General features: G+C 62.3%; 108 protein-coding genes (2 of these 108 only partly in view). 74 read left to right on the top strand and 34 right to left on the bottom strand.

Features of this window, described 5'->3' with window-relative positions; all coding sequences use genetic code 11:
• Positions 1 to 170, top strand: the 3' portion of a protein-coding gene (locus GLX_RS05770) for a serine hydrolase domain-containing protein (protein WP_041247650.1). The gene continues 1003 nt to the left of window position 1, outside the view; only the last 170 of its 1173 coding nucleotides appear in the window; the start codon falls outside the window, past its left edge; the stop codon is at positions 168 to 170.
• Positions 171 to 211: 41 nt separating this feature from the next.
• Complete coding sequence (locus tag GLX_RS05765; RefSeq protein ID WP_014105065.1) at positions 212 to 733, top strand: hypothetical protein; 522 nt, start codon at positions 212 to 214, stop codon at positions 731 to 733.
• Positions 734 to 874: 141 nt separating this feature from the next.
• Here GLX_RS05765 and GLX_RS05760 read toward each other — a convergent pair whose 3' ends face one another.
• From GLX_RS05760 to GLX_RS05730, 8 genes are all read right to left on the bottom strand, one after another.
• Positions 875 to 1054, bottom strand: a complete 180-nt coding sequence (locus GLX_RS05760) for a DUF1674 domain-containing protein (protein WP_041247204.1) — start codon at positions 1052 to 1054, stop codon at positions 875 to 877.
• Between the two features lie 83 nt (positions 1055 to 1137).
• Positions 1138 to 1860: a c-type cytochrome biogenesis protein CcmI gene (ccmI, locus tag GLX_RS05755; protein ID WP_014105063.1), complete on the bottom strand. Its 723-nt coding sequence runs from the start codon at positions 1858 to 1860 to the stop codon at positions 1138 to 1140.
• Positions 1861 to 1867: 7 nt separating this feature from the next.
• A complete protein-coding gene (locus GLX_RS05750) occupies positions 1868 to 2347 on the bottom strand; it encodes a cytochrome c-type biogenesis protein (RefSeq protein ID WP_014105062.1) in 480 nt (159 codons plus the stop codon).
• Positions 2344 to 2916: a DsbE family thiol:disulfide interchange protein gene (locus tag GLX_RS05745; protein WP_014105061.1), complete on the bottom strand. Its 573-nt coding sequence runs from the start codon at positions 2914 to 2916 to the stop codon at positions 2344 to 2346. The genes GLX_RS05750 and GLX_RS05745 overlap by 4 nt, the downstream gene beginning before the upstream one ends.
• Positions 2913 to 4892, bottom strand: coding sequence for a heme lyase CcmF/NrfE family subunit (locus tag GLX_RS05740; RefSeq protein WP_014105060.1), 1980 nt, complete (start codon positions 4890 to 4892; stop codon positions 2913 to 2915). Before GLX_RS05740 ends, GLX_RS05745 begins: the two co-directional genes overlap by 4 nt.
• 9 nt (positions 4893 to 4901) lie before the next feature.
• On the bottom strand, positions 4902 to 5435 hold the full coding sequence (gene ccmE, locus GLX_RS05735) for a cytochrome c maturation protein CcmE (protein WP_014105059.1): 534 nt from the start codon (positions 5433 to 5435) through the stop codon (positions 4902 to 4904).
• The gene (locus GLX_RS17030) at positions 5432 to 5578 is read right to left on the bottom strand and encodes a heme exporter protein CcmD (RefSeq protein WP_014105058.1); all 147 of its coding nucleotides are present in this window, start codon (positions 5576 to 5578) and stop codon (positions 5432 to 5434) included. Before GLX_RS17030 ends, ccmE begins: the two co-directional genes overlap by 4 nt.
• The gene (locus tag GLX_RS05730; RefSeq protein ID WP_041247649.1) at positions 5575 to 6381 is read right to left on the bottom strand and encodes a heme ABC transporter permease; all 807 of its coding nucleotides are present in this window, start codon (positions 6379 to 6381) and stop codon (positions 5575 to 5577) included. The genes GLX_RS17030 and GLX_RS05730 overlap by 4 nt, the downstream gene beginning before the upstream one ends.
• Before the next feature lie 177 nt (positions 6382 to 6558).
• On the opposite strand from GLX_RS05730, the gene GLX_RS05725 reads away from it, so the two are divergent.
• The 3 genes from GLX_RS05725 to GLX_RS05715 all read left to right on the top strand — a co-directional run bounded on the left by GLX_RS05725 (position 6559) and on the right by GLX_RS05715 (position 8305).
• Positions 6559 to 6852, top strand: a complete 294-nt coding sequence (locus tag GLX_RS05725; RefSeq protein WP_014105056.1) for a YciI family protein — start codon at positions 6559 to 6561, stop codon at positions 6850 to 6852.
• Positions 6853 to 6863: 11 nt separating this feature from the next.
• Positions 6864 to 7277, top strand: a complete 414-nt coding sequence (locus GLX_RS05720) for an EVE domain-containing protein (protein WP_014105055.1) — start codon at positions 6864 to 6866, stop codon at positions 7275 to 7277.
• Positions 7278 to 7456: 179 nt separating this feature from the next.
• Entirely contained in the window at positions 7457 to 8305 is an 849-nt protein-coding gene (locus GLX_RS05715) for an EcsC family protein (RefSeq protein WP_014105054.1), read from the top strand.
• Between the two features lie 48 nt (positions 8306 to 8353).
• Here GLX_RS05715 and GLX_RS05710 read toward each other — a convergent pair whose 3' ends face one another.
• Positions 8354 to 8542: a hypothetical protein gene (locus GLX_RS05710; RefSeq protein WP_041247648.1), complete on the bottom strand. Its 189-nt coding sequence runs from the start codon at positions 8540 to 8542 to the stop codon at positions 8354 to 8356.
• Between the two features lie 31 nt (positions 8543 to 8573).
• Positions 8574 to 9548, bottom strand: coding sequence for a 2-hydroxyacid dehydrogenase (locus GLX_RS05705; RefSeq protein ID WP_014105053.1), 975 nt, complete (start codon positions 9546 to 9548; stop codon positions 8574 to 8576).
• 82 nt (positions 9549 to 9630) lie between these two features.
• Here GLX_RS05705 and aat point away from each other — a divergent pair, with 82 nt between their 5' ends.
• From aat to GLX_RS05685, 4 genes are all read left to right on the top strand, one after another.
• Positions 9631 to 10293 carry a leucyl/phenylalanyl-tRNA--protein transferase gene (gene aat, locus GLX_RS05700; protein WP_014105052.1) on the top strand — a complete coding sequence of 221 codons (663 nt, stop codon included), beginning with the start codon at positions 9631 to 9633 and terminating at the stop codon, positions 10291 to 10293.
• 84 nt (positions 10294 to 10377) lie between these two features.
• The gene (locus tag GLX_RS05695) at positions 10378 to 11073 is read left to right on the top strand and encodes a hypothetical protein (RefSeq protein ID WP_041247647.1); all 696 of its coding nucleotides are present in this window, start codon (positions 10378 to 10380) and stop codon (positions 11071 to 11073) included.
• Between the two features lie 69 nt (positions 11074 to 11142).
• Positions 11143 to 11760: a hypothetical protein gene (locus GLX_RS05690; RefSeq protein ID WP_014105050.1), complete on the top strand. Its 618-nt coding sequence runs from the start codon at positions 11143 to 11145 to the stop codon at positions 11758 to 11760.
• Positions 11761 to 11883: 123 nt separating this feature from the next.
• Complete coding sequence (locus GLX_RS05685) at positions 11884 to 12192, top strand: hypothetical protein (RefSeq protein WP_014105049.1); 309 nt, start codon at positions 11884 to 11886, stop codon at positions 12190 to 12192.
• Here the strand turns inward: GLX_RS05685 and GLX_RS05680 are convergent.
• The gene (locus GLX_RS05680; RefSeq protein ID WP_014105048.1) at positions 12186 to 12704 is read right to left on the bottom strand and encodes a peroxiredoxin; all 519 of its coding nucleotides are present in this window, start codon (positions 12702 to 12704) and stop codon (positions 12186 to 12188) included. The two genes, GLX_RS05685 and GLX_RS05680, sit on opposite strands and share 7 nt — an antisense overlap.
• 133 nt (positions 12705 to 12837) lie before the next feature.
• Positions 12838 to 15864: a bifunctional [glutamine synthetase] adenylyltransferase/[glutamine synthetase]-adenylyl-L-tyrosine phosphorylase gene (locus GLX_RS05675; RefSeq protein WP_014105047.1), complete on the bottom strand. Its 3027-nt coding sequence runs from the start codon at positions 15862 to 15864 to the stop codon at positions 12838 to 12840.
• A gap of 65 nt (positions 15865 to 15929) precedes the next feature.
• Between GLX_RS05675 and GLX_RS05670 the strand changes: the two genes are divergently transcribed.
• On the top strand, positions 15930 to 19253 hold the full coding sequence (locus GLX_RS05670) for an AsmA-like C-terminal region-containing protein (RefSeq protein ID WP_014105046.1): 3324 nt from the start codon (positions 15930 to 15932) through the stop codon (positions 19251 to 19253).
• A 30-nt stretch (positions 19254 to 19283) separates the two neighbouring features.
• Here the strand turns inward: GLX_RS05670 and GLX_RS05665 are convergent, their stop codons facing one another.
• Positions 19284 to 20600: an MFS transporter gene (locus GLX_RS05665; RefSeq protein ID WP_014105045.1), complete on the bottom strand. Its 1317-nt coding sequence runs from the start codon at positions 20598 to 20600 to the stop codon at positions 19284 to 19286.
• 50 nt (positions 20601 to 20650) lie between these two features.
• A complete protein-coding gene (locus tag GLX_RS05660; RefSeq protein ID WP_014105044.1) occupies positions 20651 to 22030 on the bottom strand; it encodes a dicarboxylate/amino acid:cation symporter in 1380 nt (459 codons plus the stop codon).
• A gap of 188 nt (positions 22031 to 22218) precedes the next feature.
• On the opposite strand from GLX_RS05660, the gene GLX_RS05655 reads away from it, so the two are divergent.
• The 47 genes from GLX_RS05655 to GLX_RS16705 all read left to right on the top strand — a co-directional run bounded on the left by GLX_RS05655 (position 22219) and on the right by GLX_RS16705 (position 63601).
• Positions 22219 to 23532 (top strand): DNA recombination protein RmuC, encoded by a 1314-nt coding sequence (locus GLX_RS05655; protein ID WP_050856091.1) that lies wholly within the window; start codon positions 22219 to 22221, stop codon positions 23530 to 23532.
• Positions 23533 to 23577: 45 nt separating this feature from the next.
• A complete protein-coding gene (locus GLX_RS05650) occupies positions 23578 to 24315 on the top strand; it encodes a response regulator transcription factor (RefSeq protein ID WP_014105042.1) in 738 nt (245 codons plus the stop codon).
• A complete protein-coding gene (locus tag GLX_RS05645) occupies positions 24305 to 25702 on the top strand; it encodes a sensor histidine kinase (protein ID WP_014105041.1) in 1398 nt (465 codons plus the stop codon). The genes GLX_RS05650 and GLX_RS05645 overlap by 11 nt, the downstream gene beginning before the upstream one ends.
• Before the next feature lie 162 nt (positions 25703 to 25864).
• Complete coding sequence (locus GLX_RS05640) at positions 25865 to 29056, top strand: efflux RND transporter permease subunit (protein WP_014105040.1); 3192 nt, start codon at positions 25865 to 25867, stop codon at positions 29054 to 29056.
• Complete coding sequence (locus GLX_RS05635) at positions 29053 to 30342, top strand: efflux RND transporter periplasmic adaptor subunit (RefSeq protein ID WP_014105039.1); 1290 nt, start codon at positions 29053 to 29055, stop codon at positions 30340 to 30342. The genes GLX_RS05640 and GLX_RS05635 overlap by 4 nt, the downstream gene beginning before the upstream one ends.
• Positions 30339 to 31961 (top strand): efflux transporter outer membrane subunit, encoded by a 1623-nt coding sequence (locus GLX_RS05630; RefSeq protein WP_014105038.1) that lies wholly within the window; start codon positions 30339 to 30341, stop codon positions 31959 to 31961. The genes GLX_RS05635 and GLX_RS05630 overlap by 4 nt, the downstream gene beginning before the upstream one ends.
• Before the next feature lie 112 nt (positions 31962 to 32073).
• Positions 32074 to 32508, top strand: coding sequence for a 50S ribosomal protein L11 (gene rplK, locus GLX_RS05625; protein WP_014105037.1), 435 nt, complete (start codon positions 32074 to 32076; stop codon positions 32506 to 32508).
• Between the two features lie 5 nt (positions 32509 to 32513).
• Positions 32514 to 33209 (top strand): 50S ribosomal protein L1, encoded by a 696-nt coding sequence (rplA, locus tag GLX_RS05620; RefSeq protein ID WP_014105036.1) that lies wholly within the window; start codon positions 32514 to 32516, stop codon positions 33207 to 33209.
• Positions 33210 to 33493: 284 nt separating this feature from the next.
• Positions 33494 to 34012, top strand: coding sequence for a 50S ribosomal protein L10 (rplJ, locus tag GLX_RS05615; RefSeq protein WP_014105035.1), 519 nt, complete (start codon positions 33494 to 33496; stop codon positions 34010 to 34012).
• A 101-nt stretch (positions 34013 to 34113) separates the two neighbouring features.
• Positions 34114 to 34488, top strand: coding sequence for a 50S ribosomal protein L7/L12 (gene rplL, locus GLX_RS05610; RefSeq protein WP_014105034.1), 375 nt, complete (start codon positions 34114 to 34116; stop codon positions 34486 to 34488).
• 256 nt (positions 34489 to 34744) lie between these two features.
• Entirely contained in the window at positions 34745 to 38917 is a 4173-nt protein-coding gene (rpoB, locus tag GLX_RS05605; protein ID WP_014105033.1) for a DNA-directed RNA polymerase subunit beta, read from the top strand.
• 102 nt (positions 38918 to 39019) lie between these two features.
• Positions 39020 to 43216, top strand: a complete 4197-nt coding sequence (rpoC, locus tag GLX_RS05600) for a DNA-directed RNA polymerase subunit beta' (protein ID WP_014105032.1) — start codon at positions 39020 to 39022, stop codon at positions 43214 to 43216.
• A 414-nt stretch (positions 43217 to 43630) separates the two neighbouring features.
• Positions 43631 to 44002: a 30S ribosomal protein S12 gene (gene rpsL / locus GLX_RS17025; RefSeq protein WP_003621118.1), complete on the top strand. Its 372-nt coding sequence runs from the start codon at positions 43631 to 43633 to the stop codon at positions 44000 to 44002.
• Positions 44003 to 44017: 15 nt separating this feature from the next.
• Positions 44018 to 44494 carry a 30S ribosomal protein S7 gene (gene rpsG / locus GLX_RS05590; RefSeq protein WP_007399617.1) on the top strand — a complete coding sequence of 159 codons (477 nt, stop codon included), beginning with the start codon at positions 44018 to 44020 and terminating at the stop codon, positions 44492 to 44494.
• A 93-nt stretch (positions 44495 to 44587) separates the two neighbouring features.
• Positions 44588 to 45778, top strand: a complete 1191-nt coding sequence (gene tuf / locus GLX_RS05585) for an elongation factor Tu (protein WP_014105031.1) — start codon at positions 44588 to 44590, stop codon at positions 45776 to 45778.
• Positions 45779 to 45883: 105 nt separating this feature from the next.
• Complete coding sequence (gene rpsJ, locus GLX_RS05580; protein WP_007282720.1) at positions 45884 to 46192, top strand: 30S ribosomal protein S10; 309 nt, start codon at positions 45884 to 45886, stop codon at positions 46190 to 46192.
• A gap of 10 nt (positions 46193 to 46202) precedes the next feature.
• The gene (rplC, locus tag GLX_RS05575) at positions 46203 to 46886 is read left to right on the top strand and encodes a 50S ribosomal protein L3 (RefSeq protein WP_014105030.1); all 684 of its coding nucleotides are present in this window, start codon (positions 46203 to 46205) and stop codon (positions 46884 to 46886) included.
• Positions 46887 to 46898: 12 nt separating this feature from the next.
• Positions 46899 to 47513, top strand: a complete 615-nt coding sequence (gene rplD, locus GLX_RS05570) for a 50S ribosomal protein L4 (RefSeq protein ID WP_014105029.1) — start codon at positions 46899 to 46901, stop codon at positions 47511 to 47513.
• A 35-nt stretch (positions 47514 to 47548) separates the two neighbouring features.
• Positions 47549 to 47845, top strand: coding sequence for a 50S ribosomal protein L23 (locus GLX_RS05565; RefSeq protein WP_172157796.1), 297 nt, complete (start codon positions 47549 to 47551; stop codon positions 47843 to 47845).
• Positions 47846 to 47861: 16 nt separating this feature from the next.
• Positions 47862 to 48692 carry a 50S ribosomal protein L2 gene (gene rplB / locus GLX_RS05560; protein WP_010513082.1) on the top strand — a complete coding sequence of 277 codons (831 nt, stop codon included), beginning with the start codon at positions 47862 to 47864 and terminating at the stop codon, positions 48690 to 48692.
• A 12-nt stretch (positions 48693 to 48704) separates the two neighbouring features.
• Complete coding sequence (rpsS, locus tag GLX_RS05555) at positions 48705 to 48983, top strand: 30S ribosomal protein S19 (protein ID WP_007399623.1); 279 nt, start codon at positions 48705 to 48707, stop codon at positions 48981 to 48983.
• 2 nt (positions 48984 to 48985) lie between these two features.
• Entirely contained in the window at positions 48986 to 49387 is a 402-nt protein-coding gene (gene rplV, locus GLX_RS05550) for a 50S ribosomal protein L22 (RefSeq protein ID WP_014105028.1), read from the top strand.
• Positions 49388 to 49390: 3 nt separating this feature from the next.
• Positions 49391 to 50068, top strand: coding sequence for a 30S ribosomal protein S3 (gene rpsC, locus GLX_RS05545; protein WP_014105027.1), 678 nt, complete (start codon positions 49391 to 49393; stop codon positions 50066 to 50068).
• 54 nt (positions 50069 to 50122) lie between these two features.
• Positions 50123 to 50539, top strand: coding sequence for a 50S ribosomal protein L16 (gene rplP, locus GLX_RS05540; protein WP_014105026.1), 417 nt, complete (start codon positions 50123 to 50125; stop codon positions 50537 to 50539).
• Between the two features lies 1 nt (position 50540).
• A complete protein-coding gene (gene rpmC, locus GLX_RS05535) occupies positions 50541 to 50777 on the top strand; it encodes a 50S ribosomal protein L29 (RefSeq protein WP_014105025.1) in 237 nt (78 codons plus the stop codon).
• A 13-nt stretch (positions 50778 to 50790) separates the two neighbouring features.
• Positions 50791 to 51072: a 30S ribosomal protein S17 gene (rpsQ, locus tag GLX_RS05530; RefSeq protein ID WP_014105024.1), complete on the top strand. Its 282-nt coding sequence runs from the start codon at positions 50791 to 50793 to the stop codon at positions 51070 to 51072.
• Positions 51073 to 51087: 15 nt separating this feature from the next.
• Positions 51088 to 51456 carry a 50S ribosomal protein L14 gene (gene rplN / locus GLX_RS05525; protein ID WP_007399629.1) on the top strand — a complete coding sequence of 123 codons (369 nt, stop codon included), beginning with the start codon at positions 51088 to 51090 and terminating at the stop codon, positions 51454 to 51456.
• Positions 51457 to 51777 (top strand): 50S ribosomal protein L24, encoded by a 321-nt coding sequence (gene rplX, locus GLX_RS05520; protein ID WP_014105023.1) that lies wholly within the window; start codon positions 51457 to 51459, stop codon positions 51775 to 51777.
• A 10-nt stretch (positions 51778 to 51787) separates the two neighbouring features.
• Entirely contained in the window at positions 51788 to 52357 is a 570-nt protein-coding gene (gene rplE, locus GLX_RS05515) for a 50S ribosomal protein L5 (RefSeq protein ID WP_014105022.1), read from the top strand.
• Between the two features lie 105 nt (positions 52358 to 52462).
• On the top strand, positions 52463 to 52768 hold the full coding sequence (gene rpsN / locus GLX_RS05510; protein ID WP_007399632.1) for a 30S ribosomal protein S14: 306 nt from the start codon (positions 52463 to 52465) through the stop codon (positions 52766 to 52768).
• A gap of 12 nt (positions 52769 to 52780) precedes the next feature.
• A complete protein-coding gene (gene rpsH / locus GLX_RS05505) occupies positions 52781 to 53179 on the top strand; it encodes a 30S ribosomal protein S8 (protein WP_010506719.1) in 399 nt (132 codons plus the stop codon).
• Between the two features lie 10 nt (positions 53180 to 53189).
• Positions 53190 to 53723, top strand: a complete 534-nt coding sequence (rplF, locus tag GLX_RS05500; protein ID WP_014105021.1) for a 50S ribosomal protein L6 — start codon at positions 53190 to 53192, stop codon at positions 53721 to 53723.
• Positions 53723 to 54085 carry a 50S ribosomal protein L18 gene (rplR, locus tag GLX_RS05495; protein ID WP_014105020.1) on the top strand — a complete coding sequence of 121 codons (363 nt, stop codon included), beginning with the start codon at positions 53723 to 53725 and terminating at the stop codon, positions 54083 to 54085. Before rplF ends, rplR begins: the two co-directional genes overlap by 1 nt.
• Before the next feature lie 17 nt (positions 54086 to 54102).
• Complete coding sequence (rpsE, locus tag GLX_RS05490; RefSeq protein WP_014105019.1) at positions 54103 to 54681, top strand: 30S ribosomal protein S5; 579 nt, start codon at positions 54103 to 54105, stop codon at positions 54679 to 54681.
• Entirely contained in the window at positions 54674 to 54862 is a 189-nt protein-coding gene (gene rpmD / locus GLX_RS05485; protein ID WP_007399639.1) for a 50S ribosomal protein L30, read from the top strand. The genes rpsE and rpmD overlap by 8 nt, the downstream gene beginning before the upstream one ends.
• 1 nt (position 54863) lies before the next feature.
• Positions 54864 to 55352 carry a 50S ribosomal protein L15 gene (gene rplO, locus GLX_RS05480; RefSeq protein ID WP_014105018.1) on the top strand — a complete coding sequence of 163 codons (489 nt, stop codon included), beginning with the start codon at positions 54864 to 54866 and terminating at the stop codon, positions 55350 to 55352.
• Between the two features lie 158 nt (positions 55353 to 55510).
• Positions 55511 to 56860, top strand: coding sequence for a preprotein translocase subunit SecY (secY, locus tag GLX_RS05475; protein ID WP_014105017.1), 1350 nt, complete (start codon positions 55511 to 55513; stop codon positions 56858 to 56860).
• Complete coding sequence (locus GLX_RS05470; RefSeq protein ID WP_014105016.1) at positions 56857 to 57516, top strand: adenylate kinase; 660 nt, start codon at positions 56857 to 56859, stop codon at positions 57514 to 57516. The genes secY and GLX_RS05470 overlap by 4 nt, the downstream gene beginning before the upstream one ends.
• 228 nt (positions 57517 to 57744) lie before the next feature.
• Positions 57745 to 58122 carry a 30S ribosomal protein S13 gene (gene rpsM / locus GLX_RS05465; RefSeq protein WP_007399643.1) on the top strand — a complete coding sequence of 126 codons (378 nt, stop codon included), beginning with the start codon at positions 57745 to 57747 and terminating at the stop codon, positions 58120 to 58122.
• 78 nt (positions 58123 to 58200) lie between these two features.
• Complete coding sequence (rpsK, locus tag GLX_RS05460) at positions 58201 to 58593, top strand: 30S ribosomal protein S11 (RefSeq protein ID WP_003621069.1); 393 nt, start codon at positions 58201 to 58203, stop codon at positions 58591 to 58593.
• A gap of 127 nt (positions 58594 to 58720) precedes the next feature.
• Positions 58721 to 59740: a DNA-directed RNA polymerase subunit alpha gene (locus GLX_RS05455; protein ID WP_007399646.1), complete on the top strand. Its 1020-nt coding sequence runs from the start codon at positions 58721 to 58723 to the stop codon at positions 59738 to 59740.
• A gap of 33 nt (positions 59741 to 59773) precedes the next feature.
• Positions 59774 to 60199 (top strand): 50S ribosomal protein L17, encoded by a 426-nt coding sequence (gene rplQ, locus GLX_RS05450; RefSeq protein WP_014105015.1) that lies wholly within the window; start codon positions 59774 to 59776, stop codon positions 60197 to 60199.
• Positions 60200 to 60367: 168 nt separating this feature from the next.
• Complete coding sequence (locus GLX_RS05445; RefSeq protein ID WP_014105014.1) at positions 60368 to 61411, top strand: ABC transporter substrate-binding protein; 1044 nt, start codon at positions 60368 to 60370, stop codon at positions 61409 to 61411.
• Complete coding sequence (locus tag GLX_RS05440) at positions 61408 to 62172, top strand: ABC transporter permease (protein WP_014105013.1); 765 nt, start codon at positions 61408 to 61410, stop codon at positions 62170 to 62172. Before GLX_RS05445 ends, GLX_RS05440 begins: the two co-directional genes overlap by 4 nt.
• Before the next feature lie 12 nt (positions 62173 to 62184).
• Entirely contained in the window at positions 62185 to 62997 is an 813-nt protein-coding gene (locus tag GLX_RS05435) for an ABC transporter ATP-binding protein (RefSeq protein ID WP_014105012.1), read from the top strand.
• 105 nt (positions 62998 to 63102) lie between these two features.
• Positions 63103 to 63360 carry a hypothetical protein gene (locus GLX_RS05430; RefSeq protein ID WP_014105011.1) on the top strand — a complete coding sequence of 86 codons (258 nt, stop codon included), beginning with the start codon at positions 63103 to 63105 and terminating at the stop codon, positions 63358 to 63360.
• A 64-nt stretch (positions 63361 to 63424) separates the two neighbouring features.
• Complete coding sequence (locus GLX_RS16705) at positions 63425 to 63601, top strand: DUF1328 domain-containing protein (protein ID WP_014105010.1); 177 nt, start codon at positions 63425 to 63427, stop codon at positions 63599 to 63601.
• 61 nt (positions 63602 to 63662) lie between these two features.
• Here GLX_RS16705 and GLX_RS05420 read toward each other — a convergent pair whose 3' ends face one another.
• From GLX_RS05420 to GLX_RS05400, 5 genes are all read right to left on the bottom strand, one after another.
• Complete coding sequence (locus tag GLX_RS05420; RefSeq protein ID WP_014105009.1) at positions 63663 to 65231, bottom strand: efflux transporter outer membrane subunit; 1569 nt, start codon at positions 65229 to 65231, stop codon at positions 63663 to 63665.
• 5 nt (positions 65232 to 65236) lie between these two features.
• On the bottom strand, positions 65237 to 68533 hold the full coding sequence (locus tag GLX_RS05415) for an efflux RND transporter permease subunit (RefSeq protein ID WP_014105008.1): 3297 nt from the start codon (positions 68531 to 68533) through the stop codon (positions 65237 to 65239).
• Positions 68530 to 71706 (bottom strand): efflux RND transporter permease subunit, encoded by a 3177-nt coding sequence (locus GLX_RS05410; protein ID WP_014105007.1) that lies wholly within the window; start codon positions 71704 to 71706, stop codon positions 68530 to 68532. Before GLX_RS05410 ends, GLX_RS05415 begins: the two co-directional genes overlap by 4 nt.
• Positions 71707 to 71770: 64 nt before the next feature.
• Entirely contained in the window at positions 71771 to 73009 is a 1239-nt protein-coding gene (locus tag GLX_RS05405; RefSeq protein ID WP_041247201.1) for an MdtA/MuxA family multidrug efflux RND transporter periplasmic adaptor subunit, read from the bottom strand.
• A gap of 182 nt (positions 73010 to 73191) precedes the next feature.
• The gene (locus tag GLX_RS05400; protein ID WP_081477924.1) at positions 73192 to 74580 is read right to left on the bottom strand and encodes an MFS transporter; all 1389 of its coding nucleotides are present in this window, start codon (positions 74578 to 74580) and stop codon (positions 73192 to 73194) included.
• 183 nt (positions 74581 to 74763) lie between these two features.
• Between GLX_RS05400 and GLX_RS05395 the strand changes: the two genes are divergently transcribed.
• The 4 genes from GLX_RS05395 (at position 74764) to GLX_RS05380 (ending at position 78320) form a co-directional block, all read left to right on the top strand.
• A complete protein-coding gene (locus tag GLX_RS05395) occupies positions 74764 to 75066 on the top strand; it encodes a CsbD family protein (protein WP_014105004.1) in 303 nt (100 codons plus the stop codon).
• 157 nt (positions 75067 to 75223) lie between these two features.
• Entirely contained in the window at positions 75224 to 75889 is a 666-nt protein-coding gene (locus tag GLX_RS05390) for a ribonuclease HII (protein ID WP_014105003.1), read from the top strand.
• Positions 75886 to 76989 carry a site-specific DNA-methyltransferase gene (locus tag GLX_RS05385; protein WP_014105002.1) on the top strand — a complete coding sequence of 368 codons (1104 nt, stop codon included), beginning with the start codon at positions 75886 to 75888 and terminating at the stop codon, positions 76987 to 76989. Before GLX_RS05390 ends, GLX_RS05385 begins: the two co-directional genes overlap by 4 nt.
• Before the next feature lie 38 nt (positions 76990 to 77027).
• Entirely contained in the window at positions 77028 to 78320 is a 1293-nt protein-coding gene (locus tag GLX_RS05380; protein ID WP_014105001.1) for a DNA adenine methylase, read from the top strand.
• 111 nt (positions 78321 to 78431) lie between these two features.
• Here the strand turns inward: GLX_RS05380 and GLX_RS05375 are convergent, their stop codons facing one another.
• From GLX_RS05375 to GLX_RS05355, 5 genes are all read right to left on the bottom strand, one after another.
• Entirely contained in the window at positions 78432 to 79028 is a 597-nt protein-coding gene (locus GLX_RS05375) for an ankyrin repeat domain-containing protein (protein ID WP_014105000.1), read from the bottom strand.
• Positions 79029 to 79142: 114 nt separating this feature from the next.
• A complete protein-coding gene (locus GLX_RS05370) occupies positions 79143 to 81278 on the bottom strand; it encodes a VWA domain-containing protein (RefSeq protein ID WP_014104999.1) in 2136 nt (711 codons plus the stop codon).
• Positions 81279 to 81282: 4 nt separating this feature from the next.
• Positions 81283 to 84012 carry a DUF4159 domain-containing protein gene (locus GLX_RS05365; protein ID WP_014104998.1) on the bottom strand — a complete coding sequence of 910 codons (2730 nt, stop codon included), beginning with the start codon at positions 84010 to 84012 and terminating at the stop codon, positions 81283 to 81285.
• Positions 84009 to 85004, bottom strand: a complete 996-nt coding sequence (locus tag GLX_RS05360; RefSeq protein ID WP_014104997.1) for a DUF58 domain-containing protein — start codon at positions 85002 to 85004, stop codon at positions 84009 to 84011. Before GLX_RS05360 ends, GLX_RS05365 begins: the two co-directional genes overlap by 4 nt.
• Before the next feature lie 2 nt (positions 85005 to 85006).
• Positions 85007 to 86059, bottom strand: a complete 1053-nt coding sequence (locus GLX_RS05355; protein ID WP_014104996.1) for an AAA family ATPase — start codon at positions 86057 to 86059, stop codon at positions 85007 to 85009.
• A gap of 95 nt (positions 86060 to 86154) precedes the next feature.
• On the opposite strand from GLX_RS05355, the gene GLX_RS05350 reads away from it, so the two are divergent.
• The 6 genes from GLX_RS05350 (at position 86155) to GLX_RS05325 (ending at position 93060) form a co-directional block, all read left to right on the top strand.
• Entirely contained in the window at positions 86155 to 86724 is a 570-nt protein-coding gene (locus GLX_RS05350) for a DUF1285 domain-containing protein (protein WP_041247200.1), read from the top strand.
• Positions 86721 to 87959 (top strand): CCA tRNA nucleotidyltransferase, encoded by a 1239-nt coding sequence (locus GLX_RS05345; RefSeq protein WP_014104994.1) that lies wholly within the window; start codon positions 86721 to 86723, stop codon positions 87957 to 87959. The genes GLX_RS05350 and GLX_RS05345 overlap by 4 nt, the downstream gene beginning before the upstream one ends.
• A gap of 65 nt (positions 87960 to 88024) precedes the next feature.
• Positions 88025 to 89800: an ABC transporter ATP-binding protein gene (locus tag GLX_RS05340; RefSeq protein ID WP_041247199.1), complete on the top strand. Its 1776-nt coding sequence runs from the start codon at positions 88025 to 88027 to the stop codon at positions 89798 to 89800.
• A gap of 142 nt (positions 89801 to 89942) precedes the next feature.
• Complete coding sequence (locus GLX_RS05335; RefSeq protein WP_014104992.1) at positions 89943 to 91049, top strand: HlyD family secretion protein; 1107 nt, start codon at positions 89943 to 89945, stop codon at positions 91047 to 91049.
• Positions 91046 to 92620: a DHA2 family efflux MFS transporter permease subunit gene (locus GLX_RS05330; RefSeq protein WP_014104991.1), complete on the top strand. Its 1575-nt coding sequence runs from the start codon at positions 91046 to 91048 to the stop codon at positions 92618 to 92620. Before GLX_RS05335 ends, GLX_RS05330 begins: the two co-directional genes overlap by 4 nt.
• 20 nt (positions 92621 to 92640) lie before the next feature.
• Positions 92641 to 93060, top strand: a complete 420-nt coding sequence (locus tag GLX_RS05325) for an NUDIX hydrolase (RefSeq protein WP_014104990.1) — start codon at positions 92641 to 92643, stop codon at positions 93058 to 93060.
• On the opposite strand, the gene GLX_RS05320 is transcribed toward GLX_RS05325, so the two are convergent.
• The 4 genes from GLX_RS05320 to gpmI all read right to left on the bottom strand — a co-directional run bounded on the left by GLX_RS05320 (position 93042) and on the right by gpmI (position 98226).
• Positions 93042 to 93545, bottom strand: coding sequence for an RNA pyrophosphohydrolase (locus GLX_RS05320; RefSeq protein WP_014104989.1), 504 nt, complete (start codon positions 93543 to 93545; stop codon positions 93042 to 93044). The two genes, GLX_RS05325 and GLX_RS05320, sit on opposite strands and share 19 nt — an antisense overlap.
• Before the next feature lie 20 nt (positions 93546 to 93565).
• Positions 93566 to 95167: a S41 family peptidase gene (locus GLX_RS05315; RefSeq protein WP_014104988.1), complete on the bottom strand. Its 1602-nt coding sequence runs from the start codon at positions 95165 to 95167 to the stop codon at positions 93566 to 93568.
• A 150-nt stretch (positions 95168 to 95317) separates the two neighbouring features.
• The gene (locus tag GLX_RS05310; protein ID WP_014104987.1) at positions 95318 to 96601 is read right to left on the bottom strand and encodes a murein hydrolase activator EnvC family protein; all 1284 of its coding nucleotides are present in this window, start codon (positions 96599 to 96601) and stop codon (positions 95318 to 95320) included.
• A 68-nt stretch (positions 96602 to 96669) separates the two neighbouring features.
• Positions 96670 to 98226, bottom strand: coding sequence for a 2,3-bisphosphoglycerate-independent phosphoglycerate mutase (gene gpmI / locus GLX_RS05305; protein ID WP_014104986.1), 1557 nt, complete (start codon positions 98224 to 98226; stop codon positions 96670 to 96672).
• Between the two features lie 92 nt (positions 98227 to 98318).
• Between gpmI and msrB the strand changes: the two genes are divergently transcribed.
• Both msrB and upp read left to right on the top strand, forming a co-directional pair.
• Complete coding sequence (gene msrB, locus GLX_RS05300; RefSeq protein ID WP_014104985.1) at positions 98319 to 98720, top strand: peptide-methionine (R)-S-oxide reductase MsrB; 402 nt, start codon at positions 98319 to 98321, stop codon at positions 98718 to 98720.
• Positions 98721 to 98746: 26 nt separating this feature from the next.
• Positions 98747 to 99406 (top strand): uracil phosphoribosyltransferase, encoded by a 660-nt coding sequence (gene upp, locus GLX_RS05295; protein ID WP_014104984.1) that lies wholly within the window; start codon positions 98747 to 98749, stop codon positions 99404 to 99406.
• Positions 99407 to 99732: 326 nt separating this feature from the next.
• Here upp and GLX_RS05290 read toward each other — a convergent pair whose 3' ends face one another.
• Positions 99733 to 100254: a hypothetical protein gene (locus tag GLX_RS05290; RefSeq protein ID WP_231850408.1), complete on the bottom strand. Its 522-nt coding sequence runs from the start codon at positions 100252 to 100254 to the stop codon at positions 99733 to 99735.
• Positions 100255 to 100650: 396 nt separating this feature from the next.
• Between GLX_RS05290 and GLX_RS05285 the strand changes: the two genes are divergently transcribed.
• Positions 100651 to 102111, top strand: coding sequence for a hypothetical protein (locus GLX_RS05285; RefSeq protein WP_014104982.1), 1461 nt, complete (start codon positions 100651 to 100653; stop codon positions 102109 to 102111).
• A 27-nt stretch (positions 102112 to 102138) separates the two neighbouring features.
• Here the strand turns inward: GLX_RS05285 and GLX_RS05280 are convergent, their stop codons facing one another.
• A complete protein-coding gene (locus GLX_RS05280) occupies positions 102139 to 103209 on the bottom strand; it encodes a COX15/CtaA family protein (RefSeq protein ID WP_050856154.1) in 1071 nt (356 codons plus the stop codon).
• 117 nt (positions 103210 to 103326) lie between these two features.
• Here GLX_RS05280 and GLX_RS05275 point away from each other — a divergent pair, with 117 nt between their 5' ends.
• The 4 genes from GLX_RS05275 to GLX_RS05260 all read left to right on the top strand — a co-directional run bounded on the left by GLX_RS05275 (position 103327) and on the right by GLX_RS05260 (position 108499).
• Positions 103327 to 104034 (top strand): TVP38/TMEM64 family protein, encoded by a 708-nt coding sequence (locus GLX_RS05275; protein ID WP_050856153.1) that lies wholly within the window; start codon positions 103327 to 103329, stop codon positions 104032 to 104034.
• Positions 104035 to 104123: 89 nt separating this feature from the next.
• Positions 104124 to 105413 (top strand): multidrug effflux MFS transporter, encoded by a 1290-nt coding sequence (locus tag GLX_RS05270; RefSeq protein ID WP_014104979.1) that lies wholly within the window; start codon positions 104124 to 104126, stop codon positions 105411 to 105413.
• 186 nt (positions 105414 to 105599) lie between these two features.
• A complete protein-coding gene (locus tag GLX_RS05265) occupies positions 105600 to 106130 on the top strand; it encodes an adenine phosphoribosyltransferase (RefSeq protein ID WP_014104978.1) in 531 nt (176 codons plus the stop codon).
• A 134-nt stretch (positions 106131 to 106264) separates the two neighbouring features.
• On the top strand, positions 106265 to 108499 hold the full coding sequence (locus GLX_RS05260; protein ID WP_014104977.1) for an FUSC family protein: 2235 nt from the start codon (positions 106265 to 106267) through the stop codon (positions 108497 to 108499).
• A gap of 540 nt (positions 108500 to 109039) precedes the next feature.
• Here GLX_RS05260 and GLX_RS05255 read toward each other — a convergent pair.
• The 4 genes from GLX_RS05255 to carA all read right to left on the bottom strand — a co-directional run.
• A complete protein-coding gene (locus GLX_RS05255; RefSeq protein WP_014104976.1) occupies positions 109040 to 110236 on the bottom strand; it encodes a threonine ammonia-lyase in 1197 nt (398 codons plus the stop codon).
• A 12-nt stretch (positions 110237 to 110248) separates the two neighbouring features.
• Complete coding sequence (gene greA, locus GLX_RS05250; protein ID WP_014104975.1) at positions 110249 to 110722, bottom strand: transcription elongation factor GreA; 474 nt, start codon at positions 110720 to 110722, stop codon at positions 110249 to 110251.
• Positions 110723 to 110856: 134 nt separating this feature from the next.
• Entirely contained in the window at positions 110857 to 114111 is a 3255-nt protein-coding gene (gene carB, locus GLX_RS05245) for a carbamoyl-phosphate synthase large subunit (protein WP_014104974.1), read from the bottom strand.
• A 10-nt stretch (positions 114112 to 114121) separates the two neighbouring features.
• A protein-coding gene (gene carA, locus GLX_RS05240) for a glutamine-hydrolyzing carbamoyl-phosphate synthase small subunit (RefSeq protein WP_041247197.1) crosses the window boundary here: on the bottom strand, positions 114122 to 115343 show its 3' portion. It continues 176 nt past the right edge of the window; only the last 1222 of its 1398 coding nucleotides appear in the window; its start codon lies off the right edge, out of view; the stop codon is at positions 114122 to 114124.

Genomic DNA, 115343 nt, shown 5'->3' with positions numbered 1-115343 from the left:
CGCGCACGCCGCTCAGCCCCGGCAGTTTTACATGGAGCGGTGTGTACGGGCACCAGTGGGTGGTGGACCGGGCGCGGGGGGTGAGTATTGTCATGCTCAGCAACACGGCACTGGCCGGGATGGCGGGAAGTTACCCCGATGCGGTTGTCGCCGCCGTGTGTGACAGATAACACTACCATCCACGATGGGTGTAAGGAGAGCGTGAACAGTCATGTCATTTGGTGATCGCGTCAACCAGTTCGATTCCTGGCTGCTGGACCGGATTTTCCAGCCTTTTGCCGATGCCCTGCCTGAACGCCTGACAGCCATGGAAGTGGGCATGAGCTTTCAGGTCGGTTCGATCGTGCTGTCGGCGGCATCCATTTCCGCTCTGCTGGTACTGGAAGGGATGACGCTGAACAACGTGATCACCAACCTGCTGGGCTGGTTTTTCGAGGTCATATTCTACATTGGCATCCACCGCCTGCGCCGGATGGTCAGGCCGGGCTACCAGAACCCGCTTCGCGTCATGCTGGCGGGCATGCGGCCCATTTCCATCCCGTTTGCAGCCTATGCGGTGTATCAGGCTGTAACGGCGGAGCGGGCTTATGAACTGGCGCTGTGGTTCAATTCGCTCTCGCAACTGGTATTCGTTGCCGGGATCTACCTGATCTCGTGCAATATCCCACCGCCGGGACACAGGGCGCGGCAGACCTCTTTCGGGCGCGGGCCGCTACCCAACGAGATCGGCTGAACGCGCAGCTCCGGCACAAGCAGCAAAGTATAAAGAAGTTTTAGGTGAAGCTTTTTTCCCAAAAAGCTTCAAAGAACGTCGCCTTTTTGAAAAAAGGCGACACCCAAAGACTTTTATTATTTTTTATCTGATGCGTTCTGTTCAGAAATCCACGCACCGCCCCTTGACCGTCCAGTCCCCGTAGCGCGTTGGCTCCGGCCCCTTGGGGCCACCGCGTTCATCGGGCTCGGCGGGCTGCTTCAGCAATGCGGCTTCCTTGGCCGCTTCATCCTGCGCTGTATCAGCCGCAGGGGGGGGGGCAGGGGTGTTGTCTTTGTTCATGCAGCCAGTTTCCGCCCAAGGCGAGGAAACTGGCAAGCACAAAAAGCCCATGCCAGCCCATGGATAGCGTGTTGTTGATGCGGCTACTGGTGCTCGGACTGGGCAATGCGCTGCTGCACCGTCATGCGCCATGGGGCATCGGCGGGGGCTGCATCCAGCGCGCGGCGGTACAGGTCGGCTGTTTCAGGCGAGATGTGGCCGCCATCGGCCATCATCTGCGCTTCTGCCGCACGCGCTGCCACTTCAGGATCAAAACGCTGGGCGATTGCATTACGCCAGGCTGCGGCCGCGGCGGCGTAATGGTCACGCCCTGCTTCCGCCTGGCCCAGCAGCACATACCCCTGGAACAGGCTGGGGTCGCCTGCGGGGATCAGTTTGAGCTGGTCACGTAGCCGATCAATGATCGCATCATTGCGGTGGTCTTCCTGCTTCAGGGCCGCAAGGCGCGGGGCCAGCGGCTGTGCCGGAAGCTGGGGATGCCCGACACATAGGTACAGCGCCACGGCCGCGACCGGCAGACCCACCAAGGCTGCCATGGTGACCATGGTGGAGGTGGAACGGCCAGCACTTTCGCTGGGTAGCAGGTCAACCCCCAGCAGGCGGCGCTGGATTTCCAGCCTTGCGCTATCATGCTCGGTAGGCGCGATCATGCCTTCCTGCAGGTCGCGCTCCAGTTCGGCCAACTGGGCCTGATGCAGCACAAGGGCAGTTTCACGTTCGTCGCGCAGCACGGTGGCGCGGCGGAACGACAGCAGCGCGGGCAGCAGCGCAATCACGCCAAGAAGGCAGATACCAATCCAGATCATGTCACTCTCAGCGTGTTTTGGTCAGGTCGGACAGGCGGCGGCGCTCTTCATCACTCAGCGGGGCTGGAATGGGGGCGCGGGGCCTGCGGAAGGTCCACCATGCAATGCCGATGCCAATGCACAGTGCGAGCAGCGGCATGACCCACAGCAGCAGCGTGCCAACGGTCAGCGGCGGCCTGAGGCGGATGAAATTACCGTAACGGCTGACCATCCAGTCCATGATCTGCTGGTTGTTCTCGCCCTTGGCCACGTGCTCGCGTACCACATGGCGCAGGTCACGGGCCAGATCGGCGCTGCTGTCCTCGATAGATTCGTTTTGGCACACAAGGCAGCGCAGCTGGGAGCCAATTGCTTCGGCACGCTGTTCCTGTGCCGGGTCGGGCAGCATTTCCGACGGATCATCTACCGCCATGGCCACAAGCGGGGCAAACAGCAGGCAGACCAGCAGGGCAATCACGCCACCACGGCGCATGGGATGTGTCTTCATGACTTCAGGCTGTCCGCCAGCGGCATGATCGTATTGGTGATCATGGTTTCGGTAATGGGCGATGCCGTATGCCAGCGGATGACGCCGCCCGGCCCGATCAGGAAGGTTTCCGGTACACCGGATACGCCCCAGTCGATCGCGGCCAGCCCGTTGCGGTCAGCGGCAATGCGGGCATAGGGATTACCCGCGCGCTGCACAAAGCCCAGCGCGTGTTCGGGCTTGTCCTTATACGCAATGCCCCAGATCGGCAGGCGCTCCTTCAGCGCGTTCAACACCGGCATTTCGGCAACACACGGAATGCACCACGATGCGAAATAGTTCACCAACACCGGGGATTTCAGCGCACGCAGGTCCTGCGCGGAAAAGCCCTGTCCCGGCGCCTGGTCAGGCAGGGCAAAATCTGGAACGGGACGGTTGAGTGCGGGGGCATGGATGTCATGCGGATCGAACGATCCCTTTGTCATGCCCGACAGCATGCGCCAGAAGCCCACGCCCACCCCGCCGGCCACAACCAGCGGGGCCGCCATCAGCAGGCGGCGACGGGTGGGGGAAGGAGGCTGGCTGCTCATTGCACTACCACCACATCAACAGTTTTTGCCCGGCGCGGGGCACCCACGCGCACACGCCGGTCAGACAGCGACAGCGCCCCGCCAATGGCCATGATCAGCCCACCCAGCCACATCCACGGCGCCAGTGGGTTGTAATGCAGGCGCAGCACATAGGTCGGGTTGACGTCATCCCCATGCTTGTCCCCGAGCACGCCATAGATGTCGGCCATGAGGTTGGTATGGATCGCAACTTCTGTCGTGGTCTGGTGCTGGCTGGCGAATGTGCGCTTGGAGGGGTGCAGCGTGGTGATCAGCCTGCCGTTGTGACGGACCTCTATGGTGGCGACCAGCGCGCTGTAGTTCGGGCCTTCAGCCGGATGCACGTCGGTCAGGGTCCAGCTGTCACCGGCCAGCATCTCGCTTTCACCCACATGCACTTCCACAATCCGGTGCGCTGCCTGCGACATGCCGGCAATGCCCAGTACCACGATGCCAACGCCGGCATGCGCAAGGGCCGCACCAAACACCGCACGCGGCAGGCTGCGTGCGCGTTGCCAGCTATAGGTCAGCGGCTGGCGGAACAGGCGCAGGCGTTCGGCAACATCGGCAATGCTGGAACAGATGACCCATACCGCCGTGGCCGTCGCCAGCACCGCCAGGATGTCACGCATCCGGAAGGTCGCGACAACCAGCGCCATCAGTGCCACGCATGCTGCCCACCACAGGCGGCGCAGGACCGGCCACATCTGTGCCCGCTTCCATGGCACCATCGGGCCAAAGCCCATGAATACCATGAGCGGGATGGCCAGCGGGATGGTGGTTGCGTCAAAGAATGGCTTGCCGACCGAAATCGTCTTGCCAAACAGCAGCGACATGAAGGGGGGGTACATCGTACCCGTCAGCACCACCGCGCAGATGGAGCACAGAAGGATGTTGTTGAGTACCAGCAGCCCTTCACGCGATACAGGTGCGAACAGCCCCCCCGTGGTCAGCTGCGGCGCACGGATCGCGAACAGCAGCAGCGACCCGCCGATGACCAGCGCCAGCAGCCCGAGGATGAACACGCCACGCGCCGGGTCATTGGCAAAGGCATGGACGGAATTAAGGATGCCCGAACGCACAAGAAATGTGCCGGAAAGCGAGAACGAGAACGTACCGATCGCCAGCAGTACGGTCCAGATCTTCAGCGCCTCGCGCTTTTCCACCACAATGGCGGAATGCACCAGCGCCGTGCCCGTCAGCCATGGAATGAGCGAGGCATTCTCCACCGGGTCCCAGAACCAGTACCCACCCCAGCCCAGCACGTAGTAAGACCACCATGATCCCATGGCGATGCCACAGGTCAGGAAGCACCATGCCGCCACCGCCCACGGGCGTACCCAGCGACCCCATGCGGCATCCACCCGGCCTTCAAGCAGGGCGGCGATGGCGAAGGCGAAGGGCACGGCAAAGCCAACATAACCGGTGTAGAGAATGGGCGGATGGAACGCGAGGCCGGGATCCTGCAGCAGCGGGTTCATGCCCTGACCATCCAACGGTGCGGGCCATACGCGGGCAAACGGGTTGGATGTGGTCAGGCAGAACAGTTCAAAGCCTGCTGCAACTCCACCCAGAACCCCAATGACGCGCGCCTGTAGCGCGGAAGGCAGGTTACGGCCAAACAGCGCTACCGCGCCACCGCAGATGGACAGGATCATCGCCCAAAGCAGGACCGACCCCTCATGGTTACCCCATACGCCAGTGATCTTGTACAGCAGCGGTTTGCTGACCGCGCTGTTGGCGGCCACGTTCTGCACGGAAAAATCATTGGTGATGGCGGCATGGACCAGGCACGCAAATGCGGTGATCAGCGCGATCATCTGCCCTATCGCCAGTGCAGGGGCCAGCGCCATTAGCCGGGTATCGCGCCGCTGTGCGCCGATCAGGGGCAGGATCGCCTGTCCGGCGGCCATGCAGCATGCCAGCGCCAGGGCAAAATTTCCAAGTTCCGGGTTCATTGTCGGATGTCAGTTTCCGTCAGGTGTCTGGGTGGCCGGTTTCTTCGGGCCGTCTGCCGCTGTCATGGTGTTCCAGCTTGCGGCGTCGGGCGCCTTGCCAAAGCGGGGGTCCCACTTGCCGCTGCGGCGCAGTTCCTCCGCCACTTCCTTGGGCATGTAGGTCTCGTCATGCTTGGCGAGTACTTCGCTGGCGCGGAAGGTGCCATCGGGGTTGACCGTGCCCACAGCCACCACGCTCTGCCCCTCGCGGAACAGGTCGGGCAGGATGCCTTCGTAACGCACGGTCACGGCGGCCTGTCCGTCGGTCACGTCAAACAGGTTGACGGGGGTATCCTTTACCGTCTCCCGGTGCACGCTGCCTGCCACCACCATGCCACCCAGACGGATGGTGCGGTCAGCCGGCGGCGGCTTGGCATGCACCTGCGAGGGCGCCATGAAGAACACGATATTGGATGAAAAGGCGTTGAGGGTGAGGGCGGCCGCGGACCCAAGCCCGATCATGCACGCCACTACCAGCCACAGGCGTCGGCTCTTGCGTGTCATGATGGCTGGCGGGTCCGTGGCAGCTCAATGGCGGCAAGGCGTTTGCGCGCCTGGCGGAGCCGGAACGTGGCATTGATGGACAGGATGGCGGCCACGCCAAGGGTCAGGCCGTAGGCGGCGGCGATATAGGGCAGATGGGTCATGCGGTGGCACTATCGGCAGAAGGAGCGGACTGGGCGGTGGACTGGCGGCCTCGGTTGGCGGCCAGGATGGTGCGGATGCGGCTTTCCATGACCGCGGCACGCAGGCGGGCCAGCACGATCGCGCCAAACCCCAGCGTGAAGCCCAGCGTGGTCAGTCCCAGCGGCCACAGCATGGAGGTGGACATGGTCGGCGCCCCGGTAACCGTAATGCTGTCAGGCTGGTGCAGGGTGTTCCACCACTGCACGCTGAATTTGATAATGGGCAGGTCGATCGCGCCCGCAAGCCCCAGTATGGCGGCGGCGCGGTAGCCACGCTGCGGTTCATCGAATGCCCGGATCAGCGCGATATGGCCCAGATACAGGAAGAACAGCACCAGCACCGAGGTCAGGCGCGCGTCCCATACCCACCATGTGCCCCACATCGGCTTGCCCCATAGCGAACCGGTGGCCAGACACACGGCGGTGATGGCGGCACCGACCGGCCCGATTTCCACCGCCGCAAGATCGGCCAGCGGGTGGCGCCACACCAGCGACAGGAGCGAGCACACGGCCAGACCCATATAGCCCGATGATGCCAGCCATGCGGTGGGCACATGCACGTACATAATGCGTACACTATCACCCTGTTGCCAGTCAGCGGGGGAGAAGAACAGCCCCCATGCGATTCCGGCCATCGACAGCACAAGTGCCGGCCATGTCAGCCATGGTTGCAGCTTCGCCCCCATGCGCAGGAAACGGCCGGGGTTGGCATATCGATGAAAAAGGTTACCGGTTCGCGCGGTAAGGCTCTGCGTTGCGTTCAAGGTTGATCCATCCGTGCCGGGGGCACCGTCCCTGCAATGAAAGGGGTCAAGAAAAATTTCCGCCATTACCCATGCGTGGCTGGGGGCTGACGATTTCCTGCTCTACACTATCGCGTTAGAAAAGACACGGCCAGTCCTGTTCCGTGATGGTACGGTCCGACTACGAGAGGAGAAAACATGCTGTTTGCGATCATTTGTACCGACAGACCCGCCAGCCTTGAAACCCGCAAGGCAACCCGTGAGCGCCACCTTGCCTATCTGGAACGGTGGAAGCAGCATCTGGTACACGGTGGCCCGCTGCTGGACGCGGAAAACCGCCCCTGCGGCAGTCTTCTGGTGGTGGATGTGGCTGATCGTGCCGCGGCGGAAGGCTTTGCGGTGGAGGACCCTTACGCCAAGGTGGACCTGTTCGAGAGCGTGGTGATCCGTCCGTTCCGTTCAGTTTTTCGTGATGGGCTACGGGTGGAGTAGGAAAAGCGGTCATGGCCTACTGGTTGATCAAATCCGAGCCGGACGCCTTTTCCTGGGCCGAGCAGGTGGAAAACGGCGTGGAACCGTGGACCGGCGTGCGCAACCATCAGGCAAAGAAGAACCTGGCGGCCATGCAGGTGGGCGACCGGGCGTTCTTCTATCACTCCAACATCGGGCGCGAAATCGTGGGCGTGGTCGAGGTGGTGCGCGCAGCCTATCCCGACCCCACGGCGGAAACCGGTCAGTGGGTCTGTGTGGACGTGCGCGCCATTGGCCCCATGCCGCATCCGGTCACGCTGGCTACGATCAAGGCTGATCCGGCGCTGGCGGATCTGGCGCTGGTGCGGCAGTCGCGCCTGTCGGTGGTGCCGGTATCGGATGGGCACTGGGCGCATCTGTGCCGCATGGGGGGCTGGAACAGCTAGGGCAGGCCCGCGTTTCATGCCTGCCGCCATGGTGATGCACGTTGCAAGAAGGCGGCCATGGTGCTGAAACGGTTGGAACTGCCGCAGGGGCGTAGCGACTGGTCCCCCGCCACGGCCTTGAGGGCACGGAGCAGGGGCAGGTTCGTATTGTTTCGGAAGATCAGGCGAAAGGCATTGTAATGAGTGCAGGTTCCGCAAATGAACTGGCACCGCTGACGCTGGACAGCGCGTGTATTACTGAACTCCAGCAGGCGCTGGAACGCGTCGAGGCAGGGCGGGGCGTACTGGTGCGCCTGGCGGATTTGATGGGCGGCGCGGTGGGGCAGGCGGCCATGCTGGGTATGCGCACGCTGGGGTTGGCCCCCGCGTTGCAGGCCCGTCTGCAATCCGCGACCGAAACCGCCATCAGGCGCGCGTTTGACATTGCGGTGCTGGGCATGGACCGCCCGCACGATGTCTCGGTCACGGCGGGTGCGCCCACATGGCGTGATCCCGCACTCAAAGCCGCCGTGACCGTATCGGGTGCGGTCGGCGGGTTTACCGGACTGCCGGGACTGGTGGCGGATGTGGGCTTCACCACGCTGGCCATCATGCGTGAGATCGCACGCATTGCCCGTGAGCAGGGCGAGGACCTGTCACAGGAAGACGCGTGCGCCGCCTGTCTGGAAGTGTTTGCCCTGCGCGCCTTCCCCTTTGGCGGCCCGAAAGGGCAGGGGCAGGGGGAAGATAACGAACTTGGGTATTTCTCCGCCCGCGCCATGCTGCGCGGTCGCCCGGTTGTAATGCTGGTCAGCGAGGTCGCGACCCATTACGGGCTGGGCCTGTCACGCAAATTCGCCCTACAGATGATGCCGGTGGCGGGTGCGCTATGTGGCGCATCGCTCAATGCGGCGTTCCTGTCGCACTACCGGGCGGTGGCGCAGGCGCATTTCACCATCCGCAGGCTGGAGCGCGAATACGGGCCAGAAGTACGCCGCACCGCAGCCGACCTGAAGGCCCACGCGGCAACCCAGGCCAGCGAAAGCTGACGCACGTGGCGGTGCGAAAGCCCTTCGCACCGCCACGTTGCATGTGGGTCAGCCCTGCCCGCTGGCAGCGGCGGCTCGCCCTTTCAGGGTCAGGCGGACTTCAATCAGCCCCGCCACCAGCGCGAAGATGCAGTAGAACGCCAGCAATGTCTCCCATATGCCGTGAAAACGTGGTGCCACGGCATTGAGCACAAGGGCGATCAGCGCGAAAATCACGAATATGCCGGGTAGTCCCATGGTCATCTCTCCCTGAAGGTCGCCGCCTGTTTCATGCCCCGACGGGTGTGGGCGGGTGGGCACCTTTCAGCACGGCTTCCACATTGTCCAGTGCCAGCATGCCCATGTCGGTCCGGGTCTCGACTGTCGCACTGCCCACATGCGGGGTCAGGAACACGTTTGGCAGTTCAAGAAAGCGCGGGTCGGGGTTGGGTTCGTTGCGGTAAACATCCAGCCCGGCGGCGGCAAGCTGGCCGCTGCGTAGCGCGTCGATCAGGGCGTCCTCGTCCACCAGCGCGCCACGGGCGGCATTGATGAAGATGGCCCCGCGCGGCAGGCGACCCAGCAGGTCGGCATTGATCATGCCGTCCGTTTCGGGGCTGGCGGGCATGTGCAGGCTCAGTATGTCGCAATGCGGCAGCATGTCGGCAATGGTGGCGAAATAGGTGGCGCCTGCTTCCTGCTCGGCCGGCAGGCGGCGGCGGTTGGAATACAGCACCTCCATGTCAAAGCCGCGTGCACGTTTCGCCACCGCGCGGCCAATGCGGCCCATGCCCACAATGCCCAGCCGCTTGCCGCTGATGCGCGTGCCCAGCAGTTCATCCATGGCCAGCGACTGCCCCCACCCCCTGCGCATGAGCGTGGTGTATTCCCCCGCCCGGCGCGCGGCCGCCAGCATGAGCAGGATGGCCATGTCGGCATTGCACTGTGTCAGCACATCGGGGGTGTTGGTGACAATGATGCCGCGCGCATGCAGGGCGGGAATATCCAGGTGGTCGGTGCCCACGCTTACGGTGGCCACCACCTTCACGCAGTCGGGCAACTGCTTCACGTCATCGCCCTGTAGTGGCAGGCCGGTTGATGTCATGATGGCGTCGGGCTGGAAGGCACGCGCGGTATCAAGCAGTTCGCGTGTCGTCATCTTGTGGTCTGGCGCGCCGGATATGGTAAAGTTGTGTTCAATGCGCTGCATGACCGCAGGGGTCTGGCGTTGGGTTAGCAGCAGGCGGGGCTGGGTATCGGACATATGGGTATTTTCTCCTGATGAACGCGGTCATGCCGTGGCCCGTCAAGGCCACCGGAGCACGCAAGAGGGTTATCCCAAGAACATGACGGGTCAAGACACGGTTCCCATCACGCCCGAACTCATGCTGCGGGCCTACCGCGCCGGGCTGTTCCCCATGGCGCCCGATGCCGGGTCGGATATACTGGAATGGTTCTGTCCCGAATGGCGTGGTATCCTGCCGCTCGATGGCTTCCATGTCTCGCGTCGGCTCATGCGTACCGTGCTGTCGTCGCGCTTTGCGGTGGTTGCGGACCAGGACTTCCCTGCGGTCATGGATGGTTGTGCCGAACCCGCGCCGGGGCGTGAGAGCACATGGATCAACCCACGCATCCGCACCCTGTTCTGCCAACTGCATGCCATGGGCCACGCCCATAGCGTGGAAGTGCGCCACGAAGGGCAACTGGTGGGCGGGCTGTATGGTGTGGCCATCGGGCAGGCCTTTTTTGGCGAGAGCATGTTCAGCCGCATGCGCGATGCCTCCAAAGTGGCGCTGGTTCATCTGGTGGCGCGGCTACGGTTGGGGGGCTTTACCCTGCTTGATACCCAGTTCGGCACCGATCACCTGTCCGGTTTTGGCGGGGTCGAAATCCCGGTACGCACCTACCTGCATGCGTTGGGGCGGGCGGTGGAGCACGATGCCATATGGGTTGGCAACGGGCAGGATGCAGCGGTGGAGGCTGCCGTCCGTGCCCTGCGCGCGGCATGACCCGCCCATGCGGTTGCCCGGTCCGTGTGGTTGACAGGGCCGCCCATGCAGGCTTCCGTCTGCGCAGATGAAGGGAAAGACGTGATGAAGCATGCAACGCCCCGCCCGCAACGCCAGCGGACAAGAACAGGCACAGGACTGAAGGGCGCGGGACTGCTGGGGATGGCAACGGTCATGGCGGGCATGGCCGCGGGTTGTGGCACCCAGCCCGCCTGGGCGCAGGACGCCCCCAGCGTCCATCCGCCCCTTACTCCCACGCGCGATGTGCAGGTGGACTACAATGTCCAGCCTGATGGCGTGGACACACCAAAGACCGTGCGCACATGGTTTGCCTATAATGGCGGCCTGATGCGAATCGACAGCCCGCAGGGCATGGGGGAGACGATCCTCAACCGCATGAGCCGCCAGGTCACCATCATCATAAACCCGCAGAAGGTGTACAGCCAGCTTGATGCCCGTTACGGCATCCGCAACCCCTTCCTGCTCGACCTGTCCATGACGTTCGTGCGCAAGGGTACATCTACCGTGGCGGGGATTGCGTGCACGCAGTGGGATGTCACAACCGATCAGGGTAACGCCACCGCCTGTGTCACTGATGATGGTGTGGTACTGCAGGAAATAGGCGTGGATGGTGATGGGCTGAAGGGACGGCTGGAAGCGACGAAAGTGGTGTATGCTCCCATACCCGACAGCATGTTCCAGCCCCCCGAGGGCTATCGCAAGATCGACCCGCCTCCGCCGCCCGGTACTCCGGCTGCCAAGGCCCCGAAGGGCGGGTGATGGCCCGGCCACCTTTTCTGGATCTGTTTTCAGGCCCGCTTCAGGGCCGGTTTTCAAGGATTGCATGAAGTGACACGACTGGCCCCCGGCCTGTGCCGGACCGTAATAATGGGTGCCCTGTTTGTGGCGGGCGTGGGCTGCGCCCATGCTGCTGATGGCGCGACCGCCCCGGCATCTGATGCCCAGACCCCTTACGTCACGCCGCAGGATGATGTGGATGTCAGCTACGACATCTATCCACCACATGACACGAGCGCCGTCATGACCCAGCGCATGCGCTGGTCCGCCAGCACCATGATGCAGCGCGTCGATCCGGGCAATGCGGCCACTTACATGATTACCGATTACCACGCGGGCACGCTTACGGTGGTCAATGCCGACCAGAAGGTAAAGACCATCATCCCCGCACCCGGTGCGGCCAATGTGGTCATGGGCCAGCGCGCGCAGGGCAACTGGCTGCGTACCGGCGTATCGAACGTGGCGGGCACGCCTTGCACGCTGTGGCAGACACAGGATACCGACCAGCGCCCCAGCGAGATCTGTTACACGGATGATGGCGTGATGATGCAGGTCATCCGCGATGGCAAGGTGATGGTGGCCGCCACATCCCTGACCCGCGCGCCCCAGGGAGCGGATGTGTTTGCCATCCCCTCCGGGCTGAAGGAACTGCACGCCGCTCATCCGTAACGGATCGGTCCGCTTTGTGGCATGAAAAGGGCGTGGCCTGCCCGTAAATCGCCATGCCGGTTCTGTCTAAACGAGTTCGGCGGAGTGTTGCCCCGTCATCGATACAGGAGCGGAAACACGGTGATGAAGAATACACGATGCATCGCAACCGGGCTCATGGTTCTGGCCGGACTGGCCGTGGCGGCGCCACAGGCCCATGCCCATGGGCGTGGCGGACCCGGTGATGCATTTGTTGGCGGTCTGATCGGCGGAGTCGTGGGAGGTGTCGTGGGGGGCGCGATGATGGAGGCCTACGGGCCGCCACCCCCGCCCCCGCCGCCGGTCTATTACCCCCCGGTACCACCCATGGTCTATTACGGCCCGCCCCCGCCCCCGCCACCGGTCATGGCCTATGGCCCCTACGGACCTGGCCCGGGCCGTCCTTATTACTGAGCTTGCCTAGCTCCCGTGCCCGCCTGTAGCTGCAGGGCCGTAATGGCCTTGCGCACGGCGGTGACGTGGTTGGTGACCTTGACCTTGCGCCATGCCTGCACCAGGTGGCCCGTCGCATCGACCAGAAAGGTCGCGCGTTCGATGCCCATGTAGGTACGGCCGTACATCGACTTTTCTATCCACACGCCATAGGCCTCGGTCACATGACCGTCGCTGTCGGAGGCGAGGGGGAAGGTCAGGCCGTGGTTGGCCGCGAATTTTTCCAGAGCGGGCATGTCATCACGCGAGACCCCGATTACGGTCACACCGTCCTTGTGCAGGTCGGCAAGCGCTGCCTCGAATTCGCAGGCTTCCTTCGTACAGCCCGATGTATTGGCCTTGGGGTAGAAATACAACACGAACGGGTGCCCGTGCAGGCCATTCAGGCTGACGGTCCGGCCACCGCTTGCGGGCATGTCAAAATCGGGCACCGCGCTGCCGGGTTCGGGGAAAGGGGGAACAACCTTGCTCATGACCTGCCTTGTTAATCTGCCCGCATGCGGTGCGTGTTGCCACGGGGTGCATGCGGCTGGGGTTTACGGGCGGCAATCATGCAATGCTTTTGGGCATGAGGGAACCGGGCATGGGGAGGCAGGTCCAGACCCGCTATGGCGCGGGCGTATCCGCTGGAGGCGGGATGAGGCGGTCGAATATGGTCATGACTTCGGCAGCCATGCGTTCCATGCGCCGCAGCAGGGTGGTGGCGTCGCTCACGCCGAACTCTCCGGTCAGGATTTCAAGGCTGGCGGCGGGGATGGTCTCGGGCACGTCACGGCCGCAGATAATGCGGATCAGCCCCTGCAGGGTGCGCCAGAACAGGTCGGCGCGGCGCAGCACGCTGGCGTCGGCACTGTCCATCTCACCCGCGCGCGCCATGCGCAGCAGCGCCAGGCGTGTGGACTGGCTGCGCATGGCGGGGGATGTGGCCAGCAACTGCAGCCCCTGCGCCACGAATTCCACATCCATCAGCCCGCCCCGGCGGCGCTTGATGTCCCACGGACTGGTGGCGGGGCGTTCGCGGGCCAGGCGTTCGCGCATGTGGCGTACGTCATGCAGGATCGTGGCGCGTGCCTGTGCGGTGGCGTGGGGGATGTCGTTCAGCGCGTGGTCGATCGCGGCCCGCAACTCCCCCATCAGCCGGGGTGGGCCTGCCACCACGCGGGCGCGGGTCAGCGCCATGCGCTCCCACGTCCAGGCCGCTTCCGCATGGTAGCGGCGGAAGGCGGAAAGCGAGACCGCGACCGGCCCTTTGGAGCCCGAGGGGCGCAGCCGCATGTCCACTTCGTACAGCGGCCCTTCCCGCCCCGGTGCGGTCAGTGCGGCGACAAAGGCATGGGCAAGGCGCACGTAATAGGTGCCCGCCGAAAGCGGGCGTGGCCGGATGCCATCGACCGTGGCTGTGGCGGGGACCACGCTCTCGCCGGCATCGTCCGGGTGGTCGAACACCAGCATGAGGTCAAGGTCCGAGCACGGCATCATTTCATGCGATCCCGCCTTGCCCAGCGCCACCACCGCCATGGCCCCGCCGGGTACGCTGCCGTGGCGGCGCCTGTGTTCGCGCGTGACCACCGCCAGCAGCCCGCGCATGACCGTATCCGCCATGGCAGTGCGGGCGCGGGCTGCGCGGTCTTCGCCCAGCCGGTGTTCAAGGCGGGCGACGGACAGGCGGAACTCCTCCCCGCAGACCAGTCCGCGCAGTACCGGCAGCACCTGTTCGGCGGTGGCAGCACCCGTTACATGCCGCCGCACCAGCGCTGTGACCGTACCCAGCGCGCCGGGGCCATCTTCCATATCCAGCAGCCCATCCAGCGCGGAAGGGGTCTGCGCCAGATGGTCAGCCAGAAAGGGCGCGCAGTCGAGCACGGTCACGATTCGGTGGATCAGGGCAGGGTTGCGTTCCAGCAGCGACAGGAACTGAACCCCCGCCCACTGCCGTTCCAGCAGGGCGTCAAAGCGGCGCAGCACCGCCAGCGGCTGTCGGCGGCTGCCGATCTGGGCCATGATGGTGGGCAGGACCCGGCGCAGCAGCTTGCGCGCGCGGTCCGAGCGCAGGGCGCGCAGGCGGTTGCTCTCCCAGCGGTTAAGGATGACGAGCGCATCGTTGATATCGTCAGCGGCAAAGCCGTGTTCGCGCAATCGGTCGGCCGCATCGGCATCCTCGGGGGCGATGGTCTCGTCCTTGCGTCCGCCTTCGGCAAACTGCTGGTCGAATATACGGCGCGAGCGTTGCATGACCGCCAGCATGCTGCTGGCAAGCTCGCCCGGCGCCGCCGCCAGCATGAAGGTGGCGAAGCGGGCGAATCCGTCTACCGTGTCTGGCATGCTGTGGGTCTGGTGGTCCATACGCATCTGCAGGCGGTGTTCGGCCTGTCGCAGCATGCGGTAATTGCGGGCCAGTATTGCGGACTGGGCACGCTCCAGCAGTCCCGCCCGGCGCAGCCTGCGCAGCGCGCCCAGCGTTGTGGGGTCGCGCAGTTCAGGCCGCCGGCCTCCCCATACCAGTTGCAACGCCTGGGCCACGAACTCCACTTCGCGTATGCCGCCCTGGCCCAGTTTTACATTCTGGCCCAGAAGCCACGCAGTAGCGGCGGCCGGATCGCGTATGCGTTCGGGCGGCAGGCTGTCCAGATCGGCATGTCCTGCGTTACGGTGGCGGTCGATACGGGCCTTCATGTCATGCAGGTCGTCGATTACCGCGAAATCCAGATGGCGGCGCCAGACGAACGGATGAATGCTTTTGAGGAAACGGCGCCCCGCCGTAATGTCCCCCGCCACGGGGCGGGCCTTGGTCATGGCGGCGCGTTCCCACGTGCGGCCCATGCTTTCATAATACTGCATGGCGGCGGGAATGGACACGGCGGCAGGTGTGGCGGAGGGGTCCGGCCGCAGCCGCAGGTCCATGCGGAAAACGTAACCATTTGCATCACGCGCTTCCATAAGGGTGACAAGATCGCTAGTCATGCGCACAAAGGTATGTCGCAGCCCCTCGTTTGCAGGGTGGCGGTCAGGGTCGTACAGCACGATCAGGTCTATGTCCGAGGAGTAGTTCAGTTCCCGCGCGCCCAGCTTCCCCATTGCCAGAACCACGAAGCCGCTGCCCCGGCACGGGTTTTCGGGGTTGTGCAGGCGCAGGCGCCCCGTTTCGTGCGCATGCAGCAGCAGATGCCTGACCGCCGCCCCCAGCGCGTTTTCCGCCAGCAGGCTCAGGGCAAGCGTTACCTGTTCCAGCCCCCACACGCCGCCTATGTCGGCCAGGGCTATGGCCAGCGCCGCCTGCCGTTTGGCCACGCGCAGTTCAGCCATGATCTGTGTGCGGGGTATATCGGGCGGCAGGGCTGCCAGCGCATCCAGGATGCGGCGCGTGCAGGCATCTGCCCCCTCGGTCAGCAGATTCATGAATGCGGTAATGTCGCGCTGCGCCAGGTCGGACAGGTACGGCGCATTTCCTCCCACCGCATCGATCAGCGGCAGTACGCCGGGCAGCGTGGTGATATCGGACAGCCCTGCCCGGTCGCAGGCCGCTACCAGGTTTTCACGCAATATGGATGCTGCCCGCCCATCTGCCGGGTAGGGCCAGGTACAGCCATGCCACGAAGGGTGCAGCACGGGGGAAGGCGGTGTGGGCTGGGCCATGGGAAAGGGTCCGGTAAGAGACTGGAAAACCACGCAGACCTGCGCGGTGGTGTAGCGTGGACGGCATGACGGAAGCAGGTCAACCCTCTCCGCCGTCACACCCGCCCCCCAGCCGCGTGCGCCGCGCGGTAATGGCGGGAGGCAGGGTGGTGGTGTGGCTGGTGCTGGTATGCATCACGCTGCCTGCGGTGCTGCTGCTGGTGCTGACGTTGCGGCTTTCCGCCGGGCCGTTGGACATTACACCTGTCATCAGGCTGCTCATGCCAATTCCCGTGGCCCATGGGCTGAAGCATGAGGATATTATCGGTGGCCTGTCGGCGGGGCATGTGCGCATGGGCTGGAATGCCGTGCATGAAGGGCTGCGCGCCCCATTGGTGATATGGGTGGAGGATGTCACCATCCGGCGCCGTAATGGGGAACTGGCTGATAGCCTGCGGCGCGGGCGCCTGACCATAGACAGCCCGGCGCTGGTCCATGGGCGGGTGCGCATCCTTGAACTCTCGGCTTCCCATGGGCGGCTGCGGTTTGCGCGTAGCAAGGCGGGCAAGATTGGCCTCGATCTGGGTCCAGATACGCCCTATCCCTCGCTCAAGCCGCAAGAACCCCCACCCGTGGACCTGGACGGTCTGCGTCAGGCCATCATATCCGACACCCACGTCACTTTTACCGACCGCATGACGGCGCGTACCTGGCGGCTGGGCGAGGCCGATGTCCGGCTGAAGATCGTGACCGATTCCGGGCTCAAGGGCATTACCGGTGATGTCCGGCTGGGGTTGGAGGGCAATGGCGAGCGGCTGGTCATGCATGGCACGGGTGAGCATATCGGTCCGCAGCAGGTGGACTGGACGGTGGGGCTGGACCCGATCAGTCCGGCAGCTTTCGCACCGGGGCAGAAAGAAGTGGCGCCGCTCGACCTGCCGGTGGGGGGCAGCCTGCACGTTTCCTTCCGTGCGGGTGCCCGGACCATGTCCTTTCTCGTCCCGCATGATTTCACCATGCATCTGGAGGCCGGTAACGGGCAGGTCAATACGCGCAAGGCCGGGCAGTACCTGGTGGGGCAGGGTAGTGCCGACCTGGTGGGTGCGTTAGGCCCTGGCCCGGCCACGGACCCGCTTGATGGCCCGCTGCATGTGGCGCTGAACAACCTTGTACTGCATCTGCGCGTGCCCGGCCATGCAGCCGATGATGACACGGGACCGACGTTGGAGGCGAAGGCAGAACTCAAATCCACATCCGTAATTGATCCCCGCGCGGCGCAGGTCACTGTTTCGGCCCGTGCACAGGCGCTGGATTTTGCCTCGCTGGGCGATTTCTGGCCGCCTCGCGCCATGAAGGGCGCACGGCGCTGGGTCACGCAGAACATCCCGCAGGGGCGCGTAAGGGAGTTTGAGGTCAACATGGGACTGGACAGCCATACGGGCTGGAACGGGCTCGACCTTGTCTCGCTTGGCGGTACGATCGATGCGGATCACATGGAACTGCACTGGCTGCGTCCCATCCCGCCCCTGCATGACATGGATGCCCACCTGACATTCGATGGCCCGGACCAGATCAAGATCCGCTTTGGCCATGCCTACCAACTGGTGGATCTGGCGGATCGCCACGTGGATGCCACCGGCACCGGACGGATCGAGGTCGGTCCGGGTTCCATGCTCATTACTGGCCTGAATGAAAAAGTGCAGGTGGGCGATATTAACACCACACTGCTGGGTAATACGCGCGATGTGCTGGCGCTGCTGGCCGAACCGCGGCTTAATGTGCTCTCGCGCCACCCCATGACCTTCACCCACCCCTCGGGGCGGGCCAATGTGTCGCTGCACATCGCGCTGCCGCTTGATGCGCATGTGCGGCTGGACCAGATCGACCTGCGCAGCCATACCGACCTGGGTGACGTGCATCTGGGCAACGTGGTGGTGGGCAGGCCACTCGATAACGGCAATCTGGGCATTGACGCTACGACCAAGGGCCTGCTGCTGCAGGGCACCGGGGTGCTGGCGGGCATTCCCTCAAGCGTGATCTATACCATGGACTTCCGTAGCGGGCCGATGGTCCATGCGGTGGAAAGTGCCAGCCTGCAGGGCCATGTCACCCCCGAGGGCGTGCGGCGCGCGGGTTTCGAGATGGGGGAGCATTTCTCCGGCAGCGCCCTGCTTGATGTGGACTATGACCGCTATGTGGGCGGGAAGGCGCAGGTTGATATCGACCTCGATCTCGACCGCGCGGCGCTGGCCATTCCCATCTGGTCCAAGAGGGTGGGACAGGAGGCCAATGCCTCGGTCGAACTGCAACTGGAACATGGGCAGATCGCGGCGATCGAGAACATTCGTGCCGTAGGCCCCGACCTGCTGATTGATGGCCATGCCGAGACCGCGTCAGGCATGGCGCGTCGGCTCATCCTGCGTGGGTTCCGTGTCGGCCGTTCGGTGGGGAATGCCTCCGTCATGTTGCCCCAGCGCGAGAACGATCCCATTGGCGTCAATGTCGCAGCCCAGGTACTTGACCTCTCGCCATTGGTTTCATTCCAGACCGCCCCGAATCCTTCCGCCGCGGCCAAGGTGGCCAGCCATCAGGGCAGCAGTGGCTATCATGTGCCCGAAATGGCGACGGGCCGCGTAAATAGCCCGCCAGGGCGGCGATGGACCCTGAATGTCGATACCCGCACCCTGTATTATGGCCCCACCGACACACTGACCAACGTGCATAGCCACCTTGAGACCAACGGCACGCGGCTGACACGCGGGGTGCTGACGGTTGAAGGCCCGGTCGCGGCCAGCGCACGCCTGACCCCGCAGGACAACAGCCGCGTGCTGGATGTGCATGTGGCAAGTCTGGGCGACCTGCTGCGAGACATGAAGGTGACAGACCAGATGCAGGGCGGCGTGACCGACATTAACGGCAGTTTCGATGACAGCACGCCCTCCGCCCCCTTTACCGGCAAGGTCACCATGGGGCCGTTCCAACTTCGTAACGTGCCATCCGTGGTCAGGTTGGTGAACAATGCGTCGATCTACGGCTGGCTACGCGCGCCCCATGCGCCGGGCATGCAGATCGAGCAGCTTGCCGCCCCCGTGACGCTGGATGAGGGAACGATCCACATAGCCGACGGGCTGGTCAGCAATGCATCGCTGGGTGCGACTGTTTCAGGCGACGTGAACCTTGAGAAAAAGACGCTCAGCCTTGATGGCACCATCATCCCCGCCTTTGCGGTCAATACCGCGCCGGGCCACCTGCCGGGCCTGCTGGGCTGGCTGTTCAGCCCCGAAAAGAACGGAGGTGTGGTCTCAGCTACCTATCAGGTCACCGGGCCGATGGGCAACCCGAGCGTGCATGTAAACCCCTATGCCATGCTGCTGCCCGGTTTCCTGCGCAATGTCATGCATATCCATTAAGGCGTGCCGGGCTGCCCCATCCGTCCGTCCCTAACCGGGCGGGCGTGCGGCCTCCGGCGTGATGCGGTCATGGCCGGGCAGCACGAACAGCACGGTCAGGAGCGAACAGGCAATGCACCCGGTTACGTACCAGTAGAACAGTCCTTCATGCCCGATCTGCTTGAACCACAGCGCCACATATTCCGCCGTGCCGCCAAAGACCGATACAGTCAGGGCATAAGGCAGCGCTACCCCCAGTGCCCGCACACGGGTAGGGAACAGTTCGGCCTTCACCACTGCATTGATCGCGGTATAGCCCGAAATACCGACCAGTGCGGCCGTCACCAGCCCGAACGCGGCAAGCGGTGACTGTACGACAGACAACGCGCGCATGAGCGGCACCGTGCCAAGGCACCCGATTACACCAAAGGAAAGCAGCAGCCGCCTGCGCCCCACCCGGTCGGACAGCGCGCCAAAGATGGGCTGCACCAGCGCGAATACGGCTAGCGAAGCGGTGGAGACCACGGTGGAGTGCTCCTTGCTCAGCCCCGCCGTGTTGACCAGGTATTTCTGCATGTAGATCGTAAACGTGTAGAACGCGACGGTACCGCCCAGCGTCAGTCCGCATACGCCCAGTACCTCACGCGGGTGGTGCAGCAGTACGCGCAGGCCGCCATGGGCGCTAGTGTCGCGCGTGGCGGCGCTGAACTGCTCGCTTTCCGCCATGCCACGGCGGAACCATAGGATAGAGAGCGCCAGCAGCGCGCCAATCCCAAACGGCACACGCCACCCCCATGCCCCAAGCTGCGCGGGGCTGAGCAGTAAGAACTGGAGCACCAGCAGCACCACAAGGGCCAGCAGTTGCCCCATCACCAGCGTCACATACTGGAAACTGGCATAGAACCCGCGCTGGGCCGGGGGTGCGATTTCAGACAGGTAGGTCGCACTCGCCCCGTATTCGCCCCCCAGGCTCAGCCCCTGCAGAAGGCGGGCGAACAGCAGCACACTGGGGGCGGCAAGGCCGATGCGCTCATAGGTTGGACACACGGCAATGGCCAGCGACCCCGTGCACATGGCGACAATGGACACGCTGAGTGCCGCCCGCCGCCCGTGCCGGTCCGCCATGAGACCCATCAGCCACCCGCCCACCGGCCGCATGAGGAAGCCTATGGCAAACACCGCCGCACTGCGTAGCAGTTCGGTCGTGGCATTGCCGGGGGGAAAGAACGACCGGGCAAAATACATGGAAAATGCCGCGTAGACGTACCAGTCGTAATATTCGATCAGATTCCCGGATGAACCGGCAATAATGCTTCGTATCCGTTGTGCGGTAGTCAGTGATCCGGTCTGGGGCTGGAAAACAGGCATGATGAAGACTCTATGGACGCGAATGGACAGGTGGTACGAAATGGACGGCCCTAGTGGATGGTGGGAGGCGCTGCGGGTGCGCGCTGTGTGGCGGGCATGACGGGGGTCAGGGCCTGTTCGTCATCCAGTCGGCCCGCAAGGGCGGCTTCCAGGCGGTCTGTATCCAGCGCACCTTCCCACCGGGCCAGTACGATGGTGGCCACCGCGTTGCCGATAATGTTGGTTAGCGAACGGCATTCGGACATGAAACGGTCAATACCCAGGATCAGCCCCATACCCGCCACCGGCACGTCGGGTACCACGGCGAGGGTGGCAGCGAGGGTAACGAACCCGGCCCCGGTTACACCAGCGGCGCCCTTGGAACTGACCATGGCGACCAGCAGAAGACTGACCTGCTGGGCCAGGCCAAGGTGCACATCGGTTGCCTGCGCAATGAACAGGGCGGAGAGCGCCATGTAGATGTTGGTGCCATCAAGGTTGAAGGAATAGCCCATCGGCACCACAAGCCCCACCACCGACGGCGCGCAGCCTGCATTTTCCAGCCGGGTCATGAGGCTGGGCAGCGCTGATTCGGACGAACTCGTGCCCAGCACGATCAGCAGTTCCTCACGCAGGTAACCCAGCAGCGCGGTAATGCGGAAACCGTTCCACCGTGCGACCATTCCCAGTATGACCAGCACGAACAGGGCGGCGGTAGCGTAAAATGTGAGCACCAGGATGGCAAGGTTGAGCACAGCACCCACGCCAAAGCGCCCGATGGTGAACGCCATGGCCCCCAGCGCCCCGATGGGGGCAGCGTACATGACCAGCCGTACCACGCCAAACACCAACTGGGTCAACTGCCTGAGCAGGACCAGTATGGCCTGCCCCCTTGTCCCCATGTGCGACAGGCTGATGCTGAACAGGATGGCAACCAGCAGCACCTGCAGGATATCGCCCGACACGAAGGCGCTGACCACCGTGTCGGGAATGATGTTGAGCAGGAAATCACCGAAGGAATGCGCCTGTGCCTTGGCCGTATAGGCGGCTACCGCATGGGTATCGAGCGTTGCAGGGTTGGCGTGGATCTGTGCGCCGGGGCGCACGATGTTGGCCACCACCATGCCCACAACCAGCGCCAGTGTGGAGAAGATGAGGAAATACACCATCGCCTTGCCCGCAAGCCTGCCAGCCTGTCCCAGATCCGACAGGCTGGCCACGCCCGTCACCACGGTCAGGAAGATGACCGGCGGGATCACCATCTTGACCAGGCGGATGAACGCATCGCCCAGCGGTTTGAGCGCCACCGCCGTGTCGGGGCAGAAATGCCCCAGTGCCACACCCGCCACTACTGCAATGATGACCTGCACATACAGGCTGCGCAGTAGCAATCGCAGCGATCGGCCAGGCGCGGACTGGCCTTGCGGGCGGGGCCGCGATTGCTCGGGCATGATGGCGGATGTCCTTCACAGCGGTTCGTGTCACGTGCGCACCGACCGGGCGGGACGGAGGCATGCCGATCGTTTCGGTTACTGCATAACACGGCTGCCAGATATTCCAAAAAGACATGGTGGGTTTACATCTATGCCATTACAGGGCACGGACATGTTTTGTTCCTGTTCTGTGGAAAGAGTCCGCCATGTCCGATATGTCCGTATCCCCCATTGTGTGGATTGGCATGCTGTGCGCGGCCATATCGTGCCTGCTTGTGTTTGTGGTTCTGCGCCGCCTCTCCCTCATGGCGGGGCAGGGGACGGATGAAGACCTTCTGGGCCGGCTGTGCGTGATGGTCGAGCGCGAGACCGCAGCCCGCGTGGCGGAGAATGAGGTCCAGCGCGCCCGCATGGCCGAGATCGAGCGCGCGCTGTCCACCCGCCTTGACCAGCGCCACCAGGAAATGACGGAAACCTTCAACCGTATCGCGCGCATGATGGGGCGCGACCTGTCGGAAATGCGCGTGGCCCAATCCGAATCCCTGCGCGAGATGGCGGAAGAAGGCAGGCGGCATAGCGACGAACTGCGTGCCGCCGTGAGCGAACGCCTGCACCAGGCGGTGGAAAAGCAGATGCAGACCTCCTTCCAGCGCGTGCTGGAGCAGATCGGGGCCATGCAGAAAGCAATGGGCGAGGTTTCGGCCATGACCGCGCAGGTGGGCGACCTCAAGCGCCTGTTTTCCAACGTCAAGACCCGGGGTGGCTGGGGGGAGGCGCAATTGCGCAGCATACTTGATGACGTGCTGCCCGAAGGTGCCTACGAGACCAACCGCCGCCTGCGCGATGACAGCCGCGAGGTGGTGGAGTTTGCCGTGCGCATGCCCGTGCGTGCCAGCGTGCCGCCTGTGCTGGCCATCGATTCCAAATTCCCGACCGAAGCCTACGAGCGCCTTTTGCAGGCAGTCGATGACTGCAACCCCGATGCAGAGCGCGCCGCCCGTCGCGCGCTGGAGACCACGCTGCGCATGGAAGCGCGCAAGATTGCCACCAAGTATATCGTCCCGCCCATAACGGTAGAATTCGCAGTGCTGTACCTGCCTACCGACGGGCTGTACGCGGAAGTGGCGCGCATTCCTGGTCTGCTGGATGAGATCGGCCGCTCCTATCGCGTGATCGTGATGGGGCCGGGGCTGATGCCGGCCATGCTGCGTACCATCCATCTGGGCTATGTCACGCTGGCGCTGGAGCGGCGGACCGATGACATTGCCCGCCTGCTGGGCGCAACCCGGCAGGAAATGCTGCGTATGGATGGCGTGCTGGAGAAACTGGCGCGCAATGCCTCCGCCATGTCCTCCTCTATTGATGAGGCGCGCAGGCGCACCGGTCTGGTCACGCGCAGATTGCGGGAACTGGATGTGGACACGCGGGATGCGCCCGCACCCGGCGGCCTGGCCGGTGATGACGTGACCCGTGACTGGATGGAAGAAGGCCCGGCCGGTACCAGGCAGGCTGAACACTAATTTAATTGGCCGCATTCCGGCCCGCGCGGCATAAGCGGAAGGATCATGACCGTTCCACCCGAAACCAACCGTCCCGAACCGCCCCCTCCGGCCCATGCGCGAGAAACCATGCCGCGCATCCTTCTTGTGGAGGATGACAGCAAGATCGCGCAGGAAGTGATCGAGGAACTGGAAAGCCGCAACTATCATGTTCAGCATGAGGTCTCGGGTGCGGCCGGGCTGGACATGGGCCTGAACGCGCATTTCGATGTGATGGTCGTGGACCGCATGTTGCCCGAACTGGACGGGCTGAGCCTGATCGAAACCCTGCGTGAGCGCAGGGTGCATGTGCCGGTGCTGGTGCTGTCCGCGCTTTCGGCGGTGGACGACCGGGTGAGCGGGCTGAAGGCGGGTGGCGATGACTACCTGACCAAGCCCTTCGCCATGGAGGAACTGGCCGCACGTCTGGAAGCCCTTCTGCGCCGCCCCGACAATTCGCGCCACACCATGCTGCGCGCCGGCCCGCTGGAGATGGACCTGATCGAGCGCACCGTCATGCGCGAGGGCGTTCTGATCGAACTCCTGCCGCGAGAGTTCAGGCTGCTGGAATACCTCATGCGCCGCCCAAACCAGGTGCTGACGCGCAACATGCTGCTTGAAGATGTGTGGAACTACCGCTTCATTCCCCAGACCAATCTGGTGGACGTGCATATCGGCAAGCTGCGTCGCAAGATTGATGAGAACGGCAAGCCTGCCCTGATCCAGAGCATCCGGGGTGCGGGGTTCATGCTGCGTGTTTCGTAACGAGCTGTTCCGTACCGCCACCTTCCGCCTGACACTGGCGGTGGTGGCGGCCATGATCGGTTCGGCGGCGCTGCAGTTCTTCTTCGGCTACAGCCAGGCCAGCGTATTTGAGGCCAGGCGCTCCGACATTCTGCTGCTGCGTGAGGCGAGCATCCTCCAGCGCGAACCCTCCGCAGTACTGGAGCAGCAGGTGCGTGACCGCGCGACCGATGACCTGCGCGTGATCATGAATGTCACGACCCTGTTCGATGCCGAGCAGCATTATATCGTGGGCGACCAGCATACCTGGCCCACGGGGCTTGTGGCTGATGGCCGCGTGCATGTGATCGGCCCGGAGGCCACGGGCGGCGGGTCTTCGACCGTGCTGCGCATGGTGGCGCTGCGCGTGCCGGGTGATCGCTACCTGGTGCTGGGGCGTAGCCGGCATATGCGCACCGAACTGCGGCTGATGATGCGGCATTCCATGCTGGTCTCGATCGTGCCGACCGTGCTGTTCGCGCTGATTACCGGCATTATCCTCAGCCACCGCGCGCTGTCGCGCGTCAAGGAAATGCATGAGGCGATCGACCGCATCATGGAAGGCGACCTGCACGAGCGCCTGCCCGCGGGGCGGCAGAATGATGATCTCCAGCGCCTTGCCGCCAGTGTCAACCGCATGCTCGACCGCCTTGAGCAACTGCTCGATGAGATACGCGACGTGGGCAATGACATCGCCCATGACCTGCGCACCCCGCTTACCCGCGTGCGTGCACGCCTTGACCGCGCGCTCAGCGCCGGGCACTCGGCCGAAGCGCTGCGTAACGTGATTGGCCGCACCATTGATGACCTGGACCAGTCCTTCGCCATCATTACCGCACTTCTGCGCATAGGCGAGATCGAGAACGGCCGCAGGCGCGCGGGGTTTGGTACGGTGGCGCTTGGCGCGCTGATGGCCGATATCGTGGACCTGTATGAACCCATTGCCGAGACCAAGGGGATCACGCTTTCATGCGATGAGGGAGAGGGGGCGATACAGGTGCAGGGCGATCGTGACCTGCTGATCGAGGTACTTGCCAACCTGGTGGACAATGCCATCAAGTTTACCCCCGAAGGCGGCCGCGTGGCCATTCGCGCCTCCATGCGCGAACAGTGCGCGATCATGCAGATCAGCGACACGGGAATCGGCATTCCGGCAGGGGAACGAAAGGCCGTGACCGGGCGTTTCTACCGCTCGGACAAAAGCCGCCATATTCCCGGTAGCGGACTGGGGCTGAGCCTTGTTTCCGCCATTCTCGCACTCCATCACGCCCGGCTTGATATTACGCCAACCCGCCTGCATGACAGCCTGCCCGGAGCCACGATGCGCATCATCTTCCCACCGCAGGGCATGGGGATGCCCATAAACTAAATAGAAATTTCATTTGCCACTCGTCCCACCCTGATTAACACCTGAAGGACAGACGGGGAGACGAGATATGCAAGAAGACAACCTGTTCCGGCCCGGAGCGGCGCGTGGCGTGGAACACGGTGCGGGCGGCCGGCCAGCCGGGCGGGGGGACGTGGCCCGCGCATGAATGGTATTGTTGTTACCGCGCTCAAGCGGCCCTACACTTTCGTTGTCCTGTCCATCCTGATTGTCGTGTTTGGTGTCCGTGGCCTGCTGCGTACGCCAACCGACGTCTTTCCCAGCATCAACATTCCCGTGGTGGCGATCTGCTGGACCTATACCGGTCTGATGCCCGAGGACATGTCCGGTCGCGTGGTCTATTATTACGAACGCGCCCTGACCGCCACGGTCAATAATATCGAACATATCGAGAGCCAGTCCTATTACGGGCGCGGCATCGTCAAGGTGTTCTTCCAGCCCGGCACCGATACCGCCGTGGCGCAGACGCAGATCACCGCCGTCTCCCAGACAGTCATCAAGCAGATGCCAGCAGGCATGACCCCGCCGCTGGTGCTGACGTACAATGCTTCCTCTGTGCCTGTGCTGACATTGCAGGTCTCCTCCGATTCCATGACGGCGTCGCAGATCTACGACATGTCCTCCAACCTGATCCGGCCGGGTCTGGTCTCGGTTGCGGGGGCCGCCATACCCAACCCTTATGGCGGACAACCGGGCAACATTATGGTCGATCTGGACCAGAGCAAACTGCTCGCCCATGGGCTGTCGGCCACCGATATCGGTAATGCGCTGGGCAAGCAGAACATCGTGCTGCCTGCGGGTGACCAGCAGATCGGCGCGTTCGACTGGATGGTCCAGACCAATGCCTCGCCCGAGGAGATAGACACTTTCAACAACATGCCCATCAAGCAGGAGGGCAATTCCGTCGTCTACCTGCGTGATGTGGCATGGGTGCATGCCGGTGGCCCGCCCCAGACCAACATGGTGCTGGTCAAGGGCCATCAGGCCGTGCTGATCGTGATCATGAAAAGCGGCGATGCCTCCACGCTTGCGGTGGTGAGCGGGATCAAGCAGTTGCTGCCCTCCATTGTCCGCACGCTGCCGCCGGGGGTGGACATTACCGTGCTGGGTGATGCCTCCACCTTCGTGAAGGAAGCGGTGCGCGACGTGGTGCAGGAAATGGGCACCGCCGCCCTGCTGACCAGCCTGGTGGTGCTGCTATTCCTTGGTTCGTGGCGCTCGACCGTCATCATTGCCACCTCCATTCCGCTGGCCATGCTGTGTTCGGTTATCGGGCTGGGGGCGGCGGGCCAGACCATCAACATCATGACATTGGGTGGGCTGGCGCTTGCCGTGGGTATCCTGGTGGATGACGCCACCGTCATGATCGAGAACATCGACGCCCATCTGGAAATGGAAAAGGATCTGGAGACGGCCATCATCGACGCCGCCAACCAGATCGTCATTCCTACCTTCGTCTCCACGTTGTGCATCTGCATCGTGTGGATGCCGCTGTTCCAGTTGACCGGGGTTGCGGGCTGGCTGTTCATGCCGATGGCCGAGGCCATCATCTTCGCCATGATTGCGTCGTTCATCCTGTCGCGCACGCTGGTGCCCACCATGGCCAAATACATGCTGGCAGCCCAGGTGGCAGCCCATGCAAAGGCCAAGGCGGAGGGCGGCCACCATGCACCGGGCAATATCTTCAGCCGCTTCCAGCAGGGTTTCGAGCGCAAGTTCCAGTCCTTCCGTACCCGCTACCAGGGGGTGCTGGGTCATCTGATCAGCATTCGCGGTCGCTTCGTGCCGATCTTCGGAGTGGCGGCGTTTGCCTCGCTGGGACTGCTGTTCTTTGCCGGGCAGGATTTCTTCCCCGAAATCAATTCCAATGCGCTGGCCATCCACATGCGCGCCCCCATGGGCACCAAGATTTCGGAAGCGGGCAAGATCGCCATGCTGGTCAATGCCGAGATCGAGCGTCTTCTGCCAAACCAGGTGGAAGGGATTGTCAACAACTGCGGCCTGCCGTTCAGCCCGCTTAACCAGGCCTTCATTCCCACCCCCACCGTGGGTGCGCAGGACTGTGACCTGACCGTGACCCTGAAGGACGATGAAGCACCGGTTGCCAAATTTCGCACCATCCTGCGCAAGGGGCTGGCGGAGAAATTCCCCGGCACCGACATCACCTTCATGCCTGCGGATCTGACTGCCAAAATCCTGAACTTCGGCCTGCCCGCACCACTGGACGTGCAGGTATCGGGGCGCAACCTGTATGCCAATTTCGATTTTGCCGAAAAACTGGCCGAACGCCTGCGTCATGTGACCGGCCTTGCCGATGTCACGGTGCAGGAACCCCTCAACACCCCCACGCTGCGCGTCAATGCCCGACGTACTTACGCGCTGGGCACCGGTCTGACTGAATCGGACGTGGCCAATAACGCTCTGGCCGTACTGTCGGGCAGCGGGCAGGTGGCGCCGACCTACTGGCTGGACCCCAAGACCGGGGTGTCGCACCTGGTTGATATCCAGACCCCGCTGCAGTTCCTGCAGACGATGAACGACCTGGAGACCATTCCCATCGACAAGGGGGATGGCAACCCGCAGGACAAGCCCCCCCAGATCCTGGGTGGCCTGAGCCAGATTGTGCAGACGGGTACCCCGGGCGAGGTCTCCCACTACAACATCATGCCGGTCTTCAACATTTATGCCTCGAACGAGGGGCTGGATCTGGGTGCGGTCTCGCGTGAGGTCTCGCGTGTGGTGGAAGAGTCCCGCAAGGAACTGCCCGCAGGTTCCAGCCTGTCGGTCAAGGGGCAGGCTACGACCATGAATGGTGCCTATGTACAGCTGATTGGCGGACTGGCTATGTCGATCCTGCTGGTGTACCTGATCATCGTGGTCAACTTCCAGTCGTGGATGGACCCGTTCATCATCATTACCGCACTGCCCGGCGCACTTGCTGGTATTGCATGGAGCCTGTTCCTGACGCATACGGCGCTGTCGGTCCCGGCGCTGACGGGGGCGATCATGTGCATGGGCACGGCCACGGCCAACTCCATCCTTGTCGTCTCGTTTGCGCGCGAACGGATGGACCTGCATGGTGATGCGCTGCGCGCCGCGATCGAGGCAGGCTACGAACGTATCCGCCCCGTGCTTATGACGGCTTCAGCCATGATCATCGGCATGCTGCCCATGTCACTAAGCAATTCACAAAATGCCCCGCTGGGTCGCGCCGTGATGGGGGGGCTGCTGGTGGCCACCTGCGCCACGCTGCTGTTCGTGCCCTGCGTCTTTGCCCTGATCCATTCCAGAAAGTCCAAGAAGGCCGCCACGACCGGCGAAGGAGAGCACGCATGACCGCCACAGGGGAAAACCAGACGCCACGCATGTCCGGGCGTGGGCGGCTGTACATCACCCTGGGGGGGATTGTGCTGGCCGTGATCGTGGCAGGTGGCATCATTGAGCGTCGCGTCCATGTCGCGCATCTGCGCGCCGTAGCCCAGGATGCGGCCATACCGCGCGTGCAGGTCATCCTGCCGCAGCAGGGCCCCAAGACCCGCACGCTTGACCTGCCGGGCAATATCTCGGCCTGGTACCAGGCTCCCATCTATGCGCAGGTCTCGGGTTATGTGCAGATGTGGTACAAGGATATCGGTGCCCAAGTGAAGGCGGGCGAGATCCTGGCTACCATCGACACGCCGGGACTGGATGCCCAGTATGCGGCCTCCAAGGCCAATTTTGACGTGGCGATGGCCCGTTACCGGCTGGCTGTCATCACGGCCAAACGCTGGCGGGCGCTGCAGGGCACGCAGGCGGTTTCCCAGCAGGAAGTGGACGTGCAGGTCGCCAATGCCGAAGCCCAGCAGGCCGAGGTCGAGGCCGCCCGGCACGAGGCGTCCCGCTATGCGGCGCTGATCGGCTTCAAGCAACTGGTTGCCCCGTTTGATGGCGTTGTTACCTCGCGCCTGGCCGATGTGGGTGATTATGTAAACGCGGGCGGTGGCGATGTGTCATCGCGTGGGACGGCGACGGAACTGTTCTCGGTGGCGGATGTGCACCGCATGCGTGTGTTCGTGTCCGTGCCACAGGATTATGCCGACATCATCAGCCCCAAGCTGGAAGGCGACGTGTCTGTGCCCCAGTATCCTGGCCGGGTGTTCAAGGCCAAGTTCCTGGCTACCGCCAAGGCGTTCAACGCCGGTACGCGTACGGTTACCACAGAACTGGTGGTCGATAACGACAAGCGTGAACTGTGGCCCGATTCCTATGCCAATGTACACTTTGTTGCACCCGGGGACCCCGATATCCTGATAGTGCCTGAAGGTGCCCTGGTCTTTCGCGCACAGGGCATGCAGGTTGCGGTTGTGGATGCGGATGACCGTATCCGGCTGCGCAACGTGACGGTAGGGACCAATCTGGGGACGAATGTGCAGATTCTGGCGGGTATCGGGCCGAAGGACCGGATCGTGAACAATCCTTCAGCGGGATTGTTGGAAGGCCAGAAGGTCTATCTGGTTGGGGCGACACAGGGTTATAATGACGCGGGCGCCACAGCATCACGTGGTGCGGTTGACAAGGGTGATGACGTGCGCGCCATGCCCGTAGGCGACAGCAATGCGGGTGATGCGGGAGTGCGTCAATGACTGCACTGCCATGCCGGGGCATAAGCCCGGCCCTGTCGCGCCGGATGCTCTCGCTTGCTGGTTGCGCCGCCCTTGCCAGCACATTGGGCGGGTGCGTGGATCTGGCGCCAAAATACCGCCATGCCCACTATCTCCTACCTGATAACTGGAAGGGCGACGGTCTGGTTCAGTATGGTACCCCGCAAGATGGCGCCGCGCGCGGGGACTGGTGGAAGGTGTTCAGGGACCCGACTCTTGATGAACTGGAAGAACGTGCCAGCCATCTGAACCCAAACCTGCAGGCGGACGCGGAAGCCTTTACCCAGGCCCGTGACATCGTGGCCGAAGCACAGGCCAACCTTTACCCACAGATTACCGGCGGGGCGGGGGCATCGCAGAACCAGGCATCCAGTCACAGGCTGTGGCGTGGTGCCGGGTCGCAGGGGCCGATCTACATGTCATCGGAGCAGTATAGCGCCACAGCACGCTGGGAACCCGATTTCTGGTCCGCCATCCGTAACCGCAAGCGCATGCAGCAGCGTCTTGCACAGGCGGCGGCGGCCGATTTTGCGGTGGCCAGGCTGAGCATCCAGTCAGAACTGGCCAATGACTACATGCAGTTGCGCGGCATGGATGCGCAGCACGCGGTCTATCGCGATTCCATCCGTTATTACCAGACCGCCGTGCAGATCACGCATATGCGGCAGGCGGGTGCCATTGCCGCAGGCATCGACGTCACGCGCGCGCAGACACAGCTTTCCTCCACACAGGCGGCGGATACCGACCTGCAGGCCCACCGGTCGGTGATGGAGCATGCCATCGCCATTCTGGTCAACGTGTCACCGTCGCTCTTCCATATCGCGCCGCGTGCACAGATTACTTTCCCCAAGGTGCCGATGCCCGTGGGCCTTCCAGCAACCCTGCTGGAGCGCAGGCCGGACATTGCTAGCGCCGAGCGGCACATGGCGGCGGCCAACCGGGCCATTGGCGTTTCCCGCGCGGCGTTCTACCCGCATGTAACCTTCAGTGCGACTGCCGGTTTCATGGATAACGGCTTCACGCTCGATAAATTTGCCAATGGCATGTACAACTATGCAGCCCAGGCGGTTCTGCCCCTGTTCCAGGGCGGGCTGCGCCGGGCGGAGGTCCAGCGCAACTGGTCCCAATACCGCCAGGCGGAGGACCAGTACCGCGCCACCGTGCTTGACGCCTTCAAGGACGTGGAGGACGGGCTGAGCATGACCCATGATCTGGACGTGGAAGCCGGCCAGCAGGCCGAAGCGGTGCAGGCGTCCATGCGCACGCAGAACATGACCATGCAGCTCTATACCGGTGGCCTGACCAATTATCTTGATGTGGTCGTGGCGCAGGTTGCGGCCCTGCAGGCCCGTATTGCCGAAGTGCAGGTTGAAACCCGCTACATGCAGGCGCAGGTGGAACTTATCCGTTCGCTGGGTGGTGGCTGGACTACGGCGGAACTGCCCAACAACAAGGCGCTCCAGCCCTTTGGTATCGCGCAGTACACCCACATGCGCATGCCGAAGTCAGTCAATGGCGTGAATGTGGATAATGGCCCGGAGTCTTTTGACCTGTCCGGCAAGGGATTTCATGACAGGGACTTGACAGCCCCCTCCAAATAGCGGTAGGTGCGCGCCTCTTATCGGAACGCGGGAGGTCGCCCTCCAGCCCCAGCCGGGGCAGGGGGCGGCCATCAGAACCGCGGTCCGGGTGAAACAGTCAGGAGCCCCGGATATGGCCAAAAAAATCGTTGGCTACATCAAGCTGCAAATCCCCGCCGGCAAGGCGAATCCGTCCCCGCCGGTTGGTCCGGCACTGGGTCAGCGCGGCCTGAACATCATGCAGTTCTGCAAGGAGTTCAACGCAAAGACGCAGGGTCTCGAACCCGGTATGCCGATTCCCGTCGTCATCACCGCGTATGCTGACCGTACGTTCAGCTTCATTACCAAGACCCCGCCGAATACCTACTTCCTGATGAAGGCCGCCAAGGTCTCCAAGGGTAGCTCGACCGTGGGCAAGGCCGCGTCTGTTGGTAAGGTCACGATCACGCAGCTGCGCGAGATTGCCGAGACGAAGCAGAAAGACATGAACGCCAACGACATCGAAGGTGCCGTGCGCATGCTGGCGGGTTCCGCCCGCTCCATGGGCCTTGATGTGGTGGAGGGCTGATTACGATGGCAAAGAACAAGCGTCTGACCGCAGCCCGCGCCGCAGTCGATACCGCAAAGCAGTATGGCCTTGATGAGGCGATCTCCCTGGTCAAGAACAACGCCAAGGCGAAGTTCGACGAGACCGTCGAGATTTCCATGAACCTGGGCATCGACCCGCGCCATGCAGACCAGATGGTCCGTGGCCTGCTGTCACTTCCCAATGGTACGGGTAAGACCCTGCGCGTTGGTGTATTCGCCCGCGGCCCCAAGGCCGAGGAAGCGAAGGCAGCCGGTGCCGACGTGGTCGGTGCGGAAGACCTGGCCGAGAAGGTGCAGGCGGGCGAGATCGAGTTCGATCGCTGCATCGCGACGCCGGACATGATGGCTCTGGTTGGCCGTCTGGGCAAGATCCTCGGCCCGCGTGGCCTGATGCCCAACCCCAAGCTGGGCACCGTGACCATGGACGTCAAGGGCGCGGTCTCCGCAGCCAAGTCCGGTCAGGTCGAGTATCGCGCCGAGAAGGCCGGTATCGTTCATGCCGGTGTCGGCAAGGCCTCGTTCGAGGAAGGCAAGCTGGCCGAGAACATCCGCGCATTCGTGGATGCGGTCCAGAAGGCTCGCCCGACGGGCGCCAAGGGCACGTATGTCAAGAAGATCGCCCTGTCCTCCACCATGGGGCCGGGTGTTACGGTTGACGTGTCTGCCTTCACGGCAGCCTGACGTTAACTGAAGAATGACCTCTCCCCGTTAGGGGAAGGGGGACAGGGGATGGCGGCATGCCGCCATCTTCCGAACCTGTCCAAGACCGGATGTGGCGAAAGCCTTGATTGCCCCTTTGGGTAGCAACCGGAAGACGGGGATTGCCGGATCGGGGCGAAAGCCCACACTGGTTGTTCCGTTTGAAAAGGACAGGCGAACCGGGGCATGACCGGCCTGCCGGAATGTCCCTAGGGTAAACCCTACCTGCCGGCGGTTGTGCTGGCAGGTGATGATGGAGACGGGATTTGGACCGTACGGAGAAGCGGGAGTTTGTTGCCTCCCTCGCAGCCGTGTTCGCGAAGACGTCCATGGTCATTGTCACCCGTAATGACGGGCTGACCGTGGCTGATGTGACTGACCTTCGTCGGCGCGTGCGTGCGGCTGGAGCGACACACAAGGTCGCGAAGAACCGGCTGGCCTCTCTCGCCCTGGCAGGGACCCAGTTCGAAGGCATCAAGCCGCTGCTGAAGGGGCCGACCGCGTTATCGTGGGCGGATGAACCCGTGGCAGTGGCGAAGGTGCTGGTCGAGTTCGCCAAAACCAATGAAAAGCTTGTTCTGCTCGGTGGATCGCTTGGTGCTCAGACGCTTGACGTCAACAGCATCAAGGCTCTGGCCGAGCTGCCGTCCCTGGACGTTCTGCGTGCACAGCTGGTGGGGCTCATCTCCACGCCGGCAACGCGTATCGCAGGCGTTCTCCAGGCGCCGGCCGGACAGCTTGCGCGGGTTTTTGGTGCCTATGCCAAGACGGGCGAAGCCGCCTGAGACCCATGCCCGGCCCGCCGGGCTATCAACAAAACGGCATTTTCCTGAAAAAACGGGATTGTGCTGTGCCAACCAGTGTATAAATTAGGAAGACCAAAATCATGGCCGATCTGAACAAGATTGTTGAAGACCTTTCCGCCCTGACCGTTCTGGAAGCTGCCGAGCTGTCCAAGCTGCTGGAAGAGAAGTGGGGCGTTTCCGCTGCTGCTCCGGTTGCTGTTGCTGCTGCTGCTCCGGGCGCTGCTGCTGCTCCGGCTGAAGAGAAGACCGAGTTCGACGTTGTCCTGACCAAGGCAGGCGACAAGAAGATCAACGTGATCAAGGAAATCCGTGCGATCACCGGTCTGGGTCTGAAGGAAGCCAAGGATCTGGTCGAGGGTGCGCCCAAGACCATCAAGGAAGGCGCCAGCAAGGATGAAGCCGAGAAGATCAAGAAGACCCTTGAAGACAACGGTGCATCTGTCGAAATCAAATAAGTTGGCCTTTTGGGATGTGCCTGTGATGGTACACTCTGGCTGAGTTATGCAAGTAAGGGTGGAAACCATCTGGTTTCCGCCCCCTTGGCCGTTACAGGCGCCCTGGCCGCAAGGCTTCGGGCGCCTTTGGTGGTAGATAGGGTTGGTCCGGACGGCAGTCGGGGTTGGCCCGCCAAGGATTTTCAAGGGCCGCGCAGTCCGTGTGACATTCGTGTCACAACCGTGCGGGCCTGTGTGGATGGGGGCTGGATAGGCGATGAACGCGATTACGAAATCGTTCACGGGACGCAAACGCATCCGCAAGAGCTTCGGGCATATACCCGAGGTCGCTCCGATGCCCAATCTGATCGACGTGCAGCGGGCAAGCTACGAGACGTTCCTTCAGATGAATGTGGCGCCCGACAGCCGGACGCCGACGGGCCTGCAGGAAGTTTTCCGTTCGGTCTTTCCGATCAATGACTTTGCCGGTCGCGGGCGTCTGGAATTCGTCAGCTATGAGCTGGAAGAGCCGAAATACGATGTCGAGGAATGCATCCAGCGCGGCCTGACCTTTGCTGCGCCGCTGAAGGTGATTCTGCGCCTGATCGTATGGGATGTGGATGAGGATACCGGGTCACGCTCGATCCGTGATATCAAGGAGCAGCCGGTCTATATGGGCGATATGCCGCTCATGACCGATAACGGCACCTTCATCATCAATGGGACCGAGCGTGTCATCGTCAGCCAGATGCACCGTAGCCCCGGCGTGTTCTTCGATCACGACAAGGGCAAAACTCATTCCTCGGGCAAGTTCCTGTTTGCGGCGCGTGTTATCCCTTATCGTGGCTCGTGGCTTGATTTCGAGTTCGATAGCAAGGATCTGATCTACGTTCGCATCGACCGCAAGCGCAAGCTACCAGTCACCACGCTGCTGTACGCGCTCGAAGGCGCTGCCTCCGAAGCCGCGCGTGCGGCGAAGGCCGCTGAGGGCGGGGATGTGGAATCCATGGAGATCCGGGGTATGGACCCCGATGAGATCCTTGGCTACTTCTATGGCAAGGTCGAGTTCACCAAGACCGAGAAGGGCTGGGCCCGTCGTTTCGATGCGGAAGCCTTCCGTGGCCAGAAGCTGCTTGAGCCGTTGATCGACGCCCAGACGGGTGAGGAAGTTGCCCCCGTCGATGCGAAGCTCACCGCCCGCATGGTGCGCAAGATTGCCGAGACCACCAAAGAAGTGCTCGTCGGCCCCGCGGGCCTGATCGGTCGCTTCATTGCTCAGGATATGGTCAACGAGCATACCGGCGAGATTTATGCCGAAGCCGGCGAGGAACTGACCGAGCAGAAGCTGGAGGAACTTGAGGGCGAAGGCCTGACCACGCTGACGACTCTTGCCATCGATGCGGCGAATGGTCCGTGGATCCGTAACACGCTGGCCGTTGACAAGAACGCCGCGCGTGAGGAAGCGCTGACCGATATCTATCGCGTCATGCGCCCCGGCGAGCCGCCGACGCCCGAGACGGCGGAAGCCATGTTCTCCGGCCTGTTTTTCGATCCTGACCGCTATGACCTGTCCGCCGTTGGCCGTGTGAAGATGAACATGCGCCTTGGCGTGGATGTGCCCGATACGGTGCGCGTGCTGCGTAAGGAAGACATCCTGCGCACAGTCAAGATCATGTGCGAACTGAAGGATGGTCGCGGCGCGATTGACGATATCGACAACCTCGGCAACCGTCGTGTGCGTTCGGTTGGCGAACTGATGGAGAACCAGTACCGCGTCGGCCTGCTGCGCATGGAGCGCGCAATCCGTGAGCGTATGGGCTCCGTTGATATCGATACAGTCATGCCGCATGACCTGATCAATGCCAAGCCGGCTGCCGCTGCGGTGCGTGAATTCTTCGGCTCATCCCAGCTCAGCCAGTTCATGGACCAGACCAACCCACTGTCCGAAGTCACGCACAAGCGTCGTCTTTCAGCGCTTGGCCCGGGTGGCCTGACGCGTGAGCGCGCGGGCTTTGAAGTCCGTGACGTACATCCGACCCATTATGGCCGTATCTGCCCGATCGAGACGCCGGAAGGCCCGAACATCGGTCTGATCAACTCGCTGGCTACCTATGCCAAGGTCAACAAATACGGCTTCATCGAGACCCCGTACCGCATGGTACAGGACGGCGTGCTGCAGGATGGCTGGAAATACCTTTCCGCCATGGAAGAGGAAAAGCTGGTCGTCGCCCAGGCTGATGCGGGGCAGGATGCTCAGGGTCACCTGACGGACGAACTGGTCTCGGTCCGCCGTGGTGGTGACTTCCGCCAGGTGCCTCCGACCGATGTGACGGCCTGTGACGTCTCGCCCAAGCAGCTTGTCTCGGTCGCTGCTGCGCTGATTCCGTTCCTTGAGAACGATGACGCCAACCGTGCACTGATGGGCTCTAACATGCAGCGTCAGGCCGTGCCGCTGGTGCGCTCTGACGCGCCGCTGGTCGGCACCGGCATGGAAGCGGCCGTGGCTCATGACTCTGGTGCGGCCATCGTGGCTCGCCGTGATGGTGTGGTGGATCAGATCGACGGTGCGCGTATTGTTGTGCGCGCAACGGATGCGGGGGGTGCGACGCAAGGCGTTGATATCTATCGCCTGCGTAAGTACATGCGTTCCAACCAGTCCACCTGCATCAACCAGCGCCCGCTTGTGCGCGTGGGGGATGCGGTGCGCGCGGGTGAGATCATTGCTGATGGTCCGTCCACCGAACTGGGTGAACTGGCTCTGGGTCGTAACGTGCTGGTCGCGTTCATGCCCTGGAACGGCTACAACTTCGAAGATTCGATCCTGATTTCCGAGCGGATCGCGCGTGATGACGTCTTTACCTCGATCCATATCGAGGAATTTGAAGTCATGGCCCGTGATACCAAACTGGGTCAGGAAGAAATCACCCGCGACATTCCGAATGTTGGTGAGGAAGCGCTGCGCAACCTCGATGAAGCCGGCATCGTGTATGTTGGCGCCGAGGTGAACCCCGGTGACATCCTGATCGGCAAGGTCACACCGAAGGGCGAAAGCCCGATGACGCCGGAAGAAAAGCTTCTGCGCGCCATCTTCGGCGAGAAAGCGTCTGACGTTCGTGACACCTCGCTTAAGCTGCCGCCCGGCACGACGGGTACCATCGTGGACGTGCGCGTCTTCTCCCGCCGTGGGGTGGACAAGGACGAGCGCGCGATGGCGATCGAGCGCGCCGAGATCGAACGCCTTGCCAAGGACCGTGATGACGAACGCGCCATTCAGGAGCGTTCCTTCTACAATCGTCTGCGCGAACACCTGATCGGCCAGACGGCGGGCACGGGCTTCAAGGGTATCCGTTCTGGTACCGAAATCACGGACGAGGTTCTGTCCGAGCATCCGCGTGGCGCATGGCGTAACATCACCGTGGCTTCCGATGAAGTCATGGCGGAACTGGAAACGCTGCGTCGTGAATTCGATGCCGCTGTCTCCAAGATCCAGGCCCGCTTCGACAACAAGGTCGAAAAGCTGCAGCGCGGTGATGAACTGCCGCCGGGTGTGATGAAGATGGTAAAGGTCTTTGTCGCGGTAAAGCGCAAGCTGCAGCCGGGTGACAAGATGGCCGGTCGCCATGGCAACAAAGGTGTTGTCTCCCGCGTGGTGCCCGTGGAAGATATGCCGTTCCTTGAAGATGGCACATCGGTTGACATCGTACTGAATCCGCTGGGCGTGCCGTCGCGCATGAACGTGGGGCAGATCCTGGAGACGCATCTGGGCTGGGCCTGCGCCAATATCGGCCGCCAGGTTGCCCAGTTGGCCGATGAATACCAGCGCCATGGCGAAAAGCGGCAGGAACTGCTGGATGAACTGAAGTCGGTCTATGGCGATAAGGTTTATGATGAGCAGATCGGTGACATGACCGATGCCCAACTGCTGGAGCTGTGCGGTAACCTGCGCAAGGGTGTGCCGATCGCGACGCCGGTGTTCGATGGTGCCTCCATCCCCGATATCGAGGCGATGCTGACCAGGGCGGGTGTGGACAAGTCCGGCCAGTCGCAGCTGATTGACGGACGCACGGGCGAGCCGTTCGAGCGCAAGACTACCGTTGGTTACATCTACATGCTCAAGCTGCATCATCTTGTTGATGACAAGATCCATGCTCGTTCCATCGGCCCGTATTCGCTCGTGACCCAGCAGCCGCTGGGTGGCAAGGCGCAGTTCGGTGGGCAGCGCTTTGGTGAGATGGAAGTGTGGGCGCTGGAAGCGTACGGCGCCGCCTACACACTGCAGGAAATGCTGACGGTCAAATCGGATGACGTGTCCGGTCGTACCAAGGTGTATGAGGCTATCGTGCGCGAGCAGGATGACTTCGAGGCCGGTATCCCGGAAAGCTTCAACGTGCTGATCAAGGAACTGAAGTCCCTTGGCCTGAATGTTGACCTGGAACAGAGCGGTTCCTGATCCGGGCCTTATGGTGCACGGCGGTCCACATATTTTTCTTTCAGGAGTGGAGGCAGGTGCGGCGCCTGCTTCCGCTTCATTCCCTCAGGGGGTTTGCGGCGCATGAATGAACTCATGAAGATCCTTGGCCAGGGCGGCCAGGCCATGACCTTCGACCAGATCAAGATCCAGCTGGCTTCGGCCGAGCAGATCCGGTCGTGGTCGTATGGCGAGATCAAGAAGCCCGAGACCATCAACTACCGGACTTTCAAGCCGGAGCGTGATGGTCTGTTCTGCGCACGGATATTCGGTCCGATCAAGGATTACGAATGCCTGTGCGGCAAGTACAAGCGGATGAAATTCCGTGGCATCATCTGCGAAAAATGCGGTGTGGAAGTCACGCTGGCGAAGGTCCGCCGCGAGCGTATGGGCCATATCGAGCTTGCCAGCCCCGTTGCCCATATCTGGTTCCTCAAATCTCTGCCCAGCCGTATCGGCCTGATGGTCGACATGACGCTGAAGGATCTGGAAAAGATCCTGTATTTCGAGAGCTACGTGGTTCTGGAACCCGGCACGTCGCCGCTCAAGCAGTACAGCCTGCTGACGGAAGACCAGTACCTGGATGTCATGGACGAGCATGGTGACGAAGGGATCGAGGTCGGGATCGGTGCGGAAGCGATCAAGAAGATCCTTGAGCGCATCGACTGCCGTCAGGAAAAGGAAGAACTGCGTCAGGAGCTTAAGGACACCACGTCCGAAGCCAAGCGCAAGAAGCTGGTCAAGCGCCTGAAGCTGGTCGAAGCCTTTGCCGATAGTGAATCGCGCCCGGAATGGATGATCCTGGAACTGGTACCGGTCATCCCGCCCGAGTTGCGCCCGCTGGTGCCGCTTGACGGTGGCCGCTTCGCCACGTCCGACCTGAATGACCTGTACCGTCGTGTCATCAACCGTAACAACCGCCTTAAGCGGCTGATCGAGCTGCGTGCGCCGGACATCATCGTCCGTAACGAAAAGCGCATGCTCCAGGAATCGGTCGATGCGCTGTTCGATAACGGTCGTCGCGGTCGTGCCATCACGGGGGCTAACAAGCGTCCGCTGAAGTCGCTGTCCGACATGCTTAAGGGCAAGCAGGGCCGCTTCCGTCAGAACCTGCTGGGCAAGCGCGTTGACTATTCGGGTCGTTCAGTCATCGTGGTTGGCCCGGAGCTGAAGCTGCACCAGTGCGGCCTGCCCAAGAAGATGGCGCTGGAACTGTTCAAGCCTTTCATTTACTCCAAGCTGGAAAAATACGGTCACGCCACCACCATCAAAGCTGCCAAGCGTATGGTGGAAAAGGAACGTCCCGAGGTGTGGGATATCCTTGAAGAGGTGATCCGCGAGCATCCTGTCATGCTCAACCGTGCGCCGACGCTGCACCGTCTGGGCATCCAGGCGTTCGAGCCGGTCCTGATCGAAGGCAAGGCGATTCAGCTGCACCCGCTGGTCTGCACCGCGTTCAACGCGGACTTTGATGGTGACCAGATGGCTGTGCACGTTCCGCTGAGCCTCGAGGCACAGCTGGAAGCACGCGTGCTGATGATGTCCACCAACAACATCCTCAGCCCCGCCAACGGCAAGCCCATCATCGTGCCGTCACAGGACATCGTGCTGGGGCTGTACTACCTCAGCCTCGAGACGCCTGAATTCCGTGCGACCCCGGACCAGAACAGCTACGACGACAAAGGTCATCCCACGGTAACGGGCGCACCTTCCTTCTCCAGCGTTGGAGAAGTGGAATATGCGCTCAGCACCGGTGCGGTGAAGCTGCATGACAAGATCCGCGCACGGGTTGATATGCTTGATGCTGATGGCAAGCCCGTGCGTGAAACGGTTGTCACGACGCCCGGTCGCATGCTGGTTGCCCAGATTCTGCCCCGCCATGCGGCACTGCCGTTTGCGCTGATCAACCGCCAGTTGACCAAGAAGATCGTGTCGGACGTGATTGATGCGGTCTACCGTCACTGCGGTCAGAAAGAGTGCGTGATTTTCTGTGACCGCCTGATGGGCCTTGGTTTCCGCCATGCGGCGAAGTCGGGCATTTCCTTCGGCAAGGACGACATGATCGTCCCGACCGAGAAGAAGGAACTGGTTGATCGCACAGCAGCGGAAGTGAAGGAGTTCGAACAGCAGTATCAGGACGGTCTGATCACGGCTGGCGAGCGTTACAACAAGGTGGTCGATGCCTGGTCGCGCTGCACGGACGAAGTGCAGGCCGCGATGATGAAGGAGATTTCCAAGCAGGAAATCGGCAAGCCGACCAACTCGGTGTGGATGATGAGCCATTCCGGTGCTCGTGGGTCGCCAGCACAGATGAAGCAGCTGGCCGGCATGCGTGGCCTGATGGCCAAGCCGTCGGGTGAGATCATTGAACAGCCGATCATCGCCAACTTTAAGGAAGGCCTGTCGGTTCTCGATTACTTTACCTCCAGCCATGGTGCGCGTAAGGGCCTGGCCGATACTGCACTCAAGACGGCGAACTCCGGTTACCTGACCCGCCGTCTGGTCGACGTGGCGCAGGACAGCATCATCGTCGAGGAAGATTGCGGCACCGAGCGCGGCCTGACGGTGCGTGCGGTGATGGATGGCGGTGAGGTCATCGCGTCCCTGTCCGAGCGTATGCTGGGCCGCACGCTGGCCGCAGATGTGCTGGATCCGGCAACAGGCAAGGTGCTGTTCCCGCGCAATACGCTGATTGAAGAAGCCCAGGCCGAGCAGATCGAGAAGGCTGGCGTAGAAAGCCTGCTGATCCGCTCCGTGCTGACCTGTGACAGCCGTGTTGGCGTGTGTGGCCATTGCTATGGCCGTGACCTTGCACGCGGCACACCGGTCAATATCGGTGAGGCCGTGGGCGTTATCGCCGCGCAGTCCATTGGTGAGCCCGGCACGCAGCTGACCATGCGTACCTTCCATATCGGTGGTGCGGCGCAGCGTGGCGCCGAGCAGTCGATGGTTGAAGCATCGCGTGATGGTCAGGTGACGATCCGTAACAAGAACGTGGTCCATAACAGTCAGAACGTGCCCATCGTCATGTCGCGTAACTGCGAGATCCTGCTGACGGATGACCGTGGTACCGAACGGGCCCGTTACCGTGTGCCTTATGGTGCACGTCTGCTGGTCGAGGATGGCGCTGCAGTGACCCGTGGCCAGAAAATGGCCGAGTGGGACCCGTACACCCTGCCGATCATCACCGAGCAGCCCGGTAAGGTGGAATACCTCGACCTGATCGACTCCATCACCCTGGTGGAGCGGATGGATGAGGTGACCGGTCTGACATCGAAGGTGGTGGTTGACTACAAGCAGGCTTCCAAGGGGATCGATCTGCGGCCACGCCTGCAGCTTAAAGATGCCAATGGCGATGTGGTGAAGCTGGCGAACGGTAACGACGCCCGCTACTTCCTTTCACCTGACTCGCTGCTGTCGGTCGAGAACGGCGCACAGGTAAATGCGGGTGACGTGCTGGCGCGTATCCCGCGTGAAGGTTCCAAGACGCGTGACATTACCGGTGGTCTGCCGCGCGTGGCGGAACTGTTCGAGGCCCGTAAGCCCAAGGATCACGCCATTATCTCGGAAACCGAGGGGCGCGTAGAGTTCGGCAAGGATTACAAGTCCAAGCGCCGTGTCATCGTGAAGAACGACGAAACGGGCGAGGAGACGGATTACCTGATCCCCAAGGGCAAGCATGTGTCCGTGCAGGAAGGCGACTTCGTGCAGGTGGGCGATCCGCTGGTCGATGGCCCCCGTGTACCGCATGACATCCTGAAGGTTCTGGGTGTCGAGGCACTGTCGGACTATCTGGTCAACGAAATCCAGGACGTCTACCGACTGCAGGGCGTGAAGATCAATGACAAGCATATCGAAGTCATTGTGCGTCAGATGCTGCAGAAGGTGGAAATCCTTGAACCGGGCGATACGACCTACCTGATTGGTGAGACGGTGGACCGTATCGAGTATGAGGAAGAGAACACCAAGCGCCTGAACATGGGCGAGCGTCCGGCTGCTGCCATGCCTGTACTGCAGGGCATCACCAAGGCCTCGCTGCAGACGCAGTCCTTCATCTCCGCGGCATCCTTCCAGGAGACCACACGTGTCCTGACCGAGGCTGCCACGGCAGGGAAGAAGGATACGCTCAACGGCCTGAAGGAGAACGTGATTGTCGGCCGTCTGATCCCGGCAGGGACGGGTAGCGTGATGAACAAGCTCCGGGCTGTTGCAGCGGGTGAGGACAAGCAGCGCCTTGCCCAGGCGCGCTCTACGGTGGCCACGACCAAGGCTGCCGAATAAATACGAGAGAAATGCCAGATGCCGAATGGTCGGTATCTGGCATGATTCGGTGCTGCACTATTGTCACCATCCGATTCAGGCGGTATTCAGCGCCCTGACGGAGCGGTGCTCCGAGTCCGCTGGAACAGAGTCGTTCTGTCGGACTGCTAGCGAATCCTGCGTAAGGCTTGACTTTTGGTCAGTTTGCCCGTAGGTAACGCGCCCTCGGCTAGCCCTGTCTGAAAGACGTTGTTGGCCGTCGAATGCAGCATGCAGACATGCGGTGCCGCAGTCCGGGAATCGGGCTGCCCAGGCCGGATGTAAATATGATGCCCGAACGGATGGTTGTCATTCGTTGGGGTTTTGTTGTGAACGACAGTCGGCAACCAGATATGGGGTTGGCCGGCCGAATTTTGTAAGGATCGGGAAAGGCGTATGCCGACCATCAACCAGTTGATCGCGAAAGGTCGCGAGCCCGCAGCCAAACGCAACAAGGTTCCTGCTCTGCAGGGCTGTCCGCAGAAGCGTGGCGTTTGTACTCGTGTTTACACAACCACACCGAAGAAGCCGAACTCGGCTCTGCGTAAGGTGGCAAAAGTTCGCCTGACCAACGGGTATGAGGTTGTGAGCTATATTCCGGGTGAGGGGCATAACCTCCAGGAACATAGTGTTGTCCTGATCCGTGGTGGTCGCGTTAAGGATCTTCCTGGCGTGCGTTATCACATCCTGCGCGGCGTTCTGGACACCCAGGGTATCGCCAAGCGTCGTCAGCGTCGCTCGCTCTATGGCGCGAAGCGTCCTAAGTAAAAGGAATAACGAGGCATGAGTCGCCGTCATCGCGCAGTAAAGCGCGAGATTCTTCCCGATCCGAAATTTGGTGATGTCGTCATTACGCGTTTCATGAACGCCCTGATGTACGACGGCAAGAAGTCCACAGCCGAAGGGATCGTCTATGGCGCCCTTGAGGTGCTGCGCCGCCGTGGTGGTGCTGCTGCGGACCCCGTGGTGATGTTCCACAGTGCGTTGGACAACGTGAAGCCTGCTGTTGAGGTGCGTTCCCGCCGTGTTGGTGGTGCCACCTACCAGGTTCCGGTTGAAGTCCGAGCTGAGCGCCGTCAGGCGCTGGCCATCCGCTGGCTGATCGACGCGTCGCGCAAGCGGGGCGAGAACACCATGCAGGACCGTCTGTCGAACGAACTTCTTGATGCGGTCAACAATCGTGGCGCAGCGGTCAAGAAGCGCGAAGACACGCACCGCATGGCAGAAGCCAACAAGGCATTCAGTCATTACCGCTGGTAAAGGCGGTCAGGCCGGTCTATTGACCGGCCCGGCTTCCGAAACGGAACTTTCCAACCCGACTCTCGGCACGAGGCCGAGTTAACGGAGAAAAAGATGGCAAAGGCTAAATTTGAGCGGAATAAGCCGCACTGCAACATCGGTACGATTGGTCACGTCGATCACGGCAAGACCTCGCTGACCGCTGCTATCACCAAGACGCTGGCGAAGTCCGGCGGTGCCGAGTTCAAGGCATACGACATGATCGACGCTGCGCCGGAAGAGCGCGCTCGTGGCATTACCATCTCGACCGCCCACGTCGAGTATGAGACTGCTAAGCGTCACTATGCTCACGTCGACTGCCCCGGCCATGCTGACTACGTGAAGAACATGATCACGGGTGCCGCGCAGATGGACGGCGCGATCCTGGTTGTGTCCGCTGCTGACGGCCCGATGCCCCAGACGCGTGAGCACATCCTGCTTGCCCGCCAGGTTGGTGTGCCGGCGCTGGTCGTGTTCCTGAACAAGGTTGATCAGGTTGACGATCCGGAACTGCTGGAACTCGTCGAGATGGAAGTGCGTGAGCTGCTTTCCGCTTACCAGTTCCCCGGCGACGATATTCCCATCATCAAAGGTTCGGCCCTGGTGACGCTGGAAGATGGCGACCCGGAAGTCGGTGAAAACCGCGTTCTGGACCTGATGAATGCCGTTGACGAGTACATTCCGCAGCCGGAGCGTCCGGTTGATCGTCCGTTCCTGATGCCGATCGAAGATGTGTTCTCCATCTCCGGTCGTGGCACTGTGGTGACGGGTCGTGTCGAGCGTGGCGTTGTGAACGTTGGCGACGAAATCGAGATCGTTGGTCTGCGCCCGACGCAGAAGACGACAGTGACTGGTGTCGAAATGTTCCGCAAGCTGCTTGATCGCGGTGAAGCTGGTGACAACATCGGCGCACTGGTGCGTGGCACGAAGCGTGAAGACGTTGAGCGTGGTCAGGTGCTGGCAAAGCCGGGTTCCATCACCCCGCACACCAAGTTCAAGGCGGAAGCCTACATCCTGACGAAGGAAGAAGGTGGCCGTCACACGCCGTTCTTCACCAACTATCGTCCGCAGTTCTATTTCCGCACGACCGACGTCACCGGCGTTGTTCACCTGCCGGAAGGCACGGAAATGGTCATGCCTGGCGATAACGTCGCTATGGATGTGGAGCTGATCGCTCCGATCGCCATGGATGAAGGTCTGCGCTTCGCTATCCGCGAAGGTGGCCGCACCGTTGGTGCAGGTGTTGTTGCTTCCATCACGGCGTGATTGGACAGTAACTGAAGTGTGGTATCCCGGTCGGAGCGATCTGGCCGGGTTTCCATTGCGGATCGGGTTCCCCCGAATCAGGTAAAGTTGGACTGAAACAGAAAGATGGACAACCAGAACATCCGCATTCGCCTGAAGGCGTACGATCATCGGGTGCTTGACAACAGCACGAAAGAGATCGTCAACACGGCGAAGCGTACGGGTGCGCGGGTTCGGGGTCCTATCCCGCTGCCGACGCATATTGAACGGTTTACTGTAAACCGCTCCCCCCACGTGGATAAGAAAAGCCGCGAGCAGTTCGAAATTCGGACCCATCGCCGGCTGCTCGACATTGTCGAGCCGACCCCGCAGACCGTGGACGCTCTCATGAAACTCGACCTCGCCGCTGGCGTGGATGTCGAGATTAAACTCTAAGGTCCAGACGATGCGCACCGGATTGATCGCAAAAAAGCTGGGTATGACCCGGCTGTTCAAGGAAGACGGCACACATGTGCCGGTGACTGTCCTGCAGGTTGATGATCTGCAGGTGGTTGATGTCCGTACCACCGAACGTGACGGCTATACCGCCGTTCAGCTCGGCGCGGGCAATGCCAAGGTCAAAAATGTGTCGAAGCCGAACCGCGGCCATTTTGCCAAGGCCAAGGTCGAGCCCAAGAAGAAGCTGGCTGAATTCCGCGTTGCGGATGATGCTGTCCTGGAAGTCGGGGCTTCTCTGTCCGCCGCCCATTTTGTGGCGGGGCAGAAGGTGGACGTTACCGGCACCAGCAAGGGTAAGGGTTTTGCCGGCGCCATGAAGCGCTGGAACTTTGCCGGTCTCGAAGCCACCCACGGTGTCTCGATCAGTCACCGTTCGCACGGGTCGACGGGTAACCGTCAGGATCCGGGCAAGGTTTTCAAGAACAAGAAGATGGCTGGCCATCTCGGTTCCGAGCGTGTGACCACGCTGAACCTTGAGATTGCGGCTGTCGATGCCGAAAAGAACCTGATCATGATCCGCGGCTCCGTGCCGGGGGGGAAGAACGAGACGGTTCTGGTTCGTGATGCGATCAAGAAGGCCCGTCATGCCGAGGCGCCGTATCCGGCGGCCCTGGTTGAGGCTGCGGGCTGAGGATAGAGGGCAATGGATTACGAGATCAAAACCCTCGATAACGGAAGCGCAGGTACTGCCAGCCTTCCCGACGAGATTTTCGCCGTAACGCCGCGCAATGATATCATGGCGCGTGTGGTGCACTGGCAGCTTGCAAAGCGCCGCGCGGGTACGCACAAGGTCAAGGGCATGGGGGAAATCTCCGGCACGACCAAGAAGCCGTACCGCCAGAAGGGCACAGGTAGCGCCCGTCAGGGTTCGCTGCGTTCGCCGCAGTACCGCACTGGTGGCGTGGTTCATGGTCCGGTCGTGCGCGATCATGGCTATGACCTGCCGAAGAAGGTGCGCCGTTTGGGCCTGATTTCCGCGCTGTCGCAGAAGGCCGCTGAGGGCAAGCTGGTGGTGCTGGATGCAGCGACCGCATCAGGCAAGTCCGCAGAACTGGCCAAGAAGCTGAAGGTTCTGGGCTGGACATCCGCACTGATCGTGGATGCCGCTGTTGAAGAAAACTTTGGCCGAGCTGCGCGCAACCTGCCGAAGATCGACATTCTTCCGACCATCGGTGCGAATGTCTATGACATCCTGAACCACGATGTGCTGGCCATCACCCGCGCAGGCGTTGAGGGTCTGAAGGAGCGTCTGGCATGACCAATATCCTGGCAATCCGCAAGAAGGCGGAACGCATGTCTCGGGAAGCGATGTACGACATCATTCGCTCCCCCCTGATTACGGAGAAGGCGACAGCTCTGTCCGAAAAGAATCAGGTCGGCTTTAAGGTTGCGATCAGCGCGACGAAGCCGGAGATCAAGGTGGCAGTCGAGACGCTGTTCGGTGTGAAGGTTCTGGGTGTCAATACGCTCATCCAGAAGGGTAAGGCCAAGCGCTTCAAGGGTCGTCCCGGCCAGCGTTCGGATGTGAAGAAGGCGTTTGTCCAGCTTGCCGAAGGTCAGTCCATTGACCTGACCGCGAAGCTGGTTTGACGCGGGGTGACAAGAAATGGCATTGAAGCACTTTAATCCAGTTACCCCCAGCCTGCGCGGAACGGTTCTGATCGACCGCAAGGAGCTGTGGAAAGGTAAGCCCGTCAAAGGGCTGACCGAGGGGAAAAACAAGAGCGGCGGTCGTAACAACCATGGCCGCACCACCTCGCGTTTTATCGGTGGTGGACACAAGCAGTCCTACCGCTATGTCGATTTCAAGCGTCGCAAGTTCGATGTGGTCGGCACGGTGGAGCGTCTGGAATATGATCCCAACCGTACGGCCTTCATCGCCCTCATCAAGTATGAGGATGGCGAACTGGCCTACATCATCGCACCGCAGCGCCTCAAGGCAGGTGATCAGGTCGTTGCTGGTGCCCGGGCTGATATCAAGCCGGGTAACGCGATGCCCCTGTCGGCGGTTCCGGTGGGCACGATTATCCACAACATCGAGCTCAAGGCCGGTGGTGGTGGGAAGATCGCCCGTTCCGCTGGTACCTACGCACAGCTGGTCGGCAAAGATGTGGGCTATGCCCAGATTAAGCTGCAGTCCGGTGAACTGCGTGTGGTCCGCGCGGAATGCATGGCTACCATTGGTGCCGTGTCCAACCCGGACAACATGAACCAGCATCTGGGTAAGGCCGGCCGTAACCGCTGGCTGGGCCGCCGTCCGCATAACCGTGGTGTCGTCATGAACCCGGTTGACCATCCGCATGGTGGTGGTGAAGGACGGACTTCAGGCGGTCGTCATCCGGTTACGCCATGGGGCAAGCCGACTAAGGGTTACAAGACCAGGGTCAACAAGCGTACGGACAGTCTGATCATCCGTCGCCGGAAGACCGGCAAGTAAGGGGCATTTAAGATGGCACGTTCCGTCTGGAAGGGCCCGTTCGTGGACGGGTATCTGCTGAACAAAGCCGATGCATCGCGCGCGTCGGGCCGTAACGAAGTGATCAAGATCTGGTCGCGTCGATCCACCATCCTGCCGCAGTTCGTCGGACTGACGTTCGGCGTCTATAATGGGCACAAATTCCTGCCCGTGCAGGTTTCCGAGAATATGGTGGGGCACAAGTTCGGTGAGTTTTCACCGACCCGTACCTTCACGGGTCATTCTTCGGACAAGAAAGCGAAGCGGGGCTGATCATGAGCAAGCCTAAGCATCCGCGTACGCTCGCGGAAACCGAGGCGCAGGCGCTGACGCGGAACATCCGCATCAGCCCGCGCAAGCTGAATCTTGTTGCGGGTCTGATCCGCAACAAGCCGGCTGCGCAGGCAATCGCCACCCTCACATTCTCCAAGCGTCGTATTGCCCAGCAGGTTAAGAAGACCCTGGAAAGTGCGATTGCCAATGCCGAGAATAACCATCAGCTTGATGTTGATCAGCTGATTGTTGCCCGTGCAGAGGTAGGTAAGTCGATCGTGATGCGTCGTTTCCACGCACGTGGTCGTGGCCGTTCGGCCCGCATCGAGAAGTTCTTCAGCCACCTGACCATCGTTGTGGCGGAAAAGAAGCCCGAAGCTGAAACCGAAAAGAAGGCGGCCTGATTCATGGGACATAAAGTTAACCCGATTGGGCTGCGGCTCGGTATTAACCGGACATGGGACAGTCGCTGGTACGCCGATGCCGATTATGCACGCCTGTTGCATGATGACCTGAAGCTGCGCGCCTATCTGCGGCGCAAGCTGTCAGGTGCCGGTGTGTCCCGCGTGGTGATCGAGCGTCCGGCTAAGAAGCCGCGCGTGACCATCTACGCCGCCCGTCCGGGCGTGGTGATTGGCAAGAAGGGCCAGGATATCGATGTGTTGCGCAAGGATTTGGCCCGTATGGCCAAGACCGATGTTGCGCTGAACATTGTTGAGATCCGCAAGCCGGAAATCGATGCGACCTTGGTGGCAGAGAACATTGCCCAGCAGCTTGAGCGTCGTGTTGCTTTCCGTCGTGCCATGAAGCGTGCTGTGCAGTCCGCCATGCGCCTGGGCGCGCAGGGGATCCGGATCAACTGCTCGGGTCGTTTGGGTGGCGCGGAAATCGCACGTGTCGAGTGGTATCGTGAAGGTCGCGTGCCGCTGCATACGCTGCGTGCGGATATCGATTACGGTGTGGCGACCGCCAAGACGACCTACGGCACCTGTGGTGTGAAGGTCTGGATCTTCAAGGGTGAGATTCTTGCCCATGATCCGCTGGCGCAGGACCGTCGCGCCGCCGAACAGGCTCCGCAGCGCTAAGCTGCGGGGTCAAATGGACCCAGATGCGCCAGGCGGCGTGTGAGGATTTAGAAAATGCTTTCTCCCAAGCGGACAAAGTACCGCAAGGCCCACAAGGGCCGCATTCATGGGCTGGCCAAGGGTGGCACAACCTTGAATTTCGGAGCCTTCGGCCTGAAGGCTCTCCAGCCCGAACGGATCACGGCCCGCCAGATCGAAGCTGCCCGTCGTGCCATTACCCGCGCCATGAAACGTGCTGGTCGAGTGTGGATTCGGATTTTCCCGGATCTTCCGGTCTCGACAAAGCCCGCAGAAGTGCGTATGGGGTCCGGCAAGGGGTCGCCTGAATATTGGGTGGCTCGTGTGAAACCGGGTCGTATCCTGTTCGAGATCGAAGGCGTGTCGCCTGAAGTCGCGCGTGAAGCGCTGGCTCTGGGTGCTGCAAAGCTGCCGATCAAGACCAAGTTCGTGACCCGTATCGGAGAGGCGTGAGATGGCAAAGGCAACAAAGCCGGCCGATCTGCGTGCCAAGACTGTTGAAGAACTTGATACGCTTCTCGTTGATCTGAAGCGCGAGCAGTTCAATCTTCGGTTCCAGCATGCGACCGGCCAGACCGAGGGTCAGTCCCGTATGCGCGCGGTTCGTCGTGACATCGCGCGTGTGAAGACGATTGCAACCCAGGTTGTGAAGAAGAGTTCTGCTGGCCACGCGCCAGCAGTAAAGTCCTGAAGGGAGACGGGCGATGCCAAGGCGCGTCCTGACCGGGCGGGTAACGAGCGACAAGATGGACAAGACCGTAACGGTTCTTGTCGATCGTCGCATTATCCACCCGCTGTATAAGAAGTTCATTCGTCGCTCCAAGAAGTATGCGGCGCATGATGGCTTAAATGAATGCAAGGTGGGCGACACGGTGCGCATTGAAGAATGCAAGCCGATTTCCCGCCGCAAGACCTGGACTGTCGTTGTCCGGAATGGCCAGCCACTCGTTGCTGCCGCCGGTGCCACGTCCGGTGCGCAGGCGTAAAGAAGGGCATAGACCATGATCCATCCCGAGACCAACCTTGACGTCGCCGATAATTCTGGCGCGCGTCAGGTGCAGTGCATCAAGGTGCTGGGCGGTTCCAAGCGGAAGACTGCCTCGGTCGGCGACGTGATTGTCGTGTCCGTCAAGGAAGCCATTCCCCGCGGTAAGGTCAAGAAGGGCGATGTTCACCAGGCGGTGATCGTTCGTACGTCCTACCCGGTGCGTCGTGCTGACGGCAGCGCCATCCGGTTTGACCGCAATGCGGCCGTGCTGATTAACAAGCAGCAGGAGCCGATCGGTACCCGTATTTTTGGCCCGGTCGTGCGTGAACTGCGTGCGCGCAAGTTCATGAAGATCATTTCGCTGGCGCCGGAGGTGCTGTAAATGGCTGCTCGTATCAAGAAGGGTGACCAGGTTCTGGTCATCACCGGTGGTTCCAAGGGAACCCGTGGGGAGGTCGTGACAGTCCTGCCAGCAGCCAACAAGGCCGTTGTGCGTGGTGTAGCGATTGCCAAGCGTCATACCCGTCCCTCCCGCATGGGTGAGCAGGGTGGTATTGTCCAGAAGGAAATGCCCGTTCATCTGTCCAACCTGAAGCTGATCGATCCCAAGAGTGGCGATCCGACCAAGGTCGGCTTTCGCGTTCTGGAAGATGGTCGCAAGGTTCGTGTCGCCAAGGCGACCGGCGAAGTAATCGAAGGCTGAGGAGGCGGGTATGTCTGAAGTGAAAGAAGCCCGTCCCGTGCCGCGCATGCAGCAGCGCTACCTGACGGAAATGCGTGCGAAGCTGCGCGAGCAGTTCGGTTACGCCAACGAGATGCAGGTTCCCCGTCTTGAGAAGATCGTCCTGAACATGGGCGTGGGTGAGGCGGCTGGTGACCAGAAGAAGCTGGACGCCGCACTGAAGGAAATGACCCTCATTGCCGGTCAGAAGCCGGTCAAGACGGTTGCCAAGAAGGCGATCGCAGGCTTCAAGATCCGTGAAGGTCTGCCTATCGGCTGCAAGGTGACGCTGCGTCGCACGCAGATGTTCGAGTTCCTTGATCGGCTGGTGACGATCGCCCTGCCGCGCGTGCGTGATTTCCGCGGACTGCCGGCGAACAAGGGTTTCGATGGTCGTGGCAACTTTGCGATGGGCCTGAAGGAACAGATTGTCTTCCCGGAAATCGAATACGACAAAGTAGACGAAATCCGCGGCATGGATATCATCTTCGTGACCACCGCGAAGACGGATGCGGAAGCAAAGGCTCTGCTCAAGGCGTTTGATCTGCCCTTCTCTGCATAAAATGTAGAGAAAGGGCTTCCGTCTGAAGTCCAGAAGACCTAATACACACGTTGTTTGGAAAACCGTTGGGACTGGCCCAACAGGTTCCGGAGGGTAAAACAAGGCATGGCCAAAATTTCCGCCGTTAACCGGAATGTCAAGCGCGAGCGCATGGCAACCCGGGATCGGGCTAAGCGGACTGCGTTGAAGAACATCATCATGGACCGCTCTCTGCCGGTCGAGGATCGATTTGATGCATCGCTCAAGCTTGCTGAACTTCCTCGCAATGGTTCGCGCGTCCGCGTGCGTCTGCGCTGCAAGTTGACGGGGCGTCCCCGCGCCAATTACAGAAAGTTCGAACTCTGCCGTATCGCCCTGCGCGACCTGGCCTCCAATGGTCAGATCCCGGGTATGGTTAAATCGAGCTGGTAAGGGCAGGGAACGATGTCACTTTCTGATCCTTTGGGTGATCTGCTCACCCGGATCCGCAACGCGCAGCGTGCACGGCATGCTGCCTGCGTGGCGCCGGCTTCCAAGCTGCGCGCCAGTGTTCTCGAGGCCCTGCGCCGCGAGGGCTATATTCGTGGTTTCTCCCGCGAGGAACTGCGCAAGGGTGTGGCCCAGCTGCGCATCGAGCTGAAGTATCTCGATGGTGAGCCGGTCATCAAAGAAATCCACCGTGTGTCCAAGCCTGGCCGCCGTGTCTATTCCAAGATCAAGGAATTACCGCGCGTCTATGCCGGGCTGGGTGTGTCGATCCTGTCGACTCCCCGCGGTGTTCTGTCCGATGCGGAGGCCCGCGCTGCCAATGTTGGCGGTGAAGTCCTCTGCCGTGTGTTCTAAGGAGGGATAAATGTCGCGAGTGGGCAAATATCCCGTCGAAGTTCCGTCGGGCGTTCAGGTTTCCATTACTGATGGTGTGCTGACGGCAAAAGGCAAGCTTGGTGAACTCAAGCTGCTGCTGTCCGGGCATGTTGCAGTCGATGTTGCTGACGGCAAGGTTGCGGTCAAGCCGGTTGGTACGCTGGCTCAGGCCCGTATGATGTGGGGGACCACGCGTTCCCTGATCGCGGGTATGGTCAAGGGCGTATCCGAAGGGTTTTCCAAGACTCTGGAAATCTCCGGCACAGGTTACCGTGCTGCGGTGCAGGGCAAGAACCTGGTCATGAACCTTGGTTATTCGCATGACATCGTCTATGCGATTCCTGAAGGTATCAAGATCACCACCCCGCGGCCGACGGCCGTGACGGTCGAGGGAATCGACAAGCAGCGGGTTGGTCAGGTGGCACTGGATATCCGTAGCTTCCGCAAGCCCGAGCCCTACAAGGGCAAGGGTGTCCGTTATGAAACGGAAACCATCCGTCGCAAGGAAGGCAAGAAGAAATAATGAGCACGCAGAAGGATCTGCGGGAACGGCGGCGTCAGCGCCTTCGTTTCCAGCTTCGCCGCAAGAGCGGTGGCCGTCCGCGTCTGTCGGTGTTCCGCTCAGGCAAGAACATCTACGCGCAGGTGATCGACGATGCTGCTGGCCGTACGCTGGCTGCCGCGTCATCCCTGGAAAAAGACCTGCGTTCTGCCCTCAAGGGTGGAACGGATGTCACGGCGGCGGGTGCGGTCGGCAAGCTTCTGGCGGAGCGCGCGGTGGCTGCAGGTGTGTCGAAGGTCGTTTTCGACCGCGGCGCGTATCTCTATCATGGGCGTATCAAGGCCCTGGCGGAGGCTGCCCGTGAGGGCGGTCTCTCGTTCTGACGGAAGGGTCACGCATAATGGCACGTGAACCGAGAGAAGGCGGCCGGGGTGGTCGCGATCGCGATCGCGAAGGCGACGATCTGGTCGACAAGCTGGTCACGATCAATCGTGTTGCTAAGGTAGTAAAGGGCGGTCGCCGCTTTGCATTCGCAGCACTGGTTGTGGTTGGTGACCAGAAGGGTCGCGTAGGGTTTGGTGCGGGCAAGGCCCGTGAAGTCCCCGAGGCGATCCGTAAGGCAACCGACCGCGCCAAGCGCACCATGATCCGCGTTCCAATGAAGGAAGGCCGTACGCTGCATCACGATGTGGCCGGTCACTTCGGGGCGGGCAAGGTGGTCCTGCGCTCTGCTGATGCAGGCACGGGCATCATTGCCGGTGGTCCGATGCGCGCCGTGTTCGAAAGCCTGGGCATCAATGACGTGGTGGCCAAGTCGCTTGGAACCCGGAACCCGCACAACATGGTCAAGGCGACGTTCGCCGCGCTGGAGCGTTGCGCCAGCCCGCGTTCGGTAGCCAACCGCCGTGGCAAGAAGGTTTCCGACATTCTGGGTCGCCGCGAGGCTGCGGTAGCGACGGAGGCTGCGGCCGATGTCTGATACCAAGGCAACCATTCGCGTTACCCAGCTACATTCCGGGAACGGACAGAAGCCGGGCCAGCAGGCTACGCTGGTCGGTCTTGGCCTGAACAAGATCGGTCGGACCCGCGAACTGGAGGATACTCCTTCAGTTCGCGGCATGATCCGCAAGGTGTCCCACCTGATCAAGGTGGAGGATTGAGATGAACCTGAACGAACTTCGTGACAACGAAGGCGCGCGCTATACAAAGAAGCGCCTTGGTCGCGGTATCGGCTCTGGAAAGGGCAAGACGTCCGGCAAGGGCGTCAAGGGGCAGAAGGCACGCTCTGGCGTGTCACTGAACGGTTTTGAAGGCGGTCAGCTGCCCATCTACCGTCGTCTGCCCAAGCGTGGCTTCAAGAACATCTTCCGCAAGGATTATGCGGTGGTGAATCTGGGCACGCTGGACAAGGCCATCGCGGCAGGCAAGGTTGATGCTAAGGCTGTCGTGACGGAAGAAGTGCTGATCAAGGCCGGCCTGATCGGTTCGGGTCGCTTTGCCGGTATCCGCCTGCTTGGTGACGGTGAACTGAGTCATGCTGTGACCATTGAAGTGGCCGGAGCTTCCGCCGGCGCCATTGCCGCAGTGGAAAAAGCTGGTGGCAAGGTGCAGGTCAAAGTGCAGAAGCAGCAGGCTCCTGCCGCGGAATGACCGGTTCGGGATACAGACGCGTTCTGTACCCGAAGCATAATAAAAGCGATGCTGCTTGCACTCGGCGGGCGCATCGCTTTATTACTTTCTGCGGTTTTTTTTATCATGACAGCGTCCCGCCTCCAGCGGTGGCGCTGTTCTTGTGAAAGGATGGGCGCATGGCCTCCGCGGCCGAACAGTTGGCTGCCAATTTGAATTTCAGCTCCTTCGCCAATGCGACGGAACTGAAGAAGCGTATCTGGTTCACCCTTGGTGCGCTGATCGTTTACCGGATTGGCACCTATATCCCCGTTCCTGGCGTCGATGCGACGGTGATGGGGCAGCTTCTGGCCCGGCATCAGGGCGGTATTCTGGGTATGTTCGACATGTTTACAGGTGGTGCGCTGGGGCGCATGACCGTATTCGCATTGAATATCATGCCCTATATCAGCGCTTCGATCATTGTACAGTTGATGTCAGCGGCCATTCCCTCCCTCGAGGCCCTGAAGAAGGAAGGGGAGGGCGGACGGCGCAAGCTCAATGAATATACGCGCTATCTGACGGTCGTGATTGCTCTGTTTCAGGCCTACGGCATAGCTATCGGGCTTGAGAACATGCATACCGAGGCCGGGTCTGCCGTTGTCTCCCCTGGCATGTTCTTCATCGTTTCGTGCGTTCTTACCCTTGTGGGCGGGACCATGTTCTTGATGTGGCTGGGTGAACAGATCACGTCGCGGGGAGTCGGTAACGGGATCTCGCTGATCATCTTCGCCGGTATTGTGGCAAATCTGCCCAATGCCCTGGCGAGTCTGTTCCAGCTTGGATACACCGGCGCGCTTTCCCCGTTCTTCGTGTTGGTCTTTCTGGTACTGGCTGCCATCACCATTGCGTTCATCGTGTTTATGGAATTGGCGCAACGCAGGGTTGTCATCCAATACCCCAAGCGGCAGGTCGGTCAGCGGATGTTTGGGGGGGATTCCACCCACATGCCGCTCAAGGTCAATACTGCGGGGTCCATTCCGCCTATCTTCGCCTCCTCCGTATTGCTGATTCCGGTCACGATTGCCGGATTCGTCAATAATAGTTCCATGCCGGGATGGCTGTCCTTCCTGGGGCAGGAGCTGGGGCAGGGACAGCCTCTCTACATGCTGTTCTATGCGGCGATGATTGTGTTCTTCTCGTATTTCTATGCGGCGGTGACGTTTAACCCGCAGGAAACGGCAGAGAACCTGCGCAAGCAGGGTGGCTTTGTGCCGGGTATCCGCCCCGGAGCGAACACGGCTGCGTTCTTTGATCGCATCCTGACCCGCATCACAACCATCGGTGCGCTCTATCTGGTGGCGGTCTGCCTGTTGCCGCAGATCCTGATCAGTCATTACAACGTGCCTTTCTATTTTGGCGGTACGAGTCTGATCATTATCGTGACGGTAACGATTGATACGGTCACACAGGTGCAGTCGCATCTTGTGGCGCACCAGTATCAGGGACTCATGCGCCGGGGACGGGGCAGAAAGGGTAGAATGCGTTGAACATCATTTTTCTTGGACCGCCAGGTGCCGGTAAAGGCACGCAGTCAAAACGACTGGAAGAGCGGTATGGAATCGCACAGATCTCGACCGGGGATATGCTGCGCGCGGAAGTTGCGGCGGGCAGCCTCCTGGGGAAGCAGGTCAAGACAATCATGGCGGAAGGCAGGCTTGTCCCTGATGACCTGATCATTGCCATGATCGAGAGCCGTATCCGCCAACCCGATTGCGCGAAGGGCTTTATCCTTGATGGATTCCCGCGCACCCGTGCGCAGGCTGAGGCGCTTGATACGATGCTGGCGCGTAGCGGGCAGCATATCGATGCGGTGCTGCTGCTGGATGTGGATGAAGAAGCCTTGGCCGACCGCATAGCGGGCCGTTATACCTGCGCCAAGTGTGGGGCGGGCTATAACGATGTGTTCAAGCGGCCGAAGGTTGAAGGTACATGCGATGTGTGTGGTGGGCATGAGTTCATTCGCCGGGAAGATGACCGGCGTGAAACTGTTGCCGCACGCCTGAAAACCTACCGTGAACTGACGGCGCCGATCCTGCCTTATTATGAAGCGGAGAAGCGCCTGTACCGTATCGATGGTATGGCCGACATTGACGTGGTGACACGGGAAGTGTTTGCAGTTATCGATCGTATCACTAAAAAGTGATTAGAAATAATTGACTCATAGGGGGGCAGCAGTATATTGCGCGCCCTCAAGGTATGAATGTCGTGTTGAGTCGGGCTTAACAGTCCGGCGCGCACGGCCTGAATGAATGATGCTGGGTTGGCCGGTTAGACCGGTATGTTCACGGCGCTCCTGCCAATCGGGCAGGTGGTGTGAAGCAGCCCTGCCTAAATGTAGTGCCCCGAACAGGGCGGACGAGGAGTAAGTGGCGTGGCACGTATTGCCGGCGTGAACATCCCAACTAACAAGCGGGTCACAATTGCCCTGCGTTATATCTATGGTATCGGGGCGACGAAGGCCCAGGCGATCTGCGACCAGCTGGAAATCCCGGCTGAGCGGCGCGTGAATGAACTGTCTGATGATGAGATCGGCAAGATCCGTGAACTGATCGACAGCAATTACCGCGTGGAAGGTGATCTTCGCCGTGAAGTGGCGATGAACATCAAGCGTCTGATGGACCTTGGCTGTTACCGTGGCCTGCGTCACCGGCGCGGGCTGCCTGTCCATGGTCAGCGGACTCATACCAACGCCCGTACCCGTAAGGGTAAGGCCGTGGCTATTGCGGGCAAGAAGAAGGCAACCCGCTAATCAGCGGATTGCCAGGTATGAAAGCACGGGGCGTTATCTGTCCCGCGCACCGTTTGAACTGACAGGATCGAGAAAACTATGGCGAAAGCTGCGGCTCCGCGTATTCGCAAGAAAGAGCGGAAAAACATCATTTCCGGTGTGGCGCATGTGCTGTCCACATTTAACAACACCATGATCACCATCTCCGATGCCCAGGGTAATGCGATTGCCTGGTCTTCTGCTGGTGCTCAGGGCTTCAAGGGATCGCGCAAGTCCACCCCGTATGCAGCGCAGGTTGCAGCCGAGGATGCAGGCCGCAAGGCACGTGAGCACGGCATGGAGACGCTGGAAATTGAGGTTTCCGGTCCCGGGTCGGGGCGTGAGAGCGCCCTGCGTGCCCTCCAGGCTGTCGGTTTCTCGATCACGGCCATCCGCGACATGACGCCGGTGCCGCATAACGGTTGCCGTCCGCGCAAGCGCCGTCGCGTCTGATCGGCGTCCCGCGTTAGTCGTATTCCCCCGCATGCGGGGGAAGATTGTCATTCCGGTATCTCCCCGTGGGGTGGGGTACCATCTGCCGCCATAAAAAGCGGCAGATCAGTCTTGAAAGGCCATTACCTTGGTCCTCCAGAAAAACTGGCAATCCCTGATCAAGCCGGAAAAGCTGGAAGTCGAACCGGGGGCGGAACCTTCACGCATTGCTACAGTTGTTGCCGAACCGCTGGAACGCGGCTTTGGCATGACGCTGGGTAACGCGATCCGTCGGGTTCTGCTGTCGTCCCTGCAGGGGGCTGCGGTTACGGCAATCCAGATTGACGGCGTACTGCATGAATTCTCGTCGGTGGCGGGTGTTCGTGAAGACGTGACCGATATCGTGCTCAACATCAAGCAGCTCGCGTTGCGGATGCATGGTGAAGGCCCCAAGCGCATGGTGCTGACGGCCACTGGCCCCGGTGAAGTGCGTGCCGGCCAGATCCAGACCGGGCATGACATTGAGGTCATGAACCCAGATCTCGTGATTTGTACCCTTGATGAAGGGGTGAAGTTCGGGATGGAGTTCACCGTGAACATGGGCAAGGGGTATGTTCCGGCAGCGGCCAACCGCCCGGAAGATGCGCCGATCGGCCTAATCCCGGTTGATGCCATCTACTCGCCCGTGCGCCGCGTGTCCTACAAGGTCGAGCAGACCCGCGTGGGTCAGGTCACTGATTATGACCGCCTGCTGCTGACAGTCGAGACCAACGGTGCGGTAACGCCTGAAGATGCCGTGGCACTTGCCGCGCGGATTCTGCAGGACCAGCTCCAGCTGTTCATCAACTTCGATGAGCCGCGCACGGTGCGCACGGAAGAACCGCAGGACGATCTGCCGTTCAACCGCAACCTGCTGCGCAAGGTGGATGAACTGGAGCTGTCGGTTCGTAGCGCCAACTGCCTGAAGAACGACAACATCGTCTATATCGGTGATCTGGTTCAGAAGACCGAGCAAGAGATGCTGCGCACGCCGAACTTCGGCCGCAAGTCGCTCAACGAGATCAAGGAAGTCCTGACTGCCATGGGGCTTTCACTGGGTATGAATGTCCCGGCCTGGCCGCCGGAAAATATCGAAGATCTGGCGAAGAGGCTCGACGAGCCGTTCTGATCCTCTGAACCGGATAAAACAGGAAATTACATCATGCGTCACGGTGTTGCCGGCCGTAAGCTCGGCGTTACCTCGTCCCATCGACTGGCCATGTTTCGCAACATGGCTGTCGCCCTGATCAAGCACGAACAGATCACCACTACATTGCCCAAGGCGAAGGAGCTGCGCCCGGTTGTGGAGAAGCTGATCACCCTTGGCAAGCGTGGCGACCTGCACGCCCGCCGTCTGGCTTTCGCTCAGCTGCGTGACGACAAGATCGTGTCCAAGCTGTTTGCCACCGTGGCTGACCGCTACAAGACGCGCCAGGGTGGTTACACCCGTGTGCTGCGTGCGGGCATGCGCCATGGCGATGCGGCTGACATGGCCGTAATCGAACTGGTTGACCGCGATGTGTCGGCGAAGGGTCAGGACAGCGGTCCGCGCCCCGAAGCCAACCATGAAGAAAACCTGGCTGCCTGAGGCTGTCTGGTTTTTTACGAAAACCCGGCTTCGGCCGGGTTTTTTTGTGACTTTTTTTAAACCAACATTATTTTATCGTTATATAGAAATTCAATCTGGATTACATATGGTTTCCATAGTGTATTGAACCATATATTCCTTTACCGCGTAGCAGACAGGGCTTTTGCCATGACAGAATCCCCATTCCGGCGTGTAATACGTCGCAGCCTTCATGCACTGGTGGCGGCACTGGGCTTGTGCGGGAGTGCCCATGCCGCCACGGTGCGTGTTGGCTATATCCCGGTTATTGGCTCTGCGCCGCTGTTTGTCATGCAGGGTAAGAACTGGGCACGCGATGCCGGGATCGACATGCAGCTTGTTCGCTTCCAGTCCGGGCCACAGGCAATACAGGCATTGGTATCAGGCAAGATCGATGCCTATGTCGCGGGTGTCCTGCCGCTGCTGCAGGCGCGTGCGCATGGCGCGGACGTGAAGGTCGTGGCCAGTGCGGCGACAGAGGAACTGGAAGTTGTCTCACGTGGCGCGCTGGCGGTGGACCTACCTGAACAGCCTGCCCCGCTTGGTCCCGATGCGCTGCGTCAGCGCTTTGCCGATTTTACGGGCAAGGCAGGCCACAAACCCAAGATCGCAGCCCAGCCCATGGGTTCGGTGCCTGATACCCTGCTGCGCTTCTGGCTCAAGGCGCGTAACGGGCTGGAACCGGATCAGGTGACAGATATTGTTGGTATTGATATTGATGCGGCCCAGCAGGCATTCCTGGCGGGTGCGGTGGATGCGGCCATCCTGCGTGAGCCTGCGCTGACCATTATCCGCCACCGTATGCCCGGCATGCGGGTTCTGGCTTCTGGCCATGACCTCATGCCCGGCCAGCCCGGTTCGGTGCTGGCTATCCTCAATGAGGACGCGCCAGACCGCGCCGCGTGGAAAGGTGCGTTCATCAGCAGCTTTGTCAAGGCAACGCACCTGCTGGCAACGGACCCCGAACAGGCTGAACCCTACGTGCAGCAGGCCCTTGGCGGCGGTATGCTGCCCAAGGATATCATTATCGAGGCGCTGAAGGCTTCGGCGGCCGGGTTCGTGTCCGACCCGGCGAAAATTGTGGATGCGGTAGGCAAGTTACAGGATTTCGAAGTCCAGGTCGGCCTACTGCACAAGGCAGAGCCCGTGGAGGCACTGTTCGACCAGGAACCCTACAAGCAGATCGCTCAATGACCATGCGGCATTCTGCCCTGCTGCGTCCACTGCTGGGCGCGGTGGGTCTTGGAGTTCTGTTTGGCATGTGGGAGGCCGCCATCCGCCTTGGCTGGGTGCCATCGGGCCTGCTACCCGCGCCCACCAGCCTTGGTCCGGCCTGGCTGGGGGAAGTACGCAGTGGTGCCTGGACACAGGCCATATGCGATAGCCTGACCCATTACCTGACCGGCCTGCTGGCGGGTTCCGTGCTGGGTACGCTGCTTGGCCTGCTGTGCGGGACGGTGCTGCTGCTTGATGGCCTGCTATCGGGTGTGGTGCGGGTACTGCGGCCCATTCCGGGGCTGGCATGGGTGCCCTTTGCCATTCTGTGGTTCGGGCTCAATACGGCGGGGGCCACGTTTGTCATCGCCGTTTCGGTCTTCTGGATCAATTTCTACGCGGCCTACGGGGCCGTGCAGTCGATTGACCCGGACCTGTACGAAGTCGCGGCCTCGTTCGGGCATGGCGGGTTCTGGGCACGGCTGCGCACGGTGGTCATTCCGGCATCCGCTCCCGGCGTGCTGGCGGGGCTGCGTACGGGGCTGGGACAGGCATGGATGTCGGTTGTGGCGGCGGAACTGTTTGGCGTTCCGGGCATTGGCGCGCGGATGATGCAGGCCTCCAGCCTGCTGGCAACTGATCTTGTCGTGGTCTACATGCTGACCATGGCCCTGCTCTATGCGCTGACCGATACGCTGTTCATGCTGGTGCGCAGGCGGTTGCTGGGCTGGCAGGGTTAGGGACTGTTAGGAATGAATAACGTGGCGACACCCACCACCACGGCGGATGTAGTGGTACGGCTGGAGGATATCGGCCTGTCCCATGACCATGGGCGCAGCTTTATCCTGCGGCATGTCGATCTGGAGATCCGGCGCGGTGAGTTCGTGGCCCTGCTTGGGCCATCGGGCGTGGGCAAGTCGACGTTGCTACGCGTCATCATGGGGCTTATGCCGCCCAGCGAAGGACGGGTTGAACTGAAATCAACGCCCGCGAGCGTGCACCGGCCAGCAGCCATGGTGTTTCAGGATGCCAAGCTCATGCCGTGGCGCAGCGTGCTGCGCAATGTGGAACTGGGGCTGGAGGGGCTGGGGCTGGACCGGGCCGCGCGGCGGGCGCGCGCCATGGCGGCGCTGGATCTGGTAGGGCTTGCGGACAAGACGAACCGCTGGCCCCGTCAGCTTTCTGGCGGCCAGCGCCAGCGCGTGGGCGTGGCCCGCGCCCTGACGGTCGAGCCGGACCTACTGCTGATGGATGAACCCTTCGGCGCGCTGGATGCGATTACCCGCACGGCATTGCAGCAGGAACTGCTGCGCATCCATGGCCGCACGCAGGGCACTGTGCTGTTTGTGACCCATGACCTTGATGAAGCACTGGTGCTGGCGGACCGGATCATCATTCTTGCCGGGCATCCCGCCGGGCTGCGGGGCGACTTTACGGTTGGTCCCCGCCCGCGTGACCGGACCGCGCCGGCCATGCGCGCCATGGCGGAGCGCATGAAGCGCCTGATCGCGGGGGAAGAGAATCTCGGTGCGGATGCAGCCTATTGGCAGGCATCGGAGATATGATAAGCCTGTCCCACAGGGCCTGCTGACCACTGGCAGGAATCAGGGCTAACGGGGTCGGGTGTGGCGCATGGACCTGCCCCACTGGCACGCAAGGAAATATGGAACATGACAGATACCCCCAATTTAGAAACCCATCTGGAGGAAGGCATCGGTCGGCTGCAAGATGGACTGGACGGCCTTGCCGGTGATCCTGGCGCTCCATTTTCCGCACGGATGCAGGGTGCAGGTGGCATGGCGCAACAGGGTCTGGGCGATATCCTGGATACCGTGCGCGACATGACGGCGGACCGTCCGCTACTGGCGCTGCTTGGCGCGTCCCTGCTGGGTTTTGTTGCGACCCTGTTCATGCGGCGCCGTGCATAAATAAGGCAACATATGTCATGCTGGCGCGTTGGTCTGCCATGACTTACCTGCAAGGACAAATACCATGCTGAAACTGGCACTGTTTTTTCTAATTATCTCACTGATTGCCGGTGTGTTCGGGTTCAGTGGTATTTCCGCCGCTTCGGCCGGCATGGCAAAGATACTTTTCTTTATCGCCATCACGATATTCGTGGTGGTACTGCTGATCGGCCTGTTCACGGCCCGGTCGCTATCAAGCTGACAGCGCATTTCCAATGCAGAAAACCCCCTGCTGCCATCCGGCACAGGGGGTTTTTTCATGCCTATTTATTGGTGTCTTTCTGGATGAAGGAAGGCAGCAGCGGGTTATCCTTCTGCAGCGATTTCTTGGACGGCAGGCGGGAGGCATCCCATCCGCCACCAAGTGCCTGTACCAGGCTGACGCTGTCCACCATGCGCTGCTGCTGGATGCCAAGCAGAGTCTCGGCAGAGGACAGGGCAGAATTTTCGTTGGTGATGACGGTCGTGTAGATCTCGGTCCCGGCTTGGTACTGGTTGAGCGAGACCTCGACCGTGCGGTTGGCAAAGTCCAGCGCTTTCTGCTGCTGCGCGGACTGCTGTGACAGGATGCGCAGGTTGGAAAGCTGGTCTTCCGTATTTTGCAGCGCGGTCAGTACGGTCTGGCGATAGGTGGCGACCGCGTTATCATACTGCGCATTGGCTTCATGCACCGCAGCCGTGCGCGACCCGCCCGAGAACAATATCTCGGTGGCGGACGCGCCCAGTGACCATACGCGGTTGGCAACACTCATGAGCGAAGTGACCGGATCACCACCGCTTTGCGCGTAGCTGGCGTTGATGGTGACATCGGGATAGAACGCCGCCATGTCGGCACCGATCTGGGCGTTATACTGTTCCATCGTGCGTTCGGCCGCTGCAATGTCCGGGCGGCGTTGCAGCAGGTCGGAAGGCACCGTGACCGGAATGGGTGGCACGGTGCGTGACAGGGCGGCGGGTGCGATCGAGACATCGGCAGGTGGCTTGCCGATCAGTACGGCAATGGCATGTTCGTACTGCGCGCGGTTGATCCCGGCCTGAACAAGGGAAGCCCGGTTCTGCTCCAGCGTGGTACGTGCCTGCAGCACGGCGGTGGGATCGGCCGTGCCGGCGTCGAACTGGTTCTGGGTTATCTGAAGCGCCTGTTCATTGAAGCGCACGTAGCGTTGCAGCAGGTCCGTCAGGCTGTCCTGGTAGCGCAGGTTGAAGTAGGCGGTGGCCAACTGCGCCTGGTAGGACAGGGTGGCATTGGCCAGATCGGCCGCACTGGCCTGGGCTGCGGTAACCTGCTCCTGCACCTGGCGGCGGATCTTGCCCCACAGGTCGAGATCCCAGCTGGCACTCGGCCCCAGGTTGTAGGTGTTGTAAGTCGTCCCTTCTTTGGCGTAGTTGCTGCCCGATGAGGAAAGCGACCCCTCCCCGTGGCCTGCGCGGTTGAAGCCAAGGCTGCCGCTTATGGTGGGGAAGAGCTGCGCACGGATGCTGTCGATCATGGCGCGGGCGTTGCGGTAGTTGGCCTCGTATTCCTTGATGTTCTGGTTGGAAATTGCGACCTGTGTCTCAAGCCCGTTCAGGATCGGGTCGTTATAGATTGTCCACCAGTCATGCTTGGGTAGTTCGGCCATCTGGGGAGCGGCGTTTTCCCAGCCGGGTTCGGGGCGCAGTTCCTTGAAGCGTGCCGATACGATGGCGTCGGGACGGTGATATTTCGGCCCAACCATGCATCCTGCCAGTGCTGCAAGCGGCAGGGCTACAGATGCAAGGCGCAGCGCGTGGCCCCTGTTACGGGTCGGGCGGGTTGCGGCATGGCGGGGGGATGGCGGAAGGAATGTCATCCGGTTCAGGAATCCTGCTGGTGGGAAAGACGATGGCGTCGGGACAGCCGCCCATACAGCCGATTGAAATATGTCCTGCACGCTACCCCCATATGGTCGAGATAGAGGTAGACGACCGGCGTTGTGTAAAGTGTCAGTGCCTGACTGACGAGCAGCCCGCCCACAATGGCAATACCCAGCGGGCGTCGCAGTTCGGAGCCGTAGCCATGACCGAATATGAGCGGCAGCGCGCCGAGAGCTGCGGCAAACGTGGTCATCATGATCGGGCGGAAGCGTAGCAGGCAGGCCATGCGGATGGCCTCAAGCGCCGTATGGCCTTCATCGCGCTCGGCGGTAATGGCGAAATCGACCAGCATGATGGCGTTTTTCTTGACGATACCGATCAGCAGGATCACCCCGATCATGGCGATCAGCGAAAAGGCTTCCCCGAAGAACTGTAGTGCCAGCAGCGCCCCCACCCCGGCCGAGGGCAGGGTGGACAGGATGGTCAGCGGGTGGACATAGCTTTCATACAGGATGCCAAGCGTCATGTACACCGCCGCCAGTGCGGCCAGGATGAGCAGCGGTTCGTTATTGACCGATTTCTGGAACTGCGCGGCATTGCCAGCAAAATTGCCCTGGATGTTGGCGGGCATGTGCAGTTTGACCGCCTCCTCGTTGATGATCTGCACGGCGGTACTGAGCGGCACGCCATTGGTCAGATTGAACGAGATGGTGGTGGCGACGGACTGGCCATCATGGTTGATGCTCAGCGCGGTCTTGGTCGGCTTGAGTACCGAAACCAGCGTAAGCGGCACCATGTTTTCCGAACTGGTGGAAACCGCCGACCCGGTGGAGGCACTGTTGCCCCCCGCCAGCTTATTTGCGATCTGGTTGCGAAACGATTGTGCGCTGAGCTGTGATGCCGTGCTGCCGGTATCGGTCTTGACGCGGATGGTGTTGGACTGCGTGCCACCGCCTGCCGTGCCACCCGCCACACTGACCCAGACCTGCTTGAGCGTGGTCGGATCTTCCCAGAAGCGGGGCTGGACCTCCATCACCACATGGTACTGGTTGAGTGCATTGTAGATGATCGAGGCCGAGCGTTGGCCGTAAGCATCGAACAGGGTATTGGAAATGAGCTGCGGGGTGATGTTGAGACGGCTGGCCGTATCACGGTCCACCTTCACATCCAGCGCCGAGCCACCTTGCAATACATCTGACGAGACATCGGAGAGTTCACGATGCTTCTGCAACGCTGAAACGAGCAGTGGCGTCCACTGGTACAGGTCTTTTGATGAGTCGGACTGCAGCGAATACTGGTAGGCTGCATTGCTCTGCCGCCCCCCTATGCGCAGTTGTCCCGGTGCCGAGGCATAGAACGTCGCTCCCACCATGTTGCGCAGCCGCCGCCCGATGCGCGCGATGGTCAGCGCGGGCGTGTCATCACGCAAGGACTTGTCCTTGAGGGTAACAAACAGGTTGGCCTGGTTGGCGCTGCCCCGCCCGCCCATGAAGCCCATGACATGGGCCACGTCCTTATCCACGATAATGGCTTTCTGCACGGTGCTGATCTTGCCTTGCATGGCCTGGAACGAGATCGACTGGTCTCCCATAAGGTGACCCATCAGCATGCCGGTATCCGATTCAGGGAACAGGCTCTTGGGCATCTTGATGAACAGCCCGACCATGATGGCAATGGTCAGCGGCAGTGACAGGATGGTCAGCCGCCGGTGGGTGATGGCCCATTCCAGCGAGTGGGCATACCCCTTCTGGGCCGCATCCAGCCCGCGCTCCAGCCTGTTGCCGATATGGCCGAACACCCCGTGTGAGGGTGGTACTTCATGCACGCGCAGCAGGCGTGCGGTCATCATGGGGGTGAGCGAGAGCGAGAGCGCCATGGAAATGACGATCGTGATCGACATCGTCATGGCGAATTCATGGAACAGGCGGCCCGCTACCCCGCTGAGCAGCAGGATGGGCAGGAACACCGCGATCAGCGACACGGTGATGGACATGACCGTGAACGCCACCTCTCGTGTACCCAGCACGGTGGCCTGCATGCGGTCCATCCCGGCTTCCATGTGACGGCTGATGTTCTCCACCACTACGATCGCGTCATCCACCACGAAGCCGGTGGAAATGGTGAGCGCCATGAGCGAAAGGTTGTCGATGGAATAGCCCAGGAACTTCATCGCGCCAAAGGTAGTGATGATGGAGGCGGGTACAACAATGGCGGGGATTATGGTGATGCGTGGCGAACGCAGGAACAGGAGCACCACCAGTACCACCAGGCCGACCGAAAGCAGCAGCGTGAACTGCGTATCGGCCAGGGCCGCGCGGATGGTAGTGGAACGGTCCATGAAGGCGCCAAGGTCCACATCCGCTGGCAGGGCTTCGCGCAGGAACGGTAGCTTGGCGCTGATCTGATCGTTGGTATTGATGATGTTGGCCCCCGCCTGCGCGAAGATGATGGCCAGCACTGCGGGCTTGCCATCCACGTAGCCCGCGTTGCGCAGGTCTTCCACGCTGTCGCGCACGGAGGCCACGTCCGCCAGCTTTACGGGGCGGCTGTCATGGTAGGCTACCACCAGGTCACGATAGGCCTGGGCGTTATGCACCTGGTCATTCGTATCAAGGACGAACCGGTGGTCACCCTGATCGACAAAGCCTTTGGGCGTATGGGCATTGGCCGAGGCAAGGGCTGCGCGGATATCCTCGAAGCCGATGCCGAATTTGTATAGCGCCAGCGGGTTCATCTCCACCCGCACGGCCGGCAGTGAACTGCCACCGATCTCGACCTCGCCCACGCCGGGGATCTGCGAGAGGTGCTGCTGCAGAACGTTGGAAGCCAGGTCATACAGTTGCGAGGCGGTACGGGTGCGTGAAGTTAGCGCCAGGATCATGACCGGCGCGCCGTTGGGGTTGGCCTTGAAGTAGCTCGGGTTCTGCCGCAGCGAGGAGGGCAGGTCGGCATGGGCTGCCTGAAGGGCTGCCTCCACATCGCGGGCGGCGCCGTTAATGTCACGGTCCAGCGAGAACTGTAGCGTGATGCGCGCCTGGTTGGCCGATGACTGCGAGGTCATTTCCGTTAGTCCGGCAATCGCCCCCAGGTGCCGCTCCAGCGGGGCGGCCACCGAACTTGCGATCTCCTCGGGCGAGCCACCAGACTGGCGCGCCTGCACCTGTATGACCGGAAAATCCACATTGGGCATGTCCGCCACGGGCAGCGTCATGTATCCCAGCACGCCGCCCAGTATCAACGCCACGGTCAGCAGTATGGTGGCGACCGGCCTGCGGACGAAGATGGATAGCGGGTTCATGCAGAAGCCTGTGGTCCGGGCAGCCCGTCCTTGCCACCCTGGTTGGCCCTGCCAAAGCGGCGGGCCAGTTTCTGGCTGACGCCATCCATCAGCAGGTAGATGACCGGTGTGGTGAACAGTGTAAGCAACTGGCTGACGGCAAGGCCGCCCACAATGGCGATACCCAGCGGGCGGCGTAGTTCGGAACCGGTCCCGGTGCCCAGCATCATTGGTACCGCACCCAGCATGGCCGCCAGCGTGGTCATCAGGATGGGGCGGAAGCGCAGCAGGGCTGCATGGCGGATGGAATGCAGCGGGGTCATGCCCTCGACACGCTCGGCCTCCAGCGCGAAGTCGATCATCATGATGGCGTTTTTCTTGACGATACCGATAAGCAGCACCAGCCCGATGATGCCCATCACATCCAGCCCAGCCCCCGTTACCCATAGCGCCAGCAGCGCCCCGATCCCGGCCGAGGGCAGGGTGGAGAGAATGGTGATGGGGTGGATGAAGCTCTCGTACAGGATACCCAGCACGATATAGACCGCAATCAGGGCGGCCAGCACCAGCCATGCCTCGTTCGACAGTGAACTGCGGAACGCCGCCGCCGTGCCCTGAAAGGATGTCTGGAAGCTGGACGGCAGGTGGATCTCCTTCGCCGCGCGTTCGATCGCATCCGTCGCATCACCCAGCGCATAGCCGGGGCGGACATTGAACGAGACCGTGGTGGCCGGGAACTGACCCACATGCGTGATCAGCAGCGGGGCCGTATCCTGCGCTACCGTGGTGACGGAGGCCAGCGGCACCAGCCCCGATGTAGGCGAGCGGGTTGGGCCCGACGTGCTCTCCCCCGAATTGCCACTGATGCCGGGCAGGTAAAGCTGGTTGAGCGAGGCCATGTCCTGCTGGAAGGAAGGTGTAGCCTCCAGGATCACGCGGTACTGGTTGGACTGGGTGAAGATGGTCGAGATCTGGCGCTGGCCAAAACTGTCATACAGCACGTTGTCGATGGTCTGCGGCGTGATCGAATAGCGTGCGCCCGTGGTGCGGTCCAGGTTCACATGCGCCACCAGCCCTGCCGCCTGCAGGTCCGATGTCACGTCCGTCAGGGCTTTTTCCTGCTGCAGGCGGGCAATGAATTTCGGCACCCAGGTGATGAACTGGTTATAATCGGGGTTTTCCAGCAAAAACTGGTACTGGGTGGCCGCGACCGAGGTATCGAGCGAGAGGTCCTGCACCGGTTGCAGGTACAGTTCAGCGCCGGCTATGTCCGCCGTTTCCGCGCGCAGGCGGGTGGCCACTTCCTGTGCCGTGGCGCTGCGTTTGCCCACAGGCTTGAGGTTGATAAGGAAGCGCCCCTGGTTGAGGGTAACGTTCTGCCCGTCCACACCAACAAAGGAGGACAGGCTAGCCACGTCCGCATCATGCAGGATACGCTCCGCCAGTTCCTGCTGGTGGCGCTTCATGGCCGAAAACGATGTGGACTGCGCCATGACCGAAATACCCTGGATCACGCCCGTATCCTGCACGGGGAAGAACCCCTTGGGAATGACCACCGCCAGCACGCCGGTCAGCGCCAGTGTGGCGCCAAACACGCCCAGCGTCAGCTTACGGTGGCGCAGCACCACGTCCAGCGCGCGACCGTAGCCCTTAATGGTTGCGACCGTCCAGCGCTCGACCGCAGCCGACCATGCGGGCTCGGCATGTTTCGTATCGCGCTCGTGCAGCAGGCGCGCGCACATCATCGGCACCAGCGTAAGCGAGACCACGGCGGAGAGAATGATGGTGACCGCCAGCGTCATGGCGAATTCATGGAACAGGCGGCCCACCACATCGCCCATGAACAGAAGCGGGATCAGCACCGCGATCAGTGATACGGTCAGCGAGATGATGGTGAACCCGATCTCGCCCGCGCCTTTCAGCGCGGCTTCCATACGGGTGTCACCCATTTCGATGTAGCGGGCGATGTTTTCGATCATCACGATGGCATCGTCCACCACGAAGCCGGTGGCGATGGTAAGCGACATGAGCGAAAGGTTGTCGAGCGAGAAGCCAAACAGGTACATCACCGCCAGCGTCCCCACCAGCGACAGCGGTACCGACAGGCTGGGGATCAGCGTTGCCGGCACATTGCGCAGAAACACGAAGATCACGCCCACCACCAGTACCAGTGCCAGGCCCAGCTCGAACTCCACATCCTCGACCGAGGCGCGGATGGTCGTGGTCCGGTCGGTCAGGGGCGTGATTGTGATACCCGGCGGCAGTGACTGCTGCAGGCGCGGCAGGGCGTATTTGATGTTGTCCACCACCCCGATCACGTTCGCACCCGGCTGGCGCTGCACGTTCATGACCAGGGCAGGGGTGCGGTTGGCCCAGGCGGCCAGGTCCGTATTCTCGGGGCCGATCACCACGCTGGCCACGTCACGGATGCGTACGGGGCCGTTATTCTGATAGGCGATGACCTGGTTGAGCAACTGGTCCACGCCCGAGATCTGGCCATCAATGCGCAGCGTGGTCGCGCGCTGCGGTCCGTCGAACGTGCCGGTGGGGGAATTGACGTTCACATTGCCAATGGTCGTGCGCAGCGTATCAAGGTCGATGCCGAACGATGTCAGCTTGGGGATGTTGACCCGCACCCGCAGCGCCTTGCGGTTCCCGCCCGAAAGAGTGACCAGCCCCACGCCCGAAATCTGGCTGATCTTCTCGGCCAGCCGGGTATCGACATAATCCTCCACTTCCGTAAGCGGCATGGTCCTGGACGAGATGCCCAGCGTCATGACCGGTGTGTCGGCGGGGTTGACCTTGGCATAGACCGGTGGCGCGGGCAGGTCGGTGGGCAGCAGTGAATTGGCCTGGTTGATCGCGGCCTGCACTTCCTGCTCGGCAATGTCCATGGTCATGGTCAGGCCAAAGCGCAGTGTGATGACCGAGGACCCGCCCGATGAACGCGATGTCATCTGCTCCAGCCCCGACATTTCGCCCAGTTGTGTCTCAAGCGGGGCGGTGACGGAGGTGGCCATCACGTCGGGGCTTGCACCGGGGTAGAAGGTCTGCACCGTGATGGTGGGATATTCCACTTCCGGCAGGGCCGAGACCGGCAGGAAGTGGTAGCCAAGCAACCCGGCCAGCAGGATGGCAAGCATCAGCAGTGTGGTGGCGACCGGACGGTGTATGAACAGGCGGGACGGGTTCACGCGGCAATCTCCGGCGGCGTCTTGAGCAGGTATTCAGGGGGGACGGGCGCAGGCAGGCGCACGTCTAGCCTTTTTTCGCGTGCTTGCCATGATCGGTGGCGGGGGTGGCGTCGTGGTCCGTGCTTTCGGCCGCCGGGATGGTCACCTTTACGCCATCGCGCAGGTGATCCACGCCATCGGTCACCACGCGCTCGCCTTCCTTCACGCCATCGGTCAGTACGGTCATGGCGTTGTTGGCGTGGCCGGCCTTGACGTTACGTACTTCTACCGTGTCATCCGCCTTCACCACGTACACGAACTGGCCGTTCGGCCCGGTCTGCAATGCGTTGGTGGGTACTAGCAGCGCATCGTGGTCGGTGCTGACCAGCATGCGGGCATTGACGAACTGGTTGGGGAACAGCTCCTCTTGCGAATTGGCAAAGATGGCGCGCATGCGCACCGTGCCGGTGGAGGTGTCGATCTGACTGTCCAGTACGCTGGCCTGTCCGGTCGCGATCTTGCTGAGGTTGGCGCTGTCCCACGCCTCCACCGTCAGTGGCGAGCCCTGGCGCAGGCGCTCGGCCACGGGGCCGATATCATTTTCGGGCAGGGTGAAGATGACCGAGATCGGCTGCATCTGCGTCAGGGTCACCAGGCCGCTGGTCTGGCCGGCGGTAATGTAGTTGCCCATGTCCACCGCACGGATGCCCACGCGCCCGTCTACCGGTGCCAGGATGTGGCAGTAGGCGATCTGGAGCTTCTCGTTATCGACCAGTGCCTGATCGGACTTGACCGTGCCTTCCAGTTGCTCGACCTTGTACTGCTGGTCCTTGGCGGTCATGGCGGCAACGCTGTTTTGCTGGATCAGGCGCTGATAGCGCGCGTTGTCCACCTGTGCGGCCCTGAGCTGGGCCACGTCCTGCGCCAGTTGGCCTTCGTACTGTGCCAGCAGTACGTCGTAGGGGCGGGTATCGATCAGGGCCAGCAGATCGCCCTTGTGCACATGCTGCCCCTCGGTAAACAGCACCTGCATGAGATAGCCGTCAATGCGGGACTGCACGGTCACGGTCGTGATCGGCACGACCGTGCCCAGTTCCGTCAGGATGACCGGCATCTCACCCCGCCCGACTGTCGCCACCGCCACGGGCTGGTCGCCGCTGGCACCGTGTTTTTTTGATGTCATGTCGCTGTGGTGCGGACGCAGGAACGCCACTGCCAGAATGACCGCCAGCGCCCCACCCGCCAGATAGGGCAGGCGCCGCCCGCGGGGGCGGGCTGGGTTTGGCGTCTTGGGAGCAGGGGATGGGGAAGGAGGAGTATCCATGCGGTCGTTTTTCTGCCTGCTGTTGGGTCGTCGTGATCCCGTTGTGACAAGAGACGGGTCGGTATGAAAATAAGGGGTGGATGACCTGCCTTCCCACCATATTGACATGGGTAGGAATGTGCCTAGTCATCGAATGTAACATCGTCTGGGCAGGGCGGAAGGGGGAAAAACCGACAAATGTTTCATTTCGATTTGTTTGCGTTTTTCGGGCCACCATGGCCGCTCACGCTTGCCCCCGCATCCGGTGACAGGCGCAGCAGAAGTGGCAGTGCCCCCACCGCCACCACCCCGCATGCGATGAAGGCCACGCTGTAGTCGTGCAGGCGCCATGGCGGGGGCAGCAGCGCCTGCGCCATACCCAACATGGCTGCCGCCATGCATATGCCCAGTGTCAGCATGGTTTGCTGGCAGGTGGCGTAAAGGCTGGTTGCCGCACTCATGCGCGCGGCCGGCATGTCGGCATAGGCAATGGTATTGTAGCCGGTGAACAGCAGTGTCTGGCCCATGCCATTGAAGGCAAGCAGCAGCAGGAGCCAGTCGGGTATGGTGCCTGGGCGCAGCAGGGCCAGCAGCAGGCACATGCCCGGCAGCGCCAGACTGCCCGCGCACATCACGCGCCGAAAGCCCAGTCCACGGTAAGCATGCGAGACCACAAGCCGCATGGCCAGCGCCCCCATGGGGGCAAGGAAGGTGACCAGCCCGCTCTGTGCCGCGCTGGCGCCAAAGCGAACCTGTAGCAGGGAAGGCAGCAGGAAGATGGTCCCCGCCGTGGCGATGCGTGTCAGTCCCCCCGCAAGCACGGAAACACGGAAGGTGGGAATGCGCAGCAGTGACAGGTCGAGCACCGGGTGCGCCGTACCACGCGCATGGCGGATATAGGCCAGTGCCGCCATCGGGGCCAGTAGCCCCAGCCCTATGCCCGCCAGGCGCGCGGTCTGGCCATGACCCAGCAGTTCCATGCCGAATATCAGCCCTCCCAGCGCGGTGGCGGACAGGATGTTGCCCTTCAGGTCAAACGGGGGTGGGCGGGTAGTCCTGATCTGGGGGATGAACCGGCCGGTCAGCACAATGGCCAGTAGTCCGAGTGGGATGTTGATGTAGAAGATCCACCGCCATGACAGCCACGATGTCAGCACGCCGCCCAGCACCGGTCCCGCCATGGGACCGATGGTGGCGGGCAGCATGACCCATGCCATGATGGACAGGAGTTCCGCCTTGGCCACGCTGCGCAGGATCACCAGTCGGCCAACCGGCACCATCATTGCCCCGCCAGCACCCTGCACCAGGCGTGCGATTGCCAGTACCGGCAGGCTGTGCGCACGGGCGCAGATGAGCGATCCCGACAGGAACAGCCCGATGGCCCAGCGTAGCGTAAGCCTGCTGCCAAATCGTTCGGCCATATAGCCCGAAGCCGGGATCAGCGCAGCCAGCCCCAGCATATACACCGTAAGCGTGATGGAGGTGGCGGGGATGCCCACATGGAAATCATGCGCGATGGCAGGCAGGGCTGTGGTCAGCGCCGTGCCATCAAGCTGCTCCATCAGCATGAGGCTGGCCACGATAAGCGCCATCAGTCTCTTGCGCGGCGTGGACATGGGCGCCATGCCGCCAGGGAGGGCAGGTGAGGTGGACTGGACAGTCGTCAGGGAAGGCATGATCAGGCATGGTATAGCGGGTACGGAACCCTGCATGCCATCGTGGCGTTAGGGATCCAGGCTACACAACGGCGATACCAGCATGAAGGAAAAGCAATCGTGGCGGATGATAAGATGAACGTTCTGGGCGAAAAGACAAAAGGCGTGGTCGATCAGGGTATTGGCCGGGTCAAGGATGCGGTCGGTGGCCTGACGGGCGACATGGGCATGCAGGCCGAAGGCAAGGTGGACCAGCTTGCAGGCATGGCGCGTCAGGAATTTGCCGACCTGTATGAGGAAAATGAAGGCAGGATCGAGCGCGCGGTCACCTTCGTGCGCGAGCGCCCGCTGTTCTCGCTGGCTATTGCCGGTGTGCTGGGCACGATCATGGGCCTGATTTTCATCCCCCGTCGCAAGGGCTGAGACGGCTCCGAGTCGTTTTTTTTCATTTTAAGGGACTCGATGAGTCCACAGCATCTTGCGCAACCCTGCATAAAAATGGTTTCCATCCTTCCAGAACGGAAATCTGGTGCGAATCGGGCCGACATAGTCTGATTCGCATCTGGTCAGGAAGGAATGGATGCCCGATTACACGCTTGAGTACGCGCATGGGGGACGGGTTGCCGGTGTTGACGAAGTTGGTCGCGGCCCGCTGGCCGGGCCGGTCGTCGCGGCGGCGGTCATGTTTCCCGGCAGCGTGCCCGGCGTGCTGGCTGACAGGCTTGACGATTCAAAAAAGCTCAGGCCTGCGGTTCGGCAACAGTTGTACGACCTGCTGCACACTACCCCCGGCATTCTGATCGGCGTGGGGGCTGCCTCCGTGGCTGAAATTGCGCGGTACAACATCCTGCGTGCCTCATGGCTTGCCATGCAGCGCGCGGTGGGGCGCCTGCCCAACCTCCCCGAACTGGTCCTTGTCGATGGCAACGCCGCGCCCGATTTCGGGTGCCCGGCGCAATGCATCGTGGGGGGGGATGCCATCAGCCTGTCCATCTCGGCCGCGTCCGTTGTGGCCAAAGTCATCCGTGACCGGCTCATGACCCGCCTTGCGCGGCGCTGGCCCGATTACGGGTGGGAACGCAACGCGGGCTACGGTACCGCCATTCATCGTTCGGGCCTGATGGCACGCGGGGCAAGCCCCCACCACCGCGCAGCCTTCGGCACGGTGCGCCGGATCCTTCAGGCCGCCGTTCCTCCTTCTTCCCCCCCCAAGCGCGGAGCAGCCATCATGCTGAACAATTCATGAGCGGTGCGGTTATGATGGAATTGCCCCTGGATCAGGTGCTGCGGGGCGACTGTATCGATATGATGAAGACGTTGCCGGCGGCTTCGATCGACTGCGTGTTTGCTGATCCGCCATACAACCTTCAGTTGCGCGGTGAACTGCGCCGTCCCGATGACAGCATCGTTGATGGTGTGGATGATGACTGGGACAAATTCACCGACCTGCAGGCTTATGATGCCTTCACTCGCGCGTGGCTGACCGAAGCACGGCGCCTGCTGCGCAAGGATGGGACGATCTGGGTGATTGGTTCCTACCACAACATCTTCCGCATCGGCGCGATCCTGCAGGATCTGGGATTCTGGATCCTGAATGATGTGATCTGGCGCAAGTCCAACCCCATGCCCAATTTCCGGGGCCGCCGCTTTACCAACGCGCATGAAACGCTGATCTGGGCGGCGCGTGGGCCGGATAGCCGCTATCGCTTCAATTACCAGGCCATGAAGGCGCTGAATGATGATGTGCAGATGCGCTCGGACTGGTATCTGCCGCTATGCACCGGTGGTGAGCGGTTGCGTAATGAACATGGCCTGAAACTGCACCCCACCCAGAAGCCCGAAAGTCTGCTGCACCGTGTGCTGGTAGCGTCAACCAATGTGGATGACGTGGTGCTGGACCCCTTTACCGGCACCGGTACCACCACCGCCATGGCGCGCAGGCTGCGTCGGCGCTTTATTGGCATTGAACGCCATCCTGATTATGCAGAGGCCGCGATCGGCCGCGCCCGACGCGAAAAACCCCTGCCGCTGGACAGTGTGCAGACCACGCCCGCCCGGCGCGAAAGCCCGCGCGTGCCCTTTGGCCTGTTGGTGGAACGCGGCATGGTGCCTGCGGGCACTGTACTAATGGACCGGCAGAAGCGTGTGCGCGCCACGGTCTCGCCCGATGGCACGCTGGTCAGCGGGCGGCATCGTGGCTCCATTCACAAGATGGGCGCGCAGTTGACCAATGCGCCATCATGCAATGGCTGGACGTTCTGGTATTTCGAGCGTGAGGGCGAACTGGTGCAGCTTGACGTGCTGCGTGGTGATATCCGTGCGGAACAGGCGGCCGTCGCATCCTGAATCGGCAATGAGAGCAGGGCAGTCAGGACAATGGAGGCATGAACCGCCGCCCCGCCCTTGACGGGGCGCATGGCATGGCCGCCATGGAAGCAATGGAATGGCATGCCGCGCGCCATTCTGCCGTGTTGACTGATGAGTACCTGTTCAGCCAGCTGATCCCCTATATTGGCAACAAGCGCAAGCTGCTGGGCCTGATCGCCCAGGCCATTGCCGCCACAGGGGCGGACCCGGCCCGGACAGACTTCATTGACCTGTTTGCTGGTACCGGCGTGGTCTCCCGCCTGGCCAAGCGTCTGGGCTTTCGCGTGTTGGCCAATGATTGGGAACCTTATAGCGAGGTGCTCAATTACTGCCATGTGGGCATGCAGACGGCCCCCTGGTTCTATGGCGGTCGCAGTTACGCACAGGTCGTGGCCGAACTCAACGCCTTATCCCCGGTGGAAGGGTGGGTGACCCGTCATCTGTGCCCGGATGATGATGTGCATTACGATATTGCGCGCGACCGGATGTTCTATATGCGCAAGAATGGCATGCGGATTGACGCCATCCGCGAGCGGATTGTGCGCTGGGAGCACGATGGCCTACTGACGGTGGGACAGAAGGCCAGCCTGCTGGCCCCCTTACTGTACAGCGCCAGTTACAACAGCAATACCAGTGGGCTGTTCAAGGGATTTCACCGGGGGTGGGGCGGCCGGACTGGCACTGCCCTCTACCGCATCGCGGCTGACCTGCAACTTCGCCCGGCCCGCTTTATCGATAACGGGCGTGACAACCATGTCCTGCGCATGGACGCACAGGATCTTGCCGCCAATCTTGCCGGGCTGGTGATGGCGGACAATGCCATTGCTTACATCGATCCGCCGTACAACCAGCATCCCTATGGTGCGAATTATCATGTGCTCAACACCATAACCTTGTGGGACCAGCCCTGCCTTGCCCCCAAGATCACGGGGCGGGACAAGTCGGCCATAAGGCAGGACTGGCGCAGCGCGCGGCGCAGTGCCTACAACCATCGCGTCCTGGCGCTTGCGGCCTACCAGCAGTTGCTGTCCGTGCTCGATACGCGCTGGATCGCCACTAGTTACAGTACGGATGGCTTCATACCGCTGGCTGACATGGTGCGTGCCAACTGCGAGCGGGGTCAGGTGCAGGTTTTTACGCGCGGCTACAAGCGTTATCGCGTAAGCCGTCAGCGCCATTCCGCGCGGCCCAAGACGGTGGAGTTCATCCTGCTTACCCAGACCCGGACATGCGGCACGCGTACGGCTGATGAGATCGTGGCGGAAATCAGGGCGATCGAGGCCAGCCTGGATATTGGCCCCGGAGCCTGATGCGCGACCTAGAGCAATTCCACTGAACTCTGGCTCAGTGAAATTTCTCTAACTCATTGTTTATCGAGCATCTTCACCAGTTCGAATGTGTCCATTCAAACTGGATATGCTCTAGCTGCCACCAAAGCCCAGAAAGCCAATGGAGGGCTCGGCATGGCCGCCGGATGCATCATAACGTCTGTCGATGGTGGTGGCGGTGGTGTGGTGTGAACCGACAGGCGGCGGGGCGGCATCGGCATCGTCTTCCGCCAGGCTGGTGGAAGCGAAATGCGGGTCAGAATCCGAGAAGGTGCGCATCGACAACAGCAGGAAGGTGATGTCGTTGCGGTTCAGGTCGATCGCCATATCCAGCGGTGTCTGGCCCAGCACGTTATGGCCGGTCATGTCGGCACCCCGGTTCAGGGCTTCCTTTGCGGCACCTAGGCTGCCACGGTTTATGGCATCGAACAGGGCGTCGGTCGGGTTCATGTCAGCGCTGGCGTGGCCGTGCTCTTCCTCACGCGATTCAGCGCCGGGCAGAGCGGCAGGAGGCGCGGCCGCTTTGGCGGCGCGGCGGGCCTCGGCCTTTTTTGAGGCCTCGGCGGCATCAGCCTCGGCTTCCGCCTCATCGGCATCCTGTGCGTGGGCCATGTGAATGGGCATGCACAGCACGGGCAGGCCTGCAAGCACGGTGGCGACAAGAAGATATATACCGGCTCTGGAAATCATGTCCTGTCCCGAGAATGAACGTTCAGCCTGCGACGCGAACCGGCCGCATGGCACCAGCCAGTATCGGTGATTAGCGCAAAATTGTGGTGGATGCGATCTTTAATCATCTTTCCGTCAGAAACGGCTTTCCCGCCACCACGCCATAAGCAGCATCAGCCCTACAAACACGGCCATGGCCCATGTGGGCAAGAGGGTGCTGGTCTGCTGGCCCGCCACGGCATGGGCGTTACGCGGGGGGAAGGCAAACCGGCTGGCTGATGAGGCATTGCGCCCACCTGCGATAGTTATTTCCGGCAGGGAAGGAGCATGGGGGTCATCCCCCAGCCAGTGCACACCGCCACCTGTTGCCGCCGCCATGGGTGCCAGCACCGATGCCGTTGCCCGCAGGTCGGCAAACTCCAGCGGGTCCTGTGTGCGCGGGGCGGCGAAGGCTTCGTGCCCCGTTCCGTCACGCACGGTCCATATCCCGTCCAGCCCTGCGGGGATACGCGCGCGTGCAAGGCCGGTACTGCCCGCCACCTCCAGCGTGACTGTCTGGCTGGTGCCGTCGGGGGCGATGACATGCACGACCGGGGGCGGGCCAGAGGTAACCGAGCGGCGGGTAATAGTCATCTGTCCCGCCGTGATCTCGGCTTCCAGCTGGTTTTCCTCCAGTTCCGGCTCCTTCATCAGCCAGTGCGAGATACGCCGCAGCAGTTCCGACTGTGGGCCGCCGCCTCCCTCGCCATGCGACCACAGCCACGCCTGATCCGACAGCAGAAAGGCCACGCGCCCCTTGCCGGCGTGGTCCAGCACCAGCAGGGGCTGGTGGTCGGGGCCTGTCATCAGCACCTCGCCGCCCGCGCTGTCAGTGCGCAGGCTGCGGTACCATGGCCCCCAGCCGGGCTGCGCGCCCGCGTGTTCGGGCGCACCCGGCAGGCCGGAGGTGACGGGATGGCGCATGCCGGTCTCGGTCAGGTCGGGGCGGAAGCGGCGCACGGCCATGCCGTCATTCGTTGTGACATGCGCGGGCAGGATGTCCGAAAGCGCCGTGTCCTGTAGTGAGCCGGGGGTAAGGAATTCCGGCCCGCCAATCAGCAGCAACCCACCGCCCGCACGGATGTGGTTGACGATGTTGCGCAGATAGGCCTCGGGCAGGATACCGCGGTTCTCGAACCCGTCGAGGATGATCAGGTCGAACTGGTCTATCTTCTGCTGGAACAGTTCATTGACCGGAAAGGCAATGAGGGCGAGGTCGGACAGCGGCGTGCCGTCATCGCGGTCGGGCGGGCGCAGGATCGTGAAGTGCACCAGGTCGACCGACGGGTCGGCCTTGAGCAGCCGCCGCCAGACACGCTCGCCCTGATTGGGCGTGCCCGAGACCAGCAGTACACGCAGCCGGTCACGCACGCCGTTGATGCGGATGACATCATGGTTGTTGCGCGTCGAGACCTCGCCGGGCAGTTCCGGGGCGGACAGGCCCACCAGCATCTCGCCCGGATGGGTCACGGGCAGGGTTATATCCTGTGGCTGGCCGATCCTGACAGGGCGCGAGAAGGTCGTGCCATCGCCCTGTGTCAGCGTAAGCTCGGTGGTCGCGCCCGGAATGGTATGCGTGCCCTGGTCGTCAATTTCCACCTGTATGGTCACGTCCTTGCCCACAATGGCGAAAGGGGGCGCCTGTAGTACGCGCAGGTGGCGGTCGGTTTCCTCTCCCCTTGCCGTCAGCAGCACATGCAGCGGCAGCATGGTGCGCTGGCCGTGGCCGTTATCGGGGTTGAGCATATCGGGTACGCTGGCGGGTACGTCATGGTCCTCGCCATCGGTAATCAGCACCGCGCCTGCCAGGCGGGCGGGCGGAATGTCCGCCGCTGCCTGCTGCAGCGCGCCAAACAGCCTTGTACCGCCATGCCGGGCTTCGCGCAGTGTCACGATACGCGGTACGAGGCCGGGCACCCGGTTCATGGCTGCCTGCACGCGCTCGGCGGCACTGCGCGCCATGTCGGCCCGCCTGCGTTCGGACATGGAGCCTGACTGATCCACCACGATCAGCGCGGTCTCGGGCAGGGGGTGCCATGTCTCGGTAATGCGCTGGGGGTTGAACAGCCACGCTACAATGCCAAGCCCCGCCAGCAGACGCCACACGCTGCCGCGCACCCGGCGCGCAAGCCCCAGCACCGCCAGCACGGTCATCGCGGCGACCAGTGCACACAGGCACCACAGGGGCACAAGCGGGCTGAATGCCACCATGTGGCGTGACAGGTCGGGCATGCCCTTATTCCCCCAGCCGTTTGAGCAGGGCGGGCACATGCACCTGATCCGCCTTGTAGTTGCCCGTCAGCGCATAGATTACGGCATTGACGCCAAAGCGGTAGGCCAGTACGCGCTGCTCCGCCCCGTCGGGCACAGGAGCATACGGGGTGTTGCCCGTATCATCCACCGCCCAGGCATGCGCCCAGTCGTTGCTGCCGATAATGACGGGGCTGACCCCGTCATTCGTGCTGTCACCTTCCTGCGCCACCCAGACCGGCATGCCGTCATACCGGCCGGGAAAGTTGTGCAGCAGGTAGAAAGTGTGGGCCAGCACATGGCGGTTGTCGAGGCGCGCCAGTGGCGGGATGTCCAGCCCCGCCGTCATCCGCCGCAGGGCCGCCGCCGTGCCGGGGGCGGATCCGGTATAGTTGCCGTTGGCGTTTTCCGGCGCGGTTGCCGGGTCCTGGCCCTGCGCGTCGATCAGCAGGATGCCGCCGTGGCGCATGTAGGTGTTCAGCGCCGCCGTGCGCGCGGGTGTAGTCGTGGCATCGGCCGTGACCGGCCAGTAGATGAGCGGATAGTAGGACAGATCATCATGCTCGGGCACAACACCATCTGGATGGCCCAGCACGGCGGAGGTGCGGGCATTGACATAGTCGGACAGGCCCTGCAGCCCTTCGCGCGATACGCTGTCGGTCTCGTCATGCCCGGTTACGATATAGGCCAGCCGTGTTTCCAGCGCGGCGCGGGGCACATCGGGCGGGATGTCGTCGGCACGGGCGGGCGCGGCCAGCGTGCAGGCCAATGCCAGCCCTGCCGCCAACCCGCGGCGCCACCGGCTCCCGCGCTGAACCACGCTGATCGCCCCATCAGCCAGCAGCGCAAGGACAGCCAGTACCAACAGCGGCGGTCCGATGGCGATATCCGCCACCTGCCCATGCAGGTCGGACACGGTGCCGATCGGGGCCTGTGGGGCAAGGGCAGATGTGCCATCGCCCGGATTGAGCGCACGCCTGCTGTTGCGTGGCCCGTACAGCCCCGGCGGGTGCGCGGGCGTGGGCGCGGTCTGGCCAAACGCATCGGCCCGTAGCGCCTGTGCCCCCGCTGGCGGCGAGACCAGCGCCCCATCACCATCCAGTACCATGTAAGGGGCCAGCATGGTGGTGCCCGCCGGTGTCTCGATGCCCGATGCCTGGTCGATCAGGTGCGTCAGCATGCTCACGAACAGACCCGACAGCGGCAGGTTCGACCATTCCGCCGTGCTGGTGACATGGAACAGCACGACCTGTCCCGCCCCCAGCATGGTGTGGGTGACCAGTGGCGTGCCATCGGTCAGCCGGGCCCAGCTATGGCTGTCCAGATCGGTGGAAGGCTGGGCCAGAACCTGCCGCGAGACCGTAACATCGGCAGGGATGTCAAGGTCATGGAAAGGGGAGGCGGCAGGAAAGGGAGCCAGGTGTTCGGGTTTGCTCCATGACATGGTGCCTCCCAGCACCCGTTCACCTCCCATCAGCGCCACCGGTAGCAGTGTATCCGTATGTGCCTGGTCCTGCCCCGGTGCGTCTGGTCCCTGGATGAGCAGCGGGCCTGCAAAGCGGATGAGCGTGCCACCCGCGCGCACCCACGTTTCCACCTTGCGGCGGCTGTCCGGGTTGCCCAGCGTGCCATCGGGGGCAATGATGACCGAAAGTGGGCGGGCCAGCAGTGCGTTCAGATCGCCCTCACGCAGTTCGGCCACGGGTTGCAGCGCCCGGCGCAGGTAGAACAGGCTGCCCATGAGGGGTGTGTCGGACGCGGCATTGGCAATCAGCCCCACCGGGTGCTGGCGCTCACGCTCATCAAGCAGGCGGATGCCCGCGGGTCCCACCATGCCATCAAGTGACAGGTGATCGATCTTGTTGCGCAGTTCGGCGGGCAGTTTGGGGGTGATATCCGCATGCGCCTGCCCTGCTGCCAGGGTTATGGGCAGTAGGCCCAGAGTGCCGCCGGTCGCGGTTTCAAGGCGGAGCTGCCAGGTGCGTGGATGGGCGCGGGGCACCGCCTGCAGGCGGGTCGTCAGGCCATTGCCGCCATTGGTTGCGGGGGCAAGCAGAGTAATGTCTGAATCCGGCATCTGCATCTCGTGCACCGGGCCGATCGCGGCCAGCGCGGTGGCAAAGCCTCCATCGGCAGGTGTTGCCAGCCCATCCGATATATAGACCACCGGTCCGTGCCAGCCCTGCCGGGCAAGTTGGTCCAGCGCCTGCGTGGCGGCAGCCCGGTCCACCGGCCATGCGCGGGGCAGCAGCGGGTCAAGCATGCCGCGCAGCACCTGCGCCTGCCGTGCGGGCTGGACGGTAACGGAGGCCAGCGCATCCTCGCGCGCGGTCAGCAGCAGGCGCGCGCTGTGCCCGGTGCGGGCAAGATGGTCGAGCAGGCTGTCCAGCGCATGCACGCGCGCGGGCCACGTTGCGGCCGCGGCCCAGCCATTATCCACCACGATCAGGCAATCCGCATCCGCCATGCCGGCCTGCCCGCGTGGAAATACTGGCTGCGCCAGCCCCAGCACCACAAGCCCCACGGCAAGGCAGCGCAGGAGCAGCCGCCACAGTGGGGCGGATGTGGCATCTGGCGGGGGGGCATCAAGCGCGCGCAGCAGGGTGGTGGGCGGAAAGGGTTGCGAGCGCGCTGCCGGCGGTAGCGCGTGCAGCAGCCACCATACTACCGGCAGGCCCAGCAGGCCCAGCAGCATCCATGGCGCGAGCAGCATCATGGCCGCCCCCCCATGCCGGGCAGGGCATGTAGGGCAAGAAGCGCCTGTTCGGGGGGCTGTTCAGTCAGATGCGGGATCATCGGGCCGCCGCCCGCCCGACACAGGTCGCGCAGGGTGGACTGGTGGCGCGCCCACAGCGTGGCATAGGTCTGGCGCAGGTCGGCGCTGGCGTTGAGTTGCAGGGTCGTATCGTCCTCCAGCCCGGTAAAGCGGGTATGGCCTTCGTAGGGCAGGTGCGCTTCCGCCGGGTCAATCACTTCCACCAGCGTGCAGGTGGCTTGCCGGGCCCGGGCCGCGCGCAGGAAGGCGGACAGATCGTCCGTCGGGTAAAGCCCGTCGCCAAACAGCAGAACATGGCTGCGCGCGGGCAGGCTGGCGGGCTGTGGCAGGGCGGGGGCCGCTGCCGCCACACGCAGTGCCGCCAGCAGGGCATGGGCCATGCGTTCCAGCGCCCGATGGCCCGACAGGCGCAGGGGCGGCATGCCATCGGTGGTCAGCAGGCGTAACTGTTCACCCTGCCGCAGCAGCATGGCCGCGCTGGCCAGGGCAAGGAGGAAGGCACGTTCTGCTTTGAGCGGCAGGCTGTCAGCGGAATGCCACCGCATGGAGGCGCTGTTATCGCACCATATGCAGATGGTGTGCGGGGTCTGGGCTTCATGCTCACGCACGAAGGCCCGGTCCCCACGCGCGGACTGTCGCCAGTCGATATGGCTTGCGGCCTCGCCTGCCATGGCTGGGCGGTACTGCCAGAATTCATCGCCCTGGCCCGCCCTGCGGCGCGGATGGGTGCCCGCCCCCACATTCCGCGCGATCTGCTGTGCTGCCACGATCAGCGCGGGCATCCTGCTGGCCAGTGCATCGGCGAGTGCCGTGGCGGACACGGCATTGCGTGGCAGGGTAACGCTGCCCGGGCTGCCGGGGGCGGAGACCGCCGTGCCGTGTGACCGGAACCGGGCTTTCAGGCGGGAGAAAAAGGGCGGGAGTGCGGGCAATGTCAGCCGATCCGTCCGACCAGTGTGTCGATCAGCGCGGGCAGGCGCATGTTTTCTGCCCGCGCGGTAAAGGATAGCGCCATGCGGTGTGCCAGAATGGGCTGTGCCAAGGCGCGCACGTCTTCCATACCCGGCGAAAGGCGGCCATCAAGCAGGGCGCGCGCCCGGGTGGCCAGCATCAGCGCCTGGGCCGCACGCGGACCGGGACCCCAGGCCACGGCTTCACGCACGGTGGGGTCATCGGTGGTTTCTGGGCGCGCGGCGCGCACAAGGCGCACAATGGCATCAACCACCTGCGCGCCCACCGGCAGCGCGCGCACAAGCGCCTGCGCCTGTATCACGTCGGTCGCCGTCATGACCGGGCGGGCGGTGGCGGTAGTGGTGCCAGTGGTGGCCAGCAGCATGGCGCGTTCTGCCTCGGCAGTGGGGAAGTCCAGCATCACCTGCATCATGAAGCGGTCAAGCTGGGCTTCGGGCAGGGGATACGTGCCTTCCTGCTCAATCGGGTTCTGGGTGGCCAGAACATGGAAAGGGCGGGGGAGTTGGTGGTTGGCGCCAGCAATCGCCACCTCACGCTCCTGCATGGCCTGCAGCAGGGCGGACTGGGTGCGCGGGCTGGCGCGGTTGATTTCGTCGGCCATCAGCAACTGGCAGAATACCGGCCCCGCCACAAAGCGGAAGCTGCGGCGGCCGCTCTCGTCCTCATCCAGGATCTCGCTGCCCAGAATGTCCGATGGCATGAGGTCGGGCGTGAACTGCACGCGCCGCGCATCCATGCCCAGTACGTGACCCAGCGTTGTGACCAGCAGCGTCTTGCCTAGTCCCGGCGCCCCCACCAGCAGCGCATGCCCGCCGGCCAGGATGGATGTGAGCGCAAGCTCCACCACCCGGTCTTGCCCCAGTATGACCTGGCCGATTTCCGCGCGCACGTCGCGCAGGCGGTGGCCGATGGCTTCGGCCTGTTCGGCAATCTGCGCGCCGGTCAGGTCGGTGGGGGATGTCATGCCCGCCTGTGGCGTCGCATGGAGGGGAGGGGTATCATCCATGGTCATCATTCCAACAGTCTGACAGGTCCGGGGGTTTCATCAAGCCGGTGTTGATCCCTATATCAACCCCAAGCAGCTTCCATAGTGTCGGGTTAACGCAATTGATGGACGATTTCGAGACGGGAAAGGCCATGCCGTCCTTCCCCACCGCGCAGGCGGGCCGATGTGGCACCCTGCCGTTCCTGATCAGGCGGGACGGGACATGGCTGTACCGTGGCTCTCCCATACGCCGCAAGCCGATGGTCTGCCTGTTCGCTTCCACCCTGCGGCGTGACGCGCAGGGTGGCTACCGGCTGCAGACCCCGGTGGAGGAAGGCACGATCGAGGTGGAGGATGCCCCCTTTGTGGTTGTCGGGCTGGAATGGCGCGGTTGCGGGCGCGGGCAGGTGCTTTCCTTCCGCACCAATGTGGACCAGGTGGTCTGTGCCGGTGCCACGCACCCGATTCGCTGCGCGTGGGATGTTCCGTGCGCGGACTGTGGTACAGGTCCGGTGCCCTACGTGCATGTGCGCGATGGCGACGGCGCCCTGCCGATCGAGGCCCGCATCACCCGCCCGGTCTATTACGAACTGGCGGCCCTTGCGGTGGCGGGGCATTGCCATGGTGTGCCCTGCCTTGGGGTATGGAGCGAGCATGTCTTCTTCCCGCTCTCCCACATGCCTGATGAGACATGACCCAGCACACACCCCTTGAGCGCCTGCACCGCGCCATACCCGGTATAAGGGCGCAGTTGGCCCGACTATGGGCCATCCTGCCCGATGCCCGACTTGTGGGTGGCGCGGTGCGTGATCTGCTGTGTGGGCGGGCGGTGGCTGATATCGACCTGGCCATCCCCTGCGCCCCTGATGTGGTGATGGCACGACTTAAGGCGGCGGGCGTGAAAGTGGTGCCGACCGGGCTTGCCCATGGCACGGTCACGGCGGTGCTGGATGGTCGCCCTTTCGAGATCACGACCCTGCGGCGCGATGAGGAGACCGATGGTCGCCACGCTACCGTTGCCTGGACCCATGACTGGCGTGAGGATGCGGCAAGGCGTGACTTCACCATCAATGCCATGTCGTGTGACAGCGCGGGTGTGGTGCATGACTATTTTGGTGGCAAGGCGGACCTTGCGGCCGGGCGCGTGCGCTTTGTGGGAGCCGCGCGCACCCGTATTGCCGAGGATGCGCTGCGTATCCTGCGCTTTTTCCGCTTTCAGGCCCGCTATGGCCATGGCGCACCCGATGCGGAGGCGATGGCGGCGGTCACGGCGCTTGCCGGCATGATCGACCGCCTTTCGGTCGAGCGGGTGTGGTCGGAACTGCGACGTATCCTCGTCGGCCCGCATGTTGTCCTGACACTGGGGCAGATGGCGGGGTGTGGCGTGCTGGTCCATGTATTGCCGCCGCCATGGGATATCGGGCGGCTGGAGCGCCTGCTGGCCTGTGGTGCGCCCGATGAGGCGGTGCTGCGCCTTGCCGCCCTGCTGGAGGGCGATGTGCAGACGGTGGCCCGCCATCTCAGGCTATCGCGCGCCGATGGCACGGCGCTGGCGCAGGCACGCGCGGCCCCGGTGCCCCGGCCCGGATTGGATGGCGCAGCCATTGCCCGCCTGCTGGCGGATGATGTGCCGCGCGACCTGCTGTGGCGCGCCTGGCTGGCACAGGCGGAAACACTGGGCGCACCCGATCTCACATGGGACGCGTTGCGCCGCGTGCTGGCGCAGACGCCTCGCCCGGTTTTTCCGCTGGGTGGGCGTGACCTTCTGGCAGCCGGCTGCGTGCCGGGGGCGAGCATGGGGCAGGTGCTGTTGCAGGTACGCCAGTGGTGGCTTGCGGGCGGCTGCACGGCCAGCCATGCTGCCTGCGTGGCCCATATGCGCAGCCTGCTGCCTGCTGGGCCGGAGGCTGCTGGCGGTGGCTCAGGGTAGACATAATTTGTAACCCCATGTCGCGACGCTTTGTTTTGTCGGGGCATGCGGTTATAGGCCGATTGATGAACGCAATTCCTCAGTCTAGTCAGGCCAGACCCAAGGCTACGATCCCGTCGCGCACGCTCATGCGCCGGTTGTGGCATGAGGAACTGGCCTGTCACAAGCTGCGCATCGTGGCTGTCATGGTGCTGACCGCGCTCATGGCCATTTTCAGCGCGCTCTATCCGCTGGTCATCCAGCGCGCGTTGGACATGTTTGCAGATCACGACCCGCGCATCCTGTACCAGGTGCCGATTCTGGTGGTGGTGATTACCGTGGCCAAGGCCATCTCGCAGTACGGGCAGTCGATTGCGGTGCAGTCGCTTGTGCTGCTGGTGATCCGGGGCCTGCAGGGGCGCATGTTCCACCACCTGGTCCACGCTGACATCTCGCGCCTTGAAACCGAGGCCCCGGCCCAGATCGCAGCTCGCTTCACCACCGATGCCGTCTCGATTCGTGAAGCCATGATCCGCGCGACCAACGCGTTGGGCGATGCGGTGACCGTGGTGGGGTTGATCGCTTCCATGCTGTACATGGACTGGGAGCTAAGCCTGATCGCCGCCGTGCTGTACCCCATTGCCGCCATGCCAGTGCGCAGGCTGGGCAGGCGGCTGCGCCGGGAATCCGGTGGCGTACACGAACAGATAGGCGAGACCAGCGCCATGCTGGCGGAAAGTTTCAGCCAGTCGCGTACTATCCGCGTCTACCGGCTGGAACAGGCGGAGGAAAAGCGCGCCGCCCACGTGCTGGACGGGTTGCATGCGGGCCTGCTGCGCATCGCGCACGGGCGCGCGCGGGTGGACCCGATGCTGGAGGTTCTGGGCGGTATTGCGGTGGCGGCCGTGCTGGGCTTTGCGGGCTGGCGGGCCACGCAGGGCGGTGCCACGCTGGGTGATTTTTCGGGGTTTGTCGCGGCCCTGCTGCTGGCTTCGCGTCCGCTGCGCGCGTTGGGGACGCTCAACATCGCTCTGCAGGAAGGGCTGGGCGGCCTGCAGCGCGTGTTTGACGTGATTGACGAACCCGTGGCCGTGGCCCAGGCGCCCGATGCGGTGGCGCTGCCACCAGGTGGGGGCGACCTGCGTTTCGAACAGGTATCCTTCCGCTACCCCGATGGGCGTATGGGGCTGGACGGGTTGGACATGGTGGCAAGCCCCGGCCTGACCGTAGCCCTTGTCGGCCCATCGGGGGCGGGCAAGTCCACGGCACTGTCCCTTATCCCGCGCCTGCATGATGTATCGGGCGGGCGGATCACGCTCGATGGCGTGGACCTCAGGCGTCTTGTGCTGCCCGAACTGCGCGATGCCATTGCCTATGTCAGCCAGGACACGCTTCTGTTCGATCTGTCGGTCATGGACAATATTCGCATGGGCAACCCGCAGGCGGATGACACGCAGGTGTTCGCGGCGGCAAAAGCCGCAGCCGCGCATGATTTTATCGAGGCCCTGCCGCAGGGCTATGGCACGCTGGTCGGTCCCGGCGGCCAGCGCCTTTCGGGCGGGCAGCGGCAGCGGGTGGCGCTGGCGCGCGCGCTGTTGCGCAACCCGCGCGTGCTACTGCTTGATGAGGCGACCAGTGCGCTGGACAGCGAGAGCGAGGCCATTGTCCAGCACGCGCTGGTCCACCTGCGCCACGGACGCACGACCATCGTGGTGGCTCATCGGCTTTCCACCGTGCGTTCGGCCGACCTGGTGGTGGTGCTGGCGCAGGGGCAGGCGGTGGAATGCGGCACGCATGACGTGCTGATGGCCGCTAACGGATTATACGCCCGTATGGTACGCAACCAGGCCTTCAGCCTGTAAACCGCGTGGCGAATATGCGTCTGGACCGGTGATGGCGGTTGAAGTGTGGCAAGGTTCGTGCCATGGATTGACCGACCGGTTCGGTCAATACAGGACATGGCACGATCAGGGCCGCAATCCAGAATGATGATGAGGGAAGCAGATGGCCGCGGATGAAGGCAAGGTAGCTGAAGACGGACACGTCGCACCCGGCCCCGGGACGGAAGCAAAGAAAGAGGCCTCGCCGCGCCGCAAGCTGATCCTGATCGGCATTGTCGTGGCCGTGATCGTGCTCGGGGGGATTTACTGGTTCCTGCACCGTAACGAGGTCGAGACCGATGATGCCTTTACCACCGGTCGCGCGGTCGCCGTGGCTCCGCATGTGGGCGGTTACGTGACCGAACTGCTGGTGAACGACAACCAGTTCGTCCACCAAGGGGACATCCTTGCCCGCATTGATGACCGCAACTGGCGCGCCCAGCGTGACCAGGCGGCGGCAGCGGTCGCTATCGCCCGCGCGCAGGTCAATAACTACACCCTGCTTGCCGAGGTGGCGAAAAAGAACTTCCCCGGTCATCTCATGGTGGCGCAGGGGCAGTTGCAGTCCGCCCAGGCCCAGCAGTTCAGGGCGGAAACCGATTATCGCCGCCAGCATGGTGTCACGCGTGAAGCGACATCGCAGCAGAACATTGATTACGCCACCGCGGCACTCAATGCCGCCAAGGCGCAGGTGCTCGAAGCACAGGGCAACCTTGAAACCGCGCTGCCCGTCATTCCCAACATCGCCAGCACCGAAGCGCGCGTAACCGAGCAGCAGGCTACCCTGAACCAGGCCGAGGCCAAGCTGCGCGAGGCGGATCTGAATGTGGAATGGACCCTGATCCGCGCCCCGCATGATGGCTGGATCTCACAACGTAACATCGAGCGCGGTACCCTTGTTACGGCCGGCCAGACCGTATTCTCCATTGTGGAACCCGAGATCTGGGTGGTCGCCAATTACAAGGAAACACAGTTGACCCACATGCGTCCCGGCCAGAAGGTGGATATCGCAATCGATGCCTATCCGTTCCTGAAGCTGAAGGGACATGTGGATTCGCTCCAGTTGGGCACGGGTGCTACCTTCAGTGCTTTCCCGCCAGAGAACGCGACCGGCAACTACGTGAAGATCGTCCAGCGCGTGCCGGTCAAGATCCTGATCGACGAGGGGCTGCGCCAGGATCTGCCGCTTGCGCTTGGCCTGTCGGTTGAACCAACGGTCCATACGGAATGAGCACCGCCGCAGCTTCATCCGGCACGACGGATGGCACGGAGTGGAAACCGAAACACAACCCGTGGCTGATTGCCGTGGTCGTGACGGTGGCGGCGTTCATGGAGATCCTGGACACCACCATCGTCAACGTGGCGTTGCCGCATATCGCGGGCAACCTGTCCTCCACATACGATGACGCGACATGGACGCTGACATCCTACCTGGTGGCCAACGGCATTGTGCTGACCATATCGGGCTGGCTGGGCAAGCTGTTCGGGCGCAGGCACTACTTTCTCATCTGCATTTCCATGTTCTCGCTGTCGTCCTTCCTGTGCGGCATTTCCACCAGCCTGCCCGAGTTGATCATGTTCCGGCTGATGCAGGGCTTCTTTGGTGGCGGGCTACAGCCCAACCAGCAATCCATCATCCTTGACACATTCCCGCCCAACAAGCGGGCGGCGGCCTTTGGCCTGACCGCCATTGCCACCGTGGTGGCCCCCGTGCTCGGTCCGTCGCTGGGCGGGTGGATTACCGATAACTATTCATGGCGGTGGGTGTTCTTCATCAACGTGCCGGTGGGTATCCTGGCCACCATTGCCGTCTCGATCATGGTCGATGACCCGCCATGGGCACGCAAGCAGAAGGCCCCGCTGGACTTTGTCGGCATCGGGCTGATCACCATAGGTTTCGGCTGCCTTGAAGTGGCCGTTGACCGGGGCGAGGACGAGGACTGGTTCGGCTCGCGCATCATCGTGATCATGGCCATTCTGGCCGTTCTGGGCATTGGGGGGGCCGTGTTCTGGCTGCTGCGCGCCAAGAACCCGGCGGTGGACCTGCGCGTGTTCAAGGACCGCAACTTTGCCGTGGGCACCGGCCTGATGGGGGCGGTGGGGGCATTGCTGTACTCCTCGGCCATTATCGTGCCGCAGTTCTCGCAGCAGATCATGGGTTATACTGCAACGCTTTCGGGATTGATCCTCTCACCTGGTGGTATGGTGGTGATCGTGCTGATCCCGCTGGTCGGCATTGCGATGAAGTATGTGCAATTGCGCTACATCATCGCACTGGGCTTCTTCCTCATGGGCGTATCCATGTTCTGGTCGGCGCAGCTTGTACCATTGCTGGATTTCAAGCATCTGGTGCTTTTCCGTATGAGCCAGACGGGTACGATGGCCTTCCTGTTCGTGCCGATCTCGACCATTACCTATGCCACGTTGCCGCGCAGGCTGAACGCCGATGGCTCGGCCCTGTTCAGCATGGCGCGTAACGTTCTGGGTTCGCTTAGTATTTCCGGGGCTACAGCACTGGTGACGGAACTGCGCCAGGCGCATCAGAGCGATATGGTCCATTGGATGACACCTTACCACCAGCCCTATAACGAATACCTTGCCCATACCCGTGTGGTGGCGGCGGCGCGCGGTTACGCGCAGGGCGCGTTGGATAGCGTGGCCATGGGGCGGCTGTACAAGGAGTTCCAGAAGCAGGTTGCGATTCTGGCCTATAACGAGGTGTTCATGATCCTTGGCATAGGCTGCATGCTTGTCGTACCTTTCTGCTTCCTCATGTCACCGCTTAAGGGTGGCAACAAGTAAGCAGGCGGAAAGGTGCGGGCATGGCGGGGCTGATCAGGGTGGTATGTGCTGCGGTCATCAAGGATGGGCGGTTGCTGCTTGTCCGCAAGCGCGGCACGACAGCTTTCATGCTACCCGGCGGCAAGCCCGAACCGGCAGAGGCCCCGCTTGCGGCCCTGCACCGTGAAATCCGCGAGGAACTGGGCTGTGGCCTGATGGCGGGACCGGAACTGCCCGGTACGTTCAGGGATGTCGCAGCGAACGAGCCTGACCATATCGTGCAGGCGCGCATATGGCCCGCAAGGCTGGATGGCGCGCCAGTCGCCGCGGCCGAAATTGCCGAACTGCGCTGGGCACATGCTAATGAAATGGCAGCGCTACCGCTGGCCCCGCTGATGCATGGCAGCGTACTGGCAGCCCTTGTGCAGGCGGGGCTTATGCCTCAGGCAGCAGTGGCGTAAGGGGCGAAATACGCCGCCAGACGGGCATAGATGTCTTTTTTTATGCCTACGTTGAGCAGGGGCAACTGCGTTAGCGGCACCCATTTCCATAAATCGAATTCGGCCGGTTGCTGCATATCAAGCCGGATGTCCTGACCATCGCCAGTATAGCGCAGGGCAAACCAGCGCTGGCGCTGGCCACGGTACCGGCCACCCAGTGCCTTACCGATCAGGTGCGCGGGCAGGTCGTAGCTGAGCCATTCAGGATAGGCGGCGATGATGCTGGCCGCCGTGGTACCGGTTTCCTCATGCAGTTCGCGCAATACGGCGGCTTCCGGCGTTTCGCCCGAGTCAATGCCGCCCTGCGGGCACTGCCATACGCCCTGGTCTGGTGGGCCACCCGCGCCCGGCATGTCGGTCCGGCGGGCAACGAACACCTCGCCCCGCCGGTTGAACACAAGTGCGCCCACGTTGGGGCGGTAGGGCAGGGTGGCGGGGTCGGTCATCACGCGGGTTTCCGGCACGGTCAGGGATGGGCGGGTGTTGCAGGTTTTGCTGTAGGCGGGACGACGGGTGGCGCTTCTTTCTCCGCAGGTGCCGGGAGGGCAGGTGCAGCAGGCGTGGCTGGCGTTGTGGTGGCGGGGGGCGTGGTGGAAGGTGCCGCCGGTGTTGCCGCCTTTGGCGGGGTGGCCGGAGTGGTTACAGGGGTTGCCTGTGTCTTGTCATCATGGATTGGAGGTTCCGACGCCACCGGCAGGCCAGCCATGGCGCGCACGACCCGCAGGCCCTCCTGCAACTGGAAATCGGTGGTGGGCTTGGTCGGGTCGAACGTGGGCCAGTTGGCGGGTGGCTGCGAGGGAATGGATTTGGCAATGGCGGGCAGGTCGGTGCGTGCGGGGGGCTGGGCGGTATTGCCGCCACGGTTTTTGATGATATGGGCCAGATCGGCTTCGTGGATGCTGTAGCCTGCATCATCATGCGCTTCACGCACGGCGATGTCGGGTATGATGCCAAGCCCCTGTATGGACCGGCCCGATGGCGTGTAGTACCGCGCCGTGGTCAGGCGGATCGCCCCTTCGCCCGGAATGGGCAGGATGGTCTGCACCGATCCCTTGCCGAAAGTCTTTTCACCCAGCAGCACGGCGCGCTGGTGGTCCTGCAGCGCGCCGGCCACGATTTCGGATGCGGAAGCCGACCCACCGTTAATCAGCACGACAATGGGCAGGCCATTGGTAATGTCGGTGTTATGGGCATCCCAGCGCTGGCTGTCTTGCGGATGGCGGGCGCGGGTGGACACGATCTCGCCACTACGGATGAAGTCGCCCCCCACGTCGATCGCCTGCGTCAGCAGTCCACCGGGATCGGAGCGCAGGTCAATGACCAGCCCTGCCATCTTATTGTGGGTCTGGGCCTGCAGCTTCTTGTAGGCCGCCAGCAGGCCGGACTGGGTCTCCTCGTTGAACTGCGCGATTCGGATATAGCCCACATTGTCATACAGCGCGGATTTGATGACCAGCAGCGGGATGATCGCGCGCGTCAGCGTTACGATGATGGGCTTGGGCGTCTTTTCACGGATCAGGGTGAGCGTGATGCGGGTATCGGGCTTGCCACGCATCTGGGTCACGACCTGGTCCAGCGCCTGACCATCTATGTTCTTGCCATCAATGGCCACGATGAAGTCACCGGGCTTGATGCCCGCGCGGGCAGCGGGCGTGTCATCAATGGGAGAGACCACGCGCACATGCCCGTCCTCGCCCTGTACTTCCAGTCCCAGCCCGCCAAAGGAGCCCTTGGTCTGCACCTGCAGGTCGGAGAACTGCTTTTCCGTCATGTAGGAGCTGTGCGGATCAAGCCCGCTGAGCATGCCGTTGAGCGCGTTGGTGATCAGGTCACGTGTCGAGACTGGCTCGACATAATTGGCCTTCACCTTTTCCAGCACGTAGCCGAACAGGAACATGAGCTGTTCGATCTCGTGCGGGGAGTTGTCATCCTTGGAGGCGGTATCCGCCGCATGGGCCATGGGGGCCAGACTGGCCCACCTGCTGACTGAATAATAGGTAATCTGCGGGGCCGCCACGATCCCTGCAAGAAAGGCGCAACCGATCAGCAAGCCATTACGGAACTTCATGCGTCGTTGTCTCCTGGATGCCCGCCACCTTGGTCTGGCTGGCCTGCATGTACTCTTCGCGTTGCGTTGTAACGTGATCTGGCCCATCCGTCACGGGTGGGCAGCATATACCGAACCTGCATGCGGATAAAACCGTATCAAACACCTTGATTACAGATACGGCGCCGGATTGATGGTGCCCCCCCCGTGGCGTAACTGCACGAACAGGGTGGGTCTGCTGTCCTTCCCGCTCCATTGCGGCATCTGGCCTACAGCTGCCCCGTGACTGACCTGTTGGCCTGCCGCCACCGCGATCTCGCCCAGTCCTGCCATGACAAAACGGTAGTGCTTGCCGCAATCAAGGATCATCATCTGTCCATACGTGCGGAAGGCACCTGCAAAATCCACCCGCCCCGTGCACGGCGCGCGTACGGTGGCACGTGATGGCGGGGCATAGGTAATGCCGGTGGCCGCTCCGCTTTCGGTCGGGCTGCCCCACGTGGTTAGTACGCTGCCCGCAACCGGGGCACCCGCGCTGGCGGCAGCGGGGGTGATGCCGGGCCCGGCGCCTGTTTCCATTTCATGTACTTTCTGCCGCGCGGCGTTGGCGGCCTGCACGTCATGGGCGCGCTCGGCCGCACGGACCACCTGTTCAAGGTTCTTTTCCGCCTGTTCCTCGGTCGCTTCAATGCGGGCGATGGCGTCCTGCACGCTGGAGGCGCGGCGTGCGGCATCCGCCACGGCCTGAGTTGCGCTTATGGCTGCGGCATTGGAGCGCTGCTGGGCTTCAAGGGCAGCGCGGGCGGCGCGGTTGACCGTATCGCGCTGGCTTTCGCGCTCGCTGACCACACGGTGCATCTGCTGCTGCTGCACGGCCAGTTCGGTATCAAGCTGGGCAAGGCGGGTGCGGCGGTCATGGATGGCGCGGGTCTGGCGGGCGATATCGGCCATCATGCCGCGTACGACCAGCAGGCCGGTAACCGCGCGGTCGGCGGGCAGGGGCACTGCCAGCAATGTATCGGCGGGGTAGAGGGAAAGCCGCTCGGCCAGTGGCAACAGGGGGGAAAGACGTGCTGTTTCCGATGCCAGTTGCTGGCGCAGGGCAGCCTGTTCGGTATGCAGGTCGGTAATCCGGCTGTCCAGGTCGGCGGCCTGCTGTTCGGTATGCTGCAGGCGGGCCGTGGCATCGACCGTGGCGGCCGACAGGCTGGCCGCCTTCTGGGCATCGGCCTGGGCCTGTTCGCGCGCGGCCTGCTCCGCCTTGCGCCGCTCGTCTAGGTCATGCGTCTGCTGGGCCTGGCGGGCGAGCAGGCTCATGTGCGCGGTACGCGCGGCTTCGATCTGCTGGCGGATTTTCTCTTCGCTGGCGGTGGGGGGGCGTGCCGTGGCATGGCCCGCATGCGTGCTGGTATGCGGGGAATGGCCGGTCGTGGCCCCCCATGCCGGGGCCAGCATGCAGCATGCGGATACGATCCCGCTGGCAAGAACGCCATGCCAGCGGGGGAAGGGCTTCGGGTGTGGTGTCAGGATGGCGTGGACCCGTCCAGTAGCGAGCGCCCGGTCATGGCGGCGGGCTGAGGCAGGCCCATGAGTTGCAGCAGCGTGGGTGCGAGATCGGCCAGGCGGCCATCATGCAGCGTGGCACCCGCCCCGCCACCGGTCAGCACCACCGGCACCACGTTCAGGGTATGGGCGGTATGCGGGCCATTGGTCTCGGGGTCGAACATGGTTTCCGCATTGCCATGGTCGGCAGTGACCAGCAGGGCGCCACCGGCACGGTGAATGGCCTCTACAATCCGGCCCAGCCCGGTATCTACCGCTTCCACCGCCCTGATCGCGGCAGACAGCACGCCGGTATGGCCCACCATGTCGGCATTGGCGAAGTTCAGCACGATCAGGTCGTACCGGCCGCTGTCGATGGCTTCCACCGCGCGGTCGGTTAGTTCGGGTGCCGACATTTCGGGCTGGAGGTCATAGGTCGCGACCTTGGGGGAGGGGACCATCACCCGGTCCTCGCCGGGGAGCTGGTGCTCGCGCCCGCCATTGAGGAAGTAGGTGACGTGGGGGTATTTCTCGGTCTCGGCCATGCGGACCTGTTTCAGCCCGGCATCCGACACGACCTCGCCCAGCAGGTCATGCAGTTCCTGCGGCGCGAACAGCACGGTAATCAGTTCCGCCAGCCGGTCGCTGTAGCGTGTCATACCCACCACGGCAGCGGTATGGACCACTTTCATGCGCCTGAACCCCTCGAAATCGGGCTCCAGCAGCGCATCGAGCAACTGGCGGATGCGATCAGCACGGAAGTTGAAGCTCAGCACCCCATCGCCGTCGCGCATGCCGCCATATTCCCCGATCACGGTAGGTACCACAAATTCATCCGTGGTGCCTGCGGCGTAGGCGCGGTCCAGCACTTCCAATGCATCGCCCGCCTTCTCGCCCTGTCCGGCCACGATGGCGTTGTAGGTCTTTTCCACCCGGTCCCACCGGCGGTCGCGGTCCATGGCGTAGTAACGGCCCGACACGGTGCCGATCTTTACGCCAGCGGGCAGGCTGGCCAGCAGGGTGCTGACATAGTCATGCCCCGACTGGGGTGCGGTGTCGCGCCCATCGGTAAAGATATGGAAGGTTACGGGCACGCCTGCCTCGCGCACAATGCGGGCAAGGGCTGCGGCATGATCCTGGTGGGCGTGCACGCCACCGGGGGAGACAAGGCCCATCAGGTGGCAGGTGCCACCGCTTTTTTTCAAGGCGGCGATAAAATCGCGCATGACCGCGCCTTTTGCCACCGAACCATCGGCAAGCCCGGTGGAAATGCGTGGCAGTTCCTGCATTACAACCCGGCCCGCGCCAATATTGAGGTGACCGACCTCGGAATTGCCCATCTGCCCCTGCGGCAGGCCCACATCCTCACCACAGGTTTTAAGGAAGGCGCGCGGCCCTGTTTGCCACAGCGCATCGAACGCAGGCGTATGTGCGGCGCTTACGGCATTGTCCGCCGGGTCCTCGCGCCAGCCAAAACCGTCGAGCACTACCAGCATAACGGGGCGGGGAGGCTTCTTTGCTGCAACCTGGTCGTTCATTGGGTATTATCTCCCTGTATTTGTTTTGTGTGCATGATGCCCTAAAACCGGCGCGCGTGAAATGCCCGTCTGATCAAAGGAAAGAAACAGCCATGTCCGGTAAAACAGACAATGGGGGCGCGCAGTGTGGCTGCCTGACCCCTGAACAGCTGCGCATACTGCGCGAACATGGGACCGAGCGCCCCGGTTCCAGCCCGCTGAATAATGAAAAGCGTGCCGGTGAATATCGTTGCGCGGGCTGTGGCACGCCGCTGTTCTATTCCGGCACGAAATACGAGAGTGGCAGCGGCTGGCCCTCGTTCTATGATGCCATTCCCGGTGCCCTTGGCACCACGACCGATACCACCCATGGCATGACCCGCACGGAGGTGCACTGCGCACACTGCAACGGCCATCTTGGTCATGTCTTTCCTGACGGGCCGCCGCCGACCGGCCTGCGCTACTGCATGAACGGACTGGCATTGACTTTCGTTCCGCGTGATGGCGGAACCTGATACGGTTACCTAACGATCCTGAAGGAATGAATATGACCGAACCTGCCGCCCCGCATGATGAAGACGTGATTGTCGTCAACCACCCGCTGGTCCAGCACAAGCTTACCCTCATGCGTGAGCGCGATACGTCAACCGGCGCCTTCCGCCACCTGGCGCGTGAACTCAGCCTGCTGATCGGTTACGAAGCCATGCGTGACCTGCCGCTTGAGACGGTGGAGATCGAAACCCCACTCGAACCCATGCAGGCCAAGCGCCTTGCAGGCAAGAAGCTGTGTCTGATTTCCATCCTGCGCGCGGGCAATGGCATTCTGGACGGGCTGCTCGACCTTGTGCCATCTGCCCGGATCGGCCATGTCGGCCTGTACCGTGACCCCGAGACGCTGGAGCCGGTTGAATACTACCTGAAGCTGCCCGATGATGTCGGCAACCGCATCTGCCTGGTGGTGGACCCGATGCTGGCAACCGGCCACAGCGCCGTGGCCGCCATTGACCGGCTTAAGCAGGCGGGTTGCACACGCATGGTTTTCGTCTGCCTGCTGGCTTCGCCAGAAGGGGTTGCCTGCCTGCGCAAGGCGCATCCCGATGTGCGGATCGTCACCTGCGCGATTGACCGGGGGCTGGATAGCCATGGCTATATCCGCCCCGGTCTGGGTGATGCGGGTGACCGCCTGTTCGGCACTAAATAAAAAATATGGGGGTAGCCAACAGGCTGCTCCCACAGTTTTTCAGGATAAGATGGTTTTGGTGAAGCTTTTTTCAAAACATTTCTGAGAATGCCGCCATCTTGGGATCAGTTAGGTATTCAGTTTTTTAAAGTCCGTTGATGTAATTTAAAGCGGTTTATGGATCGCCTGGTCCTGACGGGTGCCCAATGGGCAAAAAATGGAACCGCTGTGCCTTGGCAGAAAATCGGATTGGAGACGCAGCGGAAAGGATAACCGCCTGTCCATCGCGGTAGTATTATGGGTAGCGCGAACAGGCAGCCCGTGGCGGAAGCTGCCGCCATGCGGTATCAGGGTCGGTCGCAGCTTTCCGTCAGGTCATTGTAAACCTGTCCCGCCTGGCAGGTAGGGCGGGGTTTTGCCGGGGCAGCAGGGGTATTGACCAGCGTGGACAGGTCCCGATCATAAATCGAATCATCCTCGGGCGCATTATTGCCGGTGGCGTTATAGATTTCGGGTGCGGCCTGGTAGCTGGCACTGGCTGCTGCGGCCCCCATCGCGGCACCAGCGTAATAGCCACCCCATCCCCATCCCCATCCCCATCCACCACCACCCCAGCCCCAGCCCCAGCCCCAGCCAGGATAGCCCCATCCTCCCCAACCGACATAGGCGGGGAAATAGTAACCACCCCATCCGCCCCAGCCCCATCCACCGCGCCAGCCACCGTCACCGCGCCAACCGTCACCACCATGCCAGCCTCCATCACGACCCATGCTCCCTTCATGAGGGGCAGCATGAGCCTGCATGGCCAGTGGCCCGCATGCCACCAGCGCCAGCATCACGCCTGTCACGACATGTTTCAGCTTGTGCATATTCCGTTCCTGCATATCTGGGTGTGATGTATCGCAGAAAAGCATTGATTGAGGAAAGATCTGACGTCTCATACGTCCTGACCGTTCTTCTTGAGTCTGACGCTGGCCAGCGTCAGGTTGCCGATATTCCATATGGTCATTATCCATCCGGTTTGCACCTGTGCACAGACGGCAATGCGATGTCATGGAAAATGAATGGCGTAACATATGGAATTATTACGCTACATTTTAAAGGTATCCATGCATTTCGCTATCAGCTCAGGATGAGCCGCCCGTTAGGCAAGGGTCATTGTCAGGGTTGGTGCAACGGAATATCCAGATGCGTCACGTCCCGGCGCTGTCGTCAGCCTGTTATGCACCAAAGTATTTCGGAAGAGAAAAAGTCACATATAAACCATGAAATCCAAAAATATAAAGCTGGATACCGGATATTCAATATGGATTTCATTCGGAATATTTTTTGCCCTTATTCTGCTTGCACCCCATCTGGCGTTCATTTCCAGCCATGTCTCGCTATCCAGTAACGAAGGATGGAACGCCTACCTGAGCCAGCGCGCGATGGGGATGGATCCAGCCCCGCTCTATCCGCCATCGGGGCAGATGGTGTTCAACAATTACCCTCCAAGTTCCTTTTATGTCGTAGGCCTGCTGGGCTGGCTGCTAGGTGACATGATCGTGGCGGGACGCATCATCGCGCTTGTGGCCCTGCTGTTCTGTGCTTATGCAGCCGGGCGTGTTGTATGCGTCATGGGAGGCACGCGGACCGGTTCGTGGTTCGCGGGGTTGCTGGTGATCATCTACAGCGCTGTTTTTTATAGTGATTATGTCGGCATGGATGACCCGCAATGGTTGGGGCAGGGCATAGTTATGCTGGGATTGCTGCTGTTGGTGGACAGGGCATCCGCATCAGGGCGAAGCACGGCATGGCGCACGTTTGGCGCGGGTTGCGTGATGGTGGCCGGACTGAGCGTCAAGCATAACATCCTGGCGCTACCTGCTGCGGTAATGGTGTGGCTTGTGTTGACCGACTGGCGGCGCGCCATGGTGTGGCTATCGGGCTGCCTGCTGGCCTTGTGTGTGCTGGGGGGGCTGTTTTATGCCTGCTTCGGGCTGGATTTCGTTCATGGTGTGTTTGGCCACAAGCGTATCTTTTACGGGCATCGCATACTCAAGGGCATGAGTAACGTGGTGGGATTGAGTGGCATGATGGTGGCGGGCCTGTTCCTGCGCCGCATGCGTCTGGCCCATGGGTACGGGCTGCTGCTGGGGTTGTATCTGCTGCTGGCGGTGGCCTTTGCCATTGTGCAGCGCATGGGCACAGGTGTGACGCACAATGCCTGTTTCGAGGCGCTGATTGCCGCAGCCATGTGCGCGGGGCTGGCCGTATCATACCTGCTGAAGGGGGGTACACTTGGCCGCCTGCCTCCGCGTGTTACGCTTGTCGGCATGGCGGGGCTGAACCTGCTGCCAGTTGTGGCCGGCATGCCGACCTACCTGCCCTATCTCTATCGTATCACTGCGGCGGATATCGTGGCGCATGAAGGGGCATGGCAGGACACGATTGCCGCCGTGCACAATATTGATGGCGATGTGGCGTGCGAGACGCTGGCCATGTGCTACTGGGCGGGCAAGCCTGCGGTGATCGACTTCTTCAATTATTCCCAGCACGTTGCGGTCACGCATGAAGCAACGGCGCTTGAACAGGCTGTGGACCGGCAGGCCATTGCAGCCTTCGTAAGCAGTTCGCGCTTCGGGCGGCTGGGGGAAGTGTGGGCGTTTTCCAACCTGTGGCATATTATCGGCTCGCGCTATACCCATGTGCGCGAGCAGGGCGCCGCCTATATCGTGACACCCTGAAGGCTGGTCTTGCCGCCCTGCCGTCGGTCAGGGCCGCCCCACGCCGCGCAGACGATGCAGGGTGATGATGGCCGCCGTCAGTACGATGGCCGCGCAGGTCTGGTGCACGGTGCCCGCCCATACCGGCACTACCAGCAGTAGCGTGGTAATGCCCAGCGCGTATTGCAGCAGCACCAGCCAGCCCAGCGCCACCAGCGCATTATGCACGGGCTTGCCCAGTTGCGGCATGCGCAGCCCCAATACGATGGTCAGGCCAATCACAATGATCGTGGTTGTGGCCAGCAGGCGGTGGTCGAACTGGATGGCCGGAATGTTCTGGAACCAGTTGAGCCAGAACGGGTGCAGCCGCGCGTAGCCCGCCGGGACCAGGTGGCCATCCATGAGTGGGAAGGTGTTGTAGGCAAAGCCCGCATGGGTGCCGGCGGTAAAGCCACCAGCAATGACTGTAATGCCCACCAGCAGGCAGATGGCCCAGACCATGCGGTGGATACGCACCGCTTCAGGCGTTGCGGGAATGAAGGCGGGCTGTGGCGTGCGTACCGAAAGCGCTGTCCATAGAATGGCGATATACAGCGCAAAGGCGCAGCACAGGTGCAGCACCAGCCGCACCGGGGCGACGGCAGTACTGTCCGGGTTGAAGCCCGATGCCACCATGAACCACCCGATGGCACCCTGCAGCCCCCCCAGCACGAAGAACAGGACCAGCCGCAGCGCCAGCCGCCGGTCCAGCGCCCCGGTAATGGAAAACCATACCAGCGGCACCAGCAGTACCATGCCCATCAGCCGCCCCCAGAAGCGGTGTGTCCATTCTGCCCAGAAAATCTGCTGGAACCCCGACAGGCCAAAGCCGTCATGCAGGATCTTGTATTGCGGAATGGTCTTGTACAGCGCGAACTGCCGCTCCCACTCCGCATGGCTTAGCGGTGGGATCATGCCGGTAATGGGCCGCCAGTCCATGATGGACAGGCCCGATCCGGTCAGGCGCGTGTAGCCGCCAAGGGCGATCATGCCAACCAGCATGAAGCAGATTGCAAACAGCCACGTTGAGATACGCTGCCGGTTGCGCAGCTCCTGCGCGGACGGGGGCGTGCGGCCCATCAGGGAGCCGGTTCGGGAATATGCGGACATAACCGGATTTAGACCGCCCTTGCAGCCGCCTGCAAGGCGATGCTAGGCGCGAAAGGAGATATAATGCCGATAACACGGGATGCATGCATGACAGTACCGCATACGGCACACCTTCCCCCGCCACCGGGCAGCCTGCGCGTGCTGGTAAGGCCGGTTGCCATGCTGGCGGGATTCGCAGCCCTTGCGGCCCTTGCTGGCCGTATGCCGTGGGTGCGCCACATGCTCATGGTGGGGCCAGGGCTGCATGCCGGGCCGCAGGGGGCCATGGTGTTCGTGCTGGCGGCCAGCGTGTTCTGTGCCTTCGGGCTGCCACGGCAGGCGGTCTGCTTTGCAGCAGGCGCCGCCTATGGAATCGGGGCGGGATGCGGGCTTGCAACACTTGCCACCGTGGCCGGGTGCCTGTGTGGCTATGGCTGGGGGCGGTGGGTGGGGGGCGTTGGCGTGCGCCTGCCCGCGCGGTTGGGGAGTGTCATGGCGCGGCTGGGTGATTTCGTGCGGCGCGAACCCTTTGCCGCCGTGCTGACATGGCGGCTCATGCCGGTGGGCTCGGCGCTGGTGCTGAACCTGGCCTGTGGCATGCTGGGGGTACGGGTTGTGCCCTTTGCGCTGGCTACCCTGCTGGGCAGCCTGCCGCAGACGGTCGTATTCGTGCTGGTGGGGTCGGGCATGCGGTTTGATGGTCCGTGGCGCACCATCACGGCCGTCGTGCTGTTCGGCCTGTCCGCGTTGGTGGGGTTGTGGCTCATGCGGCGGGTGCGGGCGGGGCAGGGCGCGCGAGTGCGGGTATGGTCATAACGAATTGCAGAAATGTTTTAATTATATGGTGAAAAAGTGGATCCGGCTGGTCTACTAGTCCCGACAGTCTTTTAATATTGGAGTGCCTCATGGGCTCATCCGCAACGGCGGGTCAAGCATCCGAAACATCCATGCCGGGCACGCCCGCCCGCCCGATGGGCTGGATCGCGATCCTGCTGGGGTTTCTGACCGCGGTCGGCCCTGTCTCCACCGATATTTACCTGCCTGCCTTCCCCGAGCTGGAAGCCACGCTGCATGGCCGGGCCGGCTCGGCGCAGATGACGCTGGCCGTATGGTTCGTGGGACTGGCCATAGGTCAGATCACCATGGGGCCACTTTCCGACCGCTTTGGCCGCCGCAGGCCCATGCTGCTGGGCACGGTGGTCTATACCCTGGCCTCGGTCGGGTGTGCCATGGCGCATGACATTCCCACCTTCTCGCTGTTCCGGCTGATCGCGTCGGTCGGTGCGTCCGCCAGCCTGATCATTCCCAGCGCCTGCGTGCGCGACATGTCGCATGGCAATGAATCCGCGCGCCTCATGTCACGGCTGGTGCTGGTGATGGGGGTCGTTCCCATCCTTGCCCCCACATTGGGGGGGATGGTGCTGTCCATTGCATCGTGGCGGTCGATCTTCTGGGCATCGGCGGTGTACGGCCTGATCTGCATCGTGCTGATCTGGCGTGTCCTGCCCGAGACGCTGCGACCGGAGAATCGCAGCGAGTTCTCTCCCGTCACCCTGTTCAGCCGGTATGTCATGCTGGCACGCGACCGGGGCTTCATCACGCATGCCATGATTGCGGGCTTCTCCTGCTTCATGTCCTTTACCTACCTGTCGGCGGCTCCTTCGGTGTTCCGGGGCCAGTTCGGCCTGTCGGCGGCGCATTTCGGCATGCTGTTCGGGGTGTTCGCGGTATGCATGATCGGGGCGTCACAGCTCAATGGCGTGCTGGTGGGGCGCATTGATGCATCGCGCATTCTCGGCATATCGGTCATGGTCGCGCTGGTCGGCACCATTGCCATGACCGCCATGGCCACGGTCATCACCTTTGCCACGCAGCATGGTGGCCATCCGCCATTGTGGATGCTGGGTTGTCTGATCCTGACCATGATGGTGGCATTGGGCACCACGGGCATTATCGGTCCCAACGCCACGGTGGGCGCGCTGGCTGACCATCCACGTTTTGCGGGCAGTGCCTCGGCCTTTGTCGGCACGCTGCAATATGTGCTGGGTGCGGTTGCCGGTGCCTTCGTGGGCATGCTGCCCGCCAATTCGCCTATTCCGATGGCGGGGGTGATGCTGCTGGGGGCTGCGATCATGGTGCTCATGGTGCTGCTGCGCCCCGCTCGTCCACCCGGTGGCACCGTGGCGGAGGAATAAAATCTTCCACTGTCCCGTCCGCCCCGGCGACGCCACCAAAGCATGCATGGCTGCGATAGGTGGGGTTGTCGCCCCGCCGTGTGGAGGCTACAGCGGGGAGCCGTCCGCAGGGGCGACATTTTCGTGAACGGGGCTGGCATGTCCCGAAATTCTGTATGACCACGCAACGGGGACTGCGCACCGATCATGACGACCGCCAAGATCGACCTGAAACAATATATCCGCAATATCCCGGATTTTCCCAAACCGGGAATCCTGTACTACGATATTTCGACCCTGATGCGGAATGCCGATGCCTGGCAGATCGCCATGGGTCGTCTGGCTGCGGCCGTGGCACCGTGGGCGCCGGACATGCTGGCCGCCATCGAATCGCGCGGGTTCCTGACGGCGGCACCGCTTGCCAGCCGCCTGGGCTGTGGCCTGGTCATGCTGCGCAAGCCCGGCAAGTTGCCCGGTGGCACTGTATCCTACAGCTATGATCTGGAATACGGTTCCGATTCGCTGCACATCCAGGCCGATGCAATCGAGCCGGGCCAGCGCGTGGTGGTGATGGATGACCTGCTGGCTACCGGCGGCACGCTAAGCGCATCCGTGCACCTGCTGCGCAAGGTTGGCGCGGATGTGGTGGGCGCTGCCACCCTGATCGAGCTTACGGGTCTTGGTGGCCGGGGGCGGCTGGACATTCCGGTCAAGACCCTTCTTTCTTACGACGAGTAACCGGCAGGCAGGGCGCGGGGCATGTGGCACACGCATCCTTGCATGCTGCTGCCCGGCTGCCCGCCTGTTCGCGCCGGTAGTATGATGTACACTGCATGTGGATCGTGTAAGCAGGGGGGAGGCCGGGTACGGGGATGAGAGGGCTTGAACTTTCCCTGAACCGTTTCCAGAACCAGATCCGCGGGTTCTTCCGGCGTCTGTGGCCACCGGGTGCCACGTTGCGGCAGGACCACCTGCGCTGGCTGTATGCGCCCGGCCTGTTTACCTTCGGCTATGCGCTGCGCACCACCATTACCTCCCTCATTGCGCTGGGCATCGCCCTGTGGTGGGAATTGGGCAGCCCGCAATGGGCGGCGCTTACGGTGTGGATGGTGGCGCAGGGCACGCGCGGCAAGAGCGTGGCCAAGGCGCGGTGGCACCTGTTCGGCATGGTGGTGGGCACCATCTGCGCGGTCGTGCTTGTGGCAGCTTTTCCACAGGCGCCGATCATGTTTATCCTGCTGTTATCGGCCGGGATCGGCATGTTCTGCTTTATCGGCACGCTGCTGCCCGGCCCCGCCACCATGACCAATTACCGTATCCATGGCATGCGGGCGAGCGGCTTTACCTACGCCATCATCTCGCTGGACGGGATTGCCGATCCTGAACATATTTTCATGACGGCCATGGCGCGCGCGACCTATATCGTGCTTGGCATTGTGCTGGAGAGTACCGTCTCCTCGCTGTTCCAGTTCAAGCTGGGAACCCGTGCGCAGGAGCGTCTGACCGCCAATTTCATGACCGCCATCAATGGTGCGGCCCAGACCCTGGCCGCCGTTCTGGCGGGTAACGGGCAGGTGCTGCGGCAGGCGCGGGGCGTGTTTTCCAACATTACTACGCTGAGTGACCAGATCGAATTCGCGGAAGTGGAGATGGGCGCCCATCGCGGGCATGAGGGCGACCATGCCCGTGCCGCCCTTGCGCGTGTGGCCATGCTGCTTTCACGCGGGCTGGACCTTGCGGCGCTGATGCATGGGGCCAACATGGTGCCGGATGCATCCTTCAGCGCGCTATCGGCACGGGTGCGGGCCTTCCTTCAGGACATGGCCCCCCGCCTTGAGGCAAGTGACGACATAGCACCCGTGCTGGCGCAACTGGCCGAACTGCAGGCCGCATGCCGGCAGAGCGTGGTCGACTCGCTGGATGAAGAAATGGGCAGCCCCGGCAGCCCACAGGCCGACGCGCAACTGGTGGCCCTGCTGGCGCAGCAGCGCATGCTCAACACCGCCATGGGGCAGATGCTGGAGGAACTGGAACAGGCGCTGATCCAGTTCGACGCCAGCCGCCACCCCATGCTGCACGATCACTTCCATTACCGCATCAAGACATTCCGCGACTGGCAGCAGGCTTTTACCAACAGCCTGCGGGCATCGGTCACCATTTTCGGATCCGGCGTCATCTGGGTGACCACGTCATGGTCGGCGGGGCTGACGTTCATGATGTTTGTCTCCATCGTGTGTAGTCTGTTTTCTACGCTGGAAAAACCGGCCCTGGCCACGCGGGCCTTCCTGGGGGGGGCGATCATTGCCTCGTTCGTGGCGGGCATACTGGTGCTGTGGCGGCTGGCCGAGCCCACTACGTATGAAATCATGGCCGTCTGTCTGTTCCTGCCCATGCTGGCGGGTGGGCTGGCCTTTGCCTACCCTGCGCTGGTGCTGGGGGCGGTTTCTTACAACCTGTTCCTGCCCATCCTGCTGGGACCGGGCAACCAGAGTCGGCTGGATGAGGTGACGTTCTTCAACACCGCCATGCCGCTGGTGCTGGCACTGTGGTACGCGATGTGGGCCTTCCGGCTGGTGTTGCCCTTCGATACGAATGACATGCGCTGGCAGATGCGTACCAGCATCCTGCGCGGGCTGCGCTATGTCGCGCGCAGCCGTACCCTGCCCACTACGCTGTATGTGGTCGAGCATAATGTGGACCGTTTTGTCCGCCTGCTGACCAATGCGGAAAACACGCCCGATACGATCATTGACGCCTATCTCCAGGGTATCCTGTCAGCCATGACCATCGGGCTGAATGTCATTCGCCTGCGTGCTATCCTGGAGCGGCATATGCTGCCAGCGGAAGCCCAGCGCGTGCTGGGTGAGATGATGGGTCGCATGGCGCAGTTCAGCGGACGTTACGGGGGGCATTACGGCCGGACCGCACGCTCGGCCAAGTTTGCCATCGCTCATCTGCAGCAGATTGCGGGGTATGAGGACAATCTGGGGGTCAGGCTTGAAATCGACAGTGCACTGAGCTGCCTGTATGTGATTTCGTTTGAACTGGACCATAACCAGAGGTTCTTTGACGCCTCCAGCCCCTATCTCGATCCGGTCATGCTCTGACCCGGTTCCATCGGCAACAGGGCCGTGGTTCATGCCGTGGCGGCAGGGCGTACCCAATGGACGCCTGTCATCATCAGGCAATGACAGGCGTGTTTTGGTTATTGGAACTCGGGTTATTCCCGCTATAGCGACGGGATGAAAGTCGGTATTTTCAAACGACTTTTCGAAGCTGTCCCTGATAAAGCCAATATGGAAAACGCCATGGTGCGATGACACGGTGTTCCGGCTTTACAGGGGCAGAAGGGGGCGAAAACAGCCGATCAGACGCGGTGTGACGAACTGGACACCCAAGGCCATCGCCATGATCCACGTTCAGGGCAACGGCTTCGCTTCCCCCATATCCCAGTCAAAATGACGACACGCTTGGGGATGTCTCTTTCCCGGAGTGGCGGATTTCAGGGGGATTCTTGCTGGCAGGGCGTTTGACGTCCACTGGATCGTGGACGCCATACGCGCAAGGGCCTTCTGCGTCGCCATTCCCCAGCGCAGGAACCACATCGACAACAGGTGCCCGTTTTTCAGATACCGCCGTGTGAAAGTTCAGGCGCGGCGTACGATATAGGTTTTGGCCAGTTCCGCTTCCAGAGCACGAGCGTGGTCAGGGTCACGGGCCTCGATCATCACCTCAAGCTCGGCGGCCTGCACGCTGGGCGTGGTGAACAGGCGCTGGTGCGAGACCTCGATGATGTTGCCGCCTTCATCGCTGATCTTGCGTGAAATGTCGGCCAGTACGCCGGGGCGGTCTGGTATTTCCATCTTCAGGCACAAAAGCCGCCCGTCGCGCAGCAGCGAGCGCAGCAGGGTATTGGCCAGGATGCGGCTGTCGATATTGCCGCCCGTGACCGGCAGCGCCACCCGCTTGCCCCGGAACAGTTCGGGATAGGTCAGCACGGCGGCCAGCGCCGTGGCGCCCGCGCCCTCGCTGACCTGCTTGGCCCCTTCCGCCAGCATGGTGATTGCGGTCTCGATCGCACTTTCAGGGACGACCAGCACGTTTGATACCAGTTCGCGGATGACTTCCAGTGGCTGGCGCCCGATCTGGAGCACCGCAATGCCTTCAGCAATGGTGGCGCCACCGGGTGGCATCACCTCATCACCGGGGAAACCTGACAGGGAGGAGAAATTCTCCACCTGTACCCCTACGATGTCCATGTCCGGCTGCAATGCGCGCCCGGCCACGGCACAGCCAGAAAGCAGGCCGCCGCCGCCAATGGGGCAGACGAACGTATCAAGCGGCCCGGCATCCTCGAACAGTTCCAGCGCGAAGGTGCCCTGGCCTGCCATGACTTCCGGGTCATCATAGGGATGGACGAAAACCCGTCCCTCGCGCTGGCACAGCATGTTGGCATGCGCTGTCGCCTCGGCAAAGTTGTCGCCTTCCAGCACCACGCGCGCGCCCCATGCCGCAGTGCGCGTGACCTTGGCGGCAGGCGTGAAGCGCGGCATGACAATGACCGCGTCAATGCCAAGCAGGGAAGCATGGCGGGCCACACCCTGCGCATGGTTGCCTGCCGAGACGGTAATGACCCCACGTTCACGCTCACGCGGGGTTAGCAGGGCCAGTTTGTTGGCCGCACCGCGCTCCTTGAACGAGCCCACGGCCTGGAGGTTATCGAGCTTGAGCACGATATCCGCGCCCGTCGCGCGTGAGAGGGTCTGGCAGGGCACGGTTGGCGTATGCAGTACGCGCCCCTTTATCCGCTGTGCTGCGGCGGTGATGTCTTCAAGCGTGATCACGGTGGGGTGCGCCTAGCCGTAGGTGACTTCCAGGATTTCGTAGGTCCGGTCGCCGCCGGGAGCGGGAACGGATACGGTATCACCAATGCTCTTGCCAATCAGTGACTTGGCCAGCGGCGAAGAAATGGACAGAAGGCCCTGTTTGATGTCGGCTTCATACACCCCCACGATCTGGTAGGAGGCTTCCCTGTCGGTCTCCTCATCCACCAGCTTGACGCGGGCGCCGAATTTCACCTGGTCGCCCGACAGGGCGGCCGGGTCGATGACTTCGGCGGAGGAGACGATCTCCTCCAGTTCCTGGATGCGGCCTTCGGTAAAGGACTGGCGTTCACGCGCGGCATGGTATTCCGCGTTTTCGGAAAGATCGCCATGGCTCCGCGCTTCGGCAATCGCGCGAATGATCGCGGGGCGTTCTTCACTCTTGAGCTTGCGCAGTTCGTCTTCAAGCCGTTGCAGGCCGGGGCCTGTCATCGGAAATTTCTGCAAGGTTTGTCCCCGAGGTGAAGGTCAGTTTCCGCAACTGACTGTTGGTTGCTGTGCCCGGGCCTATCGCCTGTAATACGACGCGGGCGACCTGCCAGCCTTGGGACCAGCAGGACCACCCGCGTTGTGCGATACGCTCAGAATGATCCTTTAAAATAGGATTGAAGGGGCGCGACTTCAAGAACCCCTTCGCGCATGGCCGAAATGGCATGCGTTGCCGCCCGCGCACCGGCAATGGTGGTGTAGTGTGGAATGCCATGTGTCAGTGCCGAACGGCGGATGTCAAAGCTGTCACTGACCGCCTGCGCACCCTGTGCGGTGTTGATGACCATCTGGATGTCACCCGAGCGGATGGCGTCCACGCAGTTGGGGCGGCCTTCAAGCACCTTGTTCACTATATCCACACTCACGCCTGCTTCGCGCAGGCATTTGGCCGTGCCGCGCGTGGCCACGATGGTAAAGCCCATTTCCGCCAGCAGGCGACCGATGGATTTGACGGCAGCCTTGTCACTGTCACGTACGGACAGGAACACCCGGCCCGAGAGCGGCAGCTTGACGCCAGCGGCCAGCTGCGATTTGGCAAAGGCGCGCTCGAACGAGGCATCAAGCCCCATGACCTCACCGGTGGAGCGCATTTCCGGGCCGAGGATCGTATCCACATCGGGGAAGCGGTTGAAGGGGAACACCGCCTCCTTCACCGCCACATGCGGGGCGACGGCCCGGTCATCAAGCCGGAATTCCGCAAGTTTGGCGCCCGCCATCACGCGCGCGCCGATCTTGGCAACCGGAACGCCTGTGGCCTTGGCCACGAACGGCACGGTGCGCGAGGCGCGCGGGTTGACTTCCAGCACGAAAATGTCGTGGCCCTTGATCGCGTACTGCACGTTCATCAGCCCCACAATGCCAAGCTCGCGCGCCATGGCTTCGGTCTGGGCCTTGAGTTCGGTCACGATGGCGGGCGAGAGGGTATAGGGCGGGAGCGAACACGCGCTGTCACCGGAATGGATGCCAGCTTCCTCGATATGTTCCATCACGCCTGCCACATAAACCTCATTACCATCGGCAATGCAGTCCACGTCCGCTTCGATCGCATCGTTGAGGTAGTGGTCGATCAGCACGGGGCCGTTGGCGACTTCGGCCCCGGCAAGTTGCAGCGCCACACGCATATAACGCTGCAGGCTGGCGCGGTCATGCACGATTTCCATCGCGCGGCCGCCCAGCACGTAGGATGGGCGGACCACGACAGGGTAGCCAATCTTCTCGGCCACGGCTTCGGCTTCCGCCGGGCTGCGGGCAATGCCGTTATCGGGCTGGCGCAGACCGAGCCTGTGCAGCATGGCCTGGAAGCGTTCGCGGTCCTCGGCCCGGTCGATCGCATCGGCCGGCGTGCCCAGTAGCGGAATGCCTGCGGCTTCCAGCGCATGCGACAGCTTGAGCGGCGTCTGCCCGCCATACTGCACGATGCAGCCCAGAACGGTGCCGTTTGCCTGTTCGCGGCGGATCAGGGCGATTACGTCTTCAGCCGTCAGCGGCTCAAAATACAGGCGATCCGACGTGTCGTAGTCGGTCGAGACGGTTTCAGGGTTGCAGTTGACCATGATCGTCTCGAAGCCTGCCTCACGCAGGGCATAGGCGGCATGGACGCAGCAATAGTCGAACTCGATCCCCTGGCCGATGCGGTTCGGCCCACCGCCAAGGATGACGATCTTCCTGCGGTCGGTCGGGCGGCTTTCACATTCCGGCACGCCGTACCCGCCTTCATAGGACGAATACATGTAGGGCGTGGGGGAGGCGAACTCACCCGCACAGGTGTCGATGCGCTTATAGACCGGCAGCACGGCGCGGCTTTCGCGCAGTTTCGCCACTTCGGCTTCCTGCGTGCCGGACAGGCGGGCCAGCTGGATGTCGGAAAAGCCCATGGCTTTCAGCGTGCGCAGGCTGTCGGCATCTTCCGGCAGGCCGTCACGCACGACCGCATGTTCGGCTGCGACGATCTTGGCCAGTTCGCGTAGGAACCATGGCTCGAAGCGGCAGGCGTCGTGGATGTCGTCCACGCTCAGCCCGGCGCGCAGGGCCTGGGCCGCCATCAGGATACGCTCGGGGCGCGGCTGCGACAGGGCAGCGCGGAAGGCATCGGGGCCGCCATCACCAGGGGCTTCCACCGGATCAAGGCCAGCCAGCCCGATTTCCATCGAGCGCAGGCCCTTCTGCAGAGCCTCGGGGAAGGAGCGGCCAATGGCCATCGCCTCGCCAACCGACTTCATGCTGGTGGACAGCAGCGCCGGGGTGCCGGGGAACTTCTCGAATGTGAAGCGGGGGATCTTGACCACGACGTAGTCAATCGTCGGCTCGAACGACGCCGGCGTGCTGCCGGTAATATCGTTGGTCAGTTCATCCAGCGTGTAACCGACGGCAAGCTTGGCCGCGACCTTGGCAATCGGGAAGCCCGTGGCTTTCGATGCCAGTGCGGAGGAGCGTGACACGCGCGGGTTCATCTCGATCACGACCACGCGGCCATCAACGGGGTTGATGCCGAACTGCACGTTCGACCCACCGGTTTCCACCCCGATCTTGCGCAGGCAGGCCAGCGACATGTCACGCAGGCGCTGGTATTCCTTGTCCGTAAGCGTAAGGGCCGGGGCAACCGTAATGGAATCGCCGGTATGCACGCCCATCGGGTCGATGTTCTCGATGGAGCAGATGATGATGCAGTTGTCCGCCGTGTCGCGCACGACCTCCATCTCATACTCCTTCCAGCCCAGCACGGATTCCTCGATCAGGACTTCCGTGGTGGGGGAGGCATCAAGCCCGGAGGAGACGATGCGGTCGAACTCTTCACGGTTGTAGGCAATGCCGCCGCCGGAGCCACCCATGGTAAAGGACGGGCGGATGACCGCAGGCAGGCCGATGGTGGCTAGCGCGCTACGCGCTTCCTCCAGCGTGTGGGCAATCAGGCTGCGTGGGCTTTCAATCCCGATCTCGTCCATCGCCTCGCGGAATTTCTGCCGGTCCTCGGCCCGGTCGATCACTTCGGCATTGGCGCCGATCAGTTCGACATTGTGCTTTTTGAGGAAGCCCGACTTGTCCAGCGCCATGGCCGTGTTCAGCGCGGTCTGGCCGCCCATGGTGGGCAGCACGGCATCGGGCTTTTCACGCAGTATGATGCGCTCGACAAATTCCGGGGTGATCGGCTCGATATAGGTCGCATCCGCCAGCCCCGGATCGGTCATGATCGTGGCGGGGTTGGAGTTGACCAGGATGACGCGGTAGCCCTCTTCCTTCAGGGCCTTGCAGGCCTGCGCGCCGGAATAGTCGAATTCGCACGCCTGGCCGATAACGATCGGGCCGGCGCCGATGATCAGGATGGAGCTGATATCTGTCCGTTTTGGCATGGGTCGGCTTTCACGCGGTCTTGGTTGTGGTGTCGATCAGATCGACAAAACGGCGGAACAGGTAATGGCTGTCGGATGGGCCGGGGCTGGCTTCGGGGTGGTACTGCACCGAGAAGGCCGGGTAACGGCTGGTATTGATGCCTTCGTTCGATCCGTCAAACAGGCTGGTATGGGTGGCGCGCACGTCAGCGGGCAGGGATTTGTCATCCACCGCGAATCCGTGGTTCTGACTGGTGATTTCCACCTTGCCCGTCGCCAGGTCCTTGACCGGCTGGTTGGCCCCACGGTGACCGCGCGCCAGCTTGTAGGTCCTTGCCCCCAGCGTAAGTGCCAGAAGCTGATGGCCAAGGCAGATGCCGAATACCGGCTTGCCCGCTTCCAGCACGCCGCGAATGGCGGGGACCGCGTATTTTGCCGTCGCCGCCGGGTCGCCCGGCCCGTTGGACAGGAACACGCCAGCGGGGTCGAGGGCGAGGATGTCCTCCGCCGTCGCGGTCGCGGGCACTACGGTCACGTCACAACCCGCGTTGGCAAGGCAGCGCAGGATGTTACGCTTGGCACCGTAATCAACTGCTACAACCTTGCGGCGCTTTGTGGGCAGGGGCGCTGTGCCATGTGGCCACTGCCATACACCTTCCGTCCATGTATAGGGCGTGGCGCAGGTTACTTCGCCAGCCAGGTCCATGCCCTCCAGCCCCGGCCACGCACGGGCCTGTGCAAGCAGGGCGGGGATATCGAACTGTCCGTCGGCGGGATAGGCCACGATGGCTGTCTGCGGGCCGTCTTCGCGGATGCGCCGCGTGATGGCGCGGGTGTCGATACCACAGATGCCCGGAATACCCTGCGCCTTGAGCCATGCGTCCAGCGATTCGGTCGCACGCCAGTTGGCCGGTGCCGTCAGGTCTTCCTTGACCACCAGCGCGCGGGCATGGATGCGGGTTGCCTCATCATCCTCCGGCGTGGTGCCGGTATTGCCGATATGGGGAAAGGTGAAGGTAATGATCTGCCCCGCGAATGACGGGTCGGTCAGCGTTTCCTGGTACCCGGTCATGCCGGTGGAAAAGCAGATTTCGCCCAGTGCGCGCTCGGTGCTGTGCGCGCCGAATCCGCGCCCCCACATCACGGTGCCATCCGCCAGGATCAGGGCGGCTGTCGCGGCTTTGGGCCTGTTGGCCGGTGCGATCGGGTTTGACGTGCTCATCATGGGCTCCGGTCGGTCGGATTCTGTGTCG

It is taken from the genome of Komagataeibacter medellinensis NBRC 3288, assembly GCF_000182745.2.
GTDB lineage: Bacteria > Pseudomonadota > Alphaproteobacteria > Acetobacterales > Acetobacteraceae > Komagataeibacter > Komagataeibacter medellinensis.
The sequence above is the reverse complement of the archived record's forward strand: the minus strand, read 5'-3'. Positions and strand labels throughout refer to the sequence as shown.

Excerpts from the sequence above, each read along its gene's own strand:
- rplF (WP_014105021.1), top strand. The coding sequence starts at position 53,190 with ATGTCGCGAGTGGGCAAATATCCCGTCGAAGTTCCGTCGGGCGTTCAG.
- GLX_RS05390 (WP_014105003.1), top strand. The coding sequence starts at position 75,224 with ATGCCCGATTACACGCTTGAGTACGCGCATGGGGGACGGGTTGCCGGT.
- GLX_RS05660 (WP_014105044.1), bottom strand. The coding sequence starts at position 22,030 with ATGCCCGAGCAATCGCGGCCCCGCCCGCAAGGCCAGTCCGCGCCTGGC.
- rplE (WP_014105022.1), top strand. The coding sequence starts at position 51,788 with ATGTCTGAAGTGAAAGAAGCCCGTCCCGTGCCGCGCATGCAGCAGCGC.
- GLX_RS05655 (WP_050856091.1), top strand. The coding sequence starts at position 22,219 with ATGTCCGATATGTCCGTATCCCCCATTGTGTGGATTGGCATGCTGTGC.
- GLX_RS05375 (WP_014105000.1), bottom strand. The coding sequence starts at position 79,028 with ATGATTTCCAGAGCCGGTATATATCTTCTTGTCGCCACCGTGCTTGCA.
- GLX_RS05315 (WP_014104988.1), bottom strand. The coding sequence starts at position 95,167 with ATGAAGTTCCGTAATGGCTTGCTGATCGGTTGCGCCTTTCTTGCAGGG.
- GLX_RS05630 (WP_014105038.1), top strand. The coding sequence starts at position 30,339 with ATGACTGCACTGCCATGCCGGGGCATAAGCCCGGCCCTGTCGCGCCGG.
- GLX_RS05720 (WP_014105055.1), top strand. The coding sequence starts at position 6,864 with ATGGCCTACTGGTTGATCAAATCCGAGCCGGACGCCTTTTCCTGGGCC.
- rpmC (WP_014105025.1), top strand. The coding sequence starts at position 50,541 with ATGGCAAAGGCAACAAAGCCGGCCGATCTGCGTGCCAAGACTGTTGAA.
- GLX_RS05670 (WP_014105046.1), top strand. The coding sequence starts at position 15,930 with ATGACGGAAGCAGGTCAACCCTCTCCGCCGTCACACCCGCCCCCCAGC.
- GLX_RS05715 (WP_014105054.1), top strand. The coding sequence starts at position 7,457 with ATGAGTGCAGGTTCCGCAAATGAACTGGCACCGCTGACGCTGGACAGC.
- GLX_RS05355 (WP_014104996.1), bottom strand. The coding sequence starts at position 86,059 with ATGATGACCATGGATGATACCCCTCCCCTCCATGCGACGCCACAGGCG.
- GLX_RS05565 (WP_172157796.1), top strand. The coding sequence starts at position 47,549 with ATGTCTCGGGAAGCGATGTACGACATCATTCGCTCCCCCCTGATTACG.
- GLX_RS05705 (WP_014105053.1), bottom strand. The coding sequence starts at position 9,548 with ATGTCCGATACCCAGCCCCGCCTGCTGCTAACCCAACGCCAGACCCCT.
- GLX_RS05265 (WP_014104978.1), top strand. The coding sequence starts at position 105,600 with ATGACGACCGCCAAGATCGACCTGAAACAATATATCCGCAATATCCCG.
- GLX_RS05380 (WP_014105001.1), top strand. The coding sequence starts at position 77,028 with ATGAACCGCCGCCCCGCCCTTGACGGGGCGCATGGCATGGCCGCCATG.
- GLX_RS05335 (WP_014104992.1), top strand. The coding sequence starts at position 89,943 with ATGGCCGCGGATGAAGGCAAGGTAGCTGAAGACGGACACGTCGCACCC.
- GLX_RS16705 (WP_014105010.1), top strand. The coding sequence starts at position 63,425 with ATGCTGAAACTGGCACTGTTTTTTCTAATTATCTCACTGATTGCCGGT.
- ccmE (WP_014105059.1), bottom strand. The coding sequence starts at position 5,435 with ATGACACGCAAGAGCCGACGCCTGTGGCTGGTAGTGGCGTGCATGATC.
- rplR (WP_014105020.1), top strand. The coding sequence starts at position 53,723 with ATGAGCACGCAGAAGGATCTGCGGGAACGGCGGCGTCAGCGCCTTCGT.
- rplK (WP_014105037.1), top strand. The coding sequence starts at position 32,074 with ATGGCCAAAAAAATCGTTGGCTACATCAAGCTGCAAATCCCCGCCGGC.
- GLX_RS05345 (WP_014104994.1), top strand. The coding sequence starts at position 86,721 with ATGACCCAGCACACACCCCTTGAGCGCCTGCACCGCGCCATACCCGGT.
- rplN (WP_007399629.1), top strand. The coding sequence starts at position 51,088 with ATGATCCATCCCGAGACCAACCTTGACGTCGCCGATAATTCTGGCGCG.
- GLX_RS05310 (WP_014104987.1), bottom strand. The coding sequence starts at position 96,601 with ATGCTGGCCCCGGCATGGGGGGCCACGACCGGCCATTCCCCGCATACC.
- carB (WP_014104974.1), bottom strand. The coding sequence starts at position 114,111 with ATGCCAAAACGGACAGATATCAGCTCCATCCTGATCATCGGCGCCGGC.
- GLX_RS05650 (WP_014105042.1), top strand. The coding sequence starts at position 23,578 with ATGACCGTTCCACCCGAAACCAACCGTCCCGAACCGCCCCCTCCGGCC.
- GLX_RS05405 (WP_041247201.1), bottom strand. The coding sequence starts at position 73,009 with ATGGATACTCCTCCTTCCCCATCCCCTGCTCCCAAGACGCCAAACCCA.
- rplP (WP_014105026.1), top strand. The coding sequence starts at position 50,123 with ATGCTTTCTCCCAAGCGGACAAAGTACCGCAAGGCCCACAAGGGCCGC.
- rplD (WP_014105029.1), top strand. The coding sequence starts at position 46,899 with ATGGATTACGAGATCAAAACCCTCGATAACGGAAGCGCAGGTACTGCC.
- rpsN (WP_007399632.1), top strand. The coding sequence starts at position 52,463 with ATGGCCAAAATTTCCGCCGTTAACCGGAATGTCAAGCGCGAGCGCATG.
- GLX_RS05740 (WP_014105060.1), bottom strand. The coding sequence starts at position 4,892 with ATGAACCCGGAACTTGGAAATTTTGCCCTGGCGCTGGCATGCTGCATG.
- GLX_RS05640 (WP_014105040.1), top strand. The coding sequence starts at position 25,865 with ATGAATGGTATTGTTGTTACCGCGCTCAAGCGGCCCTACACTTTCGTT.
- rplA (WP_014105036.1), top strand. The coding sequence starts at position 32,514 with ATGGCAAAGAACAAGCGTCTGACCGCAGCCCGCGCCGCAGTCGATACC.
- GLX_RS05385 (WP_014105002.1), top strand. The coding sequence starts at position 75,886 with ATGAGCGGTGCGGTTATGATGGAATTGCCCCTGGATCAGGTGCTGCGG.
- GLX_RS05420 (WP_014105009.1), bottom strand. The coding sequence starts at position 65,231 with ATGACATTCCTTCCGCCATCCCCCCGCCATGCCGCAACCCGCCCGACC.
- GLX_RS05260 (WP_014104977.1), top strand. The coding sequence starts at position 106,265 with ATGAGAGGGCTTGAACTTTCCCTGAACCGTTTCCAGAACCAGATCCGC.
- rpsJ (WP_007282720.1), top strand. The coding sequence starts at position 45,884 with ATGGACAACCAGAACATCCGCATTCGCCTGAAGGCGTACGATCATCGG.
- GLX_RS05665 (WP_014105045.1), bottom strand. The coding sequence starts at position 20,600 with ATGCCTGTTTTCCAGCCCCAGACCGGATCACTGACTACCGCACAACGG.
- GLX_RS05725 (WP_014105056.1), top strand. The coding sequence starts at position 6,559 with ATGCTGTTTGCGATCATTTGTACCGACAGACCCGCCAGCCTTGAAACC.
- GLX_RS05680 (WP_014105048.1), bottom strand. The coding sequence starts at position 12,704 with ATGAGCAAGGTTGTTCCCCCTTTCCCCGAACCCGGCAGCGCGGTGCCC.
- rpsL (WP_003621118.1), top strand. The coding sequence starts at position 43,631 with ATGCCGACCATCAACCAGTTGATCGCGAAAGGTCGCGAGCCCGCAGCC.
- GLX_RS05760 (WP_041247204.1), bottom strand. The coding sequence starts at position 1,054 with ATGAACAAAGACAACACCCCTGCCCCCCCCCCTGCGGCTGATACAGCG.
- rplB (WP_010513082.1), top strand. The coding sequence starts at position 47,862 with ATGGCATTGAAGCACTTTAATCCAGTTACCCCCAGCCTGCGCGGAACG.
- rpsE (WP_014105019.1), top strand. The coding sequence starts at position 54,103 with ATGGCACGTGAACCGAGAGAAGGCGGCCGGGGTGGTCGCGATCGCGAT.
- GLX_RS05415 (WP_014105008.1), bottom strand. The coding sequence starts at position 68,533 with ATGAACCCGCTATCCATCTTCGTCCGCAGGCCGGTCGCCACCATACTG.
- GLX_RS05365 (WP_014104998.1), bottom strand. The coding sequence starts at position 84,012 with ATGATGCTGCTCGCGCCATGGATGCTGCTGGGCCTGCTGGGCCTGCCG.
- GLX_RS05635 (WP_014105039.1), top strand. The coding sequence starts at position 29,053 with ATGACCGCCACAGGGGAAAACCAGACGCCACGCATGTCCGGGCGTGGG.
- GLX_RS05275 (WP_050856153.1), top strand. The coding sequence starts at position 103,327 with ATGACAGTACCGCATACGGCACACCTTCCCCCGCCACCGGGCAGCCTG.
- gpmI (WP_014104986.1), bottom strand. The coding sequence starts at position 98,226 with ATGAACGACCAGGTTGCAGCAAAGAAGCCTCCCCGCCCCGTTATGCTG.
- GLX_RS05430 (WP_014105011.1), top strand. The coding sequence starts at position 63,103 with ATGACAGATACCCCCAATTTAGAAACCCATCTGGAGGAAGGCATCGGT.
- GLX_RS05370 (WP_014104999.1), bottom strand. The coding sequence starts at position 81,278 with ATGCCCGACCTGTCACGCCACATGGTGGCATTCAGCCCGCTTGTGCCC.
- GLX_RS05340 (WP_041247199.1), top strand. The coding sequence starts at position 88,025 with ATGAACGCAATTCCTCAGTCTAGTCAGGCCAGACCCAAGGCTACGATC.
- aat (WP_014105052.1), top strand. The coding sequence starts at position 9,631 with ATGACGGGTCAAGACACGGTTCCCATCACGCCCGAACTCATGCTGCGG.
- rplV (WP_014105028.1), top strand. The coding sequence starts at position 48,986 with ATGAGCAAGCCTAAGCATCCGCGTACGCTCGCGGAAACCGAGGCGCAG.
- GLX_RS05745 (WP_014105061.1), bottom strand. The coding sequence starts at position 2,916 with ATGAGCAGCCAGCCTCCTTCCCCCACCCGTCGCCGCCTGCTGATGGCG.
- secY (WP_014105017.1), top strand. The coding sequence starts at position 55,511 with ATGGCCTCCGCGGCCGAACAGTTGGCTGCCAATTTGAATTTCAGCTCC.
- rpsQ (WP_014105024.1), top strand. The coding sequence starts at position 50,791 with ATGCCAAGGCGCGTCCTGACCGGGCGGGTAACGAGCGACAAGATGGAC.
- rplX (WP_014105023.1), top strand. The coding sequence starts at position 51,457 with ATGGCTGCTCGTATCAAGAAGGGTGACCAGGTTCTGGTCATCACCGGT.
- GLX_RS05440 (WP_014105013.1), top strand. The coding sequence starts at position 61,408 with ATGACCATGCGGCATTCTGCCCTGCTGCGTCCACTGCTGGGCGCGGTG.
- rpoB (WP_014105033.1), top strand. The coding sequence starts at position 34,745 with ATGAACGCGATTACGAAATCGTTCACGGGACGCAAACGCATCCGCAAG.
- rplQ (WP_014105015.1), top strand. The coding sequence starts at position 59,774 with ATGCGTCACGGTGTTGCCGGCCGTAAGCTCGGCGTTACCTCGTCCCAT.
- GLX_RS05350 (WP_041247200.1), top strand. The coding sequence starts at position 86,155 with ATGGACGATTTCGAGACGGGAAAGGCCATGCCGTCCTTCCCCACCGCG.
- upp (WP_014104984.1), top strand. The coding sequence starts at position 98,747 with ATGAATATGACCGAACCTGCCGCCCCGCATGATGAAGACGTGATTGTC.
- rpsH (WP_010506719.1), top strand. The coding sequence starts at position 52,781 with ATGTCACTTTCTGATCCTTTGGGTGATCTGCTCACCCGGATCCGCAAC.
- GLX_RS05330 (WP_014104991.1), top strand. The coding sequence starts at position 91,046 with ATGAGCACCGCCGCAGCTTCATCCGGCACGACGGATGGCACGGAGTGG.
- GLX_RS05285 (WP_014104982.1), top strand. The coding sequence starts at position 100,651 with ATGAAATCCAAAAATATAAAGCTGGATACCGGATATTCAATATGGATT.
- rpsS (WP_007399623.1), top strand. The coding sequence starts at position 48,705 with ATGGCACGTTCCGTCTGGAAGGGCCCGTTCGTGGACGGGTATCTGCTG.
- GLX_RS05445 (WP_014105014.1), top strand. The coding sequence starts at position 60,368 with ATGACAGAATCCCCATTCCGGCGTGTAATACGTCGCAGCCTTCATGCA.
- rpsG (WP_007399617.1), top strand. The coding sequence starts at position 44,018 with ATGAGTCGCCGTCATCGCGCAGTAAAGCGCGAGATTCTTCCCGATCCG.
- GLX_RS05765 (WP_014105065.1), top strand. The coding sequence starts at position 212 with ATGTCATTTGGTGATCGCGTCAACCAGTTCGATTCCTGGCTGCTGGAC.
- GLX_RS05675 (WP_014105047.1), bottom strand. The coding sequence starts at position 15,864 with ATGGCCCAGCCCACACCGCCTTCCCCCGTGCTGCACCCTTCGTGGCAT.
- rplL (WP_014105034.1), top strand. The coding sequence starts at position 34,114 with ATGGCCGATCTGAACAAGATTGTTGAAGACCTTTCCGCCCTGACCGTT.
- GLX_RS05320 (WP_014104989.1), bottom strand. The coding sequence starts at position 93,545 with ATGACCGACCCCGCCACCCTGCCCTACCGCCCCAACGTGGGCGCACTT.
- rpsK (WP_003621069.1), top strand. The coding sequence starts at position 58,201 with ATGGCGAAAGCTGCGGCTCCGCGTATTCGCAAGAAAGAGCGGAAAAAC.
- rplO (WP_014105018.1), top strand. The coding sequence starts at position 54,864 with ATGAACCTGAACGAACTTCGTGACAACGAAGGCGCGCGCTATACAAAG.
- rpmD (WP_007399639.1), top strand. The coding sequence starts at position 54,674 with ATGTCTGATACCAAGGCAACCATTCGCGTTACCCAGCTACATTCCGGG.
- GLX_RS05695 (WP_041247647.1), top strand. The coding sequence starts at position 10,378 with ATGAAGCATGCAACGCCCCGCCCGCAACGCCAGCGGACAAGAACAGGC.
- GLX_RS05325 (WP_014104990.1), top strand. The coding sequence starts at position 92,641 with ATGGCGGGGCTGATCAGGGTGGTATGTGCTGCGGTCATCAAGGATGGG.
- rplC (WP_014105030.1), top strand. The coding sequence starts at position 46,203 with ATGCGCACCGGATTGATCGCAAAAAAGCTGGGTATGACCCGGCTGTTC.
- msrB (WP_014104985.1), top strand. The coding sequence starts at position 98,319 with ATGTCCGGTAAAACAGACAATGGGGGCGCGCAGTGTGGCTGCCTGACC.
- GLX_RS17030 (WP_014105058.1), bottom strand. The coding sequence starts at position 5,578 with ATGACCCATCTGCCCTATATCGCCGCCGCCTACGGCCTGACCCTTGGC.
- GLX_RS05270 (WP_014104979.1), top strand. The coding sequence starts at position 104,124 with ATGGGCTCATCCGCAACGGCGGGTCAAGCATCCGAAACATCCATGCCG.
- tuf (WP_014105031.1), top strand. The coding sequence starts at position 44,588 with ATGGCAAAGGCTAAATTTGAGCGGAATAAGCCGCACTGCAACATCGGT.
- rpoC (WP_014105032.1), top strand. The coding sequence starts at position 39,020 with ATGAATGAACTCATGAAGATCCTTGGCCAGGGCGGCCAGGCCATGACC.
- GLX_RS05710 (WP_041247648.1), bottom strand. The coding sequence starts at position 8,542 with ATGGGACTACCCGGCATATTCGTGATTTTCGCGCTGATCGCCCTTGTG.
- GLX_RS05290 (WP_231850408.1), bottom strand. The coding sequence starts at position 100,254 with ATGCACAAGCTGAAACATGTCGTGACAGGCGTGATGCTGGCGCTGGTG.
- GLX_RS05280 (WP_050856154.1), bottom strand. The coding sequence starts at position 103,209 with ATGGGCCGCACGCCCCCGTCCGCGCAGGAGCTGCGCAACCGGCAGCGT.
- rpsC (WP_014105027.1), top strand. The coding sequence starts at position 49,391 with ATGGGACATAAAGTTAACCCGATTGGGCTGCGGCTCGGTATTAACCGG.
- ccmI (WP_014105063.1), bottom strand. The coding sequence starts at position 1,860 with ATGATCTGGATTGGTATCTGCCTTCTTGGCGTGATTGCGCTGCTGCCC.
- GLX_RS05750 (WP_014105062.1), bottom strand. The coding sequence starts at position 2,347 with ATGAAGACACATCCCATGCGCCGTGGTGGCGTGATTGCCCTGCTGGTC.
- GLX_RS05685 (WP_014105049.1), top strand. The coding sequence starts at position 11,884 with ATGAAGAATACACGATGCATCGCAACCGGGCTCATGGTTCTGGCCGGA.
- GLX_RS05400 (WP_081477924.1), bottom strand. The coding sequence starts at position 74,580 with ATGGCGCTTATCGTGGCCAGCCTCATGCTGATGGAGCAGCTTGATGGC.
- GLX_RS05435 (WP_014105012.1), top strand. The coding sequence starts at position 62,185 with ATGAATAACGTGGCGACACCCACCACCACGGCGGATGTAGTGGTACGG.